This is a genomic window from Chloroflexaceae bacterium, from assembly GCA_025057155.1.
In the GTDB taxonomy this organism is placed as follows: domain Bacteria; phylum Chloroflexota; class Chloroflexia; order Chloroflexales; family Chloroflexaceae; genus JACAEO01.
Genome location: JANWYD010000016.1, coordinates 1 through 115343, shown reverse-complemented (window position 1 = coordinate 115343; position 115343 = coordinate 1). Strand labels below are relative to the sequence as shown.

Below are 115343 nucleotides of genomic sequence, written 5' to 3'. Positions count from 1 at the left end.
CCGATGCGCACCAGTTCAAAGTCATCGGCGATGACGATGCGCGTCGGGGTGTTCGCCTGGTGAGGATCGGCGTCTTCCATGGCAGCCCTCTCCCGCTCAGCGGCGATCAGGCCAGCGCGCTCCTTGCCGTAACGGCGGACGGAGCAGGTGGTTGGGAGTCCTCCGCTGTGATCCTGACGATCACGCCCAGGCTCTCGAGCTGCGCCAGGGCGCGGATGTAGCGTCCACGGGCCGGCTCGGGCGCGCCTATCGCCTCGAGCGCCGCGCCCAGGGTCACGTTGCCGTCCAGGATGTTCAACAGGCCAACCAGCTCGGGCGCGTGCAGAAAGTATAACCGGCGGTTGTCATACCGGTAGATCAACCCGCCGAAGCGCTCGGCCCGCAGGGCGGCGTATGGCGCGAGCCGGTAGATCGCGGTCAGTTCCATCGGCTGCCTGCCTCTTCGCCGGCTACAGCATTTCTCGCCTGCCCTGAACAGAGGCTTCCCGACCATCCGTGACCGGTAGGATGCAATACCGCAAAGGCTGGCATCACTACCAGGAACACGTTGCACCGTCGCGCCTCTGCATCAACCTTTCTGAGAAATGCTCTAGGCCGGGCACTTGATCATCTGGCCCGCGTCAACTTTAAGCTCCAGGCCGGTAACGTAGCGCGCCTCGTCGGAGACCAGCCACAGGGCGGCATTGGCGATGTCCTGCGGGTCTACCAGGGCCACGGGCAACAGATTGTCCTCGCGTAGCTGGTCAACCAGTTCCTGGCGGAGCATGCCGGCGGCGCGGGCCATCCCGGCAATCAGCGGCGTATCCACTCCCGTCGGATGAATGGTATTAACCGTAATGCCGGCGTGGGCCACTTCTATCGCCAGGCTGCGCGCCAGGCCCACCACGCCCCACTTCGCCGCGCAGTAATGGGCCAGCCCGGCCATCCCCTTCAGCCCCGCCACCGACGAGGTGATCACGATGCGCCCGCCCTTCCCGCGCTCCAGCATGTGGGGCACCACATACTTGATTGCCAGCCAGGCGCCCTTCAGGTTGACATCGAGCATGATGTCCCACCACTCCTCGGTGATGTCCCAGGTCATGGCCATATCGGCGACGCCAGCGTTGCAGATCAGGATGTCAATGTGCCCGAAGGCGTCAATGGTCTGTTGCACCGCCGCCTCCATCTCGGCGGCGCTGCGCACATCGGCGATCAGGCTCAGACAGCGGCGGCCCAGGGCGCGCACCTCCGCCGCCGTCACCTCCAGATCCTCAGGGGTTGCCAGGTGGTAGCGCGGGTACGGCAGATCGCGGCAGATGTCCAGGGCCGCGATGTCGGCCCCTGCGCGGGCCAGGGTCAGGGCATGCGCCCGCCCCTGACCGCGGGCCGCGCCGGTGATCAGAGCAACTTTACCTTCGAGTCGCTGCATCGTATCGCACCAGTTTCTTCTGCGCTGCACGGTATGAGATGAGGATGCTTCTGGGAGGGCGCAGCCCTCCCGAATTCTTTCGACGACCCGTTCGCGCCTCAATACACGCCACACATCCCGTCAATGCTCACTTCTTCGACCACCAGTTCGGCCAGGATCTCCGGCGCGTCCACGTCCGCCAGGGGCGTCTCAAGCCCGTCAACCGCATCAGCCTCCGCCAGGATCTCCGCGCCTGCTTCCAACTCCTCCAGGGCGGTCGGGGAGCCTTCCATACGAACCTCCTTCGCTCGTGCGCCACGCGATACACTACGCCCGCCGGCGCCGCATCGGATCACGCTGCATTTGTGGTAGATCTGGGTAGTCTGGACTGTAGCAGATACGCTGCCCCTCTGTCACCCACTGACCGTGCAAACCTTTCCTCAACGACCGGTGAGAATATCCCCCTGTCCAACTAGACAGGGGAAGGGAAAAAACCTATAATCCAGGTTATACCCGGTCAACCCAGGCAACTCAGGGAGCAGGCGCGGCGTCGCGCGCACGCGATCGTGTTGGACGCTTTCGATTGGGGGGAAACTCCCAGGGTCAGGTCTCCCGGTGACGAACGGGAGCTGATCCGCCCCGGCACATCGCCCGGCCAGGACGGCTTGTATGCAGGTTTGCAAGTTTACCCTTCCCGAAATTATTGTAGGTTGCGGCGTGCTTGAGCAGGCGGGCAAGGCTGCGCGGCGGCTCGGCGCCACCCGGGTGCTGGTGGTCAGCGATCCCGGCATCATCGCCGCCGGCTGGCTCGAACAGATGCTTCCGGTTATCGAGCAAGAGGGCCTTGATTTTGCGATCTGGACCGGGGTGACTCCCAATCCCAAGGACCACGAGGTCGAAGCGGGGGCCGCCTTCTACCGGGCGCAACGCTGCGACGCGCTGGTGGCCCTTGGCGGCGGCAGTTGCATTGACGCCGCCAAGGGCATCGCGGTGCTCAGCACTAACGGCGGTCGCATCCACGACTACGAGGGCATTGACCGCATCACCCGGCCGCTGCCGCCGATGGTCGCTATTCCCACCACCGCTGGCACCGGGGCCGATGTTTCCCAGTTCGCGGTGATTACCGACACCCGCCGGCGCATCAAGATGACGCTGATCAGCAAGTCGCTCATCCCCGATATCTCGCTCACTGACCCGCTGTTGCTCACCACCAAGGATGCCTGGCTTACCGCCAGCACCGGCATGGATGCTCTGACCCACGGCATCGAGTCCTACGTCTCCCTCGCGGCCACCTTTCTCACCGAAGTTCACTCCCTGCGTGCCATCTCCCTTGCCGTCGCCGGGCTGCGGCGCTCCGTCGCCAGCCAGACCGATCTGGAGGCGAAGGAGATCATGGCCCGCAGCAGCCTCCACGCCGGCATGGCCTTCTCCAACGCCATCCTGGGGGCAACCCACGCCATGGCCCACCAGGTCGGCGGGTTGCTCGACCAGCCCCACGGCGAACTGAACGCCATTCTGCTGCCGACGGTGATGGAGTACAACCTGCCCGCCTGTCCGGAGCGTTATGCGACCATTGCCGAGGCCATGGGGCTGCCCGTCGCGGGCCTGACGCCGATGGAGGCCGGAGCCATGGCCATCGAGGCCGTGCGCGCCCTGATCGCCGATGTGGGGCTGACCAAGCGCCTGTCTGACCTCGGCGTGCGGGAGCAGGACCTGCCCACCCTGAGCGCCAATGCCATGCACGATGCCTGCATGGCCACCAACCCGCGCGAGGCGAGCGTCGAGGCGGTGATGCAGTTGTTCTACGCGGCAATGTGAGGTCGTGGTATGGAAGACAGCGCGCGCGAGCATCTGTTGGAGAGCCTGATCGGTGTAAGCGCCTCTCGCCGCACCTACTACAGCGAGTACCGCGAGAACGAACGCCGGCTCGACCGGGCCATCGCCTCGGTGGCGATGATCTCCGGCGCCCTGTGCAATACCACCCGGGGCGTCGGGTGCCTGGCCCAGGCGGTGGTCGAGGTGGCCTTGCAGCACTTCGACGCTTCCCTGGCTGTGCTGGTGCTGCATGCGCCGGAGGCCGCCCGCTGGGGGATGCGCCGCACTGCCCGCGGCGTCGAGCCGCTTAACGCCGTCGCGGATCTGGCTGAGATCGAAGGCGCGATCACCCAGGTGCTGGGCCAGCAAACCCTGGTGATACGTGAAGCCGGGGCCGGGACGCGCGTCCTCGGCGCGCCGATGCTGCTGAGCGACCAGGTAGTCGGCGCACTGGTGGTGGCGCTGCAGGCTGGCTTTACGATGGACGAGCGCGAACTCTCGGTATTGCGCACCCTGGCCAACCAGGCCGCCGTGGCGGTGGAGAATGCTCGCCTGTACGAAGAGAGCGAACGTCTGCGCGCGCAGGCCCTGGCGCTCTACGAAGACGCCCTGCGCCAGAAGACCGAACTGGAGGAGAAGAACCGCCAGCTCGCCAAGGCCCGCCACCGCCTGGCCGCCGCCCGCCAGAACGAGATCCTCAACAGCGAACGCGCCCGCATCGCCCGCGACCTGCACGATAGCGTCGCCCAGCACCTGATCAGCATCGGCATGAACCTGGAGTGGTGCCGGGTGCAACTCGATCCTCAGTCGCCGGTCTACGAGCGCATCTGCAATGCCAAGGAGATGGCCCGCAGCGCCGTCACCCGCATGCGCGCGACGATTTTCCAGCTCTCACCGATCAACGGGTCCAATGGCGCGCCGTCGAGCCTGGTGGCGGCTCTGCGAGAACTGACGATTGATTTTGAGAAGACTACCAATTTGAGCGTACAATTGCAGACGGCGGACGTACCGCCTATGGTGAGCGTCCAGCTTGCCAGCGGGCTGTACTACATTGCGCAGGAGGCGTTGTTCAATGCCTACAAGCACGCGCGCGCCCGGCAGATCACCATTGCCCTGCGCTTCGATGCCGGCGCCGCGCACCTGGTGGTCGCCGATGACGGGGTGGGCATTCCCGACGAGGCCCTGAGCGCCGCCGCGGCCGAGGGCGCCGCGGCCCACTTCGGCTTGCGCAATATGCGCGAACGGGTCCAGGAACTGGGCGGCGCGCTGACCATTCTCCGCCCCCCCGGCGGCGGAACCGAGGTGCGGGTCGTCGTCCCGCTTCAGGATCTGCCGGGGTAGCCGGCTGGCAGAGGTGAGGTGGGTGCAACCTTGCAAGGTTGCACCGCAACCTTGAAGGTTGCACCCACTGATGCCAGATTCTTGAGGAACCCTTTGAACACTGTCCCGGGCCAGGAGGGACGTATGAGCAACCCCATTCGGCTGATGATCGTGGACGACCATGCCATTGTGCGTCATGGCCTGCGCTCAATCCTCGAATTGGAGCCGGGCATCATAGTGGTCGGCGAGGCGGGCGACGCGTGTACGGCCCTGGCCCTGATCGCTCAGGAACATCCCGATGTGGTGCTCCTCGACCTCAGCCTTGGCGCTCAGGGAGTGGAGGGCGGCCTCGAATTGTGCCAGAGCATCTGCGCCGACTATCCGCAGACCAACGTAATTGTGCTCACCACCTTCCTCGACGACCAGCTTGTGCTGCGGGCCATCCGCAGCGGCGCCCGCGGTTACGTGCTGAAAGACGTGGACGCTTTCGATCTGATCAAGAGCGTGCGCGCCGTCCATCGCGGCGAGTCGGCCCTCGACACCCGCACCGCCTCGCTGGTGATGAAAAGTCTCTCCAATCCCGGCGAATCGCGGGAGACCCTGCTTACCGAACGCGAACAACAGGTCATGCGCCTGCTGGCCTGCGGTCTCTCCAACCGCGAGATCGGCGAACAGATCGCCATCAGTGAAAGCACCGTTAAATTTCATCTTAGAAATATCATGCGAAAGCTCAATGTCCACCACCGGGCCGAGGTGGTCTATGTCGCCGGGAAGCTGGGGTTGTTGTAGGCTCGCGGTCCTCGCCCTCCCCTGCCTCGCTGCGCTCGGCGCCCCCTCCCTCTCCACCGCAGGTGGAGAGGGAGGGGGCCGGGGGGAGGGTGAGGAACAACCTCCAATGCCGAGTGGAGAGGCGCGGGGAAACCCGGCTTCTCCATGCTCTTGCCAGGAAAGGAGCAAGTATGATCGGCATCCTGATCGTCTCCCACAGTCCGGAAGTGGCCCATGGCGTGCAGGTCCTGGCCGGGCAGATGGCCCGGGGCCGGACGCCCATCGCTGCCGCTGGCGGCGCCCACGACGGCTCGCTGGGCACCTCGGTGGATCTGATCGCCGCGGCGATCGAGACCCTGCGCGGCGTAGAGGGCATTCTGGCCCTGGTGGACCTGGGCAGCGCCGTACTGAGCACCGAGATGGCCCTGGAAGCGGCAGGGATGCCCTACCTGATCAGCGGCGCGCCGCTGGTCGAGGGGGCGGTGCTGGCGGCGGTCGAGGCCAGCCGTCCGGGAGCGGACCTGGCCGGCGTGGCCGCCGCGGCCACCCGGGCCCTCGAAGCCAAGGGCCTGGACGTGTCCCCGCCAGTTGCTCCGGGTGGCCCCGCTGATCCCCCCGATCCGCCCGATGCCCCTGTCGTCGAGGCGACCCTGACCGTCACCAACAAGGTCGGGCTGCATATGCGCCCGGCCAGCGAATTCGTGCAGACCGCCGCCCGGTTCCCCTGCGCCATCCGCGTGCGCAACCTCGACCGCCCTGATCGCCCCGTTGGAGATGCCCGGAGCATCCTCGACGTCATGAAACTCGGCGTGCTCTCCGGCCACCGGGTGCACGTCCGCGCCGAGGGCGAGGACGCCGGCGCCGCAGTTGCCGCCCTGGCCGAACTGGTGGCCGGCAATTTCGGCGAGGGGTGACGCCTGGCCTCTCGTTTGCCGAACCTTTCCCCGGAGTGACGGTTCCTTACCCCCAGTCTATGGAACGGCGCGTTACCATGCGCCGGGGTACCGTAATTCACATGCACGGAGACAACGATGAACCCGCGCGTGCGGCAACTGGCGAAGGGCACGGTGGTGGCCCTACGCTACGGTTTCGGCGCCGTCTTCCTCTACGGCGCGTACCACAAAATCACCCGCGGCTGGTTGACGAGCACCGTGATGCGCGAGCACTTCGAGCGGCGCCTCAGCGAGATTGATCCCCACTCCTTCTCGGCGGCCTACCTCAAATACTTTGCCATTCCCTGGCATCGCCCGGTGGCCTGGGTGTTGACCCTGGGCCAGGTGAGCGTGGCCCTGGGCATGCTGCTGGGGTTGGCCGTCCGCCCCAACGCCGCCCTGGCCCTGTTTCTGATCAGCAACATCACCGCTGGCTCCTACTACAATGCCTCGATGCCCCCGTTCTTCGTCGTCGCGCTTTTGCTGATGGCCACTCCCTCCGGGCACTGGTTCGGCCTCGATGGCCGGCTCCACCGACGGTTTCCTGATTCGCCCCTGTTTCGGTAACATCTGATAGTTAATGCCCGCATCAGAACGCGGCAAACCGGCCCTTGCCCGGTCGCCGCGTTCGCCTGTTTTCCGCCCAGGATGCGGGTAGTGCTCCTCTCAGGTGTGGGGTTTTTCGAGCGAGCAGGGGTTGTCGGCATTCCCATGCGCTTACGGTCCTCACCCCCCTGCCCCCCGCTCCCGCGCGCAGGAGCGGGGGGCGCTGGGCGTCCCGATGCCCCGGATGGCGCATGCGAGCCGAGGATGCGCCGGAAAACTCTCCACCTGAGAACCTCGCTACGGGGGGGAGGAGGCAGGCGCCCTCCCCCGCCGGGGAAGGGTTGGGGAGGGGGCGAGGGTATAGCGAAAAACGTTGTTTACAAACGAATTAGTCATTCCCACGCGGTGATGGCGGGACGACCGAATAAGGAGAGGCAGGGACACGAGGGCCTTCAGCCAGGACGTTGGCGCAGCCTATGCTCGCCGCTACTCCGGTCTTGCATCCCAACAATGCTGTGCTACAATAAGTCCAATTCCGTCCAGACTTCTAACCGCATATGCAGATACAGAGGGGCCGCGTTCGGGAGGCTGCGGTGGGTTCTGGTTCTCCCAGGAGGACCCTCTGGCGCAACGCGCCGGTCCTCGCCACAGGCGCGACGACCGTTGGCGCGTGTCGTTGGTGAGAGGCGGCCATGCTGGACCAGATTGACCTCACCCTGGCGTTGAGCAAGCGCGAGTACCGCCAGGCTCTGCCCGAGTTGCAGGCGCGCCTGTTCGACATGGAGCAGGCCGTGCTGGAGGCGGGCGTTCCCGTCCTGATCATCTTCGAGGGGTGGGCGGGAACGGCCAAGGTCCGCACCATCAGCGTGCTCTCCAGCCGGCTCGACCCGCGGGGCCTGCGGGTGCACCCCATAACCCCGCCGCGCACCCACGAGCAGCAGTACCCCTGGCTCTATCGCTTCTGGCTGAAGCTCCCCGCCTACGGCGAGATCGCCGTGTTCGACCGCTCGTGGTATCGCGAGATGCTCGCCGAGCGCGTGCGCGGCGGCGACACGGCGCGCTGGCGGCAGCGCTGCGAAGATGTGGTGACCATGGAGCGCCAGTTGGCCGACGACGGGGCCGAGATCATCAAGCTCTGGCTGCACATCTCCAAGAAGGAACAGCGCCGCCGCTTCGAGCGCCTCACCGCCAACCCTCTGACCGCCTACCAGGTCACCGACGAGGACCGCTGGCAACACCGCCATTACGAAGAGTACGCCGCGGCGGTCGAGGATATGCTGGCGCGCACCAACGCGCCTGCCGCGCCGTGGCACGTCATTCCCGCCAACAACAAGTACTACGCCCGCGTAGCAATGTTCCAGGCCGTGATCGCCACCCTGGAGGCGCGCCTGGGGCGGCGCGCCGTCGTCCTGGCCCGCTCCGCCCAGTCCCAGGGCCCTGATGTCGCCAGCGGTGCCTTTCGCGAGCGCAACCACCTGCCCCTGCGCGATCCGTCCCACGATACGCTGGTGGTCCACAACTCTGCGCCCATCCAGCAACCCATCCCCGGCATCCTCAAACGGGTGGACCTCAGCCTGCGCATAGACGAGAAACGCTACAGTCGCGAACTCAAGCAGCTCCAGGCTCGCCTGCATCTGCTCGGATTGCAACTCTATTACCAGAAGCGCCCGGCGGTCATCGTCTTCGAGGGCTGGGACGCCGCCGGCAAGGGTGGCGCCATCCAGCGCCTGACCGCCGAGCTTGACCCGCGCAGCTACATCGTCCACTCCATCGCCGCGCCTACCGGCGAGGACAAGGTGCGGCACTACCTCTACCGCTTCTGGCGGCGTCTGCCGCCGCGCGGGCAGTTCGCCATCTTCGACCGCTCCTGGTACGGACGCGTGCTCGTCGAGCGCGTCGAGGGCTTCGCCCGTCCCGACGAGTGGCGGCGCGCCTATCTCGAGATCAACGAGTTCGAGCGCCAGTTGATTGATTTCGGTACGATCATCTGCAAGTTCTGGATGCACATCAGCCCCGAGGAGCAACTGCGCCGCTTCGAGGCCCGCCGGAACGTGCCCTACAAGGCCTGGAAGCTCACCGCCGAGGACTGGCGCAACCGCGAGAAGTGGCCGCTCTACGAAGCCGCCGCCGATGAAATGCTCCTCCGCACCTCCACCCCCGCCGCCCCCTGGACCATCGTCGAGGCCGAGGACAAATACTTCGCCCGCATCAAGGTGCTGCGCACCGTCGCCCAGCGTCTGGAGAGCGAGCTGGGCAAGGTCAAGCTCTGAGGTGAAAGCGGAACAGCGTTCGGGACGCGCGGTACGTGCGGGTAACGTAGCCGCCGGGAGAGCGAGGTCCTGGCTCCTGCCCCCGGCGGGGGAGGGTGGGAGTTCTCAGGTGTAGGGTTTTCCGGCGCCTGCGACGCGAGCATGCGCCATCCGGGGCATCGGGACGCCCAGCGCCCCCCGCTCCCGCGCGCGGGAGCGGGGGGCGGGGGGGTGAAGATCGTAAGCATATTGGAATGCCGAAAACCCCTGCTCGCCCGAAAGACCCTATACCTGAGAAGAGGTTCGGAGAGGGGCGTGCCGAGCGGAGCAAACCTATTGCTCCTGGAATGCTCTCCCCTCTACGACACCCGCTGTCCCGCGGCGATGAGCACCTGCTCCTCGCCGTGGGGCCGCAAACCGAAGCTCAGCAGCGTCATCGCCGCCGTCACGGCCGCCGAGGTCAGATAGGCCGCGCCCAGGCCCGTCATGCCGCCGCCGAACACATCGGCCACGAAGCCCAGTACGGCCACCACCAGCAGGTTGCCCACGGCAATCGCCACGTTGACCAGGCCCTGGGCCGCTCCGCGCTGCTCTGCCGCCACTTCGTTGAGCACGATGGTGCGCAGCGTGCCCCCGACCACGATGCCCACCCCGTGCCCGACGAGGAGAGTGGCGATGAGGAACATCCACAGCCCCGCGCCCGACAGGCTCAGCAGCGCCGAACCAAGGGCCGCGTTGCTGAAGCCGATGATCATCACCCGGCGCGAGCCGAGCCGGTTGAGCAGCCGCCCGAAGACCACCGACCCCACCGATGAGGCCGCCACCATGGGCATCAGCAGCAGCCCGGCCCCCTCCGGGGTGAAGCCCAGGGCCGCCACCGCCACCGAAGAGACGAAGATCACGCTGCCCATGCTGAAGCCCGCCCCGACGCAGAGCACGTAGGTCAGGGCGATCTGCCGCGAGTTGAACAGGTCCAGCGGCGCCACCGGGCGCGCCGCCCGCCGCTCGGCGGCGATCAGCAGCGGCGCGCACAGCGCCGCGGCGCCCAGCAGGTACGGCCACAGCGTCAGGCCCGTCACCGTATCGAGCACCCGGTTGATGCCCAGGGTGAGGCACGAAAGCATCACGGCGATGATCAGAATCCCGGCCCAGTCGAGGGGCGGCGGGTTGCCTTCGGCGCGGGTGGCCGGCAGATTGCGCAGCCCCAGCCAGATCACCAGCGCCGCGATAGGCAGGTTAATCAGGAAGATCCAGTGCCAGCTTAACACCACCAGGATCGCCGAGGCCACCAGCGGCCCCAGCAGGAAGGCCATCCCCACCGTCGCGCCGATCAGCCCCAGGGCCTTGCCCCGCTCCGCTGGCGGAAAACTATCCCCCACCACCGCGCTCGCCAGCGGCGACACGCCCCCGGCGCTGAAACCCTGGATGGCCCGCCCGATCAGCACCATCCAGTACGTCGGCGCCAGGGCGATCCACAACGACCCCAGGGCGAACCCGGCCACGCACAGCAGAAAGACGGGCCGCCGCCCGTACCGGTCCCCCAGGCTGGCCATCAGCGTGGTGCTGCTCATGGTGAACAGCACAAACACAATCGTCAGCATCCCGATCTGGCTGTTGTCCACTCCGAAGGCGGCGCGCAGCGCGGGCACGGCTGGCGCGATCACCGCCCCATCGAGGGCCGACATGAACACCCCGACAAACAGCACCAGGAGGATGCGATTCCGGATACGGGCGTCTGCCACGCCAGCGCTACTGGTGGTCGTCATAGGTCCCTCCGCTATCGCTGACGGGAGGTATTATACCAGTGGAAGACGAGGCCTCTGCTGGAGGAGGGATGTGGGGACGATATGAGCGAATGGTGAGTGAGGAGTAGAACCCGCCATGAACGATACGCCACAGGCGGAATGCCCCCTGTGCGGCGCCCCGCGGCCTTTCGACCCGCGCTACCCGCGGGCGGTGTGCGCCGCCTGCGTGGAGCAGGCGCGCGACGCCGAGGGACGGCCGCTCGCTTTCTACAACGAAGGTCTCTCCGGCGGCTTCGTGGCGGTTGTCCGCGCCACCGGAGCGATCCATCCCGGCCACGAATGCTACATCTGCCGATTGGCGTGAATGCCCGGACGGGCGCCTGGTCGCTCCCGCGGGCGGATGCGCGTCTGCGGCGTTCCAGCTCTTGCCCGCCGGGCAGGGGCGCGGGGAAACCTCTCAGGTATGAGGTTTTCCGGACATCCTCTTGTCGCATGCGCCGTCCGGGGCATCGGGACGCCCAGCTCCCCCTTCTCCCGCTCAGGGAGAGTGGGGCAGGGGGGTGAGGACCGTAAGCGCATTGGAATGCCGAAAACCCCTGCTCGCCCAAAAAACCCTGCGCCTGAGAGCCCCCGCCGGGGGAGGGCGTTCGGCGCCTCCCTCCGTTGGGGGGAGGTTGGGAGGGGGGGGAAACCGGGCAAACCCGGTTTCCCCCCTACACTACCACCGGCCCCGCCTCGCGGCTGCGCACATACAGCGCCGGCACGTACCAGGCGTCCCGCTCCGGCGCGCCGACGTAGAGCGCGGCGCGGGCCTCGCCCACCGCGGCCTGCGCGCCGAGGCCGCGGGCCAGGGCCGCGTAGAGCGCCTCGACGGCCCGCAGCGCCGCGTCCGCGCCGATGCCGAGTTGCATCCCCAGCACCAGCGGCGCGCCCGCCGCGCTCAGCGCCGGAGCCACCCCCGTCAACAGACTCGCCGCCCCGCCCTCAATGCCCGCCCCCTGGGCCCCCCGGCAGGCGGCGAGCACCACCATGCGCGCCCCCCGCAGCGCCACCGCCACCCGATCAGCCTCCACCCGCTCGGCGGGCGCGCCGGGCGTCAGCGGGTCGAGCAGCAGCACGCCGCGCCCCTCGGCGTACCAGCCGTGGCCGGTGAACTGCACAATGTCGGGCCGGTATTCCATGGCGCGGCGCAGATCCTCCCGCGTCACCGGGCTGACCTCAAACGCCTCGGCCACGCCCCGCGCGCGCAACTCGTCCCACAGGCGGCCCAGCCGCGCCCGGGTCTCCGCCAGGTCCCCCGGCGCGCGCTGCACCTCTGGCACGAGCGAGAGGATGCGCAGGGGCCGCCCCTGGCGCGGCTCGAAGCGGGGAAGCGGCCCGTCGAGGTCCAGATGGCGGGTAAGCAGCACGGGCGGCGCGGCCCCGAGCAGCAGCGGCAGCCCCTCCCGCGGCGGCCAGAGCAACTCCCAGGGCAGGGCCGCCAGTTCGACCGCCTCGGGCGGCAGCAGCAGGCGCAGGGCCAGCGGGCGGCCCGCGGGGGCGGCCTGGCTGCGGACCAGGGCCAGGGCCGCCAGCCCCTGCTCGCGGACCAGGGCAGCGTAGAGGGCCTGCCCGACCAGGCGCGGCAGATCGGCCAGCGGTTCGCCGCCGGCGCTGAGCAGGCCCAGGGCGCGCAGGCGCTCCGCGTCGCCCTCGGCCAGGGCGAAGGCCGGGTGCTGGCGGCGCTCCAGGGCGCGCAGCACCGCGGCCAGGTCGCGCCCGCGGTAAGGCGCGGCCAGGTCGCTGCTGAACTCGCCGAGCTCATCGGCGCGCCAGCGCACCTGCGCCCCGCCGGAAGCGGGGGTGAACCGGAGGGTGAGCGTGATCGGCCCGGGGGCCGCGGCGGGGGGCGTGGCCTCCTCCACCGGGGCCGCGCGGGTGAAATTTCCGCCGCTCTGGTACACGCTCCCATTAACTTTCAACCCGACATTCTGAAAAACCACCGGGCCGGATGGCCATCGCGGCGGGGGCGCCGTGGCGGAGGGATCGGGCGGCAGGCCCAGCGTGATGTCACTGGCGGCCTGCACCAGTTCCCCGCCGACCTCCAGATCGCGGTTCTCGAACCTGGCCGGAGCGGGGGCGCCCTCAGCGGCGAGCAGGGCGTTCAACCGTTCCGTCGCGGCGCGCAGGGCGGCCAGGGCCCGTTCCTGATCGGCGATCTTTGCCAGCAGCGTCTCCAGGCCCTCCGGCCCCTCCCCGGCGCGGGCCGCCAGGCGGGCGATCAGGTGGCCGTGGTACTCCCGCCAGGCGGCCTCATCTTCGACAAGGGCCGTTTGCAACAGGCGCGCGGCGGTCGGCAGCAGGTGCGCCGCGACGAAATCGTGGGCCGGGTCATCGGCCAGGAGGGTATCGAGGCCCCTCCGTAGCTCCCGCTGCGCCGCCTCGAGATCGGCGGGCGGGGCGACCAGGGCCTGGTCGAGGGCCGCCAGGCAGGCCCGCTCCCGGCCATGCCCTGCATGGCCACTGTGACGCGGGGAGGGAGGCGCCCGCCAATGGCCACCGTGCCGGCGTCGGCAAGGAGCCTGGCCACCTCGGCGACGCGCTTGGGGCGGTCAATCGCATCCTCGGGCGGGGAGGGCGGCGGCGGCGGGATCCATTCGCGCCGTTGCACCAGATGGATGGTGGTCTGGTCAATGTAGTCGCCGGCGGCCTGGATCAGGTCGCCCTCGATCGTCGCATTTTGCACCGAAAACGACCGCCCGCCGAAGTCGTCCCGCAGGCCGGCGGGGGGCGGCGGGGCCACAACCGGCGCCGGCTGCGGCGCGGCGCCGCGCAGTTCCCGCAGCAGCGCGGCGCGGGCGGCGAAGCGTTCGCGGAGTTCGTCGGGCGCCTGGTCGGCGAGGGCATCGGCCACGCGCTGGGCCTCGTAGGGCTGGAGCAGGGCCTGCTGCGCCGCGAAGACCTGGCGGGCCGTGGCGTCGTCGGGGGCGTACACGAAGCTCAGCAGCGCGCGGACGACCGGGGGCTGGCGCTCCAGCTCCTCGCGCTGCTGGCGAGCCTGGCGCAAAGCCGCAACGTGGGCGCGCATGCGCTCGGCCTGGGGCGCGTCGCCTAGCTCGGCGGCGCGGTGCTCGGCGGCGTCGAGGAACGGCTCTTCCAGTTCAATCGGGATCGCGTTCCAGATTGCGACAACTGTCTGCCCGTCATCTGCCGCCTCGAGACGGGCGACATCCTGGGCGATGCGGGCGGCGGCTGCCTGGGCCTGGCCGAGCATCTGGCGCAGCGCGTCGCGGCGCTGGCGCAACCCCTCGGCTAGCTCAGCATTGCCCGCCAGTTCAGCCTGCGCGATCCGGTCCTCGACCGCCTCGAGGAAGGGCTGCTCCAGCTCGGATGGGATCTACATCCACAGGTGGCCCAGTTGCTCCGTGTCCTCGACCTCAGCGAAGGCAGTCAGATAGCCGTCGAGCCCTTGCGGCAGCGCCTCGGTCCGACGCGCCTCCAAGAACGCCTTCAGATCAGCCTTTAGCTGCGCGTCGGCCTCCAGGGCCTGCTGCAGGACGGCCTGGTCGGACCCGCCAGCGGCTTCCAGGCGCGCGCGCAGGTCCTCGGGCACATCGGCAAGCAAGGCCGCAACGACCGCATCGCCCAGGGCCTGCACCTGGGCCTGCACAAAGGCTACGAAACGCTCGCGAAGCTGCGGGTCGCTTTCCAGGGCGCGTTGCAGCGACGCCGCATCAGTAACGCCGGCGGCGTCGAGCAGGGCCTTGAGATCGGCTGGCAGGTCGGTCGCGCCCGTCTCATCGCTGGTCATACTGCCGCTCCCTGGTGGCGCCGCTGGGGTGTGACGAAACGTTCTGCACGTTCCCCTTCGCCCGGCGGCTGAAGCCGCGGGCTAGCGATGCGAAGCCCGCCTGCGCGGGCTCTACCGCATGTAATGCGTCATCTTCATCGGCCGCGGGCGAACGTCCTGCGAAGCCGGCCGTTCAGCTAAGCCTTCGTCCCGGCTCAGGCCAGGGCTCACGGCGAAGCCTGCGCCGGCTTCAGCAGGCTACGGAGGCGGCCTTCGCAAGGCAAGCCGGAGCCTTCGGGCTCCCGGCGGGCCGGTGGGCCGTGGCACGTGCAGAACGTTTCGTTACACCCGCGCCACCGCGCCGTGGGGGGTGTGGGGAAACCGGGTTGTCCCACGCCCCGGCCCGCGGAGAGGGGCCTTCTCAGGTGTAAGGTTTCCCGGCACATCCTCGCGTCGCATGCTCCATCCAGGGCATCGGGACGCCTAACTCCCCCCTCTCCCGCTCAGGGAGAGGGGGGCAGGGTGTGAGGACCGTAAGCGCATTGGAATGCCGAAAACTCCTGCTCGCCCAAAAAACCCTGCGCCTGAGAGGGGGAGGAGCCGGGAAGGCTGCACCATTCCGGAATCACTGCTATGAACGCGGCCGCAATGAAGATATAGCATATTCCGAAGGCCCATGGCAAATTACAAATAGAAGAGATTTTGCAGCGGCTCGTCTTGAGATTCCTCGGAGCCGGGGCATGATAACGACCTGCGCGGGCTATACCGGCTTTATTTCTTAACCATAGGCGGCCCTTCCCCGGGCGGCGCATTGGCGGATGGGGGAGGTGTCGTTGTAACGACTTATGAAGATGAAGAATTAAATCCGGCATAGCTCGCGCAGGCGGGCTTCGCATCGGCAGCCCGCGGCTTCAGCCGCCGGGCCACAGGGCGAATACCGGTTTATATTCTTAATCTTCATCAGTCGTTCCCTTCACGTGAAATTCATCGTGGCAACCATTTTGATATTTCCCCTCATTCATCCCGCCCATCAGCACGATCCCCCACAGGGCGCGTTCCTCCCCTCACCCCATCGAAGGGCGCAGGCGGCGCGAGATGCCGGCTCTCACGCTGTCAATACCAGCCCCGCTCCCGCTGGCGGCGCCCGCGCCCGCCTCGGGCGCATTGCATCCTGACCCTCGATCGTGCATAATAATGACTGTTTTATCCTGTCGCGCGTCAATCTGCTTCGTGCCTGACCCCTCTCAGGAGCAGGGTTTTGTGGCGCATCCATGGACTCAGATAGTCCGTTGGGGGCATCAGGACGCTCAGTTACGAAGCTGAGGTCGCCTCTGGCGGGCGAATCGCCTGGCCTCCACGCAGGTGGACGCTGCCGTCCGCGCTGGCGAACGGATTCAGCCCGTACAGGCGCGATTTATTAGTCTGTAAACAAAGTCTTTCGCTGAACTCCCACCCCCTCCCCAACCCTCCCCCGCTGGGGGAGGGCGCCCGGCGCCTCCCCCCAACGGGGGGAGGCTGGGAGGGGGGGCAACGTCGGGACTTTGCAGACTATTTATGAATCATCAAGAATAAATCCGATACAGCCCGCGCAGGCGGGCTTCGCATCGGCAGCCCGCGGCTTCAGCCGCCGGGCCACAGGGCGAATACCGGTTTATATTCTGAATCTTCATCAGCCGCCGGGCTACAGGCTGTGGATGATGCACAGCGCGTCCGGGAGAGTAGCACGGGGGATGAGGGTCGTCAGCGCGTTGGGATAAGGAAAATGCCCTGGTCGCAGCAAGGAGGTTGATCATGCTCGCCAGTTTTTCCATCGTGCCCCTGGGAGTGGGCGAAGAACTGAAAGAGTACATTGCCTCCCTGGCGCCGATCATCGAGGCTTCCGGCGTGCGCTACGCCATGGGAGCCATGCAGACCACCCTCGAAGGCGAGCCGGAGCAGGTGATGGAGGTGATCATGGCCTGCCACCGGCACATGCGCACCCTGGCGCCCCGCGTCCTGACCCACATTACGCTCGACGATCGCGCCGGGGCCGCCGACCGCCTCCAGGGGAAGGTCCAGGATGTCGAGGCCGTGCTGGGAAGGAAGGTGGCCCATGAGTGACCGCCGCATCGGCAAGCCTTCGCCGGGCCGTCTGAAGGCCCTCCTCAGCGGGCGCCTCGGCGCGCCCGCGCCCCACCTGCTCGTGCCCCCCGGCCCGGGCTTCGACGCTGCCGTGCTCGAACTCCCCGACGGCCGGGTCATGGCCGTCGCCGAAGATCCGATCTTCCCCGCCATCGGCCTGCCGCTGGAAATTATGGGCTGGTTCACCGTCCACATCGGGGCCAGCGACGTCGCCGTCACCGGCGTGCAGCCGCGCTACATGACCTACACCCTGCTCCTGCCCACTGCCGGCCCCGAAAGCGACGCGCAGACCATCATCACCTCCATCGCTGATACGGCCCTCGAGCTGGGCATCAGCATCGTCGGCGGGCACACCGGCTGGTACGACGCCGTGACCATCCCCACCATCGGCGGCGTGACCGTCTGGGGCTTCGCCGAACGCGACGCCTGGATTTCGCCCGGCGGCGCGCGGGACGGCGACCGGTTGCTCATGACCAAGGGGCCGGGGGTCGAGGCGGCGGCGCTGCTCGCCATTGTGTACCAGGACCGCCTCAAAGGACAGATCGCCGAGGAGCAGCTTGCCCGGCTGCGCCAGCGCGTCGAGCAGATCACTGTGGTCAACGACGCCCTGATCGCCTTCGCCTGCGGCGGCGTCCACGCCATGCACGACGCCACCGAGAGCGGCGTGCTGGGGGGCGCCTACGAGATGGCCGACGCGGCGGGCATCCCTGTGGCCATTGACCTCGATGCCATCGAAGTTCCGGCGGACATCCGCGAACTGGCCCGGGCCCTGGCGTTCGACCCCTGGCAGGCGATCAGCGAGGGCACGCTGCTGGCGGCGGTGGAACCCTCCAGCGTGCCGCGCGTTCGCGACGCCTGGCGCGCCGCGGGCATCGAGAGCTACGAACTGGGCTATTTTGACCGCAGTCTGGGGCGGAGCAGCGTGCGCCGCAACGGCGCGACCGTCGTGCTCGACGAACCGGGCGAGGACCCCTTCTGGGATCTTTACTTCGCCGATCTGCGCGCCTGAGCGGCGCCCCCGCCGGCCGGCAGGGGCAGGCGCGCCGGGTCCGTTGCCCCGCGAGGCCGGATCAGGCATAATGATGTCTGAGGCGACAGGCGAAGCGCGACGCCGTCCTGCAACTTTGCGCGATATAGCAGTCCTCTTCAGGTTGTAAAGCCCGGAGTATCAGACGTACCCGTCGAGACGCAGCGCGCTGCAAGGACGCAGCGCGCTGCGTCCTTATGCACGGCCGCTGTTTAGAGATGGCGTAGGACTGCTATATCATAAGTTATTGCAAGGCCGGTTCGTCCGCAAAGCGTAGATGGTGTTTGCATGGCAACAATACCTGAAGTGGTAGGCAAGTGTAAGGCGGCTCTGGAGAGCCATTATGGCCCGCGGTTCAAAGGACTGGTGCTGTATGGGTCAGTGGCCCGTCAGCAGGCAGACGCCATGAGCGACATTGATCTGCTTGTTCTGCTTGGCGATCCCTTCGACTATTTTTCGGAACTTCGCCGAGTTATAGGAGGTGCTCTACCCCATCCAGTTAGAATCTGAGCGTCTCATTTCCGCCAGGCCTGTTCTCGCCGATGAATTCGAGCGCGGCAGCCTTCAACTCTATCGCAACGCCAGACGGGAAGGCATACTGGTATGACGCCTGAGCGCGAGCAGGAACTCAATGCCTACCTACCGTAGCATAGAACAAACCGGCGTTTTCTCGAAGCGGGGAAGTTGCAATGACCGCACAACCGGCGCCCCACCTGACGCCCGCGGAGTATCTGGACCTCGAGCGGGCCGGCGAAGAGAGGCGCGAGTATCTCGCCGGGAAGATCTACGCCACGGCTGGCGGCAGCAAGCGCCACAATCGCATTGCCGGCAGCGCCTATGCCGCGCTCTATGCTCAACTGCGCCAGCGCGACGGCGTGGTCTACCCGAGCGATATGCGCGTCAAATCGGCTCGGACCGGGTTATACACTTATCCGGACATCACCATCGTGTGCGGTGACGAAGAGTTTGAGGATGACAACTTGTTGAGTCCAACCGTATAACCCGCAATCCAAAATCCAAAATCCAAAATCCAAAATCCAAAATCGCCTCACTCCAGGTGCCCCATCCGCCGGCGCTTGGTCTCCAGGTAGAACTGGTTATGGCAATTGGGCGTCGCCGGCACCGGCAGGCGCTCCAGCACCAGGATGCCGTAGCCTTCGAGTCCGCGGATCTTCTGCGGGTTGTTGGTTAGCAGCGCCACACTGGTAATGCCCAGGTCGCGCAGCATCTCCGCCGCTAGGCGGTAGTCGCGCCGGTCGGCGGGCAAGCCCAGGGCCAGGTTGGCGTCTACCGTATCGAGGCCCTGCTCCTGCAGGGCGTAGGCGCGGATCTTGTTGGCCAGCCCGATCCCCCGGCCCTCCTGCCGCAAGTAGAGCAGCGCCCCGCGCCCTGCCTCCTGGAGATGGGCCAGCGTCCAGGCCAGTTGCTCGCCGCAGTCGCAGCGCAGCGAGGCAAACACGTCGCCAGTGAGGCACTCCGAGTGCAGGCGAGTGAGCACGGGCCGTCCATCGGCCACCTCGCCGACGGTGAGCGCGACGTGCTCGCGCCCGTCGGCGTCGCTGTAGACGTGCATCGCATATTCGCCATACACGGTTGGCAGCCTGGCGCTGGCCACGCGCTGCACCGGCGGCCGTTCGAAGCTGATCATCGGAACCATCCTCCAGGCGGAGCGGCGCTCCGCGCTATGGATTTTTGGATTTTAGATTTTGGATTGCGGATTGACCGTGACGGAGGGATGGGGGACCGTGGTCTACTCGCGTGTGCCGCTACCAGTCATGCCAATTTCTGTTCATGACCCTGCGCGCATCACGCCATATCTCATCGGGGCGCCAAAAATCCAAAATCCAAAATCCGAAATCCAGAATCGCACTCGTCTGCCGCGGCGGGCGCGGCGCGCCCTGCCGGGGCCAGCCCGACCAGGGCCGCCCCCAGCGCCCCCAGGGCCAGCGTCCCCCCGCCGAGGTAGGGCGCGCCTGGCCCGAAGGTGTCGAACAGCACCCCGGCCAGGGCCGGCCCCAGGATGAGCGTCAGGCTCAGCACGGCCTGCATGCCCCCCATCACCGCGCCCTGGCGCCCCTCGCCGGCCAGCCGCGAGACCAGGCTGGTGATCGAGGGCGCCGCCAGGCCGATGCCCAGGGCCATCGCCCCGACCAGGGGGTAGAGCATCCAGCCTGCCGGGGCCAGGGCCGCGCCGCCGAGGGTCAGCGCCATCAGCCCCAGGCCGCCGCTCACCAGCCGGGCTTCGGCCAGGTGCGACAGCAGCCGCCCGAGGATCACGCCCTGGGTGAGCACCGCGCAGGCGCCGATAAAGGCGAAGAAGGCGCCGTTCTCCAGCGGCCCCCAGCCGAAGCGAGTGCTGGTAAACAGGGGCGCGTTGCTCTGCAAGCCGGCGAAGGCCATATTAAGCAGGAAGATCGCCACCAGTAGCGGACGCGCGTCGCGAAGGGCGAAGGCCGCGCCGAGTTGCCGCGCTGCCCCCGCCGGACGCAGCGGCGTCGGCGCGCGGCGCTCCGGCGGCAGCGACTCGGGCAAGGCGCGCAGGGCGAACAGGCCGTTGAGCAGCGCCAGGGTCGCCGCCAGCAGCGGCGGCACGCCCAGCCCGTAGACGCTCAGCAGGCCGCCCGAGGCCGGGCCGAGCATCAGGCCCAGCCCGAAGGCCGCGCCGATCAGCCCCAGGCCGCGGGCGCGCTCGGCAGGCGGCAGCCGGTCGGCGATGCAGGCCTGCGCCGTGGGGATGCTGGCCCCTGCCGCGCCGCCGAGGGCCACCGCCAGAAAGACCAGCGGCAACGCGCCGATGCTGGCCCCCAGGCTCAATACACTGTAGGCCGCGCTCGAGGCCAGGACTGCGCCGATCAGCACTGGCCGCCGGCCCACCCGGTCGGACAACGCGCCTAGCACCGGCGCCGCCAGGAACTGGAGCAGCGCGTAGAGCGAACTCAGCAGGCCCACCAGCAGCGCCCGCGCCGACCCTTCCGGCGCCAGGAACGGCAGAAGCGGGACGACCATCCCGTAGCCGATCATGTCCACAAAGACGCAGATGAACAGGATGGTCAGCGGCGAGCGGTGGTTGGAAGGAACGGACGGGGTACGCATCACCGGGCCACCTCCCGGATCAGGCGGCGCGCCTCGGCGGCAACAGCGGCGCTTACCGGGGCGCCTGTCGCTGCGATGGGCCGCCCGAAACGCACCTGTACAGTGGTATGCTGGAGCCAGGGAAGCATCAGTTGCAGGATGGCCGCCAGCCAGCGACGATCATCCGGGTGCTGGCGCAGGCGCGTGAGGGGATGCTTCACGGCCGCTGGCGTCAGCACGCCGGCCACGATGGCGGGAACCACTGTCACCGCGCCGGCGAGTTGAACGATCTGGTCAATCCCCTGCGACCAGCTCGCCACCGAATCTTCGGCGCCGGGGAGGCTCAGGGGGTCGGGTTCGATCCGCCCGGCGGGGAAGACAAGCAGCGCGCCCCCGGCGCGCAGATGCCGGGCCGCCCGGCGCGCCGTGGCCATGCGTGCGGCAGGGGCGTCGCCCACGGCAAACAACCGCCCGGCGATATGGGGCAGAGCGCGCAGAAAGGGGCGCGTAATCGCCAGCACGCGCAGATCCTCGCGGGGGATGCTGGCAAAGAGTGCGGCAGCGTCGAGCAATCCAGGGTGATTGGCAACGATCAGCGCTGGTCCCGTAGCGGGCGGAGGCGCTCCCCAGATCTCCACCCCCCGGCTGAGTTGCCCGCAGATCCACGCCCCGCCGGCGCGCAGCCCCTCGCGCCCGACCAGCGCATCGAGGGCCAGCACCTGATGGGCGAAGTTGCGCGCGGGGAGGTGGAAGAGCAAGTCGGCCAGCCCGGAGAGCGGCATCGTCGCAGTAACGCCAAAGGCCGAACGCAGATCGGCAATGTTGAGCCAGGTCAGATCCATCACCCTCGCAGGATACGTGCTTTGCGCTTCGAGGAGGGGAGCAGCAAGGTCGGAATCCATAATCGGACGCTCGTTGGCTGCTTGCGCAGCACCGAAGGAGGTTCGCCTGAGATCGTGTTTATGTTCGCCGGATGGGTACGGACCGCGGAGGGGCGCGGAGAGATTCAAAACGCCCATGCCCGTGCATTTCTCTGCGTATTCTGCGGTCCGTCTGGCTGCGTATGTTCCTGTGAGGGCCAGCCCCCCGCTCTAATCCATGCACGCACACAGAATGTATGATAGCACGATCAAAGCTGCCCTGGCTGCTCGGCGTGGCAGGTCGAGCTATGGGTCAGCCTCGCCCGCTGCGGGCAGCGTTTCGAGCGTGCGTTTAGATGCTTCCCATCACCGGGTCTGGCGCTATCGGGCGACAACCGGGCCGATATAGGTCTGGCGGCGCGACTCGAAGGTGTCGAAGAAGAATACGCCACGAGTGCCGTTGTCGATTCCAGCGACGGCCCCCAACCGGATCTGTTCGACGCGCAAGGTGTCGTTGTCGATTGTTGTCAGACTGGCCTGTTGCTGGCCATCGATCCAGAGGGTCATCCTGCCGTTGTTCGCGCCGGCGGTCGTCGCTGCCTGCCAGTCGATCTCGACGAAATGCGGGTCGTCGCTGATGGTATACCATCCGCTATTCGTCCAGGTTGAGGCATCATTGCTCAGCGAGGCGCGGATCTGGTAGGCGTTGTTTGAGCGGCGCAACTCCACTCGGAATACCGGCGTTGCGGCGCCAGAATAGCCGATTAGCACAAAGAAGGCGTCGCCATTTGTCATCGTGGCGCTATTGGGGTCGAGGTAGAACCGGACGCGATAGCGCGGTTCGGCGGCGGGAGTGGTATCGGTGACGTAGATCGCCCTGTTGTCGTTGATCGTCGCGGCCATCCCGAACGCCCCGTTGAGGGCGGCAGCGCCGCTGACGGCGAGGTCGCCGCCATCGCTGGTGACGGCGCTCCAGGCGCTGAATGAGCCTGTCTCAAAATCGTCGGCGAAGATCCTGTCACTCACCGCTGGCGGCGTGACCGTCGGTGTGCTGATGGCGGTCGCGGTTCGGGTCGGCGAAGCAGTGGGCGTGGCGGTGCGGGTGGCGGAGGGCGTGGCGGAGGGCGCGGGGGCGCCGGTGGGCGTGGCGGTGCGGGTGGCGGAGGGCGCGGGGGCGCCGGTGGGCGTGGCGGTGCGGGTGGCGGAGGGCGTGGGGGCGCTGGTGGGCGACGGCGCGCCCTCCGACGTTGGAGCGGTTGAAGTGACCCAGGTCGGGTCAGAGGGTTCGACGCTGGTCGAACGGCCAAGGGTCAAGGTGTAGCCATTGCCGGAGCGGTCGCGGGTGACCTGACCGCTGCCTTCGTTGAAGCTGAAGAGGGCCCTGGTGGCGGCGTCCACCGGCAGCGCGGCGCCGGGTGGCGTGAAACTGGCGCTGTAGCGCACTCCGCCTGACAGGCGCAGTTCGTCAATCTGGCCATTGAAGAACGGATAGGGCGCGAAGCCTCCGAGATTGAGCGCCGGCCCCGCGCTCACCTGCCCGATGGTTGCCGCTGGACCGGCGGCGCCGTTTGCAAAGATGCGGGCGACACCGGTCGCAGTGTCATAGGTTGCGGCGAGGTGATGCCAGGTATTGGCGGCAAGAGGGGTCGGATGCTGAACCGAGCGCCATGCCCCGCCGGGGCCGGCGAGCCAGAGCGTGGGACGCCCGCCGTTGAGTTCGAGCGACCAGCCGCTGGCGTCGTTGGCAATGGCGACGATGATGGCGTTCTGGGCATCGGTGGCCGGCCGCGCCCAGAGTTCAACGGTCCAACTGCCGGTGAGTCCGGCGATCGGGGGGCCGCTGGCCTGATTGGCGCCCGCGAAGGCGAGAGCATAATTGGCCGGAGCTGCGGCCAGTGTGGGCGTGGCAGTGCGGGTTGGAGTAGACGTGTTGGAGGGCGGCGGGGCGCCGGTGGGCGTATTGGAGGGCGGCGGGGCGCCGGTGGGCGTATTGGAGGGCGGCGGGGCGCCGGTGGGCGTATTGGAGGGCGACGGGGCGCCGGTGGGCGTATTGGAGGGCGGCGGGGCGCTGGTGGGCGTATTGGAGGGCGACGGGGCGCTGGTGGGCGTATTGGAGGGCGGCGGGGCGCCGGTAGGCGTGTTGGAGGGCCCAGGAGTGCTGCTGGGCGTGGGGGTAAACGTGCTGGTTCCTGTAGGAGACGGCGCTGGCGTATACGCGCCGGTCTGGAGGGCTACAATCGCGCCGTCCGCAGTACGCCAGTAGATAGCGCCGTTATTGATGATCACGCTGCGCACCGGCGGTCGCCAGTAGAGATCGTAAACTTTTTGGTTATAGTAGTAAACATAGTAACCAGGATCATTGACATAACTTTCCTCCGGGACACGCATACCGGAGGGGCAGTATCGCCGGATGCTATCACGTTCCGGGCAGGCCTCGGAGGCGAGCGTATTCACCACCGGGGCCAGTTCCAGAGTGCGAATGGGATTGGCATAGGTGGCGCCCAGGCTCGCCGAACGGTCGGTGATCCGCACACCGCCGAGGGTCATCCAGTGGGCATGGAACATGCTATCGCCCGCCATCGCCAGCACACCCTGCTCATCGGTAGGCACACGGATGCTGCCCTGGTTCTTGTAATCCTGCACGAAGCGGATCGCGCCGGTAGTAAGATCCATCTCTCCGAGCGTCGTATCCTCGCGCCCATCACAGACGCCGCCACAGGACTGGCGGTTGCGCCAGAGGAGGTAGGCCACCTCGCTCCCATCGTCCAGCCGGCGCACCACTGCCTGCGGGGGCGGCGAGTAGTAGATGCCGCCATTACCCATCGCCCCTCCCATCACCGGCGCCACATACCGGGGCAACCCGGTGACAAGATCGAGCACAAAAAAGGACTGGAAGCTCGGATTGGCCGTGAGGAAGCTGCGAATATCGCTGATTGAGGCAGGCGCCCCGCCGCTCGGCTGCCAGGTCAGGTTCCAATCGAAGAAGGACCGCACAATCACAACGTTATTCACATCGGAAACGACCGGGTAGGTGCTGACGAATACCGAGTTTGTCAAGGGATTGACGGCGCCGTTGACGACGGTGCGCCACAGCCGGGCGCCATCGCTCTGCCGCAGCGCATGTACGGACCGATCTTCTGCCAGTATGATAATCGTCCCGCCCTGGTTGGCGGAATATGCCGGCGAGCCGTGGAGCGCGGCGCCTGCGTCATAGCTCCAGACCTGCCGGAGCGTGCTCTTGTCTAACGCATAGAAGTAGCCGTTGGTTGAACCGATATAGATGTGATTAGCGACCAGGAGGGGGGCCATGAGGATCTGACCGCCGAGATCGACGAATCCGCTCACCACGCCGTTGGAAGCGCTCAGCCGATACACGCGTCCCCCCATCGTGCCCGCATAGACGCTGTTGGTTTCCGCGTCGTAGGCCAGCGTATTGGTGATACCCTGGCTGGCGGTCAGATCGGTGATCCAGACCTCGCGCCCGTCGGTTTCCGCGAGCGCCCGCACGGTGCCGTCGCTATGGCCCAGGTAGAGACTCCCGCCCCCGGCGACCGGCTGCACGCCCTCCGGCAGGGCCAGGTGGTTACTCGCCGGGCCAGCGTCGCCGCCGTTGATTGGCCCGTTCCAGATCCATCGCACCCGGCTTACGGCCTCAAGGGTTGTCGGCACATAGCCAGTACGCTGGGGTGTATATCCCAACTGGCTCCACTCCGCCGGCGCCGCCTGCGCATGCGGCGCAAATTCGATGCGTTTCGCCTGAACATACGCCGGAACCAGCAGTGCCAGCGCAACACCGAGCAGGATCAAGATCCGGAGTGCGAAGGCGCTGGTTGGTTGGTTTGTGCGGCGCACCCTCATCTGTCTCTCCTCCGACGTGGCCCGGTATGGCTGAATGAGTAACAAGATTCTTAATCAAAGAATTAATCAGAAATACGAGATGATAAATCATTGCAATAATTAGTAGTACTAAGTAAGTGCATATCTTAGAAACTACACAATGTAACAGATGTTTTTGAACATTTAAAATGACTCTGGACAATGGGATCTTATTATGTAAGTTGTTGTAGTAGTTTCTAAATTTTCTCATCACTGAGTGAAGAAACATCAACCAGCCACTGCGCGTTCGTTGCCAGGCTGTTGCCCCGGCGCAGCCGGCAACCTTCACCGCAGGTCTGCTACAATACGCGTTATTATCCTGTTGTAACGAGTTCATGCTGCGCGGGGAGGGCTTCTAGGCCTGCTCCCGCTCGTGCATTCCCAACCTTCGGGCGAAGAGGTGCTGTATGCAAGACCCGCTACGGATGATTGTCGTCGGGACGGGGGTGATGGGCCGCGCCTGGCTGGAGACGCTCCGCGCCGATCCGCGCTGGACCATCGCCGCCCTGGTTGACAGCGCGCCCGATAAGCTCAACGCCGCTGGCGACGCCTTCGGCATTCCCGAGGAACGGCGCTTCGGCAACGCCGACGCCGCCTTTGAACTGACGCCGGCCGACGCCGTGCTGGTGGTCACGCCGCCCGAGACCCACCGCGCCATCAGCGTGGCGGCATTGAACCGCGGCCTGCCGGTGTTCTGCGAAAAACCCCTGGCCTCCAGCCTGACCGACGGCGTGGCCGTGCTCCGTGCCGCCCGGCAAAGCGGGACGCCGCTGATGGTCGGCCAGGGGCGTCGCTGGCTGCCCCACATTGTCGCCCTGCGCGATGCAGTGCACCGGGGCTTGATCGGCGAACCGGGCTACATCACCTGCCAGTTCCGCGTTCCTTTCCGCTTCGGCGGCTGGCGCGACAGCATGCCCGAAGTGCTGATCGAAGATCTCGCCATCCATCACTTCGACACCATCCGTTTTATCTCCGGACGCAACGGGCAGCGCGTCTTCGCCCACAGCTTCCGCCCCGCCTGGAGCTGGTTTCGCGGCAACTCCTGCGCCATGGTGGACCTGCTGCTGGAGGGAGACATCCCGGTCAGTTACTTCGGGAGCTGGGTGGCTCGCGGCCCGCGCAGTTCGTGGGACGGCGAGTTGATCGTCGCGGGTTCAGATGGGGCCTTGCTGCTGCGTGAGGACGAAACGGTCTGGTTCTACCCGGGCGAAAGCGACACCCCGCGCCCGCTGGAGACGCCGCGCCTCGAACCGGTGGGCCTGGCCCGGGGCCTCGACATCTTCACCCGCGCCCTCTGGGGCGAGGCGGCCCCTGAACCCGACGCCGAAGACAATATCCACAGCCTGGCCCTCACCTCGGCGGCGGTGGCCTCCTCGCGCACCGGCCTGCGCGTGGACGTCGGCGCCCATCTGCGGGCGGCGGGCTGGTCGCCGGCGCGGCTGCGCCCGGGACGGAACGGCGCGTTACCTCGCGAGTGACCGCGTTGTCGCGCCCTCAACGGGATCGCGTATAATGGGCGACGAAGTCTCATTCCTGGAACCGCGCCATGCAACTCGGCATCTGGATTGACATTCGCCCGGAGCAGGACGCGCCGCGCCTCTTTGAGCAGGTGGCCGAGCTAGGCTTCGGGACGGTGCAGGCGCACTTCCCTGCCGGCTGCGACGCCGCCCTGGCCCGGCGCGTGCGTCGGGCTGCCGCCGGGAGCGGCGTCGAGATCGTCGCCGTTTCGGGCTACGCCAACCCGTTGCGGCCCGCCGACGCGCCGATGGGCTTCACCCAGGCGGCGCTGGCCGACCTGATCGCCCGGCTGCCCGCCCTCGACTCCCGGCGCGTCGTCACCTGGAGCGGCACCTACGCCCCGAACCTGCTGGAAGAACATCCTGAAAACCAGAGCGCGGCCGCCTGGGATGCCCTGCGCCGCGCGGTAGACGACCTCTTTCCGCTCCTCGACGCCAGTGACGCCATTCTGGTCTTCGAGCCGTTCTTCACCCACGTCCTCGATGCGCCCGAACGGATCGTGGCCTTTTGTGAAGAAATCGGCTCACCCTATGTGCGGGTGGTGCTCGATCCGCCCAACCTCCTGACCCCCGGCATGTGGCAGCGGCAGAGCGAGTTGCTGCCCCCCCTCATCGCCGCCCTCGCCCCGTATACCAGCCTGGTCCACCTCAAAGACATGCGCCTGCGGGGCGCGGCTCTCGATCTGCCCGGCCCGGGCGAAGGCGTGCTGGACTATCCCACCTTTCTGGGCGCGCTCGTCCGCGCCGAGATCAGCGCGCCGCTGGTGATCGAGCACGTCGCGCTCGAGCGAGCCGCCCGCGCCCGCCGCTTCGTGCTTGAGCAGCTTCGCTCGGCTGCGGCGCCGGCTCTCTGAGGTTACACACACGCAAGGGGCAACCGGTTTCCCCATGCCCCCACCTTCCCTACCCGACCAGGTAGGTCGAAACCGCCCCCCGTGCGGTCGTCCCGCCTGCGCCAGCGGCGTATACTGAGCACGGAGGACTACGTGATGTTTTGAACGTGGTTCCTGAGAGCGCACTGGTGTAGGATATGCAACAGCGGCCCGTTATCCTGGCAGTAGTCGGCGACAGCGCGGCGGGCAAAACGACGCTGAGCACCGGCATTGCCGCCATTCTCGGGCCCGACCGGGTTACGACGCTCAGCCTCGATGATTACCACCGCTACAGCCGGTCGGAGCGGGAACGCCGCTGCCTGACGCCCCTGCATCCCGATTGCAACCATATTGACCTGATGGAGGAGCACCTCCACTGCCTGGCCCGCGGTCAATCCATCGTCAAACCGGTATACAACCATGCCACCGGCGAAGTTGACGGGCGTCAGCGGCTGGACCCGGCGCCCTTTATTATCGCCGAGGGATTGCTGGGCCTGGCGACCCCCCGCCTGCGCGAACCGTACCACGTCAAGGTCTTTCTCGATCCTCCCGAAGAATTACGCGAACGCTGGAAGATCCAGCGCGACTGCGTGCTGCGCGGCTACACCCCCGAGCAGGTGCGCGCCGAGATCGCCCGCAGCCGCGCCGACTCGGTCGAGTTCATCCAGCCCCAGCGGGGCTGGGCCGACATCGTGGTGCGCTTCTATCCCAACGGCGAAGTTTCCGATGGTCACCTCAACGTGCGCCTGGTGCTCCGTCCCACGCTGACCTACCCCGACCTTGGGCCCGTCCTGGCGCGGCAGATCCAGCCCCCGGCCCTGCGACTGCGGGTTGGGCGCGACGAAGGGCGGCTCACCGAGATCTTCGAGATCGACGGGTCCATCAGCGCCGCCCAGGCCGCCGCCGTCGAAGAGGTCATCTGGTCCAATCTCCCCGGTCTCAGCTACCTGCGTCCCGAACAGATCGGCCTGTACCTCCAGGGCCGCGAGCTGTGCCAGAGCCACGCCCTCGGCCTGGTGCAACTGCTGATCGCCTACCAGCTCCTCCTGCGCGCGGGCCTCTCCGACTAGAGCATAACGGTAATCCCCGCCGGGCGCCGTTCTCAGGTGCAGGGTTTTCCGGCCCATCCTCGCGTCGCATGCGCCATCCGGGGCATTGGAACGCCCAGCGCCCCCCTCTCCCGCTCGCGGAAGAGGGGGGGCGGGGGGGTGAGGATCGCAAGCGCAGTGGAATGCCGAAAACCCCTTCTCCCGCGAACAACCCTGCACCTGAGAGGTCGGGCGCCGCCGTCCCCCTCCCGCCGCCGGAGGCGGACGTTGCTCGGGCTCTGTTTGAAACCTCAACTATTATTGACAAGAAATACACATTAGTGTATAATAATCATATCCCCCGGTTCTCAACTTCCTTAAGGCGCCGCCGCCGGAGTGTCAGTGCGTAGTGTTGCGCCAGAACACGAAAGGAGTCTGCGTGACCGTGTTTGCCCATCCAGCGCCGGACCTGTCTGAAGTGATGGAGGCCCTTGGACGCTGCTACGACCCCTGCTGCCGCGAGAAAGAGGTAAGCGTCGTTGACATGGGCCTGGTCGAGCGGGTGTGTATTGCCGGCTCGCAGGTGGATGTCGATCTTGTCCTCACCACTGGCTGGTGCCCCTTCTCAATGCACATGCTCACCATGATCGAAGAAGAGGTCGGCAAGCTGCCCGGAGTCGAGCAGGTGCGGGTCAACTTCACGTGGGATGTGCCCTGGTCGCCGGAGCGCCTCTCGGAGAGCGCCCGCGCGAAACTTCGCTTGCCTCTGGAGAAACTTCTGCCGCTCCGCGAGGCTCGCCTCGCCCGTGAGCGTGCGTCGGGTCAGGAAGGAGATCAACGATGATCGGCGATGCCTTCGTATTCGATTGCGTGTGCCACGTGTTCAACTTCGACAAGCGGAATGCCTTTGGCAAGCCTGGCGAGATGTTCATTGACCATCTCTACGCCTTTCACCAGGTGCTGAACGCCCCCGGCGAGCGCACGCTCACCCCTGAAGAGTACATGCGCGAGTGGAGTGTTGAAGAGATCGCGCGCATGGTCTTTGATGAGAGTCCCACCGATATGATCGTGGCCCAGCCGCTCCCCCTCACCGATCTCTTCAAGGATGGCCTCTCAAAGTGGGAGAAGTGCGCCGAGTTTGCCCGACGCTACCCCGATCGGGCCGTCTTCTGGGGGACGATCAACCCGCTGGAGGGCAAAAAGGCCCTGGATCTGATGGAGATCCAGGTCAAGGAGTTCGGCGCCAGAGGGTTCAAACTGTACAACGTGCGCTACGACTACGGCCAGCCCTTCCCCTGGCGCATGGACGATCCCCGCGTCGCTTTCCCGGTGTTTGAGAAGGCGCTTGAACTCGGCGTGAACCTGATCGGCGTCCACAAGGGCGTGCCCCTTGGCCCCCAGCCCATCGAGCATACCCAGACGTGGGATATGGACGGCGCTGCGGCGAACTTCCCCGACATCAACTTTGTCATCTTCCACGTAGGCCTGCCGTTCATTGATGAGGTGTGCTGGCAACTGGTGCGCTACCCCAACCTCTATGCCTCCATCGCCGCCACCGTTAACTTTGTCGTTCGCTCGCCCCGCGTCTTCGCTGAAAACATGGCCAAGCTGCTCTTCTGGTGCGGCGAAGATAAGATCATCTACGGCGGCGAAACGCCGATCTGGCACCCCCGCGGCGCCCTGAAGGCGTTCTGGGAGTTTGAACTGCCGGAGGATATCGTGCAGGGCTACGGCTGCGGCCAGCTTACCAGGCAGGCCAAGAAGAAGATCCTCGGCGAGAACTTGCTGCGCCTGCACGGAATGGATCCGCAGGCCACCAGGGCACGCCTCGGTCTCGCGGCGTAGGACCTGCAACCGGTCTCGCCGGCTCCAGCCGGCTATACTGACCTGTGGCTGATCTCCGGACCCTGGAACGGCTCCGGCCTTCGACCTTCCTGTCCATGCGCATCGGCAGGGGCGACCGCCCGGTTGCCCCCGCCGATGCGCTTCTTTTGGACCTGGCGTGCTATAATCCCAACATTCTCGCCGCAGAAGGAAAGGAACCCGCCGTGAGCGCCAAAAAGTGGTCCAGCCCGCCCCCGATGCAGATTGACGTCACCAAGACGTACCGCGTTACGATGGAGACCAATAAGGGCACCATCGAACTCGAGTTATATCCCCAGTACGCTCCGATGACGGTAAACAACTTCGTCTTCCTCGCCAACCAGGGCTTCTACGATGGCGTGGTCTTCCATCGCGTCATCAAGGATTTCGTCATCCAGGGCGGTGATCCTACCGGCACCGGCGCCGGCGGTCCCGGCTACCGCTTCCGTGATGAGACGATGGGCAACCCCCTCACCCACGAACGCGGCGTCATCTCCATGGCCAATGCCGGCCCAAACACGAACGGCAGCCAGTTCTTCATCGTCTACCAGCCGCAACCCCATCTGAACGGCAAGCATACCGTCTTCGGGCGCGTGATCAGCGGTATGGAGGAGGTGTGCGACAAGATCGTGCAGGGCGATCGCATGATCAAGGTCACCGCCACGGCAGTGTAGGGTCGGGGCCGGGCAACTGCAGGTCTGTGGAGGTGTGGAGATGTGGAGATGTAGAGATGTGAAGCACACCTCCACACCTCCACACCTCCACACCTCCACGCCTCCACACCTCCACGCCTCCACACCTCCACACCTCCACACCTCCACACCTCCGGCTCCAGTGTGCATCCCCTGAACATTTCCTGTGTTGCGGCCTCTCCCATTGACGCAACCATTTCCGCCACTATAATCTGTTCTTAACGCAACCCCTTTCCAGGCTGCGCCTGCCGGCAGTGTGACCAGAACATGTGGAAAGGGGCCGGGGCTGCATCTACACAGCCCGTATTCCAATCCCGCCCGGCGGGTTACGGGGTGCACACCCCGCGGAAGCTGGTCACATCTTGAAGGCGGCGCGTTGGACACGTCGAGGAGGACAGCCATGCGACCGTACGGACCGGAAAGGATACACAACATCGGCATATTTGGTCACCTCGGCAGCGGGAAGACAACGCTGGCCGAGGCGATGCTGATGACCGCACACGCCATCCCGCGCATGGGGCGCGTCGAAGATGGGTCAACCGTGAGCGATTATGACCCCGACGAGCACCGGCGCGGGATGTCCGTTTCCCTCTCCGTGCTCCCCCTCGAGTGGCATGATGACAAGATCAATCTGATTGACACTCCCGGCTTCGCCGATTTTGCCGGTGACATCGCCGCGGCGATGCGCGTGGTGGATGGCGCCGTGATTGTGCTTGACGCCGCCGCGGGCGTCGAAGTCGGCACCGAGATGGTCTGGGAGATGGCCGTTCAGCAGAAGGTGCCGCGCATCTTGTTTGTCAACAAGCTTGACCGCGATAATGCGAATTTCTACCGGGTGATCGAGCAGGCCCGCGAGCGCCTCGACGCCGCGGTGATCCCGATGCAGATCCCCATCGGCGCGGGCAAGGAGTTTAAGGGCATCATCTCCCTGCGGCAACAGCGCGCCTGGATGATCTCGCCCAAACACAATGGCGACTTCATCGAGGCGGACGTGCCTGCCGAACTCGACGCCGTGATGCACGAGTGGCGCACCGCGCTGATTGACCGCATCGCCGCCACCAATGATGAGTTGATCGAGCGCTACCTGGAGGGCGGCGAGGACGCCCTGACCCGCGAGGAGTTGCTGCTCGGCCTCCGCACCGGCATCGCCGACGGCTCGATTGTGCCCGTCTTCTGCGGCTCGGCCCTGGAAGTGGCCGGCATCCAGCAGTTGCTCAATGGCATCGTGGATAGCATCCCCGCCGCTGCGCGCCAGGAGGTGGCGGCCACCGACCTGGCCAGCGGCGAGCTGATCACCCTGCGCCCCGCCGCCGATGAGCCGGTGACGGCCCTGGTCTTCAAGACCATCGCCGACACCTACGGCAAGATCAGCTACTTCCGCGTTTACTCCGGCCAGGTGCGGGCCAACTCGACCCTGGTGAACAGCCGCACCCGCAAGGAAGAGCGCGTCGGCCACGTCTACAGCGTCTTCGGCAAGGAGCAGCGCGACGTGGAGAGCATCGGCCCCGGCGATATCGGCATGATCACCAAACTCGCCGAAACCTCCACCAACGACACCCTCTGCGCCCCGGGCCGCCTCCTGCAACTGGAGCCGATCGCCTTCCCTGCCCCGGCGTTCATCGCCACGGTCAAACCGCGCAGCCGCGCCGACCTCGATAAGCTCAGCAGCGCCCTGGGCCGCATGGTCGAGGAGGACCCCACCCTGGTCGTCTCCCGCGACCCGCAAACGGGCGAGACCCTGCTCGCCGGGCTGGGCGAGAGCCACCTGCAGATCGTCGCCGAGCGCATGAAGCGCAAGTTCGACGTGAATATTGACATTGACCTGCCGCGGGTGCCCTACCGCGAGGCCATCCGTGGCCGGGCCGAGGCCCAGTATCGCCACAAGAAGCAGACCGGCGGCGCCGGGCAGTTCGCCGACGTGGCGCTGCGGGTCGAGCCGCTGGAGCCTGACCCCAACCGCGAGGACCCGCTGGAGTTTGTCAATGAGATTGTTGGCGGGGTAATCTCAAAGGGCTTCATGCCGGCCATCGAGAAGGGCGTGCGCGAGGCTATGGCCGAGGGCCTGCTCTCGGGCAGTCCGATCACCAATGTGCGCGTGGCGGTCTTCGACGGCAAGGAGCATCCGGTTGACTCGAAGGAAATCGCCTTCAAGATCGCCGGCAAGGAAGCCTTCAAGCTGGCTGCCCAGAAGGCCGGGGTGTACATCATGGAACCCATCTACACCCTGGAGATCGTCGTGCCCGATCAGTACGCTGGCGACGTGATGAGCGATATGAGCTCGCGGCGCGGGCGCGTGCTCGGCATGATGCCCGCCAGTAACGGCCGCACGGTGATCAGCGCCCAGGCCCCCCTCGCCGAGGTGCAGCGCTACGTCACCGACCTTCGCGCGCTGACGCAGGCCCGCGGGCGCTTCTCGATGCGTTTCTCGCACTACGAGGAGGTGCCCGGCCACCTGGTTGACGCGATCATCGCCCAGCACAAGAAAGAAGTCGAAGCCGCCAACGCCCATTGATGGCGCGCCAGCCTTATGCGGACTGGGGGCGGCTCAGCCGCCCCCAGTGTTTGTTGTTTAGAGCGCTGACTGGAATCCTTGATCCTCTGACGACCCTGAGCTGCGTGGTTCGCTGCGCTCGCGCCGCCATCGTTGCGGGTCAATCATGTCGAGAAGCGCTATCGAAGAGCTCCATCTTGCCTGCTTCATACGGGGGCAAGCCTCAATCAGAACTGCCCTATCGGGCGGCCTGGCCGCTCCGAACCCCGCCGCAGCAGTGGAGATTGCACTGGCCCTGCGGAGGGGATGATGAGAGAAAGCGCGGCCCCCACCTATGCTACAATGGTTCGCGCCGGGATAGTTCCGCAGAAGGAGATCCCCTATGAACAAAAAGACCATCCGCGACGTCGAGTGGGCCGGCAAGCGCGCGCTGGTGCGCGTTGATTTCAACGTGCCGCAGGACGAGGCGGGTAACGTCACCGACGATACCCGCATTCGCGCCGCGCTGCCGACGATTCGGTACCTCCTGGAGCATGGCGCCAACGGTGTGGTGCTCATGTCGCACCTGGGCCGCCCGAAGGGCAAAGTGGACCCCAAGTACAGCATGCGCCCCGTCGTCGAGCGGCTCTTCGAGTTGCTCCCCGAGGCGCAAGAGGTGCGCAAGACCGAGGCGATCACCGGTCCTGCCGCCGAGGCCGCCGCGGCTGATCTCAAGCCCGGGATCGTCTTGATGCTCGAGAATACGCGCTTCGACCCCCGTGAGGAGAAGAACGACCCGGCAATGGCCGCCGAACTCGCCCGCCTCGGCGATGTCTTCGTCAATGACGCCTTCGGCGCGGCCCACCGCGCCAATGCCTCCACCGAGGGCGTGGCCCACTTCCTGCCGGCCGTCGCCGGCTTCCTGATGGAGAAGGAACTGGAGTTCATCGGCGGGGCGCTGGAGAACCCCAGACATCCCTTCGTGACCATCATCGGCGGAGCCAAGATCAGTGACAAGATCGGCGTGATTGAGAACCTCCTCGGCAAGGTGGACGCGTTGCTCATCGGCGGCGGCATGGCCAATACCTTCCTCCTGGCGCAGGGCAAAGCCGTGGGCGACTCGCTGGTGGAGCCGGATAGCCTCGACGTGGCTCGCGACTTGATCGCCAAGGCCCAGGCGGCCAATGTGCGCCTGTTGCTGCCGGTAGACGCGGTGATCGCTGATGCCTTCAGCGCCGATGCGCAGACGCGCGTGGTCAGCGTAGACGCCGTGCCTGAGGGCTGGCGCATTCTCGATATCGGCCCCGAAACGGTGAAGCTCTACAGCGATCAGATCGGCCAGGCGCAACTGGTGATCTGGAACGGGCCGATGGGCGTGTTCGAGATGACTTCCTTCGCCGCCGGCACCTATGCCATCGCCCAGGCCATGGCCGCCGCCTCCGAGCGCGGCGCGACCACAATTGTGGGCGGCGGCGACTCGGTGGCCGCTGTGGAACAGGCCGGCCTGGCCGAGAAGATGTCCCACGTTTCGACCGGTGGCGGGGCCTCCCTCGAACTGCTCGAAGGCAAGGTGCTGCCCGGCGTGGCTGCGCTCCAGGATAAGTGATCGCCGCCGGAACCAGAGAACGCGACCGTCCCCTGCATCGCCGCCGGGACGTATCGTCGCCGGACGGATGGAATGGATGGCCGCCAGGGGGGCGCGGGCGCCCGCGCCCCCCGGCGCATCCTGCGCCGCCCGGAACCGGGGGCCGGTCCCGGGGGCGACGGGGGGCCGGCCCGCGCCCATAATCGCATGCCCGTCCCGTGGGCGACGGAGAGACGGCGCGGCGGGCCGTCTCTCCGTTTTGTCGCCGGGGCGCTCCGCGTATCGCTGGCCACCCTCGGACGGGTAGCGAGGCTGGCTTCCGGCGAAGACGACCAGAACCGCACGTACCATCAGCTATCGGAACACTATGCCGACCTGAGCGCCGTATCCTCGGTAGTTGCGCGTGCGCGCCGCTTGCCGAGCTCGCCCGCTCCCGGCAACAGGAGCGCCAGCATCAACGTTGCGGCTACGAGCACCATTACGAGGTCCCGGCAGCCGGACCCCCTCCGCCGCACGGGCCAGCATCAACGTTGCGGCTACGAGCACCATTACGAGCACGTCGGGATCGCTCGCGAAATGGCCGGTGGCGACCACCATTGCCGCGGCTATGTTGCGCTGGGCGGTGCCCAGGGCAAGCACCGGTCGCGTATCCGCAGACGTGCCGAGGAAGTAGCCGAGCACAAAGCTGCCGACGATAAACAGCAGCGCAGCGGCAAGCGCGCCACTCCCGATGGCGCCCAGGAGCGTGCGCCAGTTGAGCAGCAGACTGGTTGCAAACAGGCCGATCAGACCCACGTTAGAGGCCTGGGCGAAGTGCGGTTGCAGGTCGGCCGCGATCTCGGGGTAGCGAGATTTGATAAACAGCCCGATCCCCAGCGGAATGAGCATCAGGACGACCAGCGACGAGGCGATATCTACAGGATTGACGCTCACCCCCGCCAGCAACAGCGGCATTACGAGCGGCATGTACACAACTGTCGCAACCATCAGCAGCACCATCAGCCCGACCCCAAACGGCACATCGCTCCTGGCGAGTTGCACCAGCTTAGGCAGGAATGGAGCGCCCGCAGCAGTGGAGAGCAGAATGAGCCCGACCCCATACGACTCGTTCATTGGAATGACGGCCCGTAGCAGATAGGCCAGCAGCGGCGCCAGCACAAAGTTAGCGAGGAGCGCCCGGGCCACCAGCCCGAGGTCGGTCAGGGGATCGACGATCTGCCGGATCGTGAGGCTTAACCCAAGGGATAGCATGCTGCAGACCACAAATATGAGCGTGAAGACGTTCGAGAGGGTCGTAAGTATCTCCGCCATTTACTTCTCCTGTCTGACGGCGCCTGAGGGAGACGCCCGATGTTCCGCATCTGACCGACTGCCTGGCGGCAGTTTGCTAATCCCTGGCTTGGTATTGATGCGCCTGCTGTGGTGAGCCAGACGATCAACTCGACCGCGAACCAGACAGCGATCCCCGCCGACGGATGCGATACGGCTGATCCCTTGCGAGCCAGGGGCTTCCATAATGTCAGCCCTACCACAGTAGCAGCTACGGTCAGCAGAGTCAACACGATATCGCCAGTGATAGCAGATCAATTAAACGAGGTCACGCGCGGGGTGGAGAGGTCTCAGGAGGAGGCAACCACTTTGTCAGACCTGTGCGATCCGAGGGTTATGAAGATTAAGAAAAGAATCCGGTATACCACCAGCATCCCTTTGGCAGCATCACGCGCTGCGGGCTAAAGCCCTCGCTTAGAGCTTGGAAGCCCCGCATGGGCTTTCGCGACCTCAGCCAGGGCTTATGAAGATTAAGAATTAAATCCGGCGTAGCCCGCGCAGGCGGGCGTCGCATCCGTAGCCCGCGGCCTCAGCCGCCGGGCTACGGAGCGAATACCGGTTTATATTCCTTCATTAGCCCGCAGCGTTCGGCGATACCGGAAGATGTTCTTACATTGCCCTACGGGCTGGCCTGCGTGGTGTCCATCTGCGCATCGGGGGGCCAGGGCTGGAGATTGCCGGCCCGATCGCGGGCGCGCACCCGAAAGGCGAAGTGCTTGCCTTCATCGGGGCCGAACCAGGCCGTGGTCAACTCCACCTCGCGCTTCCAGTCGGTCCAGCCGCCGCGGGGCAGCATGCGCACCTGCACATCGTAGCTGGCGACGCCGCTCAGGTCATCGGTTCCGCCCCAGGTGATCTGATAGCCGTTGCCCTTGCGCTGAATGCCTGTCACCCGCGCGGCGGGCGAAGCGCTGTCCTGGCGCAAGGCCCACGACAACACGTCGTAACGCACGACGCGGCGTTCGTCGCCTGTCAGGGCGCTCAGTTCCACCATCGCGCCGCTCGCCCCGAAGAGGAAGGTTCCCAGCGTTACCCACGTTCCGGCGCTGGCCTGCTGGTCAACCCGCGCCTCGCTCACTCCGCCGTCGTGGTGGATGACATAGCGGGCGGAGGCGGTGGCGCGTTCGCCGCACTCGGGGATGTAGGCCCGCAGTTCGTAGAACCCCGCGCCCGGAAGCTGAGGCGTCCATGCGGCGCTGGCGGCAGCCTTCGAGGGATCGCCGGTCGAGTAGGTCCAGGCGTGGGCGCCGCCAAGACCGCAGGCCGCCTCGGACCAGGGGGCGCCGCCGGGAGCGAAGCCCGGGTCGGTATTGTCTACGGTAACAGCGCCTGGCTCCACAGTAACCGGTTTCGGAGGGCGCGGAGGCGGCGGGGGAGCGGGGGCGGGCGCGGGCACCTCGATAGGCACGGCGTTGCCGGGTCCCGGATCGGCGCCCAGCCAGAGGAAGGTTACGTCCACCCAGTCGTTGCGGGTCATGCGCAGATCGTCCCAGAATGTGCCATCGGCAATGTCGATGCCGTTGGGGTCCTGGATGCGGCGCCCGCGTTCATCACGGCCGCCGTTGTAGCCATGCAGGAAGGCGGCCTGGGCCATGGGCATGCCTACGGGGAGATCCTTATAGCGCCGGTTGACGTTCCAGTAATCGTCGTTGGTGTTCCACGGGCCGACGTCCCAGACGGGCACAACCACAGTGCGGCCCTGGTAGGTCAGGCGCACGCGGAACTTGTCGGAACCGCGGGGGGAGAGGACAGTCCACGAAGGCAGGGCGACGAAGCGGTCACGCGGCTGGATGATATGGCCATTGGCCGTGCGGCGCCCGACCAGCCCTTCGCGAGTGGCGAAGATGCGGTAGGTGGGCGCAAGGGCCGGTCGAGACTCCTCGGCGGCGGGCATAGCCTCAGCCGGAGCGGTCAGGGCGGCCATCAAGGCAAGGATGGCGAGGCCGAGAAGGTGACGGACATGGCCTGCGGTCATGTGCTCTCCCGGGACGATCTGGTTAACCGATCCCTGCTGGCAGGGCGCCCCCTCATTCCACAGTAAGATTCGTCAACGATGGAATAGCTGCGAACCAGATCGGCCCGCTATTGAAAGGCAGCTCCCGGTCGTAGCGATCGAAGAGTTGCAACTGGGCGAAGCCGGCGCCTTTGCGCCAGGTAGCCTCGATCATCCGCCCGTCGAAGAACACCCGCGCCGGCCCCTGACCGATCACATCTTGTTGAATGCGTTGTTTGGGATCGCCAGGAATAGGGCGCTCGGGCACTTCGAGCACCACAATGTTCTTGAAGCGCAGTTGCTCGCCGGTGGCGGCGTCCACGTGCGGGCGCTGCTGGCGGAAGTAGAGATAGCTGTTCGTGGTCCGGTCATAGCGCCAGCTCACGTAGGACTCGGGGTAAATGAAGTAGTAGCTGATGCGCTGGGCGCGAGGAGTGGTGGCGGGACGGTCGCTTTTAATACGAAAGCCAATCTCGCGCAGATCAGGCTGATTGGCCCGACGCTGATCGAGGAAGGCGGCAATACGGGCGCTGGAGGTGTAGAGATTGTGGGGCGCAAGACGATCGGCGCTGCGCACGAAGGCGGCGCTGGCATCATTTTTCAGCGCGTCCATATCCACAATCTCGACCGAAGTTGCGGCCATGGTCAGCGCGTCGGGGGCGCCGCCAGCATGCACATAGACCCCGCGCAGCCCCCTGGCCCATTCGACGAAGTAGGCGCGAGCGCTGCGCACTGGCCCGATGGTCGCCAGATCCGGAGTGATGCCGGGGAAATAGACCGCCATGTAGCGGGTGATGCCGTACTCGGCGAGAGCCTCGAAGACGATGGCCGCCCGGTTAAGGCCCGTCTGGGGATAGGCTTTCGGGTGATTGTCAATCATCACCGTGTAGGGCCGGCTGGTAACGCTGCCACGCGGAATGGAAGCCTCCGCTGCGCTGCGAGGCAGCGTGGCGCCGGCGGCGACAGGCGCTCCGCTGGCGAGAAGGGCAAGCGCCAGGCCCATCACCAGGGCGACGCGACACGTGGTTCTGAGCATCCCCTCGTCTTCCTTCCGCTGTCGTGGCGGTATGCGTGAACGATGCCATTCTAGCATAAACCTTGCTTCAGATAAAGGGGTGAGTTTGTTAGCAGGTTGTAAGTTCTCTGTCATCCTCTCGTCACTTACGACTTCCCTTCGGATAGGGGGGTGTGCAGTAGTCTACCCGCAGGTGGAACGACGCCGTATGGGCTTATGACCGTGACCTTCTCCTTCGCGGAAGGCGCGGCGCCAGGAGGTGAACCGTTAACCCAGACAGCCTCATGCGCTTCAGTAATCCCAACTCAGCACAGGAGAACGATAATGCTCAAAGGTCAGCAATCGGTGGCAAGGATCGTTCTTGTCTGCTTCACTGCGGCTCTGGCGCTGCTGATCGGCGTGTGGACCTGGCAGAGCGCCGCCAGTTCGGCCAGTCTGATCGCCACACCCGCAAAGCCCCGGCAAAACGACACGGTCACCCTCATCGGTTCTGGTTTTTCGCCGGGAGAGACCGTGTCCATCTGGATCACCTATCCCGACTTCTCGGTCTTTGGCGTCGCCGAGGTCGTTACTAACGGCGACGGGGCCTTCAACTTCCCTTACGTGCCCGACTTCCTTGGCGCAACCTTCACCCCGGTTGGCCGCTATACCTATACCGCCTTCGGGCAGAGCAGCGGGCGTGAAGTCTATGCCTCAATTGAAGTCAGCATCGGACAGGCGCCTGGCCCATCGCCGAACGTGACACTGAGCGTCCATCCGGGGGGTGATCGGCAGGGGCGCACCTTCATCTTCCGCGGCAGCGGCTATCGCACCAACGAGCCGGTGGCGCTCTGGCTGCGCTATCCCGATGCGACGGTGGAAGACCTGGGGCGGACGCAGGCCGGCCCGAGCGGGCAGATCGAGTATGTGCTGAAGGTCACCGGCGTTCCGGTTGGCCGCTACGCGCTGACGGCGCGCGGCGTGAACAGCGGCGCGAATGGCATTGCCGAGTTTGATGTGCAGGTGGCTGACCTGACCGTGCCTGCCGGCCGCGCCAATCTGCGGGTCGAGTCCTCGCCCGATGACCAGCGGAGCTACGCCGTCTTCAGCGGGTGGGGCTTCCAGCCAGGGGAAATCGTGACGATCTGGGTCACCCTGCCGGATTACTCGACCCTGTGGATCGGGGATGTAGTCGCCGATGCGGGCGGCGCCTTCGTCGTGACGCTTTACCTGAGCGAGCAGGCGCCGGTCGGTCTGCGCACCTACACAGCCTATGGCAACACCAGCCGCCTGCGCGCGACGGCTGAGTACCGGCTCGTGCCCGGCGGCGGGCCTGGCACAACCCCGGTCGTTACGCCGGTGCCGGATAGTGTGTGCAGCGGGGCCGGGTGTCTCTGAGAGAACAGTAGCGCGCCGGATGCAAGGGGGTGGGAGGGTGCAGCCCTCCCACACAGGATAATGTTCATGTCCGCCGAATACGTCTGCGCCGCAGAGCAGTGCAAAGAGCTTCAAACGGCGCATCTGCTATGTTTCTCTGCGTGTTCTGCGATCAATCCGAACACGTGCCCGCGCCGGAACATCCGCCTTGCGTTGCGGATCGTAACTCACTGCTCACCGATCTCAAAGGTTTCGGGGGGCGGCACAGGCAACTCGCTCAACCCGGCCGAGATGGCGGCTTCCAGACGGCGCTTTAAGTCCCACAGATGTTCCAGTTCTTCGTTGATCACGCTAAGGCGGGGGTGCTCGAATTCGTCAACGTGGCTGTCTTCATAGATAACCCGCCGTTCCTCTTCGAGGGCCTCAATCTTTGCGTTAACCTCCGTAAGACGGTTCTTTAAATCAGCCATCAGGCCCCTCCTCGTTGATTCACGAGCCCGGTTTGCCGTCCCATCTTAACATGCTTCACGCCGGGCGACAATCGCGTGGCGCCGCATATCAAACGGACGTTTCCCGGAAGGGTGGAACCTTCCCAGCCCGCTCCGCAATGTTACTATGCCGCTACATCCACCAGTTGGGCGCCAAGCACCCGCAGCAGATCGGCGACAGCCACGCCAAGCATGATTCCCCGTTGCCCGGGATTGACGTAGATGCGCTCATAGGCCGTCGCCGAGCGGTCCAGGTAGCAGGGCCAGCGTTTGGAGGTGAGGGCCAGGGCGCCGATGCCGCCGATTTTTAGCCCGGTAAGGCGCTCGGTTTCGGCTCGGGTCAGCAGTTCGAGCCGCTTCTGGCCAAACGCGGCCGCGCAGCGCTTTAGATCGAGCTGGCGGTCGGCAGGGAGCATGACCAGCACGGGCCGCCCCTGGCTGGCCCCGCCAAGCACCAGGGTCTTGAAGACCTGGCCGGGCGGCAGGCCGGTGCGTCGGGCAACTTCCACGGCGTCTGGCGGATCGTCGGGGTCATAGGCGTAGGCGTGGGTGGTGTAGGCAACCTGGAGGCGCTCCAGCAGGCGTTGGGAGTTGAGTTTGCTCATAGTCTTTGATACGCGCCGGGAAATGTCCCCCGGCGGGCAGGGTGCGCGGGGAGACCAGATTTCCCCGCGCACCCGCTGGCTTCAACATGCGACGCCCTGGCACAGTACGAATCTCCGCAGCGCCTGCGCTACGCCGCCCTCAACGCACGTGCCGGTAAGGGCGCGCGCCTGAGCGCGCACGGCCGCGGGGGCGTCAGCCATGGCCACGCTCATGCCGGCCACGGCGAACATGCTCAGGTCATTCTCGCCATCGCCGATCGCCAGCACCTCGTCGCGGGTCACACCATAGCACGCCATCAGTTCGCTCAACGCTTCGCCCTTGCTGACTCCCGGCGGCACGAACTCAAAGAAACCCGCGCCGCTGCGGATCGTCGCCACGCGCTCACTGGCCGCCGCGGCCAGTTCCTGGTCAAGCGAGCCGGGGTGGAGAAAAGCCAGCACTTTGAGCGGCGCCGGCACGTCGTATAGTTCCGCCGGCGCGCAGAAGACCGCGGGCGTCTCGCCGTAGGGCGCCAGCATGTCCAGCCGCGCCGTGCCGGGCACAGCGTAGATCCCGGCGGCCCCGTAGACGATGTGGGCAATACCGCGCTCGTTGAGCAGGTCGAGCGCCAGCGAGAGTTGTTCCCTGGTAAGGGTTGCGCGCACGCTAGGGCGCCCGGTGTTCGGTTCAACCATGATCGCGCCGTTGAGGGTGATGTGCGGCGGTCGCAGTCCCAGAGCGCGGACGTAGGGCGCGGCGGAGGCGAAGCTGCGCCCGGTGGCAAGCACCACGCGCACGCCGCGGGCCTCGCAGGCAGCGATAGCCGCCGCGCTGCCCGGCCCCGGCTGGTGCGCGGCGTCAATCAGGGTTCCATCGAGGTCAATGGCGATCAGCCGGTACGACATATGTATTATTTCGGATTTTGGATTGATGTCTACGGCATCCCGGCGCGACCTGGGAATGATGGACATGCGAGCTGCACAACAGAGATCAGCGCTGCGGCACCAGCAGCATTGCTTCCAGCGAGGCCCGGTAGCGTTCGCGGTTGCCCACGATCCCCACCTGTCGCGGCTCGCCGCCGTAGAGGTACACCAGGCTGCCGGGCGCAATCCGCGCATCGCACTGGCAGTCCTGCCGCGCCAGCGCCAGGAAGGCGGCCTCGAAGGCCTGATCCACTGCTTCGCGACTGGCGCCATACGGCACATCAATCTCCAGATCGCGCACACTGAAGGGCTGCGCCACCAGCACCTCCGGGGTTGCTGTCGGACGCGGCACGGGGGCCGACCAGGATGGGCGGATCAGCAGGAAGGCCCCAACGCCACCGGCTACCAACAGCGCCAGCAACCCCAGCACCCAGAGGAACCCCGAGCGTCGCCTGGTTGCCGCCGCGGGCGCGGGTGACGCGGCGGGGGCCGGAGCGGACGGCGGTGGCGCGGCGGGCGCGGGCGCTGCCGGGGCGGGTGCGGCGGGCGCGCGCGGCGCGGCGGGGGCCGGAGCAGGCGCGGCTGGAGCCGGGCGGGTCGCCGGTAGCGTGGCCGCCGTGGGGGCTACTGCAACCACCGGCGACGTGGCCGGTAGCAACGCCGCGCGAAACTCGGCGATGCTCTGAAAGCGATCCTCCGGGCGCATCTGCAACGCCCGCTCGATCGCGTCGGCGGTGCGTGACGAGACGCCGGTCAGTCGCGGGAAGGTGAAGGGCGGATGGTCGCGCGGGTCGCGCCCGCTCAGCAGGTGGTGCAGGGTCGCTCCCAGAGCGTAGATGTCTGAACGCGGCGTGGCCAGGCCCTGATACTGTTCGGGAGGAGCGTAGCCCGGCGTGCCGATCTGCGTCACCCGTTGCTGGGGCTGAAAGACACGGGCGATGCCGAAGTCAATCACCTTCAGCGTCCCGGCGGGCTGCTCGAGCATCACATTCGAGGGCTTCATGTCACGGTAGACCAGGCCCCTGCCGTGCAGATACTCCAGCACGTCGCAGAGCTGATCGGCCCATTCGAGCACCCGCGCCTCGGGTTGCGGGCCCTCGCGGGCGACCAGGTCCTCCAGATCCTGGCCGCGGATGAACTCCATCACCAGGTAGTGCCGCCCGCCGTCGTTGAATGAGGCGAAGATCCGTGGAATGCGCGGATGGCTGAGGCGGCTGAGCATCTCCGCCTCGGCTTCAAAGCGCTGCACCGCCTCGGCGCGCTCCTGCGGGTCGGTAAAGCGGTCGAGCATCTCTTTCACCGCGACCACCCGGCCGGTCTCATCGCGCCCCTCAAACACCGCGCCCTGCCCGCCTTCTTTAATCGTTCTGGTCAGGAAGAACCGCGGCCCATCGTTGTTCAGAATCAGATCGTAGCCGCACTGCTTGCAAAAGCGCGCCCGCGGCTGATTGTCGGCGTGACAGGCGGGGCAGATCAGTGGTTGCTCCATGGCTGGGATGACGCTCTCCCGGACCCATCCCTCTGGCAGGGGTATGGGAAAACGGGGTTTCCCCACGCTCCTTGAAGGACAGGCATAAAGGGATGTTCTCGCGGGAGGGTTGCGCCCTCCCAGACCTTCTCCTCCGGCAGTACAAAAGAGTTCGCGGGAGATTCTGGCCCTCCGGGCCCCTCCCGCAGGAGGCTTCCGCAGCGGCTCTTAACGAAAAGGCGGCGAGGCCAGCACGCCGCCCTGGCCCAGGTTCCAGACCTTGTTCGGGCCGCGGTCGAGGGCGAAGGGCGTGCGCGGCCCCAGGTTACGGTCGTAGATGTCGCCGTAGTTGCCGACGTGGCGGATAACAGCGTAGGCGAAATCGTTACTCAGGCCCAGGCCCTGGCCAAATTCGCCCTCGAGCCCGAGCAGACGCCTGACCCGCGGATCATCGCTCTGGGCGCGCTGCTGTTCGACATTCTCCTTCGTCACTCGCAACTCTTCGGCGTAGATCGTTGCGAAGACCACCCAGCTCACCACGTCGCGCCACCGCTCGTCGTTCTCGATGAACACCGGTCCCAGCGGCTCCCGCGAGATCCGCTCGCCGAGGATGACGTGGTCTGCCGGGACGCTCAGGGTCTGGCGCTTAGAGACGAGTTGCGAACTGTCGCTGGTCACCGCGTCGCATTCGCCGCGATCATAGGCCGGGTAGAGCCGGCCCTCGTCGTCGAAGAGCACGGCCTCGAAGGCGATGCCGCGGGCGGCGAAGTCATCGGCCAGATTCTGCTCGCTGGTCGTGCCTCGCGCCACGCAGACGCGCTTACCGGCCAGGTCAGCCGAGGTGGAGATGCGCGCGCTGGCGCGGACCATAAAGGTCTGCCCGTCATGAAAGGTAGTCGGCCCGAAAGCCAGCCCGGCGATATCGCGGCCGAGGGTCCAGGTCGTATTGCGAATGAGCACGTCCACCGTCCCGTTGCGCACGGCGGCAAAGCGCTCTTTGGGGCCCGAGGTGGTGAGACCGATGAACTCCACAGCGGCAGGATCGTCGAAGATCGCCGCGGCGATGGCGCGGCAAAAATCCACATCGAAGCCGCTCCACTCATCGCGCACCCGGTCATAGAACCCGAAGCCGGGGAGGTCGGCATTGGCGCCGCAGATCAGCCGTCCGCGCTCGCGCACCCGTTGCAGCAATCCTGAGCGCGCCTCGGAGGCCGGGGTAGCAGTCGTATCACCGGCGACAGCCGGAGTGAAGGTCGGCGCTTCAGTGGGCGCCGCTACCAGCGTCGGAGGCGGCGCAGGAAGGGTTGGCTGACCGGGAGGCGGGGTAGCGGTAACGATCACCACCACAGGGGTGGGCTGCTCGCCGGGCAGCAAGCCGGCGCAGGCGCCAAGCGGCAAGGCCGCCGCCAGCAACGCCAGCAGGCGTACTGGCAGACGGCTCGACCACAGCGATGACCACGAGGCAAATCGAGATCCCACAGCTACTCTCCCTGGCACGGCCCAAAACCACAACTGGACTCAAGACCTGCTCCTATCATACCAGCGTTGTTCAAGCTCTGGAGCGGAGACAGGGCGCGCGCGAATGGGAAAAGCCCGGAACCGCCGAAACTGCAACCCCCGGAGCGGCGCAGCCGCCCTGCGTCCAGCTGCGAGAGGCGGATAAAGCTCTGGAGTCGGGATATTTTTCCTTGCTAAAGGTTTGCAAAGGTAGTACAATAGCTGTGTATCCCATCGGCAAACGCAGTTCACACCCTGGCTACGATTGGCGACTGCGCCGGATACGGCGCCTGATTATCAGTTTCCGTACAAAGGAGGAATCGTATGCTCTGGAAGGGTCTGGCAGTGAGTGGCGCGGTCGCCGTCGCGGCGTTCGCAATTGTCGCCGCGCTGGCGTTCGGCACGGCCCCGAAGGGCGGCACACTGGCGCAGCCCGCGACGGGCAATGTTGTGGTGCTGCCGAATGGCGTTGCGGCTCCGCAGTTGCAGCCAGCTCAGCCGGCCTCGGCTCCCCTCCTGGTCTCCGAGGGCAGCCTGGTGAGCCTGGTGGAGAAGGCCCGTGACAGCGCTGAGGCCACCGCGGTGAAACTGGCCGCCGAGCGGCAGACCGGCGCGACCAATGCCGCCGAGCAAAAGGCGCTGACGGGCTGTGCCGGCAAGTAGGAACTGCGCAGGCGGCTACCGTCAGGTTTCCTCTGCCTGTGAGGTGGAAGCGCAATCCTCTGTTTAAGGAATGATGAAGCGATGGTTAACGAATCGCTATTCAGGGTTGCGATAACGCTTGTTGCAGCCAGCCGGCAGTGTGATATTATTAAGACACTAAGCGTTGGATTGGACGGGTAAACAAGTACGAGGCCTCTGCAAAGAGGAAAACGGAACGTTTCCCGTTCAATACCGGGGCCGAGTAAATCGCAAGATTGCTCGGCCTCGTTGATTCTACCCCTACAGTTTGTAGCCAAGCGTCCGCAGCAGGCCCTTGCGCCAGGCGATCCCCGCCTCGTCTTCAACTCCCAGCGGCGAGGCGCCGTCAATCACCCCCAGAATGCCCCGGCCTGCTGCCGTCTCGGCAATCACTACCTCAACCGGATTGGCTGTGGCGCAGAAGATCCGGCACACCTCCGGCGCCAGTTTGATCGCGTTCAACACGTTCACCGGGTAGTACCCTGCGCCGAGGACGATGATAAAACTATGACCGGCCCCCAGTGCCAGGGCGTTGGTGCGGGCCAGGTCTATCAGGGCCTCATCGGTGCCGCTCCAGCGCACCAGCCGCGCCCCCGAGGCCTCGCAAAAGGCCAGGCCGAAGCGGATTCCGGGCACGGCATTGACCAGCGCCTCGTGGAGATCCTCGACCGATTTGATGAAGTGCGTCTGGCCAAGGATGATGTTCAAGTCGTCGGGCTTGCGTATGGGCACAACGTGCAGTTCCATGGCACCCTCCTCATGAGGCTCTGGGAGGGCACGGCCCTCCCAGACCGACATCTGGAGACTGCGGTTGCCAGCAGGCGCTCACCAGCCACCTGGTTCGCGTACATCTTCGCGGATTGTCGTCAGGCGTCGCGGCTCGGCGGCGAAATCTGCCAGGCGTGGCCGCGCCAGCCGCGCATAGTCGGCGAATGCCATACTCATGGCCACGCTGTGACTGCCGGCCTGGAAGAAGATCACCGGTTCTTCGGCCAGCCCGCGGTCAACCAGGAGCGGCATATTGTACCCGGCGTTAAACGGCGGAGTGGCGCCAACTTCACAGTCGGGAAACGCCGTGGCCATCTCCGTCTCGGTCGCCAGGCGCACTTCGCGCGCATCGAGCGCATCCCTGACCCTGGCCAGGTCAACCCGACGCGACGTGGGCAGCGCCAGCATGACCAGCTCGCCATCGGCGACCACGATCACCACCTTGGCCATAAGCCTGTTGGGAATGTGCTCCCGCTCCGCCACCGCCTGGGCCGTATAGGCAGCCGGGTGCTCATAGACCCGGTACTGCACTCCCTGGGCCTGCAAGTAGGCTTCCAGTCGTTCTCGGCACGTCATTGTGCTACCCTCCCTCCGCGCTGCGAGGATTCCTCGAACGGACGAAGCATGACGGGCGTCGGCAGTTCACACGTTGTGCGCCCGCCACCACCTTTGAGCGATACATACCTCTAGTCTGCAACGTAAGTTTCCCGGCATTTCTGCCACCCTCCCAGCCTCCTCCCGTTGGGGCAGGAGCCGGACTCCTTCTACCCGTGGAGGAGGGTTAGGGAGGGAGCAGGGGTTTGGCGAAAAACTTTGTTCACAGACTAATAGGAAGTGCAGGGAAGCCTGCCGTGCGCCCGCCCCCGCACGCCATGGCGCGGAGAGACGCCAGCGATCAGACTCCCCCATGTTCAGATCAGTATAGCCTCAAACCGCGGCCTTGCGCGAAATGGCATGCTCACCGTGCGGAAAGGTCTCTTCACGCATGGAGGGTGTCGGAACCGTCTCTCCGTGATGCGCGAGGTATACCTGCAACGATGCCCGGATCTGCTGCGCTTCTATGGTTGGCAATGGGTCGGGCAACTTCGCCTGCGCGTTGGGTTGGAGAAGCGGGTTGCCAGTTCCACAACACTACATCGTCTCGGCGAGGGGCGTGGAGGTCGCAGGTCCCCCCCTCTCAGGCGTAGGATTTTTTGGGCGAGCAGGGGTTTTCGGCATTCCACTGCGCTTACGGTCCTCATCCCCCCTCCACTCTCTCGCGCGCGGGAGAGGGGGAAGTTGGGCGTCCCAATGCCCCGGATGGCGCATGCGGCGCGAGGATGCGCCGGAAAATCCTACACCTGAGAAGAGTCCCCCCTTCGGGACCTATGCATGACGCGCGAGCTGGGCCTTCGGCAGGGGCGACCGGCCGGTCGCCCCTGCCGGTTCGCTCCGCGACGCCCGACGCCCCGCAGGCGTCACACGGACGTGCAGGGGCGAAGCGGTCAGCGCGTTGGGATGGGGAAAACGCTCTGCTGGCTTAATCTCCCACGCCGGCGAGCAGCCTATCGCCCCGCATCTGGACGCTGCCAGGGCAGGCGGCGCCTGATCCAGCGCCACATGGCCCGCACACGCCGGTCGGCGCTCAGCAGGACCAGCCCGGCGGCGAGCAGCGGGAGCGCGGGCCAGAGAGCGTGCAGGGCCGTACCGTGGTGGAAGCCGGGCAGGTTGGCCACCAGCCAGATGCAGAGTGAGCCGGCGTAGCCAGCCCAGCCAGCGCGAATGCCCACCAGGAGGGCCAGGGTAATCAGGGCCAGCGGCAGGCCGGCGGGACGTTCGGGAATCTGCCCGCCGAGCAATGGCAGCAGGAGAAGCGCCACTCCGCTGGCCGCCAGCAGAATGGCCACATTCCGCCGCCAGCCCGTGGGCTGCTCGAATTCGTCCATCGCGCGCGCCGGACGGGGTGGCGGGGGCGTCAGCGCCTCCAGATTGTCGGGGTAGGGAAACTCATCGGGCGCCTGTTGCACCGCCAGCCGCAGGCCACTGCGCGCCGCAGCCTCGGCCAGGGCGCTCAGGGCCGGGTCCTCGGCGAGCGGTTCGGGCAACCCCTCCAGGTCAACCGAGCCTGCTGGAAGCGCAGCGTGCAACTCGGGCGGCACGCCCGCGCGCTGAACCGTCAGTGCAGCGCAGATCAGCGCAAAGACGCGCCGCCCCCGCGCCTCGTCAACCAGCAACGCGTCACGAAGCGGCATCGGACCGAGCGCCCGCTGCTTCCAGGCCGTCAGCAACTCCTCAAGCTCGGCGGTCTGGCGCGGGTTGAGGCGTTTTCCAAACCTGCCGGCGCGCAGCTCCTGGGCAAGTTGCTGGGCGCTCCAGTCGCGGATGATCGTCTCAACCAGATCCCGGTCGTAAGCGGCAATGCTGAAGCCAGGGCCACGTGGTCGCTCGGACAACATAACGGAGTCTGTGCTATTGAAACTTCGTCAATCAGAAATCCAAAATCCGCAATCCAAAATCGCATCACCCTCGGCGTATCTCGCTGGAAAGCAACTCAACCGGACGCACCAGGGTCACCGGGCTAAGCAACTGCACGCTGCACTCGTCGCACAACTGTTCAAGGGTCGATCGGGTTTCGGGCGTGGCCAGCACCAGCAGATGGTCGCCCGCGTGGAGCACGGTGCTCCCGTTAGGAATAAGCGCGTCGCCGTCACGGTGGATCTGCACCACCAGCACCCCCCGCGGCAGACCCAGTTCCAGCAGGCTGCTGCCTACCAGTGAGGAGCCTTCGGGGACGATGACCTCGAACAGCCGGCTGTTAAGACGCACATCCGGCACGAAGGTGTGGCGGTCGGCGCCCCGCGGCTTGTCGGCGTTCAGCCCCAGCCAGCGCGCGACCCGGTTAATCGTCATCCCTTGCAGCAATACCGATACCAGCACCACGAAGAAGATGACGTTAAAGATGGTTGTTGCTCCCGGTATCCCGCTGGTCAGGGGAAACGTCGCCAGAATAATGGGTACCGCCCCGCGCAATCCCGCCCAGGATACCATCCCCAGCTCACGCAACGAGCGCCGAAACCAGATCAGCGACCCGATGACGCTCAGCGGCCGGGCGACGAAGACGAGGAACAGGGCCACTAGCAGCCCCACTGGCGCGACCGGCAGCAGTTGCGAGGGCGTGACCAGCAGGCCCAGTGTCAGAAACATGGTAATCTGCATCAGCCAGGCGATCCCGTCGTGAAAGCGCAGAATACTGCGCTTGTGCACAATGTTGCGGTTCCCCACCACGATCCCCGCCAGATACACGGCCAGGAAGCCATTGCCCCCAACCAGAGCGGTGGCCGCGTAGGTCAGCATCGTCGCGGCGAGGGTAAAGACCACGTACAAGCCCTCCTGTTGCAGGCGAATGCGATTGACCGTAAACACGATCAACCAGCCAAACAGAGCGCCCCCCGCCGCGCCAAGGGCCATCTGGAGGATGAAACTGGGGACCAGGTTCAGCAGCGTGGCGCCCGGGGTGGTGATGAGATCCACCAGTCCGATCGTCAGAAAGACCGCAATCGGGTCGTTTGAGCCTGACTCCAGCTCTATGAGCGGTTCGAGGTTGTGCTTTAGGTTGACGCCCCGCTCGCGCAGCACCGAGAAGACCGCCGCCGCGTCGGTAGACGAGACGATGGCTCCCAGCAGCAAGCCGGTGCGCCAGTCGAGGTTGAGCGCCAGCACGGCGAAGCCGCACAGGAGAACAGCGCTGAGCACTACGCCGACATTGGCCAGCGCCACCCCCTGCGCCAGCACCGGACGAATGGCTGTCCAGTCAGTATCCAGACCGCCAGAGAACAAAATGTACGCCAGCGCGATCACGCCGATGGTCTGCGCCAGTCCAAAATCGTTAAAGTCAATGCGCCCCGGGCCGTCAATGCCGGCAAGCATCCCGATGCCCAGAAACAGCAGCAGGGCTGGCACGCCCAGGCGGTTCGAGGTGCGGGTGGCCACGACACTGAGCAACACCAGTCCCGCCGCGATCAGCATCACAAACTCGATTTGCATGACACCCTCATCTCGTTCCGTGGCGATCAACGGCAGTTTTCGCATGGTCGCGACAGGTTGATCCATGCCCCTTCGCGCCCGCGCGGGCGCGAGGGAGCATCACCCTGCGCGATCAAACCGTCTGGGAAAGAGTCGCGCGCCTGAACCGCGTGGTTCCGGCGCCTGTGAAGCGTGGGATAACAGGGGCTTCCGTATTATGGTACGGGTGACGGGAGCGAGTGTCAAGGCGACGCGTCGGTGTCTGGCGGTACAGATTGACTCCAGAGCGCGCGAAGGAGCGTAAAAGACGAACTGTTTAAAGCCCTTTGCGGCTCTCGGAGGCGCGAAGGCGTTCACATCCGCCGAACACGTTCGCGCCGGTTAGCGGAGCTTGAGCAACCTCGCCAGGCCGCTATGCTCTCAACGAGACCGAAAGGCATGCCCGCAGATAGGCGCCGGTATAGGAACCGGGAAGGGCGGCGATGTGCTCAGGGGCGCCGCTGCCCACGAGCTGGCCGCCGCCGCTGCCGCCTTCAGGGCCGAGGTCAATCACCCAGTCGGCGCTCTTGATCATATCAAGGTTGTGTTCAATCACCACCACGGTATTGCCGCTGTCTACCAGCCGCTGCAACACGCCGAGCAGTCGTTCGATGTCGGCGAAGTGAAGGCCGGTGGTCGGCTCGTCGAGAATGTAGAGCGTGCGCCCGGTTGCGCGCCGCGCCAGCTCGCCAGCCAGTTTGATGCGCTGGGCCTCGCCGCCGGAAAGGGTTGTGGCGGGCTGGCCGAGCCGCAGGTAGCCCAGCCCCACGTCGCGCAGGGCCTGGAGACGCTCGTTAATCGCCGGCACCCGCGCGAAAAAGGCCGACGCCTCTTCCACCGTCATATCCAGCACCTCGGCGATGGTCTTGCCACGGTAGCGGATATCGAGGGTTTCACGGTTGTAGCGCGTACCGCCACAGACCTCGCAGGGCACGAACAGGTCGGGGAGGAACTGCATTTCCACCTGGATCAACCCCTCGCCGTCGCAGGCGTCGCAGCGCCCGCCTTTGACGTTGAAACTGAAGCGCGAGGCGTCGTAGCCCCGTGCGCGAGCCTCGGGGGTGGCGGCGAAGAGCGCGCGGATGGGGTCGAACACCCTGGTGTAGGTGGCGGGATTGGAGCGTGGCGTGCGCCCGATCGGGCTTTGATCAATGCTAATCACCTTGTCGAGATGTTCGAGTCCATGGATGGCGTCATGGGCGCCGGCGCGTCCCCGTGCGCCATGCAGGACCTGGGCCGCCTTCGGGTAGAGCGTGTCCATAATCAGGCTGCTCTTCCCGCTGCCGCTTACTCCGGTGACGACCACGAAGGTTCCCAGGGGAATGCTCACGTTGATGCCCTGGAGGTTATGCTCGCGGGCGCCGCGAATCTCCAGACGCTTGCCGTTGCCGCTGCGGCGCTGCTGCGGCACAGGGATGCGTCGCTTGCCGCTAAGGTACTGGCCGGTCAACGAGCGCGGTTCGGCAAGGATCTCTTCTAGAGGGCCGCTGGCGACTACTTCGCCCCCGGCTTCGCCCGCTCCCGGGCCGATGTCAATGATCCAGTCGGCGGCGCGGATCGTCGCTTCATCGTGTTCGACCACCAGCACGCTGTTGCCCAGATCGCGCAGGCGCAGCAGCGTCTGTAACAGCCGGTCGTGGTCACGGGGATGCAGGCCAATGCTTGGCTCGTCGAGCACGTAGAGCACGCCTGAGAGGCCGGCGCCAACCTGCGTCGCCAGGCGGATGCGCTGGCTTTCGCCGCCGGAGAGCGTCATTGCCGAGCGATCCAGCTCCAGGTAGCCCAGCCCGACGTCGCAGAGAAAAGCCAGCCGGTTGCGGATCTCGCGCAGTATCGGTGCAGCGATCAGCTTCTCGCGCTCGCTGAGGATTGGCCGCGACACCGGGCGCGTCTCCCCGGCGCTCGCACTCCCTGCCGCGAGCGGGTCGCTCACGACCGCGCGGCCCTCGATCGTCTCCAGCAGCCCCTCGGTCCACTTCAACGTCTCGGCCACGCTCATCCGGGTGATCGCCGCGATGGATTGACCGGCGACGGTGACGGCGCGCACCTCCGGGCGGAGGCGGGCCCCGCCGCAGGCGCCGCAGGTTCGCGGGGTCATGTACCGGGCCAGGGCCTCGCGCTCGGCGTCGTCTCGGGCTTCGGCGAAACGCCGCCGCAGGTTAGGGATGACCCCCTCAAAGGGCGCCTGCACCTCGCGGGTCTTGCCGCCGATATGGTAGTGCAGCGTCAGGGTCTCGCCGTTGGTGCCATAGAGTAGCGCCCCGATCACCTCGGGCGGCAGCGTACGGAGCGGAGCATCGAGCGAGAACCCCAGGTGCTCGGCCAGCGAGCCCAGCAAATCATCGTAGTAACGCCGGCTGGCCTTGCTCCCCTCGGCCCACGGCGCTACCGCCCCTTCGCGCAGCGATTTGTTCCGGTTCGGAATCACCAGCGCCGGATCGAGTTCCTGGACCACCCCCAATCCCCCACAGGCGGGACAGGCTCCCCGCGGATTGTTGAACGAGAAGTCGCGCGGCTCCAGGCTGCCGAGGTTCGCCGGGCCGTGCACGGGGCAGGCGTACTGTTCCGAGAAGGTCAATTCCTCGCCGCCGACGATCTGCACCAGCATTTGCCCCGCGCCCAGTTTCAATGCCGCCTCCACTGAATCGCTCAGACGCACGCGGTCAGGATGGCCGGAGGGCGAGGCGTTTCCCGGCCCATGCCGGATCACCAGTCGATCCACCACCGCCTCAATGGTGTGCGGGCGGTACTTCTCCAGTTTCGGCGGCTCGTCCAGTTCGTGAACCTCGCCATCCACGCGCGCGCGCACGAAGCCGCGCTGGCGCAGATCGTCAAAGACCGCCTGATGCTCACCCTTCTGACCGCGCACTACAGGAGCCAGGATCAGCACGCGGCTGCCATCGGGGAGCGCCAGGAGCGCATCCACGATCTGTTGCGGCGTCTGGCGGCTCAACGGGCGGTTGCACTGCGGGCAGTGAGGGTGGCCGGTGCGGGCGAACAGCAGGCGCAGGAAGTCGTAGATCTCGGTAACCGTGCCCACCGTCGAGCGCGGATTGCGGCTGCCGCTCTTCTGATCAATTGCAATCGCTGGCGAGAGACCGGTGATGGAGTCGACATCGGGCTTCTCGATCTGCCCGAAGAACTGCCGCGCATAGGTCGAAAGACTCTCGACGTACCGCCGTTGCCCTTCGGCGAAGATCGTATCGAAGGCCAGAGAACTCTTGCCCGAACCCGACAGACCGGTGATGACGACGAGCCGGTTGCGCGGCAGACGCACGTCAATGTTCTTCAAGTTGTGCTCGCGAGCGCCACGGACGACGATCCATTCCATACACGCCATTTCGGATGGTAGAGTTTGAATTTTCGATTGCCGTATGCGCTGTCCGGATGAGACCTGGCGGTGATGCGCGCGCAGTCTGTTTATTCAACAGGAATTGGCAATAGGAGGGTTACCGTCATGCGGCTATTGTGGAACAGTGCGTCATCGTAGCATACAACCCCTGTCGCGGCAAGCTCTGCCAGGCAGCGTGCGCATCTGCCACGTGCGTCCTCTCCGGAGACGCGGGAGGGGCTTCAGCTCTCAGGTGCAGGGTTTTTCGAGCGAGAAGGGGTTTTCGGCATTCCAATGCGCTTCCGATCCTCACCCCCCCGCCCCCCTCTCCACCGTAGGTGGAGAGGGGGGCGGGGGGGGGCCCAATGCCCCGGATGGCGAATGTGACGCGAGGATGCGCCGGAAAACCCTACACCTGAGAAAGGGGCGTCGGTGGGTCCATCCGCTCCGTTTATCTGCGCGCGCTGCGGTAATCCCCAGCACGTATTATGCTAACCGGTCAGGCCCCGATCTGGCCGGGCGTTTGCCCTTCCCCGACGATAACCCGTACGACCCGTCTTACCAGGAGCGCCGCGTCTTCGGGACCATCGTCATCCTTGCCAATCTTTTAACCGATTTTATACTAATGGCGCGTCCATTATGGGACGCCCCCCTGAGGCGCTCGCCGCCGCAGCGCTGGCGAACCGGTTGGGGGCGCGACTGGCGGTATGAGCGACAGCATCGAACCGCACTTTCCAACGCACGAAGCGAGGCTCTATGAGGCTGACTCGACGCAACCTGCTTGGTAGTAGCGTAGCCCTGGCGGCCACAGCCGCGACGGCGCGCACCCTGATCGGCGAGCCGGCCCCGGTCCTGGCGGCCTGCCAGGTGCTGCCCCCGGCTTCTCCGGCGAGCGTTGCGCTCAACCGGCTGGCTTACGGGATGCGCGCCAGCGATCTCGCCGCTTTTAATGCCCTGGGCGCCACCCCTGACGAGCGCTACGAACGCTGGATTGACCAGCAACTCAACCCGGCCACGATTGACGATAGCGAATGTGAGCAACTGATCGCCGCCGTGCGGCTCAAGATCCGCTACGGCACGGTCAACCAGGCCCGCCCTCTGGAGTTGCTCGGCGCCAGCGCCACGGAGTTGTGGACCCGCGCCAATGGCGGGATGAATATGAATATGGATTGGAACGAGCGGGTCAGGCCCTTCAACGAGGTACGCGTCGCCACCTGGATCCGCGCCGTTCATAGCCGGCGCCAGCTCTTCGAAGTGCTGGTGGATTTCTGGCACAACCACTTTAATGTGAAGGCCACTGCCGATGGCAGCATTGCGGCCACCTGGCCGGCTTACGACCGCCTGATCCGCACCCACGCCCTGGGGAACTTTCGCACCTTCGTGGAAGAAGTAGGCAAGAGCGTCGCCATGATGCTCTACCTGGACAATGTCAGCAACCGTGCGGCGGGGGGCGAAGGCGGCAATGAGAACTATGCCCGCGAGTTGTTCGAGTTGCACACCCTCGGCTCGGACAACTATCTTAAGTTCTACGATAACCGCGGCCTGATTGATACCATCAACTATGGCAGCGAGACCTTTCCGCGCGGCTACATTGACGACGATGTGTACGAAGCGGCTCGCTGTTTCACCGGCTGGACGATCGCTAACGGGCGCGACGGGCGTCCGAATACGGGCGAGTTCTACTTCCTCGCCGACTGGCACGACACGAATCCCAAGACTGTTCTGGCGGTGCGCCCGGCCCCGGGCATCCCGCCGGCCCCCAACATCCCTCGCAACCAGCCTGGTCTGACCGATGGCCAGCAGGTCTTCGATCTGCTCTGCAATCATCCTGGCACGGCGCGGCACATCTGCACCAAGCTCGCGCGGCGGCTCATCGCCGACGATCCGCCGCAACGGGTGATTGATGCGGCAGTCGAGGTGTGGATGGCCAATCGCCGGTCGCCCGACCAGATCCGCCAGGTGGTGCGGACCATCGTGCTGTCGCCCGAATGTCGCACTACCTTCGGGCGCAAGATGCGCCGCCCGCTAGATGCAATGTGGGCCTTTCTCCGCGCAACGAACGCGCGCCTGCCAAGCGACGTAGAGTCGGTTGATGGCGATGCGACCCGCGGCGGCTACTGGAGCAGCCTGTTCTACACCGCTGACCAGAGCGGCCACCAGCTCTTCGACTGGGACACGCCAACCGGCCATCCCGACACGGCCAGCTACTGGGCGAACACCAACAGTTTGCTGGCGCGCTGGAACAGCTTCTACTCCATGACCCAGAGCTGGGGCGGCAATGTGAGCATTGATGTCATCGGACAAACCAACCTGAATGCCTCCTGTCGCGAGATCGTGGACGAATGGAGCAGACGTCTGTGCGGGTTCGAGCTTACGCCCCGCGTGCGAGCCGAGCTGATCAACTTTCTCGCCTTTGGCGGCGACCCCAATGCACCGCCGCGCCCGACGCCGCGCGCCCCGGATTGGGGCGCGATGGAGGGCGTCCACGACCGGGTGCGCACGATGGTGCAACTCCTGGCCATGAGTCCCGAATTTAACCTGCGCTAGGTTCAGCGCCTGGCGCGTTCTGCCGGAGGGCCGACCTTCCCCCCACTGGTGGCCCTCGTGTGGCCGGGCGCGTTCCCCCCCACGCCCGGCCACACTGTCTCTGTGCGCAGCAACCGGCGGGCAGGGAAGTCAAGTTCCTCGCCGCACCGCCAGCGGGGAGGGTTGTGGGAGGGTGGCGCTCTGTCAGCAAGACCTGTCTGATTCATCACCGCATTGCGGAGAGGAGGAACGGATCGTGGAAGTGACACGACGTGAGTTTCTGGTAGGATGCAGCGCGGCGATCGCGGCCCTGGCGGCCGGTCGCGTCAGCCAGTTGATCTTTGCCGACCCGGTGGGCGCGGCTGGCAGTGATGAGATTCTGGTCGTCGTCTTTCTGCGCGGAGGTTGCGATGGGTTGAGCCTGCTCTGCCCCTACGATGACCCGGCGTACCGGCAGGCTCGCGGCACGCTCGCCCTGCCCCTGACGGGGCAGAACGCGCCCCTGCGGATCGATCCGCGCAATCCTTCCTACGGCGCCAGCAGCTTTGGCCTGAACAGCAAAATGCCCCACCTCAGGGAACTCTACGACGCCGGGCGGCTGGCGATGATCCATGCCTGTGGTCTCAACGACGACACCCGCAGCCATTTCGACGCCATGGACTATATGGAGCGCGGCACGCCAGGAAATAAGACCACCGGCAGTGGATGGATCACCCGTCACCTGCAAACCAGCGGCCTGACCACCGGGCTGCTGCCGGCGGTCTCCGCGGGCAACCAGACGCCAGCATCGCTGCTGGCCTACCGCGATGCTGTAGCGATGTCCAACCCGCGCTCGTTCACCATTAATACCCACTGGCGCTACAATCGTCCCGAAGAAAGCTATCCGCTGATGCGCGCGCTGGAGAACTTCTACCCCGGCAGCGGCCTGAACCCCGTGGACGTCGCCGGACGCCGCACTATCGAGACGATCAAGGCCATCCGCGCCGCCAATCCTGGAAACTATACGCCGCGCGATGGCGTTACCTACCCCGGTGGCTCGTTTGGCAACGCTCTGCGCACGGTGGCTCAGCTCGTCAAGATGGAGCAGGGGCTGCGCATCGCCACCGTGGACCTGGGGGGCTGGGACACCCACGAGAACCAGGCCTACAGCGATGGCACCGGCTATCTGCCCGACCGGCTGGGGATGCTCTCCCAGGGTCTGTTCGCCCTCTACAGCGACCTGGTTGACTACCAGAACCGCCTGACCATTGTGGTAATGAGCGAGTTTGGCCGGCGCCTGGGCCGCAACGCCAGCAATGGCACCGACCATGGCCACGGCAATGTGATGCTCGTTCTGGGCGGCGGCGTCAACGGCGGGCGGGTGTACGGTCAGTGGCCGGGCCTTGTGGATCTGGACCAGGGGCAGGATCTGCGGATCACCACCGATTTTCGGGTGGTGCTGGGCGAGATCATCCTGCGGCGCCTGGGCAACCCGAACCTGGGCGCAATCTTCCCCGGCCTGACCGCGCAAATGTTCCAGCCGCTCGGCCTGGTCAGCGGCGTGGACCCGGGGCCGATCATCTGGTCTGGCGCCGCCGATGAGGAACCCGCGCTGCCCGAACAGCGCCGCGATCTGCCGCAGCGCCTCTACCTGCCCGTCACGGCTAATTGCTGACTCCGGGGGAACTCCGATTTCCCCACGCTCCTGCTCGATGGGAGGGTCTTTGCGAACCGGGCCCTCCCAGCATTTTCCTCTTCTGATGGTTCACAGCGCAGCCGCATTGCCGGCCGCGAGCCTCAGGTGAAGGCTGCCAGTTCCCGTGATAGGGTTTCAAGATCGCCGCTGGCGATAGGCGCCCGCAGCCGCGCCACGGCGGCCCGCAGCGCGGCACAGCGATCGGCGGCGGGGATTTCAGGGCAGAGGCCGAGCATCGCTCGCAGGACGGCGACGTAGGGGCGGGCCAGGTCATCGGGAGTGAAGGGCTGTTCCATCACGCCGAGGTCGGCTTCGATCTGGCGGCGCGCGCCCGCCCAGTTAATCACGCCGGGCATCTCCGCGCTCAGATCCAGGAGGCGCGAAATACGCCCGACGGCGGCCAGCCGCGGTTCAGGCGCCGTCGAGGCAAGCGGTGCAGCCAGGTCTGACGAACGGGCGGGGCGCTCGTCGGCAGCAGCGGAAGACGCACGTCCTTCCTCCACCGGCGTCTCACCCATAACCAGGGTCTGGAGACGGGGGAAGCCGGCCTCCAGCAAGGCTTCAATCTCGCGCGCATACTGCACCCATGCGCCGACTTGCATCCGGAAGGGATCGGGGATGTCACGCTCGCGCCCGGCGAGTTCGCCCAGGGCGGCAATGCTTGCGCCGGGACGTCTCGCGCGCACTACACGGGCCACGCCGCGGTCAACCGTCACGATCACTCGCGCCGCCTCTGCCAGTTCGTCGGTCAAGGAGCGGGCGCGATGGGCGCTCAGATCGAGACCCAGGATCAGCAGCGCGTCGCGGGCCTCAGGTTCGGCGGGATCGTCGTCGTGGCCGACCACGCCGGCCGATTCAATCCGCCAGTTCAGGCCGCGCTGCGCGGCCAGACGGCGCAACAGCGCCACGGTGATCGGGGCGCGCCCCGTGTCGGCGGCGCCGACGATCAGTATGAAGGGTTCGTCCATCTCGCGATTACGGTCGGTCCACGGGAGTTATTCGCCTGGATTGTAGGCGGGCGGCGGCCCGCTGTCAACCGTTCTTCTCAGCAAGTTTTCAGGATTATTTGACCTTTTTGGGAGTCTATGCTATCCTTCCGCTCCGTCAGCGACCCCGACCGTCGCGGCGCTTCTTGTCGCCCGGATGCGACCAGTGACCAGGAGGTCTTATTTGCGAGGCAGGTTTCAGACAGGGTCTTCCGGCCTGACAGCGGGGCTACGGCTCAACGCCTCCACACCGCCACGCCTCCTTACCACTGGCTCTTAGAGCCGTGGAGGTTCAGAGACCCGGCCCGGATTGTCAGGCGCCGCTGAAACCTCATCTGAGCCGCCGGGCGCGGCCCCGGGCGATGGCGCCCGTTCCGCCCCGGAATTGGTCCGGTTCAACGAATGGTCTGGCGCTCCGCGCGCGCCGGCCAGATCCACGTCGATCACTGGGGAGATATGCTCCCCACGACCAGGAGGTTGCCCTTGCCACGTTCGCATGCGTTTCTGCCATGCCGCAGCATCGAGACCCGTCCTGTACCGTTCCGTTGGCTTCTTGCGCTGCTGGCGCTTCTCCTTGCGCTGTTTTCGAGCATTGCTCCCCGCACGGTCCAGGCCGCGCCGGTCCTGATCCTGCCGACCCCGCCGGGGGAAGACTGGCGTATCATCCAGGGCTACGCCTGTGGCACCCACAACGGCTGGGATCGCTACTCTCTCGACCTGGCTCAGGTCAACGGTCCAACCTACGATGCGCCCATCCGCGCCGCAGCCGGGGGCGCGGTCTGGTACTGGGAATGGCGCAGCGGCACGCTGATCCTGCGCCACAGCGCAAGCTTCTTCACCATGTACACCCATCTGGCCCGGGCCGTCTCTACCCAGCCGGGGCGCTACTTCCAGGCCGGCGAGACTCTGGGGTTCGCCGGGGATCGCGGTTCGCCGGGGGTGCCGCACCTGCACTTTACCGCCTACACCGCCCGCGGCGATGGCTGGAGCGGCAAGCAGTCAGTGCCGCTGCGCTTTGCTGAAGGGATCGATTTGCCGGAGATCGGCGGGTGCAACCAGCATGGCGGAAAGATCGTTCGCGCAGCGTCAATCAAAGCGCCCGAAGTGGCCTTCCAGAGCGCGGCGCAGCCAGGCCAGTGGTATGCCGGCGACCAGCGCATCGAGTTCGTCGTGGCCTGGGGCGGGGGCGGTCTCAGCCAGGCCTGGAACCAGGCCCCGCCAGCCGACGCCCCGATGTTCGCCCGCGTCACCGATGGCTATGCTCAGCTCGCCGACGCCGGCGAAGGCATGCACACGCTGAAGGTGCGGGCCTGGGGGCCAGATGGCCGGGTGACCCTGGCCGAGTTCGGGCCGGTAGGCTACGATGTGACGCCCCCGCATCCGCCGGCGCCCATCGGCGATCTCGCCGCCCCCACCGGCCCGGTGGCGCTGCAATGGCCGCCCGCCAGCGATGCGCACTCAGGTGTGAAGGGCTATCGCGTCTACGTCGGTCCCAATCCAGAGGGCACATCCGAATGGTTCACCACCGAACCGGCGGTAAGAACCGAGCCCCTGGCGCCGGGCCGCTACCTGCTGCGCGTCCAGGCCCTGGATGTGGCGGGGAACGCCGGTCAGTGGGTCACGCTCGGCGCAGTGACGGTGGGACCGTAAACCATTTTGGATTGCGGATTTTGGATTTTGGATTGCCGTTCACACCGCGTCGATCCGCAATCCAAAATCCGCAATCCAAAATCCACAATCGTATGAGGCGCCCTTCGCGCCGGTAGCCGCTATGGATGCCCCATTTCCCCCGTCCCGTTGGGGCGCAGGCGCCGCAGAGCCGGCCGGGCCTGGCCGGCTTCCTGCGCAGGGACGCCTTCGGGCAGCCGGCCGTTGAGGGTCTCGTTCGAGGCGTCGGACAGGTGTCTGTTGAGCATATCCGGCAAGGCGCCTTCATTGCCATTCACCGACGCCCCTAGCAATTCCGGGCGACTGAAGGAGCGAGGCGCGTCCTCGATGGTTTCGGGGATTTGCAGCTCGTCGTTGCCGATGTCCAGCTCGCGCAGACGCTTCGCGCTCTGGAACAGCGTGCGATCCAGACTTCCGATCAGGTCATTGTATTTTGCTACACTGCCACCAAGCGCCTTGCCGAGATTGCCAACGTGCTCGGCTACTCTGCTCAGTGCTCTGTAGACCTTCTCTCCCTCGTCCCTGATCTTGCGGGCGTTCTCCGCCAGACGGGCCTCCCGCCATCCCTGGGCAATCGTCCTGAGCAGGGCGATCAGAGTAGTAGGGCTGGCCAGCACAACTTTATGCTGGAACGCAAAATCAATCAGTTCGGGATCGTGTTCCAGGGCCGCGCGGTAGAAAGGCTCGCCCGGAATGAACAACACCAGGAACTCGAAAGCGCCATCAATTGCACTCTGATAATCGCGCTTTCCCATCTCCTTAATGTGGTTCTTGATACGGTCGGCGTGCTCTTTGAGATATTTTCCAGCTTCGCCGTCATCCTGGCATTCGTGGGCCTTGAGATAGGCGTCCAGGGGCGCTTTGGCATCTACTACAATGACCCGCTGGTTGGGCAGGCGCACCACCAGGTCCGGGCGCTGCGCTTTACCTCCACTGCTTACAGACTCCTGCTCCGCAAAATCGCAGTGCTCGCTCATTCCGGCTAGTTCGACCACCCTGCGAAGCTGGATCTCGCCCCACCGTCCGCGGATCTGCGGCTGGCGCAGGCTGCTCACCAGTCTGGCAGTCTCTTGCTGGAGCAGCCGCTGGTCCTGGGTCATTCGGTGTAATTGCTGCTCGATGCTGCCGTAAGCCTTCTGCCGTTCGCGCTCCAGATCCTCAAGTTTGCGTTGCTGTTCATCCAGCGTGGCCTTGAGGGGCGCGGTTAGCGCCTCGATCTCGCGCCGCGCGCGCTCGTTGAAATCGCTGCTATTCGCCCGCAGCGCCTCCTGGCTGAGACTGGCGAACATGTCGCGAATGCGTTGCTCGGACAGACCATTGACGCCCAGACGGGCGAGCATCAGCCAGGCGACGAACGCGCCAGCGATGACACCACCTGCAACAGCGACAAGCACGACGAACAGGTCCATCGGATCACCTCCTGCGATGCTGGCTGCGATGTGTTGATGCCGAAGGATGAACTACGACCCCGAGCGCATATTCGTGCCGCGAGAGCCGCGCCTACGATGGTCAATCGTTGTGCACTATAGCGTTGCGAACGAACCAATCCGTAACCGTGGAAACCGAAGAAAGATCAGGAGCGCCCCATCCCCAATCCAAAATCCAAAATCTAAAATCCAAAATCTATCGTCTTCCCATCGCCGCCTGGGCCATACGCCAGAGCGCGCGGTGGCGGGGCATGATTTCGTAGACCTTGCCCGTAACCCCATCGGTGGCCGAGGAGGCCATGCGGAGGGCCATGGCCGCAGTTTCTTCCGCCGTGGTGCCGAAGATGCGCATGATGCGCGGGAAGGCGCTGAGGGCCTCGGCGGCCGACCCGATCGGCGCCCACTGCGTGGTCATATCCGTGGGCACAATGCCCGGCGCGAGGACATTGATCGAGAGGAACGCCTTCTGCGGCTCGTACTCGCGAGCCAGCCCCTCGGTGAGCCGCACGATCCCCGCCTTGGAGGCGCTGTAGGCGCTCAGAAAGCGCTGGGCGCGCTTGTAGCCGCCTCCGGTGACGTTGATGATCTTGCCGTAGCGCCGCTGGAGCATATGCGGCAGCACGGCCTGGCAGCCGTACAGGCAGCCGAACAGGTTGACGCGGATCACCCGTTCCCATTCCTCCGGCGGCACGTCGAGGGTGTAGGCGAACGGCCCGGAAATGGCCGCGTTGTTGACCCAGATGTCAATATGGCCAAAGGCGTCAATCGCATAGCGAAAGAGCGCGCAGACCTGCTCGCGGTCGCTCACGTCGCAGGCGACGCCTTCGCAGGTGACGCCGCTGGCGCGCAACTCGCCGATGGTGCGCGCGACGGCCTCCGCCCGCGATGACGAGACCACTACCCGCGCGCCGGCGCGGCCGTAGGTCTCGGCGATAGCCCGTCCAATCCCCCGTGTACTGCCGGTAATCACCGCCACTCGACCGTGGAGTGAAGGCTGTCGCTTGTTCATGCCTGTAACCTGAAGAGAGCGGTTACTTGCGCGGGCGGACGATCAACGTCTCACCCTGGCGGGCGGCCTTGATCGCCGTAACGCCGCGCAGGCCATCGGGGAGCAGAATGTGGCGCCGGTAGATCCCCGCGCGGACGATTAACTCGTCGCCGCTGAGGGTCAGGCCGAGGGTCTCGCGCGGGAGGCCTGGAACATCAATCGCCACCATCGGGTCGGGCGGCCCGCTAAGGCGCACCGGCGGCGGCAGCGGTGTCTGGGGAAGCGGCGAGGCGTCGGCGTAGATCCGCGCGCCGAGAGCGGCCAGTTCCTCAGGGCCGGAGGGCGTTACCGTCGCCGGCATCCGGAGCAGGGGGCGTTCCTGCCAGATGGTGGCGGCCTCGCCGGTAACATGCTCCTGCTCCTCAACGATAGGCGAAAGCCCATCGGTGCACGGGAGCATCGGCCCGGCAATAATCGCCTCAACCGCCAGGCCGAAGAGTTGCAGCGCGGGCACAGTTACCCGCGCCTCGTCCAGGCCGGCGCGATCCGCCCGCAGCACGTAACGCACCCTGGCTCGCGTGGGGTCCACCGTTTCGTCACGGAGCTGTTCCAGGCGCACCCGGGCCTCCTGGAGGTTGCTGGTCCACTCCATCGGAAAGGGCAGCAAGCCGACCGGCACTAGAGCGCGCGAGACTGACGCGCTGGAGCGGCCCGGACCACGGTCGAGGCCGAGGAGCAGGCGTACCGTCCAGCGAAAGGTGTCAGGCACGCCAAGGGCGCGGAGCAGCGTATCGGGCGGCCCGGCGTCAACACAGACAAGATCGTAGCCGGCGCCCAGCGCTCGCAGGTTGGCCACGGCGAGGAACAGGTCGCTGCCGGGGATCACCGGCAGTTCATCGCCCACGATAGGCGATTTCGCCGGCAGGGTGGACCAGATCCGCGCCAGATCGGCCAGCGGGTCGAGGCACCAGGCATCGAGACCCGGCCCGATGGGGTGCGGTTTGCCCCCAAGGGGGATTCGGGCCAGGGTTGCGATCGAATGCGAAGGCCCGACGCTGGCGAGGAGCGTCCGCGCGCCAGCGGCAGCCGTAGCCGCGGCGGTGGCGGCGGCGGCGAGGGCGGCGATGCCCGCAGGACCGGTGAAGATGAGCATTTGCATATCGTATAGTGTAACATGTTCCGCGGTCGCTTGCAGGGTGCGCCTCGACTTCTCGACCTCCCATCAACACGGGGAAAGCCAGGCTTCTCCGCGTTCATATCAACTCCAGCGCCGCTTCCAGATCGGCAATCAGGTCCTCAACCGCCTCGATGCCGACCGAGAGACGCACCAGCATCTCGCTGATGCCCCGTTCGGCGCGCCGCTCGGCGCCGAGTTCGCGGTGCGAGGCGATGGCTGGCACGCTCACCAGGCTGTAGATATCGCCCAGGGTGGTGGCGGGCAGGAACAGCCGCAACCCGTCCACGAAGCGTTGCAGGGCTGCCGAATCACCGGCCAGTTCGAAACTCACCAGGCCGCCGAAGCGCCCGCCGAAGGCCGCCGCCGCCAGGGCGTGCTGGGGGTGTCCGGGGAGACCGGGGTAGTAGACCCGCACCACGGCGGGATGGCCTTCAAGAAAAGCGGCGATACGCGCGGCGCTGGCGCACTGGCGCTCAAAGCGCAGCGCCAGCGTCTTCAGGCCGCGCAGCGTCTGCTGAGCCTCGAACGGCCCCAGCGCGGCGCCCAGGAGCCGCGCCTGTCGCGCCAGGGTGTCGTGCAACAGGGCGGTGCGCGCAGCGGCCACGCCGCCGAGCGTGTCGCCATGGCCGGAAAGATACTTGGTTGCGCTGTGCACTACAATGTCGGCTCCCAGACTCAACGGGCGTTGCAGCACGGGGGTGGCAATGGTGCTGTCAACCACCAGCCGCGCCCCCGCCGCCCGGCAACAGGTCGCCAGACCCGCCACGTCCACCACCCGCAGCAGCGGGTTGGAGAGTTGCTCAACGAGAACCACCTCTGGACGCAGATCGGCCAGGGCCGCCTCAACCGCGCCAAGGTCGCACATGTCGGCATAGGCCACCACCGCGCCGCGGGCCACGAACATTTCTTCCAGCAGGACCGTGGTTGCCCCGTAGAGGTCGCGGGCGGCGAGGATAGTGCGTGGCCGGGGAGCGGTTTCGCCGCGGGGCGTGGCCGCGGCGAGCAGGGCGGCGTGCAGGGCGGCCATCCCCGAGGCGTAGGCCACCGCTCCCCGTGCGCCCTCGACGGCTGCGACGGCGCTCTCCAGCGCGGCTACGGTGGGGTTGCCGTAGCGCGCATAGAGGTAGCCCGAACCGCTGGCGAAGGCGGCATCAAGCTCGGCCAGCGAGGGGTAAAGGTAGGTGCTGGTGGTGTAAATCGGCGTCGTCGTGGGCATGGCCTGCGGAGCGGCGGCGCGCTCCCCGGCATGCACCAGACTGGTTTCCAGACGCCAAGGCGGCCTGTCGCGCTGTTCGTTCACCGGGATCTCCTTCCGCGAGCCGGGTGTTGTCGCCGGCAATGGTACGCCCGTGGCGGCGGGTTGTCAATGGCCCGCCGGGGTGGAGCCGTCCCGCCGGGACGGCTCTACGCTGCATTTGGTAGAATGGGAAAGGCTTTGGACAACCGGAATCGCCAGAAGCGCTGTTCCCCCTCCACAAAGGCAAAGACCACCGCTATGCTCCGTCGCTCCATCACCACGTACCTCTCGTTCGCCGCGCTGGTTGCAGCATTGGCGCTTTCGCTGGCGTCGGTCGTGCCCGTGGCCGCTCAGGAGGCCACGCTCAGCCTGGCGGCCTACGAACAGGCCCTGCGCGAAGCGCACGCGGCCGCCGAACGGGGCGATCGCATCAGCCTGGAGCTGGTTGCCCCGCGGCTGATCGCCGCCACCGCGGTGGCGCTCCCCGGCGGCGGAAGCGCGCCAGCGGATAATCGCTGGCTGGCCGAGGAACTGGCGCGCCCCGAGCCGCGCCTTCCCCTGATCGCCGCGCGCCTCGGCGCCCTCATCGACACCCTTTCGAGCGCCGGTCCGTCGCCGCCCGATGATGCCCTGGAACGACTGGAGGAGATCCTCTCCCGTCCGCCTTTCGCCCGGGCCGAGCCGCAGCCGCGCGAACCCGGCCCGCTCGACCAGTTCTTCGAGCGTCTGGGGCATCTGTTAGATGGCCTGGTTGACCCCATTGGCGAGGCGGCTGGCCCCTCCGCGACGGTCGCCGGCTGGATGTTGCTCGCTGCCGGCGCCGCTCTGGTAATCGCCGTGCTGTGGCTGTGGCTGCGGGGCCTGCGCCGGACGCTGCGGGTGGAGACCCGGCTGGACGCCCGGCCCGACGTGACGACCCGCACCGCCGCCGAGGCGCGCGACCGCGCCGACGAACTCGCCCGCCAGGGCAACTACCGCGAGGCCGTGCGGGTGCTGGCCCTGGCCGCCCTCCTCTGGCTCGATGAGCGCGGACGGCTGCGCTACGAACCCCACCAGACCAACCGGGAGCACCTGGCCCGCCTGCGCGACCAGCCGCCGCTGTACGAGCGCCTCGCCCCGGTCGTGGAAACCGCCGACCGGGTCTGGTACGGCGGGGCGCCGATTGACGACCGTGGGTATGCCGAGTACGCGCGCCGGGTGAGCGAACTGCGGGAGCGTGCCAGCGATGCGGCGTGATGTGATTATCCTCGCTGGCCTGTTTGCCGTTCTGGCGTTGTTCATCGCCCTGGGACCGGGACGGGCCGCCAGTGTGCCCGGTACCGGGGCAAGCAGCCATGCCAGCGGGCCGCAAGGCGCGCTGGCCCTCTACCGCTGGATTGACGCCCTCGGCTATGACGTTCGCCGGTTACAGTACCGCGAGCGCTTCGCGCCCGACCCTGCAGCCGCCGTGCTGATCGTCCTCGGCCCTGGCGAGCGCTATACCCTCGACGAAGCGACCGCAGTGGCGGAATGGGTTGAGGACGGCGGCATCCTGGTGCTGGCCGATAACCGTCCCGGACAACTGGCGGGGGCGGCGGCGTTGTTTCGGGCCTTCGATCTGGAACTCTTCGCCCCGCCGCAGGACCAGTTGCCGGAACCTGCACCGGTTCTCCAGCCTGTCTTCAACGACCCGCCAGCGCAGGCCGTGGTTGCCGAGGCTACCACCGCCCTCCGTACCACCCGCGCCGACGCTGTGCCCCTGGTTGGCGCCGGCGCCGCGCCGCTGGTGCTGGGCCTGCCGTATGGCGCCGGCTACGTCTTCGCCAGCGCCACTCTGCATCCCTTCACTAACCGTGGACTGAACGAGGGCGACAACGCCGCCATGGTGCTAAACATGCTCCGGCGCGCGCCTCCGGGCGGGCGCGTGGTTTTCGACGAATACCACCACGGGTTCATCAGCCAGCCCTCACTGCGGTCGCTGCTGCTCGGGACCCCCTGGGGGTGGGCCATCCTCTACATCGCCCTGATGCTGGCAGCCTATCTGGCGCTCACAGGTCGGCGCTTTGGCCGGCCGGCGCCGCTTCGCGAGGAGACAGCGCGGCGCAGCAGCGCCGAATATCTGGAAAGCATGGCCGGTCTGCTGCGCCGCGCCGGGCGCCGCGACGCGCTCCAGGCCCACTACCGCGCGACGTTCAAACGGCGCCTGGCCCGCGCCAGTGGGCTGAATCCTCATCTCGACGACGCAGCCTTCCTCGCTGCTCTGGCCGCCATCGCCCCGGAGCGCGCCGAACGCGCCGGCGCCTTGCTGGCGGCCATGGCCGCCCCGGTCGCCAGCGATGCCGTGCTCCTGCGTCTGGTGGCCGAGGCCGACCAGATGGTGGACGTCAAAGCGGGGATTGCAGAATAATGCAACCCTCCGGATTGCGCCCCCGGTTCGGAAGAACCAGGCCCTCTTGAGACTGCCTTATGCACACCAGGCGACAATCACTGCGGATGGCGCTGGAGCCAATCCTCGATCTGCTTGACGAGGGTCTGCACCTCTACCGGCGCGCCTTTCTACGGATACTTATCCTGGCTTCACTGGCCGGCCTGCCCTCCGGCGCGTTGTTCGCCGCCCTGGTGATTGCCAGCGACTGGCTTTCTACCCCTCCCGGCGTGGCCTTGCTGCTCCTGGTCGCCCTGCTGGGCCTGCCGCTCGCGCTCTACGTAGTGGGCGCCGTAAGCCGCGCTGCGGTGATGGCCGCTGGCGGCGAGGCCGTCACCCTGCGCCGGGCCCTGGCCCTCGGGCCGCTCCGCGTGCTTGGCATGGGCTGCTATGGCACGGTCTTCCTCCTTGTGGCGGCGAGCGTTGTTTCGGTGATCAGCAGCGTCTGTGTCTGTGTTGTGTACGTGTTCGGGATCGCGGGCGTCGCGGTCTTTGCATCGGCCGGCGCCATCGGCGGAACAGCGGGCGAGGTGGCGTCGGTAGCGGGGATTATTGCCCTCATCGTGGGCTTCATCCTGATGTACGCGGCCACGCTGGCGCTCAACGGCGCGGCCTATAGCAGCGTCATTTTCGCCCTGCAGCCCTTTGTGCACGAACCCCTGCCGATGGGCCAGGCAGTCAAACGCAGCCTTGATCTCACCTTCTACCGATTAGGCCAGAACATTCTGGCTTTTCTCTGCGCCAGCATCGTCTTTGGGGCGATCGCCCTGGCCGCTACCCTGGCCATCGGCGTGCTGGCGCCGCTGCCGATACTCTTTCTGCTCGGCGTCGAGTCACTCGCAGCCCGCGCCATTACCGCGGCGGTCTGGATAGGCGCGGTCAACGTTGCCCTGCCCCTGCTGCCGATCTGGATGGCCCTGCTCTATCGGCGCCGCCTGGCCGTCTGGCAGGGCGCCGACCTGCGCGCGCGCCTGGCCGCCCTGCCAGACAGTGGCGCTCCAATCTGATGATGGGGAAACCAGGTTTCTCCGCACCCCCGGTCGTAGGCTTTTGACTGATGCAATTCCGCCTCCAGCAGGGAATTGGGGGGCGTAGTCGCCAGAACCAACCAGGGGCAAGCCCCAAAGACTCTGCAACAGCCCCCGGTTTTCCACGCAGCCAGGTTGCGTCTTCTCAGAAATATTGTTATCCTGAAATGAATAGAAGTTTCCGAGAGGGCGCAGCCCTCGCTGGGATGCCGTTTTTTCATTTTCCCTGGAGAACGGCGCGTGGCGTCGATCACCGTCGTAAAGATTGGCGGCAACGAACTGGACGATCCGGCCTTTCTGGAGGGCCTGAGCGCCGCCGTGGCCGCCTTCAACGGGCCGCTGGTGCTGGTGCACGGCGGCGGCAAGGAGATCAGCGCCGCCCTTGACCGCGCCGGCCTGCCGGTGCAGTTCATCGAGGGTCTGCGGGTCACCTCGCCTGAGGCGATGGAGATTATGCAGGCGGTGGTCTGCGGTACCATCAACAAGCGCCTGGTGGCCGCTCTGGTTGCGCGCGGCGTGCGCGCAGCGGGTCTCAGCGGCATTGACCTGGGGTTGCTGCGCTGCGCGCCCTACCGCCCTGGCGGCGCCGACCTGGGCCGCGTCGGGGTGGTTACCGGCGTTGATGTCGCCGCCATCCGCGCCATGCTCGCCCTGGGCTGGCTGCCCGTCTTCGCGCCGGTGGCTATGGGTGAGGCCGATGGGCTGAGCTACAACATCAACGCCGACATGGTCGCCCAGGCCATCGCCGGGGCGCTGGGCGACACGGAACTGGTCTTTGTCAGCAATGTGCCTGGCGTGATTCTCGACGGAGGGATCGCCGCCTGGCTCGATGCCGCGGCCGTAGAGGCGGCCATTGGCAGCGGGGCCATCAGCGGCGGCATGATCCCCAAGGTGCGCGCCGCCCTCGACGCGCTCGGCGCCGGCGCCGTCGCCGCGCGCATCACCAACCTCGCCGGGTTCGCCGCGGGCGGCACGCGAATCGTCAGGTTGCTCGAAGAGTCGTCCGGCACGGTTACAGGTTCCTCCGATGACCAATGAACCCGCCATCCACTACGTTACCGCTGGCGACATCTTCGCCCAGCTCGGCGTCGCCGAGCGGGCTGAGATTGAACGTCTGATCAGCTACAACATCTACCCGGCCGGACAGATCTTCCATTCACCGAACGAGGTCGGCGAACAACTCTTTGTGCTGCGCTCCGGGCGCGTGCGGATCTACAAACTCTCGCCGGAGGGTCGCGCGCTGACGCTCATGGTGCTCGAACCGGTGACGATCTTCGGCGAGATGACCCTGGTGGGGCAGTGGCTCCACGACACCTTCGCCGAAGCCATGACCGAGTGCGTCATCGGGCTGATCGGCCGCGACACCCTGCGTCGCATTCTGGAACAACATCCGCGGGTGGCTATCGCCTTCATGGAACTGATGGGCCAGCGCCTGCGCGCCATGGAGAACAAACTGGCCGACATCGCCTTTAAAAACGTGGCCCAGCGCCTCGCCAGCGTGCTCCTCAACCTGGCGGGACTGCCATCCCAACCTGCGGAGTTGCCTGCCAGGCCGCCCATGGTGGTGCGCTACACCCACCAGCAACTCGCCGAGATGATCGGCTCGTATCGCGAGACCGTCACCAAAGCGATCGGCGAGCTGCGCGAAGCCGGAATGATCCGCATTGACGACGATGTGATCTCGTTGATTGACGTGGAACAGTTGCAGCGTCTTGCCGGTCGGCAATAAACACGTGGCACAACCTGGAGGGTTGTGCCACGTGCGCAATCTGAAATCCGCACTGCTCCTAGCGCCGGGTCATACTGCTCCGCGCCCGGCGGTAGGCTTCCTCGATGCCCTTCTGCGACATCTCAAGCAACTCGCGCCAGTTCATAATCTTCACGTCGGGAATCTTGCGGTTGCGCTCGGCAAACACCCAGGCCCACAGGATCCCCTGCGCCACCAGCACGAACAGCATGATGCCGAACATGATCAACCCGTCGTTCATGGCGCCCCTGCCTTTCTGCGGCTTCTTGCTGTCATATCATACTGCAAGTTGACTTTTTGAACAATACCCCTTATCCGGGCATGGACCCAGTCCGGACGCATGGGCCCGGGCCGGAAGGTCGGGTCCACCGCTATATCCATGCAACATTATACCTCTCCAGGGCCGTTCAGGCTACCATCAGCGTGCTATAATCCCGGTGCGAGCCATCACAGCCACGGAGACGGCGATGCCTGACCACGGTTTTTCCACTCGCGCCATTCACGCCGGCCAGGAACCTGACCCCGCCACCGGCGCGGTAATCGTCCCGATCTACCAGACCAGCACCTTTGCCCAGGAAGCCGTGGGCGTGCATAAGGGCTATGACTATGCCCGCTCTGGCAATCCCACCCGCACCGCCCTGGAAACAGCCCTTGCCTCGCTGGAGGGTGGCGCGCACGGCCTCTGCTTCGCCTCCGGTCTGGCCGCTGAGACCACCATTGCCCTTGCCCTGCTCCGGTCGGGCGATCATGTGCTCTGCGGCGACGACGTGTACGGCGGCACTTACCGCCTCTTCAAGCGTGTGCTGGAAGACAAGGGCATCAGCACCAGTTTTGTTGACACTCGCGACCCGGAGCAGGTAGCGGCGGCGCTACGCCCTGCCACGCGCCTGATCTGGCTCGAAACGCCCACCAACCCGCTCCTGAAGCTGGCCGACATCGCTGCGATCAGCGCTATCGGGCGCCAGCACGGCGCCCTGACAGTGGTTGATAATACGTTCGCCTCTCCCGCCTGCCAGCGCCCGCTCGAACTGGGCGCTGATATCGTGCTCCATTCCACTACCAAATACCTCGGCGGGCATTCCGATGTCGTCGGTGGGGCCATTATCACTTCCAACGACGAGGTCGCCGACCGGCTGCGCTTTGTGCAGAATGCCGCCGGGGCCACGCCCGGCCCCTTCGATTGCTGGCTGGTGCTGCGGGGGATCAAGACCCTCGCTCTGCGCATGCGCCAGCACGGCGAGAATGCCCTCGCCATTGCCCGCTTCCTCCAGGGCCATCCCGCCGTGACCCAGGTCTTCTACCCCGGCCTGCCGGAACATCCGCAGTATGACCTGGCCTGCCGCCAGATGTACGGCTTCAGCGGCATGGTCTCGTTTGTGCCCGCGGGAGGCGCGCCCGCCGCCCATCGTCTCGTTACCCGCACGCGCCTCTTCACCCTCGCTGAAAGTCTCGGCGGCGTCGAGAGCCTCATCGAGGTCCCTGCCGCCATGACCCACGCCTCCGTCGCCGGCTCGCCCCTGGAGGTGCCCGCCGGCCTGGTGCGCCTCAGCGTCGGGATCGAGGATGTAGACGACCTTCTCGCCGATCTGGAACAGGCTCTGGCAGCCGACGAGTGAAAGCCAAAGGAGAATATCTGCCATGCGCCAGTTGATCCGTCTTGCAGCCGCTCTGTCCCTCCTGCTGCTGCTGGCGGTTCCGGCCCTCGCCCAGGGTCAGTTGATTATCCGCGACCCCGGCGGGCGCCTGGACCGGAACGCCGTGGAGCGGGCCGCCCGTCCCCTGCTCGACCGGGGGGCCGCCGTGGCGGTCTACGTGGTGGACGACGGCGGTCCCGACGATTTTACCGAGCGCCTGGTTGACGATGGCCTGATGCGCAGCGACGGCGCAATGCGCACCAATGCCATTGCCATCTACGTAGCGCTCAACCAGCGCTACAGCGAGATCGGTTATGGGGATGACTGGGCTGCGGCGCTCAAGGTCAACGACAATGCCGAGTACATCCGCACCACTGCCCTCAACCCCGGTCTCTCCGCTGGCGATTTTACCCGCGGCGTGACCACGGCTCTTGGCGCCATTGAGGAGTCCATCAGGAATCCGCCGCAACCCGGGGGAGGCATCAACATTGATCCGACGCCGATCATCATTGGCGCTGGCGGCCTGGCGGCCCTGGGCGCGGGCGGCTACGCCCTGGTCCGCCAGCGGCGCGCGGCGAAGGCCCGCGCCGCCGCCCGGCAGCGGCTCAAGGATGCGCGCGAGGAAGCCGCGGCGCTTATCACCGCTCTCGGCCAGCGTTTCAACGCCGCCGCGGAGAAGGCGAAGTTCGACCGTGTCTCCTACCCCCCGGCCGAGGTCGAACGACTCAGCCAGCTCCAGCGCGCCGCCAGCGATCGCTTCGCCGCCGTCCAGCTCCGCTTTAAGGAAACGGCCGAGCAGTTGGAGCGCCGTGAGAAGCCCACCAACGAGCAGTTGCTTCAGGCCGCCGCCACCTACGAAGCGATTGCGGCTGAGGCAAAGGCCGTCGGCGAGGATCTGGCGGTGGTGGAGCGACTCCGCGCCGAGCTTGATGCAAAGGCCCGTCAGGCGCGCGAGGAGGTTGAGCGGGCAAAAAAAGCCTGACCGACGCTGCAGACCGGCTGGCGGCCCTGGGCGAGGAGCTTGCCGACCCCGCGGCGGCCCTCACCCCGGCCCGGCAGCAGGTGGAGCGCGCGGAGGCGGCCCTGGCGAAGTTCGCCTACGACGAGGCCGTCGCCGCTGCCCGGGCAGCGTCGGAACGCAGCCAGCACATCGGCGCCATTGCCGAACATCACGCCCGGATCCGCGCCGACATCTCGCGGGAGCGCGAGAGCGGCATCGCTGTTGAACGGCAGGGCTTCCGCCTCGAAGCCAGCCGCCAGGCCCTGGCCGAGGCCGATCAGGCTCTGGCCGAGGCCGCCGCAGCGCTGCAAGGCGGCGAGCCAGACGCGGCCCTCCCCCGGCTCGATACGGCCCAGGCGCGCCTGGAAGCCGCCATCGCCCAGGGCAGCGGCGCGCCTGCGCTCTTTGAGGCTAATGCCCGGCGCATCGCCGAGCTTGAGCAACGCGGCCTCCGCGCCGCCGAGCGTATCGCCGAGGGCCGCCGCGTGTTCGACATCGTTGACGAGTTCGCCGAAAGCGCCTGGAGCGACATCCGCGGCAATGGCAGCGAGGCCCAGGCCGCCGCCGACCGCGCCCACGAACACTGGCAGCGCGCCCGCGTCGCCAACTCCATGGAGGCCCAGCAGTTCCTCTTCGCTCAGGAACAGCTCGATGCCGCCGACCAGGAACTGGCCTTCGTGGACCGGTTGATTGATGCCATTATCGAGCGCCTGAAGGCCCTCGAAGAGGCCCGCGACGCGGCCCGCGCCCTGCTCGCCGAAGCCGAGCGCAGCATTGCCGCTGGCGAGGAGTTTGTGCGCGCCCACGATCCCGACGTGAGCAAGGTTCCTGAGCAGCAACTCCGCGAGGCCGCTGCGCAACTGGCCATCGCCCAGGCCGAGGCCCGGCGCGAGAAACCTGACTGGCTCCGCCTCGCTGAAGCCGCCACCACCGCCGACCGGCTCGCCGACGAGGCCCTGGCCCAGGCTCGCTCCGAGGCCGAGACGATGCAAAAGCTGCGCCAGCAGGCCGACCGGCTTCAGCCCATTATCGCTGGCGAGATCAACAAGATCGCCCGGTTCGTCAATGTTCACGATGCCGACATTACTCCCGCCAGCATCGTCGCAGTGAAGAAGCTGCTCCAACGCTTCGAGCAGGCCCAGGCCCTCGATGCCCGTACGCGCCAGGTGGAGGAAGAGGAACGGCGCGCGGCCCTCGAGCAACTGAGCGCCGCTTACCAGGAGTTGCAACGCGAGTCGCAGACAGTCTACCAGGCGGTGTATGGCGACGTGCAACGTCTGGAGAAGTTGCGGAGCGACCTCAATCGCGCCCTGACGGAGGCGCGCAACTGGCTTAACGCCGCCGATAGCGTCAGCACGCGCGTGCGCTTGCTCGCCCCCGGAAGCCTGTTCCAGCGTTTGCGCGACCTGCAGCAAGACTTCGACCGGATTCGCCTGCCGATCACCGGCGAGGAGGCCCTGAAGCAGGCCCTCGAACGCGCCAGCCGCATCCGCGACGAGGCCCGCGACATTGAGCGGGAGTTCCGGTCTTATGATCGGGTGAACATCCCTGGTCCCGGCCCGATCATTGTCACCGGAAGAGGCTGGGGTGGCAGCGGCGATTGGAGCAGCGGCAGTTGGAGCGGCGGTGGTTGGTTCAGCGGCTGGGGCAGCAGCAGTAGCAGCGATAATGATGACGGTTGGGGCAGTCGGCACGGCTCAGGCGGCTTGTTTGGCGGAGGAAGCGCGGGCGGCTCCTTCGGCGGGGGGCGCTCCGGTGGCGGATGGTGAACGAGGCGCTCCGCGGGAAGCACGGAGGCCAGAGGTTCGATCCTTGCATCGCCTTTCCCATTCTTCATCCTGACCGTCTGAACGAGCAGGGGCGACAGGCCCGTCGCCCTGCTCGTCCGCCCCCAGCCCCCGGCGCCATCCACGATCCGCAGGCGGCCACCGTGCAGGCCTATTATCGCCAGCTCTCACTCGCACGCCAGATTCCCCGATCCAAAATCCCAAATCCCAAATCCAAAATCCCATCACTCTCGCCGGTTGGGCCAGCGAAAGGCAAACAGATTGGGGCGCTCCACCTCGGGTTGCTGTAAAAAGGCTTCTTCGCCGGGACGCAGATGCGGTCGCGATTCGAGCCAGGCGTCGCGCTGCGCCCTGGCCCGGCGCAGCAGATCCTCCAGCGCCGCTGCGTCGCCGCCTGCAATCTGGTCGCGCAGGTCCACCAGGAAGCTGATCATCTCGTTGAGCCAGCGGGTGATGCCCGGCGCATTGGTCAGGCAGATGTCGCGGTGCATCTCCGGGTCGCCCGAAGCCAGCCGCGAAACATCGCGGAACCCGGTCGCGGCCAGCGGCGCGAGTTCCTTCCACGCCGGGCTGCGCCCGGTCACCTCCACCAATCCCACTGAGAGCAGCATCGGCAGGTGCGAGATACCCGCAACATACGCATCGTGTTCTTCGGGGTCAATGTAGTAGGGTTTCGCGCCCACTGCGCGCACCAGCGCCTCGACCGCCTCCACCGCGCCGCGGTTCGCCTGCGGCGGTGTCGTCAGGCAGTAGATCGCCCCCTTGAACAGGTCGGGATCGGCAGCTTCGACTCCAGCGCGTTCTTTGCCCGCCATGGGGTGCCCGCCTACATACGCGACCCCTGCCGGCAACAACTCCGCGGCCCAGCGGACAACTTCCGTCTTGGTGCTGGCGACGTCGGTCACGACAACCCCTGGCGGCAACAATGGTCCCAGGTCCTTGAACACCTCGCGCACGGCCAGCACCGGCGTTGCCACCACCACCATCTGCGTATCGCGCACTGCCTCGGCCAGCGAGCGCGCCTCACGGTCAATCGCCAGACGCCCGCGGGCCGCCCGCACCGTTCCAGTGTTGCGGTCGAAGCCCACCACCTCCACCGGGCCGAGAGGCGACTCGGCGGGGTCGGCGTTACGCAGGGCCATCCCCAGCGAAGCGCCGATCAAACCCAGGCCGATGATACTGATGCGGATCATCGCGGTTCTCCTCCTCGGGATAAGGAACGAGGGTTCCCGGAATGGCGACGCTTCCCCCGGCCCCTCCTTGGTGTAGGTTTTCCGGCCTCTCTCCCGCGAGCGTTTGAGGGCGGACAGAACATCCGAGCGAACACTACCGCTACCGCATTGGGACGGCTCCGAGCGCGGCTCTGGCCCCCCCTCTCCCGCACGAGGCAGAGGGGCAGGGGGTGAGGGTGAAACGGCGCATCCCAACGCCATGAATCACATCTACGCCCATGCGTTCTGTCCGACTCTAAACCCGATCGCGGGAGATGGGGGCAGGGGGGTGAGGATCGCAAGCGCATGGGAATGCCGAAAACCCCTTCTCGCTCGAAAAACCCTGCACCTGAGAACCGGCCTCTCCCTCGGCAATCGCAGTCCGAAATCCCAAATCCAAAATCCCAAATCGAAAATCCAGAATCGTATTATCCTTCCGCTGGCTCGGCCGGCACCTGCGAGAGGAACAGCAACTCGGCGATCACCAGGGCCAGCACCAGCAAAAGCAGGCTGACCCAGGTGAGCACCCGGAGCCCAGCCAGGGCCGCCACCATGGCTACCAGGAAGCCCAGCTCATACGACTGGCGGCGCACCCGCCGGCTGTCCAAGGCGCGCGCGCGGGCGCGGAACAACCGTGCGCTGATGCCGTGGATGAACGGGCGGCTGACCGCTGCGCCGCAGAGGAACAGCGCCATGAGCAGCAAGGTGTAGACCGGCAGTTCGGGCAGCGCCAGGAGCCAGTTCCGGGGGGCTGGCACAAAGGCCAGACTATAGAGAAGCGTGAAGCTCCCAATGACCCCCTCCACCGTCAGGCCGCGAAGATCAAGACTGCGTTCAACCGGCGCGAAGGTGAGCAGCGGCGCGGTAAGACTGAGCGCATAAAAGAGCAGGCGCTGGAGCGCCAGCGGTTCAGGCTCGGCGGCGAGGTTGCCGAAGAGCAACAACGACAGCGCTGCCGCCCAGCACAGCCCGGCGACAGCCGCGAGAAGCAACGAGGTCTGGCGCTGCGGGCTGAGCATAGGGCGTCACATGCGCGCCAGGCGCTGCCGCAGCCAGTGATCGGCGAGCACCAGCGCCAGCATCGCTTCGGCGATTGGCACCAGTCGCGGCAGCACGGTCGGATCGTGGCGCCCGTGCACCTCGATAGTCGCCGGATTGCCCGCGCGGTCCACCGTGGCCTGGGGCCGGGCGATGCTGGCCGGCGGTTTGGCCGCCAGGCGCACGACGATCTCCTCGCCCGTGGAGATGCCGCCGAGGATGCCGCCGTGGTGATTGCTCAGCGTGCCAATGCTTCCGTCATCGCGACGCACGAAGGGGTCGTTGTGCTGCGAGCCGCGCATGCGCGCCACCTCGAAGCCTTCTCCGAACTCCACGCCTTTGATCGCCGGGATCGAAAACATGGCCTTGCCGATATCCGCCTGGAGCTTGTCGAAGACCGGTTCGCCCAGGCCGGGCGGCACCCCGCGGGCGCGCACCTCGACGATGCCGCCGAGCGAGTCGAGGGCGCGGCGAGCCTGATCCACCCGTTCAACCATCAGGGCCGCCACCTGCGGATCGGGACAGCGCATCACATTCCGCTCGATCTCCGCCTCATCGAAGGTCTGGGCGCGCAGTTCCTCGAGTTGCAGGGTGTAGGCGATAATCTGCACGCCGATCTGCGCCAGTAGCTTGCGCGCCACCGCGCCTCCGGCGACGCGCCCGATCGTCTCGCGGGCGCTGGAACGCCCCCCGCCCCGCCAGTCGCGGAAGCCGTACTTGGCCTCCCAGGTGTAATCGGCGTGGCCAGGGCGGTACAGGTCCTTGATCGCCTCGTAGTGCCCCGGTTTGGCATCGGTGTTGTACACGAGCATGCTGATCGGCGTCCCCGTGGTCCGGCCCTCGAAAACCCCGGAGAGGATCTGCACCCGGTCGGCCTCCTGGCGCTGCGAACTGACCTTGCTCTGCCCCACGCGGCGCCGATCCAGTTCTCGCTGCACGTCCTCCTCGCCAAGCGGCAGCCCCGCCGGACAGCCGTCAACCGTGCAGCCCACCGCCGGTCCGTGCGACTCGCCCCAGGTGGTGAGGCGAAATGCCTGTCCAAAACTGTTGCCTGGCATACCATTTGCGATTACATGCGAATGTTATGTGGTAGTTTACCACAGCGGAGGAGAGGGATGAACCTGGACCCTGTCAACCCCCACGGCGTGCGCAGAGCCTTCGGGTCGAGTCCCAAACCGAGGTTTCGTGGTAGGTTGACGGTCAACCACGCAAGCACAGAGGGCGGGGGGAAGTTTCCCCGATGTCCCCTCGGAGAGCGCTATTCCCGGCTGACCTCCTGCCCCCAGGGGCTCTCCCGCCAGGCCGCGAGCACCCGCGCGTAGATCCGAGCGGTGGCGGCGGCGATGCGCGGCCAGGTGTAATACTCACGGATCTCCCGCAGCGCTGCGGCAGCGCGGGCGCGGGCAATGTCGGGCCGGCTGAGGGCCGCGGTAATCGCGTCGGCCAGCGCCCCAGGATCGTCGGCGCGCACCACCAGGCCGGTGATCCCGTTCTGCACCACCTCGGCAAGCCCTCCGGCGTCGCTCACGATCAAAGGGCAGCCATTGGCCATGGCTTCCAGCGCCACAATGCCAAACGGCTCGTAGAGCGAGGGAAAGATGGCCAGATCGGCGGCGTGGTAGAGTTGATCCCGTTCCTCATCGGAGACAAAGCCCACAAAGGTGACCTGATCATTGATCCCCAGCGCTGCGGCCTGAGCCTTCAGCGGCTCCAGATAGCCGCCCGTGCCGGCGATCACCAGGCGCGCCCGCACCCGTGAGGTGACCGCCGGCCAGGCGTTGAGCAGCACGTGCAGACCCTTCTCATACACGATCCGGCCTACGTGGAACGCCATACGCTCGTCATCAGCGACGTAGCGCCGGCGGAAGCTCAGCCAGTGGTCGGCGTCGCGAAATGGCGAGCCACTGATGTACACGCCATTGGGCGCCACGTCAATTTTGTCGAGGGGCGTCTGGAAGTACTCGTGGATCTGGTCGGCCATAAAATGCGAGCACACAATCACTCGCCAGGCCTCGTAGGTCAGGCGCCACTCCAGGTCGTTAATGCGATGCGCCGCGTCGCCGTGCAACCCTCCGCGCCCCCGTCCGCGCTCGGTCGCGTGAATGGTGGCGATCAGCGGCACGCGCCACTGGTACTTGAGCCGCACACCCGCCTCGGTCGCCAGCCAGTCGTGGGCGTGGATGAGATCGAAGCGCCCGTGAACCTCCTGTAACTCGTTGGCCGCCTGCACCAGGTCGTTGCTGACGCGAGCAACAAAGGTGGGATAATCGGCGTCAGGGATCGGCGGCGCGGGCGTCCGGCGCACGGCGACGCCGTCGCTCAGCTCAGCCTCCGGCCCATCGCGCAGGCGCGGCGTAACCACGGCAGGGCGCACCCCCTGGCTGGCCAGGGCCGGGAGCAGTTCAGCGACGTGGCGACCCAGGCCGCCAACGATGTGGGGAGGGTATTCCCAGGCAATATGCAAGACGTGCATGTTAAGCGGATTATAGCACGAATGTGCCGGCCCTGCGCCAGGAGGGGAGAGTCTGGGAAGGCGAAGCCACCCTGGAGGAGCTTGCTCCGCTCATCCCTGCTCCAGCGCCCGCGCCACCACAAACTTCAGGTAGCGTCCCTCAGGGAACCCTGCCGGCACAGGATGGTCGGCCGGCTGGCCCGCCTCGTGCACGATCTGCACCTGCCTGTGCGCCTGAACCCCCGCGTCGGCAAGCAGAGCGCGAAACTGCTCCGGGCCGACCTGGCTGGTGCAACTGGCGGAGATGAGCAGGCCGCCAGGCTCCAGGCAGCGCAGGGCCAGGCTGTTGATGCGCACGTAGGCCCGCAAGGCCCCGTGCAGGCTGCGTTTCTGGCGCGCAAAACTGGGCGGATCGAGGATGACCGCCTGGAAGCGCCGACCGGCCCTGGCGTAGGCGTCGAGGAGGGCGAAACAGTTTTCGGTAATAAACTCGTGGCGCGCGCCATCAAGGCGGTTCAGCCTCAGGTTTGCCGCCGTGGCCTCGGCGAGCCCCTTGCCGAGATCAACACTCGTGACATTTGCCGCCTGGCCCCGCAAAGCGTAGAGGGAAAAGCCGCCGGTATAGGCGAAGCAGTTCAGCACGCTGCGCCCGCGCACCAGCCCTTCCACCGTGCGCCGGTTCTCGCGATGGTCGAGGAACAGACCGGTTTTCTGGCCCCGGTAGAGATCGGCGTAAAAATACAACCCGTGCTCCTGCACTACCAGGTCGGGCGGCGGCGCTTCGCCCCACAACACCCGCAACGCGACGGGCGTCTCTGCATCGCCGCCGTTGCGCTCCTCCGCGTCGGGCGCGTCGTCAGCGGATTGGCGCTCGCGCAGCCCGACCCCGCGCAGGGCCGGGTCGCAGGTCCGCAGGGCTGCGGCCACCAGCGGCGCTATGGCTCGCGTGCTCTCGGCATAGGTCTGGAGGACGGCATAATCCCCGTACCGATCCGCCACCAGACCCGGCAAACCGTCGCCTTCGCCGTAGATCCAGCGGTAGGCGGTCGTCGCCGTTTCGCGAATGGCGGCACGGCCTTCCCACGCCTCCCAGACCCGTTCGGCGATCCACTTCGCGTCGGGCGGGCCGCGCCGGCTGAAGAGGCGCACCGCGATCGCGCTGTGCGCGTCCCAGAGACCGTAGCTGACGAAGCTCCCGCAGCGCACCCGCACCCACTGGCCCGAGGCCAGCCGCGGGCTTTCTTGAACATGATTGCGGTAGATCCAGGGGTGCCCGGCGATGAGGCGACCCTTCAACGCCGGGTCAACGCTTACCTCAGGAATGGTCATGACGCAATGGCGGTCGTCTCCCAGGAGGACCGGGCCTTCCCGGTCCTTCCCCTGCGCGCAGGAATAGGGGAAAACTCCGTTTCCTCTTCCCTTTCCACGTATCGGGAGTTGCTCCTCATCCTCCCCGAATCTCATTCAGACACCCTATACGGCAATCCCAAATCCCAAATCCAAAATCGCTACACCGTGGCCCCGCTCGGCACCACGCCGCTCTTCGGAAAGGCGCGCTCAGGCGTGCGCGGGCGAATGGCCACATTGCGGCCCACGGTCACGCCCTCGGGCACTTGCGCGCGCGTGCCTACCAGCGTCAGCCCGGTGTTGAGCCGATCGGGGGCCTCCAGGTTCGGGGTGGTGATATCGCCTTCACCCACCACTGCTCCGCCGCCGATCCGCACCCCCTCGTCAATGATGCAGCGATCCAGCACCGCCTCCGGGCCGATCCACGCGTCGCCAAGCACGACCGAATCGCGGATAATCGCTCCTGGCGAGACATACACTCCCGGCGAGAGCACCGAGTGCGAAACCGTGCCATAGACGCGGCAGCCGTCACTCAGCAGGCAATTCTCCACCCGCGCGTGCTCCCCGATCTCCACGCCGGGCAGATCGGCGCTGGTCGTATGGATGACCCATTCCGGGTCGTAGAGGTCGAGCGCCGGGGTCTCGACCAGCAGGGCCAGGTTGGCTTCGTAGTAGGCCTGCACCGTGCCCACGTCGGCCCAGTAGCCCTGGAAATTGAAGGCGAAGGTGCGCGATTCGGGGATGATCCGCGGCAGGAGATGACGACCGAAATCGTGCTCGTCACCGGAGAGGATGTCAATCAGGAACTGCTTGCGAAAGACATAGATGCCCATCGAAGCCAGGTTCGAGAGCGGGCGGCGCGGCTTCTCCTCGAAGCGATCCACCCGGCCATCGTTGCCGACGGTTACAATGCCGAAGCGATGAGTGTCGTGCGGGCTGACGCTATGCACCGCCAGGGTCAGATCCGCCTCGCGCTCGGCGTGCAGTTCGAGCAGCGGGTTGTAATTCATTTTGTAAATATGATCCCCGGCAAGCACGAGCACCGCATCAACCTGCTGATCTTCGATCAGGTCGAGGTTGTAGCGCACCGCGTCGGCGGTGCCTCGCTGCCACCCTCCGCCGTCTGGCGTCGGCGACGGGTGCAGCACGCGCAAACCGCCCTGGGCCCGGTCAAGATCCCAGGGGCGGCCCACCCCCAGGTGGGCGTGGAGCGAGCGGGGCTTGTACTGCGTGAGCACGGCGACATTGTACAGCCCCGAGTTGACGCAGTTGGAAAGCGGAAAGTCAATGATCCGGAACTTGCCCGCAAAGGGAACAGCCGCCTCGGTGCGTTCAGCGGTAAGCACAGAGAGGGCGGGCGAGTCGCCGCCCGCCAGAATCATGGTCAGGGTGCGGAGCATAGGTTTTGAAGGCGGCGACGGTGACACCGCGAGCCGCGCTGTACCGCCGCCGCATAAGACAAGGTTTCACAAGGGCGGCGCTTTCCGTTTCCTCGTCGTGTTGACCCGCGCCCCCGCGTTGAGGTGAAGCGCCCGGAACCTTCCCCCGGCGGAGGAGGGATTGAACAGGAGACCGAGCGCCCTGAACTGCAGAGCGCCTGCGAACCGCGCTGCGCGTTACAGCGTCTCTCCTGACGGGATCTCGCGGCTCGGAAAATCTTCCGCGTCGCGATCGGCCCTGATCACTACGTTCCGGCCAATGATCGTGCCCGGAGGGATGTGGGCCGCCTTGCCGATCACTGATATGCCAGTGTTGAGTTTGTCCGGCTCGGCCTTGTTGGGCGTCGTCAGGTCGTCGCCAACGCCGAGGTGCGCCCCGGCGCCAATGACGACCTGCTTATCAACGATCATCCGATCAAGCACCGCGCCCGGCCCGATCCAGGTGTCGTTCATCACCACGCTGTCGCGCACAATCGCTCCCGGCGAGACATACACCCCCGGCGAAAGCACCGAGCGCTCGACTGTGCCGCGAATGGTGCAGCCGTTGCAGATGATCGCCCGCGACACCCGCGCCTGCGGCCCGATTTTGGCCGATGGGCGCTCCTCGCTGCGGGTGCGGATGCGCCAGTTCGGATCGAAGAGATCGAAATCAAGCCGGGGATCGAGCAGTTGCATGCTCGTTTCCCAGTACGAATGGATCGTGCCTACGTCAACCCAGTAGCCGCTGAAGCGATGGGCATACACGCGGTCCTCGGCGACCATCGCCGGAATCACGTGCTTGCCGAAGTCGATCCGGGGACGCTCCTGACTGCCCTCCGACAGCCTGCGGATCAGCACATCGGTATTGAACACATAGATCCCCATCGAGGCCAGGGTGCCCTTGTCGCGATCTTTGGGCTTTTCGGTGAACTCGATGATCCGATCCTCTTCGTTGGTGGTCATGATCCCGAAGCGATGGGTCTCCTCCAGCGGCACCTCCATCACACCCACCGTCAGATCGGCCCGGTGGCGCCGATGGGTGTCAATGATGGTGTTGTAATCCATCTTATAAATATGATCGCCCGACAGTATGAGCACCAGATCGGCGCGCCGTTCCTGAATAAAATTGAGATTCTGGTAGATGGCATCGGCGGTGCCGCGGTACCACGACTGATCGCTGCGGCCCTGGTAGGGTTGCAACAGCCGCACTCCGCCCCGGTTGCGGTCGAGATCCCAGGGTTTGCCGATGCCAATGTGATCGTTCAATGAATGGGGCCGGTACTGGGTGAGCACGCCGACATCGAAAATGCCCGAATTCACGCAATTCGATAGCGTAAAGTCAATAATCCGGTACTTCCCCGCGAACGGCACCGATGGCTTGGCCCGCTTCTCCGAGAGCACGCTGAGTCGCGTGCCTTCGCCGCCGGCCATGATCATCGCGACCACGCGCATGTGCGCTTCCTCCTGGGCCGGTCATGCCTGTCTGGCAGGCGTGCTTCTCTCCGGATGGCTTGATTGTACCGCCAATCCGTGTGGCGCGCAAAGGGCTGGCCCATCGGGATAGGATTCCCGTCTGTTGCACCCCTGCTCGCCGCAGAGGACGCCGAAGGGCGTAGCGGTTTGAACCCTCCGCGCCCCTCAGCATCCTCTGCGGTAATCCTCAACACGAAGTACAGGAACGCCACATACGGCAATCCAAAATGGTATGAGAGCGCCGCGAGGTGCTAGCACCCAAGCGGCGCGGCGCCGTAGCGCAGGGCGTAAAAGCCCATTTTGCCCAGTTCGCTGAGCACCGCTTCCCGTCCATACGCATCGCGCCACCAGTTATCGGGAGTGATGGCGAGATCGTGCGGATGGTCGTAGAGCACTGTCACCTCGCTGCCCGCCAGGTGCCGCCCGATGACGCATAGCGCCCGCCGGCTATGGGCCCAGTCGGTGACGATCAGCACGCTGCGCGTCTGCCGTTCACGGGCCAGGGCGGCGATTTGCTGGCCGTCGTCCCAGGTGCTGTACGACTCCAGCACGAAATACGCCTCCTCGGGAACCCCCTGCTCCTGCGCCAGTCGCCGCGCTCGCTCGACCAGCCGGCCCGCCGGGAGTTCCACCGGCCCGGTGCGCCAGATCTCCTGCCCGATCCCCTGGTGGTACAGATTGATGGCGTGCTGATCGCGGTACGGGTAGCGTCCGCCCAGCACCACAATCGCGTCAACCGGCGCCACCCGGGTTGGACGCGCCAGCCAGTGGCCGATGGCCGGCAACCACCACCCTGAAGTTACCATAACTAAGCTAACCGTGAGCGCCAGCAGCGCCAGCCAGATTGCCAGCCGGTTGTGCCAGAACCGCGGCGCTGCCTGTCTGATGGTCACCTCGCCCTGGCCTGCTGGCGTTGTGCGACCGATGTTGTGGTGTGCGCTGTGCTTGAGAGGTTCCATAGGCTCCGAGGTGAACATTGACCCACACGGAAGGGTTGCATCATCGTGAGTGTACCCCATCCAGGCGCCGTATGCCAGGGGCATTCATACCCGGAGACGCTATTTGCTGAGACGTTAAATAGTCTGTAAACAAAGTTTTTCGCTATACCTCGGCCCCCTCTCCAACCCTCCCCCGCCGGGGGAGAGGCTGGGAGGGGATAGAAAGGCAAGGCAACTTACTTTCCAGACTGCCAAAACCCTTCCATAGGGGAAGCTCGGCGCAGCGAACAGAGAAAGGCGACCGGACGGTCGCCCTTCTCTGTTCGCTGTCAGTTGCCGTGAGCGCCCGGTCACCGGGATGTCAGCCCGGCCCGGCGGCGCGCTTCAAACAGCCTGCTGGACCAGACGCGCGTCACCGGTGACAGGGCTGACCTGTCCTACCTCGGCCACGATGTCGCGCAGGCGGGGGCCAAGCACCCGCTCCCAGTCGAGGTTTTGCTCGGCGAACACCCGCCCATTGGCGCCGATCCGTCGCGCCAGGGCCGGGTCATTCAGGGCGCGAATGGTCTGGTGCGCCATCTCTTCCGCGTTGCGCGCCAGCAAAACATTCTCTTCGTGGCGCAGCGGCAGCCCGCGAATGCCCGCCGGCAGCGACACCAGGCAGCGCCCCATCGCCAGGGCCTCGGACACTTTCATCTTCGTCCCCGAGGCATCCTCGTAGGGGCTGACAAAGATGGCGCTCTGGCGGTACACCGGGCGAATATCCGGAACGCGCCCGGTAAACTCCACCCCCGGAACATTGGCGAATTCCCGGCGCGTCTCCTCGCTGAAGGCCCCTCCGAGAATGAAGCGCACATCGGGAACGGCGTCGCGCACACGCGGGTAGACCTGGTGCATAAAGAAGCGCAGAGCCTTCAGATTGCGCACATCGGACGTGCCGGTGAAGAGAATGGTTCGTCCAGGGTCAATGGACCAGTCGGGGGAGAAGTACTCGCAATCCAGACCGTTCATCAGCACGTCCACCTTTGCCGTCGGGCTGATCTCCAGCGTAAGCTGCCGATCTTCTTCGCACACCGAGAGGATGCGCCCGAAGCGGGGATAGATCCGGCGACAGAAGCGGTAGGTCTGCTGGCGATTCACCCGCGCCACCAGGCGCAGCAGCGGGTTGCTGAACTGCTGGGCGTGTACGTCCCAGTAGTGCACGTCGGCGTCCCACTGATCGAGCACCCAGCGCGGTCCCGGCCCCTCGAGGATCGGCGCCGTCCACAGGCTCAGCGCGGCCACTACCCAGTCGCTCGGTTTCGGGCGCAGCGCCCGAAGTTGAGGCGTGGCGGCGAAGGAGTGTTCGGCCATGGCCGCGTGGTACGACAGCCCGCGGCTGAGCGCGCGCCGCGCAATGGCCAGTTGATCGCGCAGCGTCGTATCGCGGCGCGGGATCTGGTTGACGGTCCGGGCGAACGTTCGCACCTCCGCCAGTTGTTCAGGGGTCAGCGGGACGCGCTGCATCAGGTACAGGTCAATCGGAAAGCCGCGCGCCAGTTCTTTCAATAGATAGTAGCCCCGTCGCGTTCCGCCGGTAAAGTTCAGTTCGAGTACGAAGAGTTTAAGGGGTTGCATGCCATCTCCCAACGGAACCTGTCATTGGCGCAACCCTCCGGGTCGCGCGCAGCGCCTCCTGGGGCTATGGTAACAAACGACCCTGAATAGCAGGTGAAGCAGGAGTGACAAAATTGACAGCCTGGTGATGAGGCGGGACTCAGCCTTGCCGGGTCTGTTCCGGGAGCGTCGCGCGGCGCTCACACGCCGCGGCAGTAGCGTATCGCGGAAAGGGCGCCGGGTCGTCTGGAGATCATGTAACGCCAACGCCCCCGACGACGGCGGTCGAAGGGGGCGCTGGCCAGACAACTTCTGCGACTCCGAGTGGGCTCGAACCACCAACCTACAGCTCCGGAGGCTGTCGCTCTATCCAGTTGAGCTACGGAGTCTCATCGCGATCAGAGTATAGCGTAGGAGTTGACGCCTGTCAATTGCGCGTGACAGAGGTGACACGAAGCGTGCTGTAGAAGCCTGCCCGTTCAGGCTTCACAACCCGAAACCGGCCGGTGTAGGATCAGTCGCTAGAAAGGCGCTCTGGCAAGGTGCATTGCGCGTCACGACGCTGCGCGGGCGCAACGGATCGCACCAGGATCGAGGGGCGCTGCAGGCCACGGCGCGCGTGTATTGAGGCCATAACGGGTATCAGGGCTACCCATCCCGCAGCCAGGGCCAGCGCAATTTGCGCGAAAACGATCCAGCTCCCCATCGCTGTCACCCCTGTCATCGAAGGCGCCGCGCGTTCACCAACGACGCGTCAGCACCATCGCAGTCCCTGCGCTCAGAGCCTATCCGAACAACTCCTGTAAAAGGTGGGGAAACCGGGTTTCCCCATGCCCCTCCCCTCAGGGAGGAGCTGGGAGGGATATGCCCTCCCAGAAAAGGGATCGCACAACCACGAACAGGCTCTTAGCATGTGCTCAGTATTGCCTTAAGCATACACAAGAGGGAGCGATTTGTCTAGTCCTCTCCGGGGAAACTACCACCGGCCTGTGCGAGGGGAGGGACTGGGAGGGCTGGCTCTGCCGGGGCCTCTTCATCTCAGAATCGGCTCCAGAGGTACTGATTGGTCACCTCGTGGTGGAACTGCACCTCAGCGCGTTTGATCAGCGTGCCCAGCTTGCGCGGGCAGCGATCGGCGACAGTCAGCTTCAGGTCGGCGTACTTGTCGCGCACATCCACGCCGAGCAGGCTGGCCATCAGGGCGCTCTCGCGGAAACAGGCGATAGCGTCGTAGATATTATCGGGCAGGAACTCGCCCCCGGCGCGCAAATGGCTCGACGGGGCGTGGCCTTCAAGCCCCGTGCGCAGCAACGTGTAAATTGCCATATACGGACTGGCGTCGGGCGCGATGGCGCGCACCTCGATGCGCGCCGAGCGCGCGTTGCCGATCGGAATGCGGATCATCGCCCCGCGATCCACTGCCGAGGCCTTGATCTCGTTGGGGGCCTCAAAGTGAGGGTCGAGGCGCCGGTAGGCGTTGACGCTGGAGTTCAGCACCAGACACATCTCCCTGGCGTGGTGCAGGATGCGGTCAACGAAGCTCCAGGCAAAGGCGGAAAGCTGTTCCTCGCCGCGAGGGTCGTAGAACAGATTCTCGTCGGCGCGGGCCACGGAGAGGTTGGTGTGCATGCCGTTGCCATTGACGCCTGTCACCGGTTTGGGCAAAAAACTGGCGGTCATGTCGAGGCGGCTGGCGACCTGCCGGCAGATCAGTTTGTAGAGCAGGATCTGATCAGCGGCGATGGTCGCCTCAGTGTATCCGTAGTTCATCTCGAACTGCGAGGGGGCGACCTCGGGGTGATCCTTCTCGTTGGCGAAGCCCATGGCGCGCTGCGCCTCGGCGCATGTGTCAATGAAGGTGCGCAGCGGATCGCCCGGCAGCGAGTGGTAGTACCCGCCCGTGCTGACGAACTTGAACTCGCCGGTATCACGATAGTGCTGTTCGGCGTTGCGTCCCTGGAACAGAAAGCCCTCGATTTCGCTGGCAACGTTACAGGTCAGCCCTTCGCGCTCGAAGAGGTCGGTAGTATAGAGCCGCAGCCGGGTGCGCAGATCGGCCTCGTAGGGCGAGCCGTCGTGCGCGCGCACTTCGCCGAAGACCAGCACCTTGCCGGGACCGAAGACATCGGCGGGCAGCCAGTAGAAGGCCGGCCAGTCAATCGCCAGCCGCAGATCGGACTCGGACTGCACCGAGAAGCCGCGGATGGAGGAGCCGTCGAAGGTCAGATTATCGGCTGACTTGAGCAGGAACTTCTTGTCGTAGTCCAGCATATGCAGCCGGCCCTCGAGGTCGGCGAAGCAGACCGTCACCGCCTTGATGCGCTTCTCATCGTTCAGGTAGCGCATCCGTTCTTCGCGAATGGCGTCAGAAGGCACGCGGCGCAGGCGCTGCGCCTTGGCCTCCAGGTTGAGTTCTTCGAGCTGGTCGTAGGGGATCTCCAGGAAATCGCGCAGTTGGGTGGACATACACCTTCCTATTCTTCTACCGGCACCGCGTCCGCCACTTCGGGAGGAATGCCGAGCAATTCAGCGGGCGCCCAGCCCGCCACGTCGCGCAGGTTCACAATCGCATACCAGTCGCCGGCCGCGGTGCGACGGGTCAACTCGACCACTTCACCCTGGTTCACGCGGTCGAGTTCGGTGCTGGCGCGATCGGGACGCTCATACACCGGGCCGGTCACAAAGACGGTGACCACCGGGGCCACGGGCACATTAACCCCTTGCGGGATGCGTAATAACGTGACCGAAACCCAGCCGATCTCGTCGCGCACCGTGCGCACGCGGTACCAGGCGCCGTTGGGAGTGCGGCTGAGGAGTTGCACCTCTTCGCCAGCGTTCACCCCGGCCACCACATTATTGGCCAGCACGATGGGCTGCCGGCGCACGTTGCCGCCGTTGCCCACGGTGGCGATGGGGCCGGTAGGCAGTTCGGGGGTGGGCGTGGGCACGGCGGTAGGCGTGGTCGCAGGCGCGGGGCTTGGCGCGCTGGTGGGTGTTGCCGGCGGGGTGGTTGGCGCCTCAGCCGCCGTTTTCTCAAAGAAGGCATCGGCGATCCCGGCAAGCGAGGGTATGCTCAGTTCCATCGGTGCGCTGGCCGTGCCATCGGGGCCGCGGGCGATCACCGTGTAGCTGCGGCCCTCGGTGGGCGTGGGCGCGTCATCGGCCCGCTGAACCTGCATCTCGGCCCGATTGTTCCGCACCGTGGCCTGGGCCTGCTCGGGGTTCATCCAGGGAAACGGCGACCCATCTTCCAGCAGTTCGGCAGTGACGACGGCGCCATTGGCCAGGCCCGTCGTCTCAATGGTAATGCCAATGGTGGGCGGGTCGGCGCGGATCACCGCTGCATCGCGGACCCGCAGCGTAACCGGCACGGGGGTGGGAGCGACGGTCTGCTCGCTGCCAGGCAGCAGCGTCAGCACCAGCGCCAGGACGCCGAGGAGCACCAGGATCGGAACCAGGATGACCAGGATCTTCCCCGCAAGGGAGAGACTCGCGAACCGCTGGGCCATACTGGTTGGTTCTTCATCAATAGGCAGCGAAGTGTAGTCAATCGGCTCGCTAACCGGCGGCTGACTCTCCGCAGGAGTCTGCATTTGACGGGAGCGCCGCGCAAACAGCACAACTACCGCCAGAATGATCAGAACCAGAACGATTAACCCGATGATGATCGGCAGATCAAGCTGACTAAGCAGATCTCGCATGGCCGCAATATCCTTAATATCAGACGCCCATTCGCAGGGCGCACACCGCCGCGATGAACACACCAGCGGCGGGCTATCGGTTATTTTCACATCAGTGACACATCCCCACTATGATATGACAAGGGAGGCCGTTCTGCAAACATGGTATAATCGCCATAGTTGTCTGCCCGCTGCGCGCAAACCGCCAGACGAACGTGCTTAAGACACTCCCGGGAAGGCATAGTCCTCCCCGCTCCTCCCCTCTGGCAGAGGTGTAGGAGAAATTCGCTGTTGTCACGTTCACGACCGGTTTCGCCAGTCACAACGCGGAGAGGACGTATGCCACAGCATATTCTGGTCGCCGTCGCCTGGCCTTACGCCAATGGCCCGCGCCATATCGGCCACGTTGCCGGCTTTGGCGTTCCAGCCGATATTTTTGCCCGCTACCACCGCCTGGCGGGCAATCGTGTGCTGATGGTCTCAGGGACCGACGAGCACGGCACGCCGATCACCCTCGTCGCCGAGAAGGAGGGTCTGACGCCCCGCGAAGTGGCCGACCGCTACAACCGGGTCATCGCCGACGATCTGCACAATCTGGGGTTAAGCTACGATCTGTTCACCCGCACCACCACGCTCAATCATTACCGTGTTACGCAGGACGTATTCAAGACCCTGTACGACAAGGGCTACATTCTGCGCCAGGAGACCCTGGGGGCCTTCTCGGCGACTACCGGCCGCACCCTGCCTGACCGCTACATCGAAGGCGTCTGCCCCCTCTGCGGGTATCCCGAAGCGCGCGGGGATCAGTGCGATCACTGCGGCAGCCAGCTCGACCCCACTGATCTGATCAATCCCCGTTCCAAGATCGACGGCAGCCCGCCGGTCTTCAAAACCACCGAGCATTTCTTTCTCGATCTGCCGGCCTTCGCCGAGCGCCTGCAGCAGTGGATCGCGCAACAGGAACACTGGCGGCCGAATGTGCGCAGCTTTTCGCTCAATTTTATCAAGGATCTGAAACCGCGGGCGATCACGCGCGATCTGGACTGGGGGGTGCCCATCCCCCTGCCGGAGTACGAACACCGTGACGACAAGCGGATCTACGTCTGGTTCGACGCAGTGATCGGCTACCTCTCGGCCAGCATCGAGTGGGCCCATAACCGCGGCACGCCCGATGCATGGCGCGACTGGTGGCAGAACCGCTACGCGCGCCACTACTACTTCATGGGCAAGGATAACATCGTCTTTCACACGATTATCTGGCCCGCCCAGTTGATGGGGGTCTCCAGCGACGGGTACTATGCCGGCAGCGCGGCTGGCGCCTTCGCTGAAGTGCCATTGCAGTTGCCCTACAACGTCGTCAGCAGCGAGTTCCTGACGATGGAAGGCAAGAAATTTTCGAGCAGTCGCGGGGTGGTGATCTATGTCAAAGACTTCTTAAGCCGCTACGATGCCGACGCGCTGCGCTACTTCCTCACCATCGCCGGCCCCGAGAACCAGGACACCGATTTTACCTGGGCCGAGTTCGTGCGCCGCAACAACGACGAACTGGTGGCCACCTGGGGCAACCTGGTCAATCGCACCCTTACCAACGTGCACCGCACCTTCGGGGCCGTGCCGCGTCCCGGGGCCTTGCAGGAGGGCGACCAGCGCCTGATTGACGAGGTCGAGGGCGGTTTCGCCAGCGTCGGCGCGCTGATCGAAGAGGTGCGCTTCAAAGCCGCGCTGACGGAAGCCATGCGCCTGGCGGCTCAGGTCAATACCTATCTGAGCGAGCAGGAACCCTGGAAAGTGATCAAAGACGATCCCGAACGCGCCGCGACGATCTGGCATGTGGCCCTGCGCTGCGTGAACAGCCTGAAGATCCTGTTTACGCCCTTTTTGCCCTTCAGCAGCCAGCGCCTCCATGAGTACCTGGGATTCGATGGATACATCGCCGGGCCGCTAGAGTTCCGCGAGTACACCGAAGAGGACGGTCGCAGCCACCGGGTGCTGACGGGCAACTATAGCCTCTGGCTCGGCCGGTGGGAGCCGCCGCGTTTGCCTATCGGCCAGACTCTGCGGCAACCTGAGCCTCTGTTTAAGAAACTTGATGAGAAGATCATTGATGAAGAACTGGAGCGCATGCGCGCGGCATTGCAATAGGCCCGGCTGTCCCGTCGCGCTGCATCCATCCGCCAGGGGCGCGGCAGAGGAGGAATTCGCCTGCTCCTCTGCCGCGCCCCTTCCCTGTGTTCGCTGGCGACTATATCAAGGTTGCGGGGGCCTGGCCCTGCCGAAATGAAATTACCAATTTTGGCAACTGTTCACACTTCTCCTGGAAGCGAGGGCTTCCAGCCCTCGTTGCGGCTTCGAGGGCGAGACGCCTTCGCTCCAAGGCTCTACTGTTACCCCGGGTGTGCACAGTTACGATCACGCTACATGCCTGATAGTCGAACATTGCTCCCTCGCAAACTTCACTACCACTGATACCATGCGTGTCCCAATTGATTCTAATATCCCCATCTGTACAAACACCAAAAGTCCTGATATACTCTTTTCTACACAAAGAATCATCGTTGTGGCATTGCCTGTTACAATGGCGCGTCGGGGAGCTTGCCTTACACGGAAGAGGAAATGGGTTTTGAGAGGGTATAACCCTCCCGGCGCCTGCCATAATCATCATTGAGGGGAAACGGGGAAAGATGGGGGTCCCTCCCAAAAAGGAGGAAACTTGTGGAGGCCGCATGCTCCCGCACCCGCGCCGAGACGAGGTCTCGTTGTCGTGCTGGCGACTGGCCGTATTCCCCAGCGGGAAATCGTTGATTGCCTTGCAGGAGGTTGTATGAAGGCTCTTCGTCTGGCGTTCGTCGTGTTGTTCGCCATCGCGTTCCTGGCCCTTCCCGGCCCCGCCGCGGCCCAGACCGCCCCTGCCGCCGTCTCCGGGACGCTCTCGTTGCTCGAACGGGTTGCCTTGCCGGGGAACGCGGTGGTGACGGTGCAGATCGCCGAGGTTGCCACCGCCGGTCGCCCCGGCGCGCTGATCGCCGAGCAACGCTTTACCACCAACAACGCGCAGCCCCCCTTCCGCTACACGGTAACCTATGATCCTGCGCGCATTGATCCCAACCGGGCCTATACCGTACAGGCTAATATCAGTTTTGGCGGCCAGATCCGCTATACGACCAACCGGGTGTACCGGGTGATCACCGGCGGCGCGCCGGTGAGCGATGTGAACATTGTGCTGGTGTCTTCCCGCCTGCCGCCCACTACAGGCGGCAGGCTGCCGCTGCTGATCGCAGGTCTGGCCCTTCTGGGAGCTGTGGCTGTGTTCGCCGCCCGGCGCCTGCTCGCGCCGCGACGCGAGCAGGCCGAGCGAGGCGAACGAGTCCCCGCGTAACGTTCGAGGTCGGCAATTCCAACGTTGCTGGCGCTCTGCACCTGGAAGTTCTGATTTGCTGCTCCGCCATCCTGCCTATGCCAGGTTGGAGTGGCGGAGCGCTTTACTTGCCTCTTCCTGTGACCGCTTGCCCAGTGGTCGCGTCATGATACGTGTGAAACGAGCCCTGTCACCGAGCGCATTGTCGCCGCTGGTGGCCCTGGTGACGTGGTGGCTTGCGGTAAGCGTCGGGGGAGCCGCCCCGCTCCCCCAGGCTATGGCGACCGCGTGCTTCCTCGAGACCGGTTACTGCATTGGTGGCCGCATCCGCGAAGTCTGGGAACGTGGCGGCGGGTTGATGGTGTTCGGTTTTCCCATCACCGGGCTGCAAGCGGAGGTGATCGAAGGTCGCGCGCTGATGGTGCAATGGTTCGAGCGGGCGCGCATCGAGTTGCATCCCGACCTGCCCTTTCCCTACGACGCCCTGATTGGTCGGGTGGGGGCCGAGGCTCTGGCGCGCCACGCCACGACGCGAACGGTCGCCAGTACGGCGATGATCGGCGAGTGCCGCGTCTTCGCTGAAACCGGGTTCAGCGTCTGTGGGGAGTTCCTCGCGGCCTGGCTGGGCGGTGGCGCCGATCTCGACGGCGATGGCGCGTTGACCGAAGGCGAAAGCCTGGCGCTGTACGGCCTGCCGCTGACGCCGCCCCGCACGGAGCAACTGTCCGATGGGCGCGCCTACGTGGTGCAGTGGTTCGAACGCGCTCGCTTCGAGCTGCATCCGGAGATCGCCGAGGGGCTGGTGCTGCGCGGCTTGCTGGGCCGTGAAGCTGCGCCGGTAGCCATTGACCCGCCAGGCGCTGCGCTGGCGGCCCTTGCGCCCACCCTGGAACCGGCCCCCGCGCCCGCGGCCTCCCGCAGCCTGCCGGTGCGCCTGGCCATCCCGGCGATCGGGTTGGAGGTCGCCACCGTGCCGGCGGGCGCCGATGAAACGGGCGCATTTGTGGTTCCCGATCATGATGTCGGCTGGTTCAGCGGGAGCGCCGCGCCCGGCGAGGGCGAGAATATCGTCCTGTGGGGGCACGTGCTGCCGTTCCTGGCGCGACCGCACATCCCGGCGCCGTTTGCGCGTCTGCGCGAGGTGAGCGTGGGCGCGCAGGTGGTGTTGTACGATGCCTCCGGGCGGCGCCACGAGTATGTGGTGACGCAACAGATGCGCGTCGCTCCCGAACGGACCGAGTTTCTCTTTCCGCGAGGCCGCGAAATGGTGACGCTCATCGCGTGCACTGGCGACCAGATCGTAAGCGGGGGCGCGGTGGTTGACTTTACCCAGCGCCTGGTGGTCATCGCCGAGCCGAGGCGGTCGTCGTAGTCTGGCCATTCGGGAAGGCAAGGTCCTGCTCTAGCTCTCGATGTCCGCGGTAGGGCCGCAGATCGCCGTAGCCCCGGAGTTAAGCCATGAATCGTGCAGATGATCGAAATGGAAGCATCGGCCGCATCGCCCTCCTCGTCGCGCTGCTGGCCGCGCTGCTGGGAACGCTCCCTGCCGTGGCCCGGGAAGGGCCAACCGCGGAGCCGACGGGCGACACCGTACTTCCCCAGCAGGGTCTGGGACAGGTGGTGTTTCTCCCGGTGATCAGGCGCGGGTCAGCCAATGTACAGCTCGCCCTGCGCCCGGTTCCCCTTCTGCAGGTGCAACGGGGGAGCATTCTGTCGGTGGAGTTTCGCCTGAGCAATGTGGATCAAGTTAGCGCCCCATCAACCCTGCTTAACCTCTCCTACTCTTCGCGCCTGACGATCTTTACCGAAACCGCGCTTGAGCCCGGGGATGAGCAGATCAGCTTTGACGATACGCGCGTAACGGTGCGGGTCAACAACGTCGCGGCGGGCACGACGCGCACCGGGCGGATCAACTTCTTCGTGCGCCGCGACGCGCCAGTAGGCGACCGCATCCCCCTGTACGCAACCTTCCAGTGCCCTGCCGGCCTCTGCCGCACCGGCCTGGTGCAGGTGGAGGTCATTCGCAATCAAGGCGAAGGGACCGGGGGAGTCTTCAATCTCAGCGTGTCGCCCGACCGGGGACCGCCCGGCACCGCGCATGTGTTCACCGGAGATTTCTTCTTGCCCGGCGAAGAGATCGTAACCTGGTTGAACACTGAGACGGATGTCGTGCCCCTTGACATCACCACCACCGCCGATAGCGCGGGCCGCATCCGCATTGTCTTCGGCACGGGGGCGCTGAGGCCGGGCTTCTACAGTCTTGTCGCCCACGGCGAACGCAGCGACATCACCGGCGTCGGGGCCTTCATTGTGACAGGACCGGGGGTGCCCTAGCGCATTGCTGAGCAAGTTTGACGCAACGGCGCGAAGGCGCAAGGTGGTAGTCGGGCCAGGCCTTTGCGCCGTTGCGTCAGGTCAAAGGTGAGATGGGAGGACGGTCGGCCTATCTGCCTTTTCCTCCGGCCGGTCACTCGTTACGCAGCGCGCGGATGGGGTCGAGACGCGCCGCGCGCATGGCCGGAAAGAGGCCGAAGAACAGGCCGACCCCCGCCGCGATTGACGTGGCCAGCACCACAGCGAAGAGCGAGACATTCGTGCGCAGCCCGCCGTCGGGTGACAGGCTGGCCAGGAACACATTGCCGAGGAGCGAGAGCAGATAGCCCAGCCCGATGCCGAGCAAGCCGCCGAAGAGGCAGAGGGTGATGGCTTCGATTAGGAATTGCAGCAGGATGTCGCGGCGCTTTGCCCCCACCGCCTTTCGCAGCCCGATCTCGCGCGTGCGTTGCGTCACGCTCACCAGCATGATGTTCATGATCCCGATGCCTCCCACCAGCAGCGAGATGCCGCCGATGGTGCCCAGAAAGGCGCTGAAGCCCACCTGTACCGCGCGGAACTGGTTGGCGAGCTGGGCCGGGTTGGTGATCGAGAAGTCGTTGGGCTGATAGGTCAGGCGGTGCTCCTCGCGCAGCACCATTGTCACCTGGCGGATGGCCTCGTCCACATTCAGCGGATCGCGGGCCTTGACCGTCATCGTTGAGACGTCCACGCGCGCGGTGACGTCATTGCGGAAGAGGCGGTTGCGAGCGGTGCTGTAGGGCAGATAGACCTGCTCACCCGGGTCGCCGAAGCGGCCCACAGCGCCCGCAGCCTGGCTCTGCCTGGTAGTAGAGACGCCGACCACCTCGAACTGCACGCCATTGACGGTGATGCGGCGACCCACGGCGCCTTCGATGCCTCCGAAGAGCGTCTCGGCCACGGTCTTCCCAATTACCGCCACGCGAGCGGCGGTATGCTCTTCCTGGGCGTCGAACCAGCGCCCGTCGCCCAGTTCCTGCGCGCCTACGGCAAAATAGGTCGGCGTCACGCCTTTGACGCCGAAGAGGTAGCGTTCGCCCCCCGCGCTCACGACGCCGCTGCGGCTCAGTTCCACCACCACGAACTCCACGGCAGGCGCGCGCCCCGGCGCCATGATCGCCTCGGCATCGGCGGCGGTGAGGCGGGGTTCCAGCGGCTCATCGGGGTTGGGGCTGTCCACCCTTGGGTTGACATAAAATGTGCCCAGACCCAGGCGCTCGAACTCGGCGTCTACCCAGCGCGAGTAGCCATCGCCGATGGCCAGCATCCCCACTACCGCGCCCACGCCAATGATGATGCCGAGCATCGTCAGCAGGGAACGCAACTTATTGCTGGACATGGCCTCCCAGGCCACGCGAAAGGCTTCAGAGAGAGACATAGTTTATCCTGAGGTTTTGGTTTTCACCCTCCCCCAGCCCCCTCTCTCTCCACCATAGGTGGAGAGGGAGGGGCGCCGAGCGCAGCGAGGCGGGGGAGGGTGAGGAGCGGTCCCGCCGTCGGTTGGAACGGCCAGGGGAAACCGGGTTTCCCCGTACTCCTGCCGGCCGGGCGGGTCCGGGAAGGCGTAGCCCTCCCGGAAAACCCTGCTTCGCCTCCCTCTTCCCGAAGGGCCCCTACTCCGTCCGCAGGGCCTCGATTGGATTGAGCCGCGAGGCCTGGAGAGCTGGAAAAAAGCCAAAGATCACCCCGACGGCGGCGGCGATGCCGGTGGCGAGGGCGATGTTGCTCACGTAGACGCGCGCCACGGCGCCCTCGGCCTCGAACAGGTTAACCAGGATGAAAGTGCCCAGCAGTGACAGGCCAAAGCCCAGCAGGATTCCCGCCGCGCCGCCGATCAGACAGAGGGTGAGGGCTTCGATCAGGAACTGGAGCAAAATATCCCGGCGCTTTGCGCCCACCGCCTTCCGCAGCCCGATTTCGCGGGTGCGCTCGGTGACGCTGACCAGCATTATATTCATGATCCCGATGCCGCCGACCAGCAACGAAATGCCGGCGACAATGCCGAGGAAGGTGTTGAAGCCGCCCACCACCACGTTGAGCTGCGCGGCGATCTGCTCCGGGTTAATGATGGTAAAGTCGTTATCCTGGTAGGTGAGCCGGTGCTGCTCGCGCAGGATCATGGTCACCTGGCGAATGGCCTCGTTAATCTCGGCCACACTGCGCGCCCGCACGGTCATAATCGAGACGTTGACGCGATCGCTTACCTGGTTGCGGTAGAGCCGGGTGACGCCGGTGCTGTAGGGAACAAAGACCGCCTCGGCCGGGTCAGCGCCAACCGAAACCGAGCCTGGTTCGGTAGCCAGCACGCCGATGACCTCGAAGCCGACCCCGTTAAGGGCCAGACGCCGGCCGACCGCGCTGCCCGTGTCGCCATAGAGGTATTCGGCCACCAGTTTCCCGATCACCGCCACGCGGGCGCGCTCGCGGTCCTCGTCGGCGGTAAAGAGCCGTCCGGCGGCGAGGTCCTGCGGGGTGACCTCGAACCAGGCGGTGTTTACGGCGCGCACATTGTAGCGGCCGCGGCGCTGGCCGGCGCTGGCCTGGGCCTCGCTGCTGAACTCGATGGCCACCTGCACCACTGCCGGCGCCCGGCCCGGGGCCATAATCGCCTCGGCATCGGCGGCGCTCAGGCGCGCGGCGGTAATCGCTTCCACCCGGTTGCTGTCAACGAAAGGCGCGACGTAGAAATTGCCTGCGCCGAGCTGGGCGAACTGGTCATTCAGGAACCGCTGAAAGCCATTGCCCAGGGCCAGCATGCCGATGACGGCGCCGACGCCGATGACGATGCCGAGCATCGTCAGAGCTGAACGGAGCTTATTGTTGGCCAGCGCCCGCAGGGCGACGCGGAAGGACTCGATGAGATACATCGTGGTTCCCCGATCAATCCGCTGGAGTGGACTCTACGGCGGTGGCTGCACCGGCGATGATCCGCTCCTGCACCGGCTCGTCGCCGGCGATGAGTCCGTCGCGCACGCTGATGATCCGCTCGGCGTGGTGAGCGACGTCGTGTTCGTGAGTGACGATGATTACTGTGATGCGCTGTTCGCGATTGAGCCTCTGAAAAATGCCCATAATTTCCTCGCCGGTGCGGGTGTCGAGGGCGCCGGTAGGCTCGTCGGCCAGGATGATGCGCGGCTCGTTGACCAGCGCGCGGGCAATGGCCACCCGCTGCTGCTGGCCGCCTGAGAGTTCGTTGGGCTTGTGGTGCAGGCGATCAAGCATACCCACTGCGGCCAGGGCCGCCCGCGCCCGCTCGTGGCGATTGCCGCCCTTGCTGCCGTAGAGCATCGGCAGTTCGACATTGCGCAGGGCGGTTGTGCGAGGGAGGAGCATATACTGCTGAAAGACGAAGCCAATCTTCTGATTGCGGATCTCGGCCAACTGATCGTCGTCAAGTTCCGCGACGTTGATGCCGTCGAGGTAGTATTCGCCGCTGGTGGGCTGGTCCAGGCAGCCAATGATGTTCATCAGGGTGGATTTACCGCTGCCCGACGGCCCCATAATTGCCACGAACTCGCCCTCGCGGATGCTCAGGGTGATCCCACGAAGCGCGTGGACCTCGACGTTGCCCATACGGTATACTTTGGTCAGGTTTTTGACGACGATCAGTTCTGTCATGGTTCTTGCGTCAGGCCTGGTTTCACCGGCGCCTTAGCCTCGCGCGATGTCTTACCTGTTCGGTCGCCCGGTCGGAATAAACGTACTGACCACGTCCGGCACCAGCACTTCGTCGCCGGCTTCGAGGCCGCTGAGGATCTCAACGAATTCGCTGTTGCTAAGGCCGATGTCCACCTCGCGGCGCGCGCCGGGCGGCGGGGCCGGCTGGCCGGGCGGGGCCGGCTGGGGGCGCAGCGAAGGGTCAGGCACGTAGACGTAGCTGCGCCCGCCCTCCACCCGCAGCGCCCGCCGTGGAACGAGCAGGGCGTTGTCTTTCTCAGCGGTAATGATCTCAACCACTGCGGTCATGCCAGGGCGAACGTCCGGGTTGCCGCCGTCGAGCGTCACCGTCACCGTGTAGCTGGTGGTGCCGGTCTCGCTGCGGGTCGCCTGCGGAGCGATGGTGGTCACGTTCCCGCCGATTGTCTGCCCGGGCAAGGCGTCGAGGCGGATCTCGGCGCGCTGGCCGACCTCTACCTGGGCGATGTCGAGTTCATCAACCGGCACATCGATGTGGTAACTGCTCACGTCTACCAGGGCGATGAAGGCCGTGGCGCCAGCCGGCTCGCCCACGCGCATCTCGACGCGGCCCACGCTGGCGGCGAAGGGCGCTGTCAGCGTGCCAAGCTCCAGGTTGCGTCGGGCCTGGCGCAGGGCCACCTCGGCGCGCGCAACGGCGGCCTCGCGGGCCGTGAGGGCGCTGATGGACGGATCGGCCAGCAGGCGGTCGAGAGCGGCCTGGGCAATGGTGACATTGGCCTGCTGGGCTGCCAGGCTGCTGGCGCGGTTGGCGCCGGTGAGCTGGTCGAGGCGCGCCTGGGCCCGCTGCACCTCGGCGCGGGCGCTGGCCAGCTCTTCGGGCCTGGCGCCGGCGAGCAGCCTGTCGCGGGCGTCGAGGGCGCTGGTCAGATCGGCCTCGCGGGCGGCAAGGACGCTGATCTCGTCGGCGCGAGCCTGTTCGTAGGCAATCCGCGCCGCCTCCAGGGCGGCCTCGGCGTCGGCGACGGCCCGCCGGGCGGCGGTCTCGCGATCCACGCGCTCGCGCGGCAGTTCGCCGGGGAGCTTTTCCAGTTCGCGGTTCTCCCAGTAGATCCGGCTGTACTCGTCCTGAGCGTTGCGCAGGGCGTTGGCGCGGGTCTCCAGGTCGATCCGGGCGCGCTCCTTGGCCGCCGAAAGGCTCACACGGGCCTGTTCCAGAGCCGTCTGGGCATTCTGCACGCGCTGGTTGGCGCTGCTCACCTCATCGGCGGCGGGGCCGGCTTCGAGGCGCGCCAGGCGCGCCCTGGCGCTCTCCAGTTCGGCTCGCGCGGCGTCAATGTCGGCCTGAGTGACGCTGCTCTGGGTCTGGGCAAGCTGGCTGCGGGCCTGGGCGACACGAGCGCGGGCCTCGGCGATCTCCTGTTCGCTCGCCCCGGCCAGCAGGGCTTCCAGGTCAGCCTGGGCCTGCCGCAGATCGGCCTGGGCGCGTTCGACCTGCAACTGCAAGTCGGTCAGATCAACCCGGGCCAGCGGCTGCCCCTGCTCCACCCGGTCGCCTGGACGGACGAGGATCTCACGGACGGTGCCGTTGACCTCGAAACGCACCTGCGCCTCGGCGGCCGGTTCAACATTGCCCGTGGCGCTGACGCTGGCGGCGATAGGGCCGGTTACCACCGTAGCCCGCTGCCAGCCCTCCGGCAGCGCGCCTGGCGCCTGGCCGCGCGGCCTCAGGCCGAACAGGGCGCCAGCGATGAGCGCCAGAACCAGCGCGCCGCCGCCAATCATCCACATCGCGCGCCGGCGATTGCGTGTTCGTCTGCGGGGGCTTTCCCCGAGTGTCATACCTGTCAACTCCTGCGATGAACACGGGCCACGAAGAGCAGGTCAGGGAGGGCGCCGCCATCGCGGCGCGCGCTCCGCCGCTCAGTATCGGCGATACGACGTGCATCTGCATCGCCCGGTTGCACGATGGCCTTGCAACGAACCGCCGATGGCAGATCCTTCTCTGGTACGATACCACAAGACTGCGCGCGCGCCTGTACCGATGTGCCGCAGAGCGTGCAGAGGACAGGCTTTTCAAAACTCTTCGCGCCCTCTGCGGTGCGCAGGTGTTCGGTAGATGTGAACCCTATCCTGCGCGCCTCTCCGCGCCAGACTGCGACAGAATGCCGTATAATGCACCAACGTATTCGCCCGCCGGCTGTGACCTGGAGCTCTGCGCATGTATCGCCAGCACACCTATTGCTCGTTTTGCGGACGTCCGTTTCAGGAAGGCCAGCGCTGGCCGCGGGTCTGCGGCCACTGCGGCAGCACGACCTATCGCAACCCCTTGCCGGTTGCGCTGGTATTGGTGCCGGTTGACGACGGGTTGCTGGTGATCCGTCGCGCCGCCGCCCCCCGGCAGGGCCAGCTAGCCCTCCCCGGCGGCTTTGTGGAGATGCACGAAAGCTGGCAGCAGGCCGCGGCGCGAGAGTTGCGCGAGGAAGCGGGCGTAATTGTAGCCCCTGAGCTGATCACCGACTTCGGCGCTCGTTCCACCAACGACGGCTATCTGCTGGTGTTCGGCCTCGGTCCCCATCTGGACGGGGCGGAGTTGCCGTCGTTCGTGCCCAACCGCGAAGCCGAGGCGCGGGTGATCATCACCGCGCCCACTGAACTGGCCTTTCCCCTGCACACTGAGATGGTTCACCGGTTTTTTGCGCGCCGGTCGTAGGGTTATGGCAACCCGGAGGGTCACACCACCAGGACCAGAACATCGCCTCTACCGGCGCCGTTCCGGCAGCGCCTCGATCAGGCGGCGCGGCGCCAGCCGCAGCCATACCCAGGCGATCGCGCCGCTGCCCACGCAAACCACTCCCCCGACGACGAGCGCCGCGGCGATCGCCACGCTGTAGGACTCGCGGTAGGCGTTGAGCAGGCCCATAAGGATCAGCGCCTGGGGGTGCTGGGCCAGTTCTTCCACCGGGATGCTGCTTTGCAGCAGGACATCGAGGACCTTTTTGGCCTGCGCGATCTGTTCCTCGCTGGCGCCCAGCGCCTGGAGACGCTGGGTGAAATCGGCAAGTCCCTGCTGGACGATCACGGCGTTGAGCACCACGCCGGACAGCGCTCCGCCCACCAGCCCCGCCGCCCGGTTGATGCCCGCGGTTACACCAGTCAGATCGCCCGGCAGCGCCGAGAAGAAGAAGGTGGTCCAGCTCGTCGAAGCAATAAGGAAGCCCAGACCGAACAGCACCATGACCGGCGCCAGGAACAGGTACGGCGTATTCGGGCGGGCCAGCGCCGAAAGGATCATCGCCACGCCCATGGTTGCCAGCCCGGTTCCTACGGCGACGTAGTAGGGCTGTCTGATAGTGAAACGGTTAACCCAGCGCAGGGTGAAGATGTTCCCCAGGAGAATGGGTGAAAGCGCGAGCCCGGCGACCAGCGCCGAAAACTCCTTGACCGTGAAGAAGTACTGGTACATCCGCACCGTGTACCCGGACAGCGCGAAACTAAGCACGGCCGTCAGCAACAGCGTCAGGGTGAAGTAGTAATGGGGGATGCGGCGCAGGGCCACGAGCAGGCCAGGCTCGCGCCGGTACCGCGACCAGAAGACCAGCCCGATGGTCGTCAGGAAGCCGACCGCGATCCCGGTAACGCTGACCGGGTTGCGCCAGGCCCGGTAGGTCTGAGCCGCCACGAGCCCGAAGAGCAAGGCCAGTGCCACGAGCGTCCACGCGGCGGCGACAATCGCTTCCAGACGCCGGAAGCCGCCCTGGGCCAGACTCTCCGGGATGTAACGCCAGCTCAAATTGATGCCGATCAGCCCGAAGAGGATCGGAATGATCAGAGCCCAGCGCCAGCCGAAAAAGTGCTCGATGGGAATGGCCGCCAGGCTCGTCAGGGTTCCCAGACCGCTGACGAACGACATGATCAGCAGCGCGGTCTTGCGCTCCGGACCGCTGAAGACGATGCGGACCATTCCCAGGGAGATGGGAAAGACCAGGGCCCCAAAGATCCCCGCCAGTCCTCGCACGATCACCAGCGAGGGCAGGTTCCATACCAGCAGCAACAGGATGTTGCTCGCTGTCACACCGATGGCCCCGATCAGAAAGATCCTGCGGCGCCCGAAGAGATCCCCCAGCACGCCGCCGATGAGCTGGAACGAAATAAAAATGACCGTGCCCACACTGGCCAGGATGCGGTAGACTTCGCCGCCCTGGCCAAATGCTCTGGCAGGGACGTCGGGGCCGATCACCCACAGGTGCGGCTCGGAGAGTTTGGCGAAGACCACCACGCAGCAGGCGGCGAGGATCCGCCAGCGCAGCGGATCAAGCCCGGCGCCGGCCTGTTCCCCTGCCTCCAGCGGCTGTGCGACGGGGTTGGTTTGCGTGATCATAGGGTGGGTAAGGTAATATAAAGATACGGTCTATTACTACTGCGGGGCCGCCGCGGCTTCTCCTGCCATGTGGATTCTCCTTGTTGGGGCCTTGCCCCCGAGGCAAACATTCGTGGTCCACACCCTCCCCCTGCCCCCCCGCTCCATAGCAGGTGGAGCGGGAGGCGGGGGCGGGTGAGGAGCGGCGTCCCACTTCCAGGTAGGAGGAGGATCGGGAAACCTGGTTTCCCCGTGCCCCTGCCCGCGGGGAAAACGGGTGGCAGCGCCACCCTGGCGCGGGGAGGTTTAGCCCACCCAGTCCGCTGGTTCGGCCCGCGTCGCGCCGGGCAGGGCCCTGGGCTGCGCTGACCACAGCTCCGCCAGCTTGATAACCATCTCGGTCGCCCGCGCCATGTCCTGGAGGCTGACCCATTCCAGCGGCCCGTGAATCTCCTGCATGCCGGTGAAGAGATTGGGCGTCGGCACACCCATCTCGGTCAGGCGCGAGCCGTCGGTGCCGCCCCGCACCGGGACCGAGAACGGCTCCACCCCCACCTGCCGGCAGGCCTCCCGGGCCAGTTCGACCGGGCGCATGTCCTTTTCGAGCCAGTAGCGCATGTTGCGGTAGCTCGGGGTGATGGTGCAGGTGATCTTCGCCCGCGGCTCAGAGACCTGGACGACGGCGCAGATCTTTTGCAGCAGCTCGCCATGGGCCCGCAGGCCGTCCAGTTCAAAATCGCGCAGCGCCACCTCAATGGTCGCCTCGGCCGCGTTTCCGTGCAAATCGCTGACAAACAGAAAGCCCTCGCGCCCTTCGGTGGTCTCTGGAGTGAGGCGCGTCTTGGGAAGCATGTCAACGATTCTGGCCGCCAGATGCAGGGCGTTGACCAGTTTGCCCTTAGCCCAGCCAGGGTGGATCGGCACGCCCTGAACCCGCACGCGGGCCGCGTCGGCCGAGAAGGTCTCGTAGACCACTTCGCCCAGGTGCGCGCCGTCGAGGGTGTAGGCCACGTCGGCCTGCAGATCCCCCGGCAGGTTGGGATGCACCCCGCGCCCGATCTCTTCATCGGGGGTGAAGCAGACGCGGATGGGGCCGTGGGGAATGGAGGAGTTTTCGAGCAGGTGGCGCGCCATAACCATCACAATCGCCACGCCGGCCTTATCGTCGGCGCCCAGCAGGGTCGTGCCGCTGGCGGTGACGATGTCCTCGCCAATCTTGCCCGCCAGGTAGGGGTAGTCTCTGGGTGAGAGCACCAGGTCCGGGTTATCGGGGAAGCGGATGTCACTGCCGTCGTAGGCCCGGTGCACCACCGGCTTGACGCCCGCGCCATTAAAGGCCGGCGCGGTGTCCACGTGGGCCAGGAAGGCGATGGTGGGCGGATCGGCGACCGTTGTCGTGGCCGGAATGGTCGCCAGCACCGCTCCGTAGTCGGTCAGGCGCACGTCCCGGGCGCCAATCGCCCGCAACTCTTCCACCAGGAGATTGAGCAGGTCGAATTGCCGGTTCGTGCTGGGTGAGGTGAAGGAGGCGGGGTCGCTGGTGGTGTCAATGCGCACATAGCGCAGGAAGCGCTCTTCGAGTTCGGCTTTCAGGCTGTCGTTCATGACGGGTATGCTGCTCCTTTGAAGTGCAATGGAGAAACCAGGTTTCCCCACGCCCCGCCTGATGGGAGGATCTGGCAGGGCGAAGCCCCCCGGAAACGCTCCTGAGACTACGGTTCTCGGGCAGGTTGCCGTTGGCCGGGTTCCGCCTCCCTCCCACCGTAACTGTTCACACTTCTCCTGGGAGCGAGGGCATCTTGCCCTCGAATCCTGACGAGGGCGGGACGCCCTCGCTCCCAGGTCTGCGGGGTTGCCCCAACTTTGAACACGCACCTCCCAGCCTCCCTCCAGAGGGGGAGACGCCCGATTCCCTCTCCCGGCGGGGGAGGGTCAGGGAGGGGGACGGGTCGGTGCAGGACGGGAACGTACCCGGAGCCACGCCTTGCGTGCCTACGATTTTTCCCCGGTCGTCTCGCCGCCTTCGGCTTCCGGCTCCTCGTCGGTGAACTGGGCGTCGCCGATGAAAATGCCCTCCTCGCCGGCGATCACGCCGGTGACGCGCACACCCTCCGGGCCTTCGGCCACTCGGGCAAGGCCCTCGCCAGACTCCCCGGCCATGGCGGTGTAGAGCACGTTGCCGCCGGCCTCCAGTTGCGCGCGGATGTCGGCGGCGATGGCGCTGCGCAGCACCGACGCCCCGGCCTCGACCAGCGCCTCCTCGATCTGCGGAATCCACTTGTGCTCGATCACCGCCACAATTGCCGACGATCCCGGCGTCAGCGCCTCGCCGATGCCCTCCATGGCGCGTCTGGTCGGCAGGCCCGCCAGGCGGCCCGCCAGCATGCCCACCGCACCGCCGCCCAGGGCCGCCCAGCCCACCGGGCCGGCCAGCAGGCCCACGAGGCCGCCCACGACCCCGCCAGTGATCAGGCCGGTGGTGCGCCGGCTGCGCCGCTTCGAGTCGATGACCTTGAGTTTGCCGTTCTCGTCTTTGACTACCACCGCCGCGTCAATGATCCCGATCAGCCCTTCCTTGCGCCCCTGCTTGAGGTCGTCCATCATCGCGCGGGCGCTGGTCTGGTCACTGAAGGCCGCCACGATCACCTGCACCGGAGCCTCGCTCATGGTTGGCATCTCCTTCCTCGCCGCTATGCCCGGCGCTCCAGACGCGCCAGTTCCTCCAGGTATACGATCGCCGTCTCGATGCCTCGCTGAAACATCTCGACGCGGTAACTCTCGTTCGGGGCGTGCAGACCGTCAGAAACCGAACAGTTCCTCCAGAAAGCGCTCGGCGTTGGCCGGCTCGCACGCATACCGGCGCGCGCCGTCGCTCACTGAACTCATCCAGGCTCTCCTTTCTCTCCGCCCTTCAATTGGGTTAGCGGGGAAACCAGGTTTCCCCGCCCCTTGCCCATCGGCAGTCTTCGGTATCACCAGGGCGCCCGCTTCGGCTTCGCGACGGTCGCCATTTCCTCGGTCGTCTCCACCGAGATCTCCTCGGGCTTGTAATGGGGCAGTTTGCCGGCAGGGATAATCGCCAGCGCCGGCACCGGTTTCAGCCGGAAACTCAGCCCAAAGATCGCCGCCGCCAGGATCACCAGCAGGCCGAAGGCGTACCGCCAGCTCAGAAACGTGCCCAGGGCCCCGGCAATCAGGAAGGCCAGAATCGTAGCCGAGGCCTGCGCCGCGCCCAGGTGCCCCGGCGCTCTGGACTGCTGCCGCCCCTTCTGCGGGAAACAGCGGAAAACTCTATACTTGCCTATCGGGATGGTTGTCTGAAAGAGCTTCCCCTGGGGGGGCAGCCGGTGGGGAAGACATCACAAAGCCAAGGATTTCATAACCCCACATAGCCAGCCAGCCGAGAATGCCAAGCAGCGCCGCCTGATCGGGCAGGCGGCCCCTAAGCAGGCTGATCTCGCCGTCGTCGGTATGCTGGTAAGCGATCTGCATGCGCAGTTCCGTTTCCCAGTGCGGCTCAACATGTCCTCGCACGTGGATGGTGTACATCTTCGGACCGTGGCCGGAAAGGGTCATGTGCGCATCATTTCACTATTCGAACCAGCGGCGCTCTCTGTAAGGGTAGCACCAGACCCTGCGCGTCGCATCACATGAAATGAAGTAGATCTGGGGAAGCCGGTAGAAGACACCGGCGAGCAAACGGTCAGTAACAGCATAGACCATCGCCGCCGGGTCACATTGTGCGTGGATGGCCGGCGGCGAAGGAAATTACTCCTTTTTGTGTGACGCCGCAGCGCAGCCGGAGTGTTACACTAAAACGCAGTCTAATCGCACAACTATCCCACGATCCTCAAAATGCGGTTCAGGTTGAAGTAAGGTCCTCCCGGAGGGTTATGCACCGTCACTATAACGAGGGGACGGAAGCGTAAGTTCCCCGGCTCAAGCCGCTGCACAGTGTGGTCTGCACAGCGATAGTCATGTCGGCCTGGATTGCACCGCATCGCAGCCGTTTGGAGGAGCGGGAGACCTCTGGCCGGGGTGGAGCGACTTCCGCCGATAACGGAATGCCAAGGGTAACGATGATGGGACAGAAAGGGATGATTCGACTGATCAGCGCCGACGCACAGGCGATTTTCCGGGCCGGCATCCGGCAGATCTGTTCTACCTTTCCCGACTTCGAGATCGTCGGTGAAGCAAGCCGCAGCGCCGATGTGCTGACACTCTGTGAGCGCCTGCGTCCTGATCTGGTATTGCTCGACGGCGCCTTGCCTGGCGCGCTTAGCCTTATTGCACAGATGCGCCAGCAGTATCCGAAGGTGAGCGTCATTGTTCTCGTTGACCGGGTAGATGAGACGCTGCTGCGTCACGGGCTGCAACTCGGCATCGTTGGGTACTTGCTGAAGCAGATTGACGCCTTCGACCTGGTACAGGCCATCAGGAGCGCCGCTGGCGGCCTGTTGACGATTGACCCCGACATCGCCGCACTGGCTATTGTCGGGCAAAATGAAAACGATCTCGATCAGGAGGAGTTGTCGGAGCGTGAACAGGCCGTCTTGAGCCTGCTGCTCCAGGGCATCTCCAACAATGACATTGCCCGGCGCTTGCAGATCAGTTCATCAACCGTAAAATTTCACCTCCGAAACATCTATAGCAAACTTAGCAAACTGGGGGTGCGCTCGCGAGCGGAGGCTCTGGCAATGATCTATGGGCAGCGAACTGTTGCGTCACCCGATGCTTCGGAACCCTACCCGGAAACGCTACGGCGCCGTTCGCTCGCGCTGGCGGTATAGGCGTATAATGGTGAGCGTCGGACCGGCGCGCAGCCGGGTGACTCGCCCGTTCGTCTAGCCACAAGGAACATTTCCAATGAACCGCCAGGACATTGTTGATCTCGCTGCTGTTCGCGAGTATCCGTGCCTTACTATCACTCTGCCTACCCATCGCACCTCGCCCGATAATCGCCAGGACCCGATCCGCCTCAAGAACCTGGTTGCTGAGGCGACCAACCGGCTCACCGGCGAACTGGGCAAGCGCGAGGTGGCGTCGGTGCTGCGCCTGCTCGAACAGGCGACCGCAGATATTGACCACGAGCACAACCTCGATGGCATGGCGATCTTTGTGAACGCCGAGATGACGAAGATGTTCCGTCTGCCCTTCACGCTGCCTGAGCGTGTCGTGGTGGATGATACGTTCTTCGTTCGCGACTTGATCTACGCCTTCAATCGCTCGCCGCGCTACTGGGTGCTGGCTCTCTCTGAGCAGCAGACCCGCCTCTTCGAGGCCGTGCGCGACGACCTCGAGGAGTTGCGTCCCGGCACGCCCTTCCCGATGAGCAACCCCAATCTGAGCAGCGGGCGGCCCGGTCCTAAGGATGTGGCAATCAACTACTCACTACTGCGCGATGAATACAGCCGGAACTTCTTTCGCAATGTGGATCATGCTCTGGGAACGTTCATGGCCCGAGATCCGCTGCCCCTTGCTCTGGCCGGCGTTGATCGCAACATCGCTTTTTTTCGTGAAGTGACCAGCCATGCCAATCAGATCATCGCCACCCTGACGGGCAACTACGATGCCACCTCGGCCCACGACCTGGGCAAAATGATCTGGCCACCGGTTCGCGAAAGCCTTGGCGCGCGCCGCCTGGCGATCTTCGACGAGTTGAACGCCGCTGTTGGCGCGCAGCGCTCGGCCTCCACCATCGGCGAGGTCTGGCGCTTCGCCCACGAAGGGCGCGGCGCGACCCTCGTGGTTGAAGAGGGCTACCACGAGCCGGCCCTGATTGATCCCTCTGATCTTGCCGGCAACATTATCCTCAATCCCGACCAGACCAGCGGCCCCGAGGCGCTCGATGACGCCGTGGACGCGGTGATCGTCAAGGTGCTTGAGAAGGGTGGTCGTGTGGTGTTCGTTGACGATGGCTCCCTTCCTCAGCACGGTCGGATCGCCCTGATTTTGCGCTATTAGCGCTGATGCCCCACTCTCTCGGGGTGTGACGTATCCGGGTCCGGCGCCGTCACCTCATCTGTAGTGAAATCTTTGGAGGCTGCAGCCCTCCGCGATCCGGATCGTTCGGCCCGCGGTATACGCAATCTCCAGCGAGTAGTTGTTGGAATGAGCGTGCCTGGCAAGAGCGGCGCAGGCAGGCAAGCTGGCTGTTTTTTCGCAGAAGCGTGGCCAGGCAGCTTGCTTTGCGTTGCTCGCAACGTGCCTGCGCCCCCCAGCGGGGCAGGAGGAGGTTATGCGCCGATTGTTCCAGAGCAACGCGCTACGGCGCGCCGGATTATTCGTTGGCCTGATCCTGGTTCTTGTGCCCGTGCTCATCGCCTCGATCGCTCGCGGCGAAGGAAGCCGCACCCTCTATCCCGAACCGGTGCCTGGACGCTTTCGCGCCCATCTCGAATGGACGGCGCGCACCTACGGCGGCGGCGATTCGCCCGTAATCCTCGCCCGGCGCACTCTGCTGCGCCTCTACGCCCGGCAAGGCGAGCAGATCCTGCTCGGATCAAGCGCGATCAATGTTAGCGGTGAGCCAAACCTCGGTGACATTCTGGTCTACAACCCTGGCATTGTGACCGGGTTGATCGGTCAGGAAGCGCTTCCCGCCCTGGCCGGACCGGCCGTTCCGCCGCAGCCGGGCGCCTTTACGAATGGCTTTAGCTGTAACGCCTATCGCGCAGCGACAGGAGGGGGCCCGAATGTGGGCCGGATCGAAAACCGCGCCCAGGAGCTGGCCGGCCCGCTGCCCAACCCTGGCGGGTACACCCCCTGCGTGTATAACGCGCCGGTCACGGGGATCTACTTCGTGGCCTTCATCGGCCCGTCGGGACCTAGCAGTACCGAGGTGCCCGTTGTCAGCGGCGGGCTTGATAATCCCACCGCCGACGATTTTGGCCCGCTTCAGCGCACCAGTGTGACGGCCTGGGACGTGACGGTGCGTGACGCCGGAGGCGTCGAGCGTCCTGGCCGGCTCTTCGCCTATTACTTCGCTGCCATCACTGGCGGGAACGGCCGCCCGATTGCCGCCACGGCCTATGTGGTAACCGACTCCGGGTTCATTTACCGGGTCAGCTCCCGAGGCGATCCGTTTGGCTTTCTCTTCTACGCCAATCAACTCGGCTTTCAGATCAATGTTCCCGGCCAGCCTCCGCGGCCGCTCTACCGCGCCCTGCTGGCTGACCCCACCGCCTCCTTCGATGATCAGAACGGGTTGATCCAGTTGCAAGGCGACGGCGAAGTGAGCCTGTCGGCGCCGCGGTATCCCATTTTCGCCAACCTGCCCGATCCGGAGGTGCTGACGGTCCTGGGCATTCCATTAACCCCGGTCCCTCCGCTCATCGGCAATCTGAGCTTTACCGGTCCAAGGGGTGGGAATACCACCGGCATCGGCGAGGGTGGGACCTTCAGCTTCACTGCCTCCCAGCCCGGCAACTATCAACTGATCATCAGCCGTGATGGGGTGAACTTTGACCCGAACAATCCCCAGAACCGCGCCTTCCGCGGTGTCGCGTCCGCCGGCGCCCCGACAGGCACCGCCTGGGCGGGACAGGATAACGCCTTTTCTCCGGCGCAGACGCCAATCGCGGTAACCATCCCCTGGGACGGGCGGGATAACGCCGGCCAGTTGTTCCCGGTCGGCGATTTCCAGGCGCGAGCCGTGATGCTGGGCGGCGAGATTCACTTTCCCTTCGTGGACGTAGAGAACAACATTGACGGCGGGCCGATCCTCGAGTTGACCAACCCGCCCAACGGCGCCTGCCCGCCCTGGAACGGCGGCTGCTTCGGCGCGTTCTACGATGACCGGGGCTATCGCACCCCCTCCGGCGTCCTGATCGGCCAGGCCGAGAATGGCCCCCTCTGTCCGGGTAACGCGGCCAATCCCAACGGCTTCGGCAACCCGCCGAACCCGCCGGCGAGCGATCCGCTGCTGGGCTACGACACTCGCAGCGGTCAGCGGGCCTTTGGCTTTACAGAAGGCGGCAACCCTGCCCTGCCGCCGGGGGTTTGTCGCGAAGATGGGGGGCATGGTGACAAGAAGGGGTTGGATCTCTGGACATTTTACCCCAGCAACATCCTGACGGCGCCCCTGCGCGTAATCGATCCGACGGCAGTGACGCTCCGCAGCTTGACGGCCACCCGCACCCCCGCCGGGGTGGTGGTTGCCTGGGAAACGGGAGTGGAGCCTGGCGCCGAGAGCTTCCACATTCTGCGTAGCAGCAGCGGCAATCTGGAAGACGCCGTGCGGGTGACCGGCGCGCCCATCCCGGCCCGTGGCAGCGCAACCAGTGGCGCTACGTATAGCTGGACCGATCAGGGGGCGGGTGCGAGCAATCTCACCTACTGGCTGGAGGAGCGGGAGGTCAGTGGCGCCAGGCGCCTCTACGGCCCGGTGCGACCCGCGCCCGGACCGGCTGCCGGTGGCGAGCGGGTTTACATGCCCGTTATCATCAGACGGTAGTGAGGCGGGAGCAGGAAAAGCGGTTTTTGCCTGTGGGCGCAACCCGGAGGGTTGCGCCCACAGGCAAGACCGGAGGGTTGCGCCTATGGGGTTGCCCCTCAGCAGGGAGGGCAGCGGACTGACCCGCTCGCCCTGCTAGGGCAACAAACCTAGAGCCCGGCCTATGGCTACGGCTTCGCGGCGACTGTTGACCCCCAGTTTGTCGTAGATCGTGCTGGTGTGTTTGCGGACGGTGTTCACCGATACTGATAACCGGTCGGCTATCTCCTGGTTCGACCAGCGTTCGGCGAGCAGAACCAGAATCTCTCGCTCGCGGCGCGTCAGCGCCTCCACGGGCCGCGGAGGGCCGGATTGCCGCCGTTGCGCGGTGACAGGTTCCGCCCCAGATGCCGCCAGCACGCGCTCCAGGTACTCTGTCGCTACGCCCCGCTGCATAAGGGCGCGCAGCAACGGTTCGATGGCCGGGCCAAGATCGACCAGCGCGCGCACCAGGTTCTGCGGCGCGGCCAGTTGCACCGCCCTCTCAAGAATGTCGAGCGCCTCGATGGGACGCTGCTGCGCGTGCCGTAGCAACGCGTGCAGCGCCAGCGCCGTAATCAACAGGCGCCGGTTGTGAACCTGCTCCAGGGTGTGCAGGTAACTGCTGAGTAACGTTTCCGCACGCGCCAGCGCGTCGTGATCCGCCGTGGCGATCAACACCTGGACCTGCGACAGTTGGGGCGTCTCGAGGGAGATGCGCAGGCCCATGAAGATATCCGTCCCAATCCTGTCTGCGTAGCGCCGGGCCGCCGCAAGATCGCCCATGGCCAGCGCTACCCGCGCCGCGCCTCCCAACGCCACGTGAAGCAAGGCGGGGCTGCCAACATTGCGGGCGAACAGCAGCGCCTCCTCGATATAACCTTGCGCCTCGCTAAAGTCCTTCCGCGCCGCGGCGACCAGCGCCATGCCGATGATGCTGTTGAGGCAGGTCGGGTGATCTGCCTGATATTTACGATCTATAATCAGTCTAAAATGCGCTTCGGCTTCTGAAAGGTTATTTGACTCGTAATATGCCCTGGCCAGGCAATGCGCCGTATAGCCGAACCAGAAGTCGCCAGGTTGCTCAACAGCGACAAGGGTGGACATTCGGCGAGCCTCGTGCAGCAGTGCATCCACGTTGCCCGTAATGATGTGCATCCAGCACAGACTCGTGCGCCGAGCTAACTCAAAGCGCCTTCCCAGGATTGATCGGACATCGGGAAGATCGCTGCGAAGCAGCCGAAAGCCTTCCTCATGCTGGCCATTCAGGACATAAGCAAGGCCCAGAAACAGCAGGGCCTGAACGGCGAGATCCTGTGAAGGCTGGAGGCGCAGCGCCTGCTGTAACTCATGGATGGCATCGGTGGGGTGGCCTTTCCAGCAGGCAAGAATACCCCGCAGCGCCGCCAGATCGCCCGCAGCCCCGGCCCGCGGCAGCGTCAGATCGGGATCGTAGGCGCTGGCGAGTAAGGCGTCGAGGTTGGTCAGGGCGCTTTCCAGTCCTTCAATATCCGTACTGAAGACTGCAAGACGAGCCTGGATCAAACTCAGCCCCTGGCGGCGAGCGATCAGGTGGCGGGGCAGGAGATCGAGCCAGGTGCACACTGACTCGCTTGCTGCGACACTGTCCAGGTCCCGCATGAGTTGCTCCTCGACCAGCCGGGCCGCGGCGTCGTCCTCACCGGCGGCGAGGTAGAGACGCACCGCCTCCTCCACCTGCCCGTCCGCGGCCAGCCAG

The 115343-nt window shown here is 65.8% G+C and carries 92 protein-coding genes and 1 tRNA gene (1 of these 93 running past the window's edge); 39 read left to right on the top strand and 54 right to left on the bottom strand.

What is annotated here, in order from left to right; genetic code table 11:
- From NZU74_15155 to mftA, 4 genes are all read right to left on the bottom strand, one after another.
- A protein-coding gene (locus NZU74_15155) for a response regulator transcription factor (protein MCS6882672.1) crosses the window boundary here: on the bottom strand, nt 1-80 show its start. It extends 589 nt beyond the left edge of the window; the window shows 80 of its 669 coding nt (coding positions 1-80); its start codon is at nt 78-80; its stop codon lies beyond the left edge, outside the window.
- Nucleotides 81-106: 26 nt separating this feature from the next.
- Nucleotides 107-427, bottom strand: coding sequence for a mycofactocin biosynthesis chaperone MftB (mftB, locus tag NZU74_15150; protein MCS6882671.1), 321 nt, complete (start codon nt 425-427; stop codon nt 107-109).
- Nucleotides 428-589: 162 nt separating this feature from the next.
- On the bottom strand, nt 590-1408 hold the full coding sequence (locus NZU74_15145) for a mycofactocin-coupled SDR family oxidoreductase (protein MCS6882670.1): 819 nt from the start codon (nt 1406-1408) through the stop codon (nt 590-592).
- A 98-nt stretch (nt 1409-1506) separates the two neighbouring features.
- Nucleotides 1507-1680: a mycofactocin precursor MftA gene (gene mftA / locus NZU74_15140; protein ID MCS6882669.1), complete on the bottom strand. Its 174-nt coding sequence runs from the start codon at nt 1678-1680 to the stop codon at nt 1507-1509.
- Between the two features lie 376 nt (nt 1681-2056).
- On the opposite strand from mftA, the gene NZU74_15135 reads away from it, so the two are divergent.
- From NZU74_15135 to NZU74_15110, 6 genes are all read left to right on the top strand, one after another.
- The gene (locus tag NZU74_15135) at nt 2057-3205 is read left to right on the top strand and encodes an iron-containing alcohol dehydrogenase (GenBank protein MCS6882668.1); all 1149 of its coding nucleotides are present in this window, start codon (nt 2057-2059) and stop codon (nt 3203-3205) included.
- Nucleotides 3206-3214: 9 nt separating this feature from the next.
- On the top strand, nt 3215-4543 hold the full coding sequence (locus NZU74_15130; GenBank protein MCS6882667.1) for a GAF domain-containing sensor histidine kinase: 1329 nt from the start codon (nt 3215-3217) through the stop codon (nt 4541-4543).
- A gap of 123 nt (nt 4544-4666) precedes the next feature.
- The gene (locus NZU74_15125) at nt 4667-5311 is read left to right on the top strand and encodes a response regulator transcription factor (GenBank protein MCS6882666.1); all 645 of its coding nucleotides are present in this window, start codon (nt 4667-4669) and stop codon (nt 5309-5311) included.
- Nucleotides 5312-5481: 170 nt separating this feature from the next.
- Nucleotides 5482-6204: a dihydroxyacetone kinase phosphoryl donor subunit DhaM gene (dhaM, locus tag NZU74_15120; protein ID MCS6882665.1), complete on the top strand. Its 723-nt coding sequence runs from the start codon at nt 5482-5484 to the stop codon at nt 6202-6204.
- A 117-nt stretch (nt 6205-6321) separates the two neighbouring features.
- Nucleotides 6322-6789, top strand: a complete 468-nt coding sequence (locus NZU74_15115) for a DoxX family membrane protein (protein MCS6882664.1) — start codon at nt 6322-6324, stop codon at nt 6787-6789.
- Nucleotides 6790-7460: 671 nt separating this feature from the next.
- Nucleotides 7461-9038: a hypothetical protein gene (locus tag NZU74_15110; GenBank protein ID MCS6882663.1), complete on the top strand. Its 1578-nt coding sequence runs from the start codon at nt 7461-7463 to the stop codon at nt 9036-9038.
- 338 nt (nt 9039-9376) lie between these two features.
- Here NZU74_15110 and NZU74_15105 read toward each other — a convergent pair whose 3' ends face one another.
- Entirely contained in the window at nt 9377-10783 is a 1407-nt protein-coding gene (locus NZU74_15105; protein ID MCS6882662.1) for an MFS transporter, read from the bottom strand.
- 115 nt (nt 10784-10898) lie between these two features.
- On the opposite strand from NZU74_15105, the gene NZU74_15100 reads away from it, so the two are divergent.
- Nucleotides 10899-11126: a hypothetical protein gene (locus NZU74_15100; protein MCS6882661.1), complete on the top strand. Its 228-nt coding sequence runs from the start codon at nt 10899-10901 to the stop codon at nt 11124-11126.
- A 349-nt stretch (nt 11127-11475) separates the two neighbouring features.
- Here the strand turns inward: NZU74_15100 and NZU74_15095 are convergent, their stop codons facing one another.
- The 3 genes from NZU74_15095 to NZU74_15085 all read right to left on the bottom strand — a co-directional run bounded on the left by NZU74_15095 (nt 11476) and on the right by NZU74_15085 (nt 14552).
- Entirely contained in the window at nt 11476-13080 is a 1605-nt protein-coding gene (locus NZU74_15095; GenBank protein ID MCS6882660.1) for a CHAT domain-containing protein, read from the bottom strand.
- A complete protein-coding gene (locus tag NZU74_15090) occupies nt 13023-14045 on the bottom strand; it encodes a hypothetical protein (GenBank protein MCS6882659.1) in 1023 nt (340 codons plus the stop codon). The genes NZU74_15095 and NZU74_15090 overlap by 58 nt, the downstream gene beginning before the upstream one ends.
- Nucleotides 14046-14138: 93 nt before the next feature.
- Entirely contained in the window at nt 14139-14552 is a 414-nt protein-coding gene (locus tag NZU74_15085; protein ID MCS6882658.1) for a hypothetical protein, read from the bottom strand.
- 1770 nt (nt 14553-16322) lie between these two features.
- On the opposite strand from NZU74_15085, the gene NZU74_15080 reads away from it, so the two are divergent.
- The 3 genes from NZU74_15080 (at nt 16323) to NZU74_15070 (ending at nt 18680) form a co-directional block, all read left to right on the top strand.
- A complete protein-coding gene (locus tag NZU74_15080) occupies nt 16323-16631 on the top strand; it encodes an MTH1187 family thiamine-binding protein (protein ID MCS6882657.1) in 309 nt (102 codons plus the stop codon).
- A complete protein-coding gene (locus NZU74_15075) occupies nt 16624-17661 on the top strand; it encodes an AIR synthase family protein (protein ID MCS6882656.1) in 1038 nt (345 codons plus the stop codon). Before NZU74_15080 ends, NZU74_15075 begins: the two co-directional genes overlap by 8 nt.
- Before the next feature lie 707 nt (nt 17662-18368).
- Complete coding sequence (locus NZU74_15070; protein ID MCS6882655.1) at nt 18369-18680, top strand: Uma2 family endonuclease; 312 nt, start codon at nt 18369-18371, stop codon at nt 18678-18680.
- A 47-nt stretch (nt 18681-18727) separates the two neighbouring features.
- On the opposite strand, the gene ribA is transcribed toward NZU74_15070, so the two are convergent.
- The 4 genes from ribA to NZU74_15050 form a co-directional block, all read right to left on the bottom strand.
- Nucleotides 18728-19327 carry a GTP cyclohydrolase II gene (gene ribA / locus NZU74_15065; GenBank protein MCS6882654.1) on the bottom strand — a complete coding sequence of 200 codons (600 nt, stop codon included), beginning with the start codon at nt 19325-19327 and terminating at the stop codon, nt 18728-18730.
- Nucleotides 19328-19497: 170 nt separating this feature from the next.
- Nucleotides 19498-20772, bottom strand: a complete 1275-nt coding sequence (locus NZU74_15060; GenBank protein ID MCS6882653.1) for an MFS transporter — start codon at nt 20770-20772, stop codon at nt 19498-19500.
- Complete coding sequence (locus NZU74_15055; protein ID MCS6882652.1) at nt 20772-21653, bottom strand: 1-acyl-sn-glycerol-3-phosphate acyltransferase; 882 nt, start codon at nt 21651-21653, stop codon at nt 20772-20774. The genes NZU74_15060 and NZU74_15055 overlap by 1 nt, the downstream gene beginning before the upstream one ends.
- Before the next feature lie 339 nt (nt 21654-21992).
- Entirely contained in the window at nt 21993-25463 is a 3471-nt protein-coding gene (locus NZU74_15050; protein MCS6882651.1) for a PQQ-binding-like beta-propeller repeat protein, read from the bottom strand.
- Nucleotides 25464-25894: 431 nt separating this feature from the next.
- On the opposite strand from NZU74_15050, the gene NZU74_15045 reads away from it, so the two are divergent.
- From NZU74_15045 to NZU74_15010, 8 genes are all read left to right on the top strand, one after another.
- Entirely contained in the window at nt 25895-26965 is a 1071-nt protein-coding gene (locus tag NZU74_15045) for a Gfo/Idh/MocA family oxidoreductase (protein ID MCS6882650.1), read from the top strand.
- A gap of 68 nt (nt 26966-27033) precedes the next feature.
- Nucleotides 27034-27858: a sugar phosphate isomerase/epimerase gene (locus tag NZU74_15040; protein MCS6882649.1), complete on the top strand. Its 825-nt coding sequence runs from the start codon at nt 27034-27036 to the stop codon at nt 27856-27858.
- 176 nt (nt 27859-28034) lie between these two features.
- Nucleotides 28035-28946, top strand: coding sequence for a phosphoribulokinase (locus NZU74_15035; GenBank protein ID MCS6882648.1), 912 nt, complete (start codon nt 28035-28037; stop codon nt 28944-28946).
- A gap of 397 nt (nt 28947-29343) precedes the next feature.
- Nucleotides 29344-29748: a metal-sulfur cluster assembly factor gene (locus NZU74_15030; GenBank protein ID MCS6882647.1), complete on the top strand. Its 405-nt coding sequence runs from the start codon at nt 29344-29346 to the stop codon at nt 29746-29748.
- Complete coding sequence (locus NZU74_15025) at nt 29745-30749, top strand: amidohydrolase family protein (protein MCS6882646.1); 1005 nt, start codon at nt 29745-29747, stop codon at nt 30747-30749. The genes NZU74_15030 and NZU74_15025 overlap by 4 nt, the downstream gene beginning before the upstream one ends.
- A 236-nt stretch (nt 30750-30985) precedes the next feature.
- Nucleotides 30986-31441: a peptidylprolyl isomerase gene (locus tag NZU74_15020; protein MCS6882645.1), complete on the top strand. Its 456-nt coding sequence runs from the start codon at nt 30986-30988 to the stop codon at nt 31439-31441.
- Between the two features lie 418 nt (nt 31442-31859).
- Nucleotides 31860-33971: an elongation factor G gene (fusA, locus tag NZU74_15015; GenBank protein MCS6882644.1), complete on the top strand. Its 2112-nt coding sequence runs from the start codon at nt 31860-31862 to the stop codon at nt 33969-33971.
- Between the two features lie 361 nt (nt 33972-34332).
- Complete coding sequence (locus NZU74_15010; GenBank protein ID MCS6882643.1) at nt 34333-35535, top strand: phosphoglycerate kinase; 1203 nt, start codon at nt 34333-34335, stop codon at nt 35533-35535.
- Nucleotides 35536-35868: 333 nt separating this feature from the next.
- Here NZU74_15010 and NZU74_15005 read toward each other — a convergent pair whose 3' ends face one another.
- The 3 genes from NZU74_15005 to NZU74_14995 all read right to left on the bottom strand — a co-directional run bounded on the left by NZU74_15005 (nt 35869) and on the right by NZU74_14995 (nt 39872).
- Entirely contained in the window at nt 35869-36825 is a 957-nt protein-coding gene (locus tag NZU74_15005; GenBank protein ID MCS6882642.1) for a hypothetical protein, read from the bottom strand.
- Nucleotides 36826-37462: 637 nt separating this feature from the next.
- A complete protein-coding gene (locus tag NZU74_15000; protein MCS6882641.1) occupies nt 37463-38818 on the bottom strand; it encodes a hypothetical protein in 1356 nt (451 codons plus the stop codon).
- 52 nt (nt 38819-38870) lie between these two features.
- Complete coding sequence (locus NZU74_14995) at nt 38871-39872, bottom strand: DUF3048 domain-containing protein (protein MCS6882640.1); 1002 nt, start codon at nt 39870-39872, stop codon at nt 38871-38873.
- Nucleotides 39873-40175: 303 nt separating this feature from the next.
- Here NZU74_14995 and NZU74_14990 point away from each other — a divergent pair, with 303 nt between their 5' ends.
- Nucleotides 40176-41228 (top strand): hypothetical protein, encoded by a 1053-nt coding sequence (locus NZU74_14990; protein ID MCS6882639.1) that lies wholly within the window; start codon nt 40176-40178, stop codon nt 41226-41228.
- A 206-nt stretch (nt 41229-41434) separates the two neighbouring features.
- On the opposite strand, the gene NZU74_14985 is transcribed toward NZU74_14990, so the two are convergent.
- The 5 genes from NZU74_14985 to NZU74_14965 all read right to left on the bottom strand — a co-directional run bounded on the left by NZU74_14985 (nt 41435) and on the right by NZU74_14965 (nt 46150).
- Nucleotides 41435-41677 (bottom strand): DUF2630 family protein, encoded by a 243-nt coding sequence (locus NZU74_14985; GenBank protein MCS6882638.1) that lies wholly within the window; start codon nt 41675-41677, stop codon nt 41435-41437.
- A gap of 143 nt (nt 41678-41820) precedes the next feature.
- A complete protein-coding gene (locus tag NZU74_14980) occupies nt 41821-42300 on the bottom strand; it encodes an aminoacyl-tRNA deacylase (GenBank protein MCS6882637.1) in 480 nt (159 codons plus the stop codon).
- A gap of 81 nt (nt 42301-42381) precedes the next feature.
- Nucleotides 42382-43185: a Cof-type HAD-IIB family hydrolase gene (locus NZU74_14975; protein ID MCS6882636.1), complete on the bottom strand. Its 804-nt coding sequence runs from the start codon at nt 43183-43185 to the stop codon at nt 42382-42384.
- An 85-nt stretch (nt 43186-43270) separates the two neighbouring features.
- On the bottom strand, nt 43271-44692 hold the full coding sequence (locus NZU74_14970; protein ID MCS6882635.1) for a serine/threonine protein kinase: 1422 nt from the start codon (nt 44690-44692) through the stop codon (nt 43271-43273).
- Nucleotides 44693-44899: 207 nt separating this feature from the next.
- Nucleotides 44900-46150: an amino acid ABC transporter substrate-binding protein gene (locus NZU74_14965; protein MCS6882634.1), complete on the bottom strand. Its 1251-nt coding sequence runs from the start codon at nt 46148-46150 to the stop codon at nt 44900-44902.
- 342 nt (nt 46151-46492) lie between these two features.
- Here NZU74_14965 and NZU74_14960 point away from each other — a divergent pair, with 342 nt between their 5' ends.
- Entirely contained in the window at nt 46493-46831 is a 339-nt protein-coding gene (locus NZU74_14960) for a hypothetical protein (protein MCS6882633.1), read from the top strand.
- A 279-nt stretch (nt 46832-47110) separates the two neighbouring features.
- Here the strand turns inward: NZU74_14960 and NZU74_14955 are convergent, their stop codons facing one another.
- The 5 genes from NZU74_14955 to uvrA all read right to left on the bottom strand — a co-directional run bounded on the left by NZU74_14955 (nt 47111) and on the right by uvrA (nt 54989).
- Nucleotides 47111-47596 carry an adenosine-specific kinase gene (locus NZU74_14955; protein MCS6882632.1) on the bottom strand — a complete coding sequence of 162 codons (486 nt, stop codon included), beginning with the start codon at nt 47594-47596 and terminating at the stop codon, nt 47111-47113.
- Between the two features lie 78 nt (nt 47597-47674).
- Nucleotides 47675-48193 (bottom strand): YbaK/EbsC family protein, encoded by a 519-nt coding sequence (locus NZU74_14950; protein MCS6882631.1) that lies wholly within the window; start codon nt 48191-48193, stop codon nt 47675-47677.
- 968 nt (nt 48194-49161) lie between these two features.
- Complete coding sequence (locus NZU74_14945) at nt 49162-50052, bottom strand: hypothetical protein (protein ID MCS6882630.1); 891 nt, start codon at nt 50050-50052, stop codon at nt 49162-49164.
- A gap of 64 nt (nt 50053-50116) precedes the next feature.
- Nucleotides 50117-51640, bottom strand: coding sequence for a potassium/proton antiporter (locus NZU74_14940; protein ID MCS6882629.1), 1524 nt, complete (start codon nt 51638-51640; stop codon nt 50117-50119).
- A gap of 391 nt (nt 51641-52031) precedes the next feature.
- The gene (gene uvrA / locus NZU74_14935; GenBank protein MCS6882628.1) at nt 52032-54989 is read right to left on the bottom strand and encodes an excinuclease ABC subunit UvrA; all 2958 of its coding nucleotides are present in this window, start codon (nt 54987-54989) and stop codon (nt 52032-52034) included.
- A 756-nt stretch (nt 54990-55745) separates the two neighbouring features.
- Between uvrA and NZU74_14930 the strand changes: the two genes are divergently transcribed.
- Entirely contained in the window at nt 55746-57536 is a 1791-nt protein-coding gene (locus NZU74_14930; protein MCS6882627.1) for a DUF1800 domain-containing protein, read from the top strand.
- Nucleotides 57537-57771: 235 nt separating this feature from the next.
- Complete coding sequence (locus tag NZU74_14925; protein ID MCS6882626.1) at nt 57772-59169, top strand: DUF1501 domain-containing protein; 1398 nt, start codon at nt 57772-57774, stop codon at nt 59167-59169.
- A 122-nt stretch (nt 59170-59291) separates the two neighbouring features.
- Here the strand turns inward: NZU74_14925 and NZU74_14920 are convergent, their stop codons facing one another.
- Nucleotides 59292-60158, bottom strand: coding sequence for a low molecular weight phosphatase family protein (locus tag NZU74_14920; GenBank protein MCS6882625.1), 867 nt, complete (start codon nt 60156-60158; stop codon nt 59292-59294).
- Between the two features lie 501 nt (nt 60159-60659).
- Here NZU74_14920 and NZU74_14915 point away from each other — a divergent pair.
- The gene (locus NZU74_14915; GenBank protein ID MCS6882624.1) at nt 60660-61826 is read left to right on the top strand and encodes a peptidoglycan DD-metalloendopeptidase family protein; all 1167 of its coding nucleotides are present in this window, start codon (nt 60660-60662) and stop codon (nt 61824-61826) included.
- 119 nt (nt 61827-61945) lie between these two features.
- Here NZU74_14915 and NZU74_14910 read toward each other — a convergent pair whose 3' ends face one another.
- The 4 genes from NZU74_14910 to NZU74_14895 form a co-directional block, all read right to left on the bottom strand.
- On the bottom strand, nt 61946-63253 hold the full coding sequence (locus NZU74_14910; GenBank protein ID MCS6882623.1) for a DNA recombination protein RmuC: 1308 nt from the start codon (nt 63251-63253) through the stop codon (nt 61946-61948).
- Between the two features lie 214 nt (nt 63254-63467).
- Nucleotides 63468-64280 (bottom strand): SDR family oxidoreductase, encoded by an 813-nt coding sequence (locus tag NZU74_14905; protein ID MCS6882622.1) that lies wholly within the window; start codon nt 64278-64280, stop codon nt 63468-63470.
- A gap of 22 nt (nt 64281-64302) precedes the next feature.
- Entirely contained in the window at nt 64303-65412 is a 1110-nt protein-coding gene (locus tag NZU74_14900) for a chromosome partitioning protein (protein MCS6882621.1), read from the bottom strand.
- A 100-nt stretch (nt 65413-65512) separates the two neighbouring features.
- Nucleotides 65513-66736: an aminotransferase class I/II-fold pyridoxal phosphate-dependent enzyme gene (locus NZU74_14895; protein MCS6882620.1), complete on the bottom strand. Its 1224-nt coding sequence runs from the start codon at nt 66734-66736 to the stop codon at nt 65513-65515.
- A gap of 195 nt (nt 66737-66931) precedes the next feature.
- Here NZU74_14895 and NZU74_14890 point away from each other — a divergent pair, with 195 nt between their 5' ends.
- The 5 genes from NZU74_14890 to NZU74_14870 all read left to right on the top strand — a co-directional run bounded on the left by NZU74_14890 (nt 66932) and on the right by NZU74_14870 (nt 71834).
- Nucleotides 66932-67909 (top strand): DUF4129 domain-containing protein, encoded by a 978-nt coding sequence (locus NZU74_14890; protein ID MCS6882619.1) that lies wholly within the window; start codon nt 66932-66934, stop codon nt 67907-67909.
- Complete coding sequence (locus NZU74_14885; GenBank protein MCS6882618.1) at nt 67899-69059, top strand: DUF4350 domain-containing protein; 1161 nt, start codon at nt 67899-67901, stop codon at nt 69057-69059. Before NZU74_14890 ends, NZU74_14885 begins: the two co-directional genes overlap by 11 nt.
- 59 nt (nt 69060-69118) lie before the next feature.
- Nucleotides 69119-70084 (top strand): hypothetical protein, encoded by a 966-nt coding sequence (locus NZU74_14880; GenBank protein ID MCS6882617.1) that lies wholly within the window; start codon nt 69119-69121, stop codon nt 70082-70084.
- A 261-nt stretch (nt 70085-70345) separates the two neighbouring features.
- Complete coding sequence (gene argB, locus NZU74_14875) at nt 70346-71143, top strand: acetylglutamate kinase (GenBank protein ID MCS6882616.1); 798 nt, start codon at nt 70346-70348, stop codon at nt 71141-71143.
- Entirely contained in the window at nt 71133-71834 is a 702-nt protein-coding gene (locus tag NZU74_14870; GenBank protein ID MCS6882615.1) for a Crp/Fnr family transcriptional regulator, read from the top strand. The genes argB and NZU74_14870 overlap by 11 nt, the downstream gene beginning before the upstream one ends.
- Before the next feature lie 58 nt (nt 71835-71892).
- On the opposite strand, the gene NZU74_14865 is transcribed toward NZU74_14870, so the two are convergent.
- Entirely contained in the window at nt 71893-72093 is a 201-nt protein-coding gene (locus NZU74_14865) for a hypothetical protein (protein ID MCS6882614.1), read from the bottom strand.
- 226 nt (nt 72094-72319) lie between these two features.
- Here NZU74_14865 and NZU74_14860 point away from each other — a divergent pair, with 226 nt between their 5' ends.
- The 3 genes from NZU74_14860 to NZU74_14850 all read left to right on the top strand — a co-directional run bounded on the left by NZU74_14860 (nt 72320) and on the right by NZU74_14850 (nt 76255).
- Nucleotides 72320-73468: a cystathionine gamma-synthase gene (locus NZU74_14860; protein MCS6882613.1), complete on the top strand. Its 1149-nt coding sequence runs from the start codon at nt 72320-72322 to the stop codon at nt 73466-73468.
- Between the two features lie 22 nt (nt 73469-73490).
- Nucleotides 73491-74468: a TPM domain-containing protein gene (locus tag NZU74_14855; GenBank protein MCS6882612.1), complete on the top strand. Its 978-nt coding sequence runs from the start codon at nt 73491-73493 to the stop codon at nt 74466-74468.
- Between the two features lie 80 nt (nt 74469-74548).
- Entirely contained in the window at nt 74549-76255 is a 1707-nt protein-coding gene (locus NZU74_14850; GenBank protein MCS6882611.1) for a hypothetical protein, read from the top strand.
- Between the two features lie 242 nt (nt 76256-76497).
- On the opposite strand, the gene NZU74_14845 is transcribed toward NZU74_14850, so the two are convergent.
- The 12 genes from NZU74_14845 to NZU74_14790 all read right to left on the bottom strand — a co-directional run bounded on the left by NZU74_14845 (nt 76498) and on the right by NZU74_14790 (nt 91447).
- Complete coding sequence (locus tag NZU74_14845; GenBank protein MCS6882610.1) at nt 76498-77466, bottom strand: prephenate dehydrogenase/arogenate dehydrogenase family protein; 969 nt, start codon at nt 77464-77466, stop codon at nt 76498-76500.
- A gap of 446 nt (nt 77467-77912) precedes the next feature.
- On the bottom strand, nt 77913-78503 hold the full coding sequence (locus NZU74_14840) for a hypothetical protein (GenBank protein MCS6882609.1): 591 nt from the start codon (nt 78501-78503) through the stop codon (nt 77913-77915).
- A 6-nt stretch (nt 78504-78509) separates the two neighbouring features.
- Entirely contained in the window at nt 78510-79580 is a 1071-nt protein-coding gene (aroC, locus tag NZU74_14835) for a chorismate synthase (GenBank protein ID MCS6882608.1), read from the bottom strand.
- 200 nt (nt 79581-79780) lie between these two features.
- Entirely contained in the window at nt 79781-80995 is a 1215-nt protein-coding gene (locus tag NZU74_14830; GenBank protein ID MCS6882607.1) for a glycosyltransferase family 4 protein, read from the bottom strand.
- A 90-nt stretch (nt 80996-81085) separates the two neighbouring features.
- On the bottom strand, nt 81086-82303 hold the full coding sequence (locus NZU74_14825) for a class I SAM-dependent rRNA methyltransferase (protein ID MCS6882606.1): 1218 nt from the start codon (nt 82301-82303) through the stop codon (nt 81086-81088).
- A gap of 179 nt (nt 82304-82482) precedes the next feature.
- Nucleotides 82483-83721 carry a glucose-1-phosphate adenylyltransferase gene (locus tag NZU74_14820; protein MCS6882605.1) on the bottom strand — a complete coding sequence of 413 codons (1239 nt, stop codon included), beginning with the start codon at nt 83719-83721 and terminating at the stop codon, nt 82483-82485.
- Between the two features lie 216 nt (nt 83722-83937).
- Entirely contained in the window at nt 83938-85191 is a 1254-nt protein-coding gene (locus NZU74_14815) for a glucose-1-phosphate adenylyltransferase (protein ID MCS6882604.1), read from the bottom strand.
- A 272-nt stretch (nt 85192-85463) separates the two neighbouring features.
- Nucleotides 85464-86105, bottom strand: coding sequence for a YdcF family protein (locus NZU74_14810; GenBank protein ID MCS6882603.1), 642 nt, complete (start codon nt 86103-86105; stop codon nt 85464-85466).
- 429 nt (nt 86106-86534) lie between these two features.
- Nucleotides 86535-87767 (bottom strand): glycosyltransferase family 4 protein, encoded by a 1233-nt coding sequence (locus tag NZU74_14805; protein ID MCS6882602.1) that lies wholly within the window; start codon nt 87765-87767, stop codon nt 86535-86537.
- Between the two features lie 294 nt (nt 87768-88061).
- Nucleotides 88062-88135: transfer RNA gene (locus NZU74_14800), tRNA-Arg, on the bottom strand.
- Between the two features lie 649 nt (nt 88136-88784).
- Nucleotides 88785-90212, bottom strand: a complete 1428-nt coding sequence (locus NZU74_14795; GenBank protein MCS6882601.1) for a glutamine synthetase family protein — start codon at nt 90210-90212, stop codon at nt 88785-88787.
- An 8-nt stretch (nt 90213-90220) separates the two neighbouring features.
- A complete protein-coding gene (locus NZU74_14790) occupies nt 90221-91447 on the bottom strand; it encodes an SH3 domain-containing protein (protein ID MCS6882600.1) in 1227 nt (408 codons plus the stop codon).
- 318 nt (nt 91448-91765) lie between these two features.
- Here NZU74_14790 and metG point away from each other — a divergent pair, with 318 nt between their 5' ends.
- From metG to NZU74_14770, 4 genes are all read left to right on the top strand, one after another.
- A complete protein-coding gene (gene metG / locus NZU74_14785; GenBank protein MCS6882599.1) occupies nt 91766-93568 on the top strand; it encodes a methionine--tRNA ligase in 1803 nt (600 codons plus the stop codon).
- 679 nt (nt 93569-94247) lie between these two features.
- Complete coding sequence (locus NZU74_14780; protein ID MCS6882598.1) at nt 94248-94802, top strand: YbaY family lipoprotein; 555 nt, start codon at nt 94248-94250, stop codon at nt 94800-94802.
- A 154-nt stretch (nt 94803-94956) separates the two neighbouring features.
- Complete coding sequence (locus NZU74_14775) at nt 94957-96153, top strand: class F sortase (protein MCS6882597.1); 1197 nt, start codon at nt 94957-94959, stop codon at nt 96151-96153.
- A gap of 86 nt (nt 96154-96239) precedes the next feature.
- Entirely contained in the window at nt 96240-97115 is an 876-nt protein-coding gene (locus NZU74_14770; protein ID MCS6882596.1) for a hypothetical protein, read from the top strand.
- A gap of 133 nt (nt 97116-97248) precedes the next feature.
- Here NZU74_14770 and NZU74_14765 read toward each other — a convergent pair whose 3' ends face one another.
- The 4 genes from NZU74_14765 to NZU74_14750 form a co-directional block, all read right to left on the bottom strand.
- Entirely contained in the window at nt 97249-98514 is a 1266-nt protein-coding gene (locus tag NZU74_14765; protein ID MCS6882595.1) for an ABC transporter permease, read from the bottom strand.
- Between the two features lie 235 nt (nt 98515-98749).
- Nucleotides 98750-100003: an ABC transporter permease gene (locus NZU74_14760; protein ID MCS6882594.1), complete on the bottom strand. Its 1254-nt coding sequence runs from the start codon at nt 100001-100003 to the stop codon at nt 98750-98752.
- Between the two features lie 13 nt (nt 100004-100016).
- Complete coding sequence (locus NZU74_14755) at nt 100017-100745, bottom strand: ABC transporter ATP-binding protein (GenBank protein ID MCS6882593.1); 729 nt, start codon at nt 100743-100745, stop codon at nt 100017-100019.
- 60 nt (nt 100746-100805) lie between these two features.
- A complete protein-coding gene (locus NZU74_14750) occupies nt 100806-102614 on the bottom strand; it encodes an efflux RND transporter periplasmic adaptor subunit (protein ID MCS6882592.1) in 1809 nt (602 codons plus the stop codon).
- A gap of 379 nt (nt 102615-102993) precedes the next feature.
- Here NZU74_14750 and NZU74_14745 point away from each other — a divergent pair, with 379 nt between their 5' ends.
- On the top strand, nt 102994-103485 hold the full coding sequence (locus tag NZU74_14745) for an NUDIX domain-containing protein (GenBank protein MCS6882591.1): 492 nt from the start codon (nt 102994-102996) through the stop codon (nt 103483-103485).
- 48 nt (nt 103486-103533) lie between these two features.
- Here the strand turns inward: NZU74_14745 and NZU74_14740 are convergent, their stop codons facing one another.
- The 6 genes from NZU74_14740 to NZU74_14715 all read right to left on the bottom strand — a co-directional run bounded on the left by NZU74_14740 (nt 103534) and on the right by NZU74_14715 (nt 108708).
- Nucleotides 103534-105153 (bottom strand): MFS transporter, encoded by a 1620-nt coding sequence (locus NZU74_14740; protein MCS6882590.1) that lies wholly within the window; start codon nt 105151-105153, stop codon nt 103534-103536.
- Nucleotides 105154-105438: 285 nt separating this feature from the next.
- Nucleotides 105439-106737, bottom strand: coding sequence for a peptidase T (gene pepT, locus NZU74_14735; protein MCS6882589.1), 1299 nt, complete (start codon nt 106735-106737; stop codon nt 105439-105441).
- A gap of 387 nt (nt 106738-107124) precedes the next feature.
- Nucleotides 107125-107799, bottom strand: a complete 675-nt coding sequence (locus NZU74_14730) for a DUF1269 domain-containing protein (protein ID MCS6882588.1) — start codon at nt 107797-107799, stop codon at nt 107125-107127.
- Nucleotides 107800-107822: 23 nt separating this feature from the next.
- Nucleotides 107823-107987, bottom strand: coding sequence for a hypothetical protein (locus NZU74_14725; protein MCS6882587.1), 165 nt, complete (start codon nt 107985-107987; stop codon nt 107823-107825).
- 117 nt (nt 107988-108104) lie between these two features.
- Nucleotides 108105-108272, bottom strand: coding sequence for a hypothetical protein (locus NZU74_14720; GenBank protein MCS6882586.1), 168 nt, complete (start codon nt 108270-108272; stop codon nt 108105-108107).
- Nucleotides 108273-108423: 151 nt separating this feature from the next.
- Nucleotides 108424-108708 carry a hypothetical protein gene (locus tag NZU74_14715; protein ID MCS6882585.1) on the bottom strand — a complete coding sequence of 95 codons (285 nt, stop codon included), beginning with the start codon at nt 108706-108708 and terminating at the stop codon, nt 108424-108426.
- 521 nt (nt 108709-109229) lie between these two features.
- Here NZU74_14715 and NZU74_14710 point away from each other — a divergent pair.
- The 3 genes from NZU74_14710 (at nt 109230) to NZU74_14700 (ending at nt 113587) form a co-directional block, all read left to right on the top strand.
- A complete protein-coding gene (locus NZU74_14710; GenBank protein ID MCS6882584.1) occupies nt 109230-109922 on the top strand; it encodes a response regulator transcription factor in 693 nt (230 codons plus the stop codon).
- Nucleotides 109923-109998: 76 nt separating this feature from the next.
- Nucleotides 109999-111096, top strand: coding sequence for a hypothetical protein (locus tag NZU74_14705; protein ID MCS6882583.1), 1098 nt, complete (start codon nt 109999-110001; stop codon nt 111094-111096).
- 274 nt (nt 111097-111370) lie between these two features.
- Nucleotides 111371-113587 (top strand): hypothetical protein, encoded by a 2217-nt coding sequence (locus NZU74_14700; protein MCS6882582.1) that lies wholly within the window; start codon nt 111371-111373, stop codon nt 113585-113587.
- Between the two features lie 135 nt (nt 113588-113722).
- Here the strand turns inward: NZU74_14700 and NZU74_14695 are convergent.
- A partial coding sequence (locus tag NZU74_14695; GenBank protein MCS6882581.1) for a LuxR C-terminal-related transcriptional regulator occupies nt 113723-115343 on the bottom strand: 1621 nt, incomplete at its 5' end.

What these genes read in the sequence shown, in the direction of transcription:
- mftB (MCS6882671.1), bottom strand. Translation starts at nt 427, where the DNA reads ATGGAACTGACCGCGATCTACCGGCTCGCGCCATACGCCGCCCTGCGG.
- NZU74_15145 (MCS6882670.1), bottom strand. Translation starts at nt 1,408, where the DNA reads ATGCAGCGACTCGAAGGTAAAGTTGCTCTGATCACCGGCGCGGCCCGC.
- mftA (MCS6882669.1), bottom strand. Translation starts at nt 1,680, where the DNA reads ATGGAAGGCTCCCCGACCGCCCTGGAGGAGTTGGAAGCAGGCGCGGAG.
- NZU74_15135 (MCS6882668.1), top strand. Translation starts at nt 2,057, where the DNA reads ATGCAGGTTTGCAAGTTTACCCTTCCCGAAATTATTGTAGGTTGCGGC.
- NZU74_15130 (MCS6882667.1), top strand. Translation starts at nt 3,215, where the DNA reads ATGGAAGACAGCGCGCGCGAGCATCTGTTGGAGAGCCTGATCGGTGTA.
- NZU74_15125 (MCS6882666.1), top strand. Translation starts at nt 4,667, where the DNA reads ATGAGCAACCCCATTCGGCTGATGATCGTGGACGACCATGCCATTGTG.
- dhaM (MCS6882665.1), top strand. Translation starts at nt 5,482, where the DNA reads ATGATCGGCATCCTGATCGTCTCCCACAGTCCGGAAGTGGCCCATGGC.
- NZU74_15115 (MCS6882664.1), top strand. Translation starts at nt 6,322, where the DNA reads ATGAACCCGCGCGTGCGGCAACTGGCGAAGGGCACGGTGGTGGCCCTA.
- NZU74_15110 (MCS6882663.1), top strand. Translation starts at nt 7,461, where the DNA reads ATGCTGGACCAGATTGACCTCACCCTGGCGTTGAGCAAGCGCGAGTAC.
- NZU74_15105 (MCS6882662.1), bottom strand. Translation starts at nt 10,783, where the DNA reads ATGACGACCACCAGTAGCGCTGGCGTGGCAGACGCCCGTATCCGGAAT.
- NZU74_15100 (MCS6882661.1), top strand. Translation starts at nt 10,899, where the DNA reads ATGAACGATACGCCACAGGCGGAATGCCCCCTGTGCGGCGCCCCGCGG.
- NZU74_15085 (MCS6882658.1), bottom strand. Translation starts at nt 14,552, where the DNA reads ATGACCAGCGATGAGACGGGCGCGACCGACCTGCCAGCCGATCTCAAG.
- NZU74_15080 (MCS6882657.1), top strand. Translation starts at nt 16,323, where the DNA reads ATGCTCGCCAGTTTTTCCATCGTGCCCCTGGGAGTGGGCGAAGAACTG.
- NZU74_15075 (MCS6882656.1), top strand. Translation starts at nt 16,624, where the DNA reads ATGAGTGACCGCCGCATCGGCAAGCCTTCGCCGGGCCGTCTGAAGGCC.
- NZU74_15070 (MCS6882655.1), top strand. Translation starts at nt 18,369, where the DNA reads ATGACCGCACAACCGGCGCCCCACCTGACGCCCGCGGAGTATCTGGAC.
- ribA (MCS6882654.1), bottom strand. Translation starts at nt 19,327, where the DNA reads ATGATCAGCTTCGAACGGCCGCCGGTGCAGCGCGTGGCCAGCGCCAGG.
- NZU74_15060 (MCS6882653.1), bottom strand. Translation starts at nt 20,772, where the DNA reads ATGCGTACCCCGTCCGTTCCTTCCAACCACCGCTCGCCGCTGACCATC.
- NZU74_15055 (MCS6882652.1), bottom strand. Translation starts at nt 21,653, where the DNA reads ATGGATTCCGACCTTGCTGCTCCCCTCCTCGAAGCGCAAAGCACGTAT.
- NZU74_15045 (MCS6882650.1), top strand. Translation starts at nt 25,895, where the DNA reads ATGCAAGACCCGCTACGGATGATTGTCGTCGGGACGGGGGTGATGGGC.
- NZU74_15040 (MCS6882649.1), top strand. Translation starts at nt 27,034, where the DNA reads ATGCAACTCGGCATCTGGATTGACATTCGCCCGGAGCAGGACGCGCCG.
- NZU74_15035 (MCS6882648.1), top strand. Translation starts at nt 28,035, where the DNA reads ATGCAACAGCGGCCCGTTATCCTGGCAGTAGTCGGCGACAGCGCGGCG.
- NZU74_15025 (MCS6882646.1), top strand. Translation starts at nt 29,745, where the DNA reads ATGATCGGCGATGCCTTCGTATTCGATTGCGTGTGCCACGTGTTCAAC.
- NZU74_15020 (MCS6882645.1), top strand. Translation starts at nt 30,986, where the DNA reads ATGCAGATTGACGTCACCAAGACGTACCGCGTTACGATGGAGACCAAT.
- fusA (MCS6882644.1), top strand. Translation starts at nt 31,860, where the DNA reads ATGCGACCGTACGGACCGGAAAGGATACACAACATCGGCATATTTGGT.
- NZU74_15010 (MCS6882643.1), top strand. Translation starts at nt 34,333, where the DNA reads ATGAACAAAAAGACCATCCGCGACGTCGAGTGGGCCGGCAAGCGCGCG.
- NZU74_15005 (MCS6882642.1), bottom strand. Translation starts at nt 36,825, where the DNA reads ATGGCGGAGATACTTACGACCCTCTCGAACGTCTTCACGCTCATATTT.
- NZU74_15000 (MCS6882641.1), bottom strand. Translation starts at nt 38,818, where the DNA reads ATGACCGCAGGCCATGTCCGTCACCTTCTCGGCCTCGCCATCCTTGCC.
- NZU74_14995 (MCS6882640.1), bottom strand. Translation starts at nt 39,872, where the DNA reads ATGCTCAGAACCACGTGTCGCGTCGCCCTGGTGATGGGCCTGGCGCTT.
- NZU74_14990 (MCS6882639.1), top strand. Translation starts at nt 40,176, where the DNA reads ATGCTCAAAGGTCAGCAATCGGTGGCAAGGATCGTTCTTGTCTGCTTC.
- NZU74_14985 (MCS6882638.1), bottom strand. Translation starts at nt 41,677, where the DNA reads ATGGCTGATTTAAAGAACCGTCTTACGGAGGTTAACGCAAAGATTGAG.
- NZU74_14980 (MCS6882637.1), bottom strand. Translation starts at nt 42,300, where the DNA reads ATGAGCAAACTCAACTCCCAACGCCTGCTGGAGCGCCTCCAGGTTGCC.
- NZU74_14975 (MCS6882636.1), bottom strand. Translation starts at nt 43,185, where the DNA reads ATGTCGTACCGGCTGATCGCCATTGACCTCGATGGAACCCTGATTGAC.
- NZU74_14970 (MCS6882635.1), bottom strand. Translation starts at nt 44,692, where the DNA reads ATGGAGCAACCACTGATCTGCCCCGCCTGTCACGCCGACAATCAGCCG.
- NZU74_14960 (MCS6882633.1), top strand. Translation starts at nt 46,493, where the DNA reads ATGCTCTGGAAGGGTCTGGCAGTGAGTGGCGCGGTCGCCGTCGCGGCG.
- NZU74_14955 (MCS6882632.1), bottom strand. Translation starts at nt 47,596, where the DNA reads ATGGAACTGCACGTTGTGCCCATACGCAAGCCCGACGACTTGAACATC.
- NZU74_14950 (MCS6882631.1), bottom strand. Translation starts at nt 48,193, where the DNA reads ATGACGTGCCGAGAACGACTGGAAGCCTACTTGCAGGCCCAGGGAGTG.
- NZU74_14945 (MCS6882630.1), bottom strand. Translation starts at nt 50,052, where the DNA reads ATGTTGTCCGAGCGACCACGTGGCCCTGGCTTCAGCATTGCCGCTTAC.
- NZU74_14940 (MCS6882629.1), bottom strand. Translation starts at nt 51,640, where the DNA reads ATGCAAATCGAGTTTGTGATGCTGATCGCGGCGGGACTGGTGTTGCTC.
- uvrA (MCS6882628.1), bottom strand. Translation starts at nt 54,989, where the DNA reads ATGGAATGGATCGTCGTCCGTGGCGCTCGCGAGCACAACTTGAAGAAC.
- NZU74_14930 (MCS6882627.1), top strand. Translation starts at nt 55,746, where the DNA reads ATGAGGCTGACTCGACGCAACCTGCTTGGTAGTAGCGTAGCCCTGGCG.
- NZU74_14920 (MCS6882625.1), bottom strand. Translation starts at nt 60,158, where the DNA reads ATGGACGAACCCTTCATACTGATCGTCGGCGCCGCCGACACGGGGCGC.
- NZU74_14910 (MCS6882623.1), bottom strand. Translation starts at nt 63,253, where the DNA reads ATGGACCTGTTCGTCGTGCTTGTCGCTGTTGCAGGTGGTGTCATCGCT.
- NZU74_14905 (MCS6882622.1), bottom strand. Translation starts at nt 64,280, where the DNA reads ATGAACAAGCGACAGCCTTCACTCCACGGTCGAGTGGCGGTGATTACC.
- NZU74_14900 (MCS6882621.1), bottom strand. Translation starts at nt 65,412, where the DNA reads ATGCTCATCTTCACCGGTCCTGCGGGCATCGCCGCCCTCGCCGCCGCC.
- NZU74_14890 (MCS6882619.1), top strand. Translation starts at nt 66,932, where the DNA reads ATGCTCCGTCGCTCCATCACCACGTACCTCTCGTTCGCCGCGCTGGTT.
- NZU74_14885 (MCS6882618.1), top strand. Translation starts at nt 67,899, where the DNA reads ATGCGGCGTGATGTGATTATCCTCGCTGGCCTGTTTGCCGTTCTGGCG.
- NZU74_14880 (MCS6882617.1), top strand. Translation starts at nt 69,119, where the DNA reads ATGCACACCAGGCGACAATCACTGCGGATGGCGCTGGAGCCAATCCTC.
- NZU74_14870 (MCS6882615.1), top strand. Translation starts at nt 71,133, where the DNA reads ATGACCAATGAACCCGCCATCCACTACGTTACCGCTGGCGACATCTTC.
- NZU74_14865 (MCS6882614.1), bottom strand. Translation starts at nt 72,093, where the DNA reads ATGAACGACGGGTTGATCATGTTCGGCATCATGCTGTTCGTGCTGGTG.
- NZU74_14860 (MCS6882613.1), top strand. Translation starts at nt 72,320, where the DNA reads ATGCCTGACCACGGTTTTTCCACTCGCGCCATTCACGCCGGCCAGGAA.
- NZU74_14855 (MCS6882612.1), top strand. Translation starts at nt 73,491, where the DNA reads ATGCGCCAGTTGATCCGTCTTGCAGCCGCTCTGTCCCTCCTGCTGCTG.
- NZU74_14845 (MCS6882610.1), bottom strand. Translation starts at nt 77,466, where the DNA reads ATGATCCGCATCAGTATCATCGGCCTGGGTTTGATCGGCGCTTCGCTG.
- NZU74_14840 (MCS6882609.1), bottom strand. Translation starts at nt 78,503, where the DNA reads ATGCTCAGCCCGCAGCGCCAGACCTCGTTGCTTCTCGCGGCTGTCGCC.
- aroC (MCS6882608.1), bottom strand. Translation starts at nt 79,580, where the DNA reads ATGCCAGGCAACAGTTTTGGACAGGCATTTCGCCTCACCACCTGGGGC.
- NZU74_14830 (MCS6882607.1), bottom strand. Translation starts at nt 80,995, where the DNA reads ATGCACGTCTTGCATATTGCCTGGGAATACCCTCCCCACATCGTTGGC.
- NZU74_14825 (MCS6882606.1), bottom strand. Translation starts at nt 82,303, where the DNA reads ATGACCATTCCTGAGGTAAGCGTTGACCCGGCGTTGAAGGGTCGCCTC.
- NZU74_14820 (MCS6882605.1), bottom strand. Translation starts at nt 83,721, where the DNA reads ATGCTCCGCACCCTGACCATGATTCTGGCGGGCGGCGACTCGCCCGCC.
- NZU74_14815 (MCS6882604.1), bottom strand. Translation starts at nt 85,191, where the DNA reads ATGCGCGTGGTCGCGATGATCATGGCCGGCGGCGAAGGCACGCGACTC.
- NZU74_14805 (MCS6882602.1), bottom strand. Translation starts at nt 87,767, where the DNA reads ATGCAACCCCTTAAACTCTTCGTACTCGAACTGAACTTTACCGGCGGA.
- NZU74_14795 (MCS6882601.1), bottom strand. Translation starts at nt 90,212, where the DNA reads ATGTCCACCCAACTGCGCGATTTCCTGGAGATCCCCTACGACCAGCTC.
- NZU74_14790 (MCS6882600.1), bottom strand. Translation starts at nt 91,447, where the DNA reads ATGCGAGATCTGCTTAGTCAGCTTGATCTGCCGATCATCATCGGGTTA.
- metG (MCS6882599.1), top strand. Translation starts at nt 91,766, where the DNA reads ATGCCACAGCATATTCTGGTCGCCGTCGCCTGGCCTTACGCCAATGGC.
- NZU74_14780 (MCS6882598.1), top strand. Translation starts at nt 94,248, where the DNA reads ATGAAGGCTCTTCGTCTGGCGTTCGTCGTGTTGTTCGCCATCGCGTTC.
- NZU74_14770 (MCS6882596.1), top strand. Translation starts at nt 96,240, where the DNA reads ATGAATCGTGCAGATGATCGAAATGGAAGCATCGGCCGCATCGCCCTC.
- NZU74_14765 (MCS6882595.1), bottom strand. Translation starts at nt 98,514, where the DNA reads ATGTCTCTCTCTGAAGCCTTTCGCGTGGCCTGGGAGGCCATGTCCAGC.
- NZU74_14760 (MCS6882594.1), bottom strand. Translation starts at nt 100,003, where the DNA reads ATGTATCTCATCGAGTCCTTCCGCGTCGCCCTGCGGGCGCTGGCCAAC.
- NZU74_14750 (MCS6882592.1), bottom strand. Translation starts at nt 102,614, where the DNA reads ATGACACTCGGGGAAAGCCCCCGCAGACGAACACGCAATCGCCGGCGC.
- NZU74_14745 (MCS6882591.1), top strand. Translation starts at nt 102,994, where the DNA reads ATGTATCGCCAGCACACCTATTGCTCGTTTTGCGGACGTCCGTTTCAG.
- NZU74_14740 (MCS6882590.1), bottom strand. Translation starts at nt 105,153, where the DNA reads ATGATCACGCAAACCAACCCCGTCGCACAGCCGCTGGAGGCAGGGGAA.
- pepT (MCS6882589.1), bottom strand. Translation starts at nt 106,737, where the DNA reads ATGAACGACAGCCTGAAAGCCGAACTCGAAGAGCGCTTCCTGCGCTAT.
- NZU74_14730 (MCS6882588.1), bottom strand. Translation starts at nt 107,799, where the DNA reads ATGAGCGAGGCTCCGGTGCAGGTGATCGTGGCGGCCTTCAGTGACCAG.
- NZU74_14725 (MCS6882587.1), bottom strand. Translation starts at nt 107,987, where the DNA reads ATGCGTGCGAGCCGGCCAACGCCGAGCGCTTTCTGGAGGAACTGTTCG.
- NZU74_14715 (MCS6882585.1), bottom strand. Translation starts at nt 108,708, where the DNA reads ATGACCCTTTCCGGCCACGGTCCGAAGATGTACACCATCCACGTGCGA.
- NZU74_14710 (MCS6882584.1), top strand. Translation starts at nt 109,230, where the DNA reads ATGATTCGACTGATCAGCGCCGACGCACAGGCGATTTTCCGGGCCGGC.
- NZU74_14705 (MCS6882583.1), top strand. Translation starts at nt 109,999, where the DNA reads ATGAACCGCCAGGACATTGTTGATCTCGCTGCTGTTCGCGAGTATCCG.
- NZU74_14700 (MCS6882582.1), top strand. Translation starts at nt 111,371, where the DNA reads ATGCGCCGATTGTTCCAGAGCAACGCGCTACGGCGCGCCGGATTATTC.